Genomic DNA, 115,343 nt, shown 5'->3' on the forward strand with positions numbered 1-115,343 from the left:
CTTCCCGCATCCTGGGGCTGTTGCCGCTGGTTTTGCTGGGGCCGGCGCGCCCGGATGGTGCCGGCGCTTCGGCAGGCCGGTTGACCGGCCATGCCTGGCGCTCCGGCGCCGTCCCCGCCATGATCGCAACGGCTTTGCTGGCCTGGGCCGGAACCGGCCATTTCATGTCGGTTCTCGCACCCCTGGCGGGGCTTGCGGCGGCCTATGCTGTCATGCGGCTGGCTGAACGGCAGATTGGCGGGCAGACCGGCGATGTCTGTGGTGCTGCCGTGATGCTCGCCGAAATGGCAATCCTGGCAGGCGCTCTGGCGCCTCTGGGCTGGCATGTCTAAATTATTGATACCTCGCTTAGTCGGATTGTGAACGCCATGCAGATCACCTCCACACCTTGCGTCGCCATTTGCCGCATCGATGCGGCGAGCGGCTTCTGCATCGGTTGCGGACGCACCAGCCTGGAAATCGGTCGCTGGGTGGAGATGAGCGAGGAGGATCGCCTGGTGCTGATGGCGAGATTGCCGGATCGCTTTTCGCGAACGCCGGCCTTGCAAGCCGCCCGCGATGCTTTCGACGCCATGATGGCGGCGCGGCGGCGGACCGGGCGGCGCAATCGCGTATGAATGCCACATTTGAATGGCTGAACTCCCTGTGGGCGGTTGCACCAAATCGCCGGGTACTTTGGGGAAGCATCGAGGAGATGGCATGATTCGGATCGGCGCTCTCATCTTGGCTGCAGCTTTCGCCGCCTTCACCGGCGGTACGGCCTCGGCAAGGGAGTGGAAATCCATCCGCATCGCCACCGAGGGCGGCTATCCGCCCTTCAACCAGCTCGATGCCAAGGATGAGCCCATCGGTTTCGATGTCGATATCGCCAAGGCGCTCTGCCGGAAAATGGATGCGGCCTGCAGTTTCGAAGTCCTCGATTGGGATACCCTGATTCCGTCCTTGAACGCCGGCAAGGTCGACGCCATCGTCTCCTCCATGTCGATCACGCCGGAGCGGCGGCGCCAGGTCGCTTTCACCAATCGCTATTACGATCGACCGACGAGCTTCGTGGCACGCAAGGACAGCAAGATCGCCGCCTGGGATGCGGCGGGGCTGAAGGACAGGGTGGTCGGCGTCGTCGCCAACACGGTGCAGGCTTCCTTCCTGCAGGCGGAGATCCAGGCAGGAGGCGCCCAGATCAAGCTTTATGGCAACCAAAGCGAGGCCAATGCCGATCTTGTGACCGGGCGCCTCGATGCCGTGCTTGCCGACAAGCTGATGCTGGCCGGCTGGCTGGGCAAGCCCGAAAGCACCTGCTGTGAACTGAAGGCCGATGTCGACCTGGCGAAATATGCCAGGTTCTTCGGGGAAGGCGAGGGGATCGCCCTGCGCAAGAGCGATGTGGATCTTGCCGAAAAATTCAACAAGGCGATTGCCGATATCGTCGCCGATGGCACCTACAAGACGATCAACGACAAATATTTCCCCTTCTCGATCTATTGAGCCCGGCAGCTGCTCGAACGTTTTGCGATTTGGTGGAAACACCAAGAATCGCAGGGACGCCTTAGCCAATCCTTTGGATTGGCTTGGGAACACGGAGCCGGAGCAAATAAGCGTTCACGCTTGCACGCGCTTTGCTCTAGAAGCGCTGGGACAAAGGAGTTCTTGCGATGAAAGTGGCGTTTCTCGGTCTCGGCGTGATGGGCTTTCCGATGGCGGGCCATCTGACCGTAAAGGGTGGCCATCAGGTCACCGTCTACAATCGTACGCCCGCCAAGGCGCAGGCCTGGGTAGAGAAATACGGCAACGCCTCTGCGCCGACCCCGGCCGAGGCAGCCAAGGATGCCGACATCGTCTTTGCCTGCGTGGGCAATGACGATGATTTGCGCTCGGTGACGACTGGGCCGCAAGGCGCCTTTTCCGGCATGAAGAAGGGCGCCATCTTCGTCGACCACACCACAGCTTCCGCCGAGGTCGCGCGCGAACTCTATGAAGCTGCCGGCAAGCTTGGCCTCGGCTTCGTCGACGCTCCGGTTTCCGGTGGGCAGGCCGGCGCCGAGAACGGTGCGCTCGGGGTGATGTGCGGCGGCGATGCCGATGTCTATGCCCGGGCCGAACCGGTGATCGCCCATTATGCCAAGGCTTGCCAGCTCATGGGTCCTTCGGGCGCCGGTCAGCTGACCAAGATGGTCAATCAGATCTGCATCGCCGGGCTGGTGCAGGGCCTGTCCGAGGGCGTCCATTTCGCCAACAAGGCCGGGCTCGACCTCGAGAAGGTGATCGGCGTGATCTCGAAGGGAGCCGCGCAATCCTGGCAGATGGAAAATCGCTGGAAGCCGATGCAGGAAGGCAAGTTCGATTTCGGCTTCGCGGTCGACTGGATGCGCAAGGATCTGGGCATCTGCCTCGAAACCGCCCGGGCGAACGGTGCCCAATTGCCGGTGACGGCCCTGGTCGACCAGTTCTATGCCGAGGTCCAGGCCATGGGCGGCCGGCGCTGGGATACCTGCAGCCTCGTCGCCCGGCTCGAAAAGCCGCGCAGTTGATCGGGCGAGGATAGGAAAGCCGCACGCATGAAGACCCTCGAGGATATGGGCTCGCCGCCGGGTTTCGATGGCGAGCCGGACTACAATGCCGAGACAGACGAGGAAGAGGGCAAGCTCTATGAAAGCCTGATGCTGGCCACGGCATCCGGGCTCGACGAAGCTGTCGCCAGCCTTGTCGCCTTCCTGCAACGCCATGTCGGTGCCGAATTGGAGACGACTTCCGAGGATGTCGCCGGTGTGCGCAGCTGGGTGGGGAGAGCCCAGACGGCGGCACAGTCGGTGGATGCGCAATTGACCGACTTCGGGGACTATCGCGGCGGCTATCTGCGCCTCGTCTCCGATTTGGATGGCTCGCGATCTTGACGGGGGGAGGCGACGCCTGACAGGAGGTTTCGCCGCCGAGGATTGTTCGCCCGTCGGCATTTTGCTAGAGGCCTTGTTTCATCCGTTTCACAGGAGCCGGACATGAGAGGCCTCAAATCGTCGGACCGCTAGGCCGCAACGACATGTCGATGTTGTTGCGGCGTTCTGTCCGATCCCATCCGGTTTCGCACTAAAGAGGCAGACCGCCGCCGAATGTTTTCATTTGAGCGGATGTTTCGTCATGCCTGCCAAAAACCCCGTCTGGGGCCATGCCTTGCCGTCGGCCCTGTTGCTGATGGCCCCCTTCGATATCCTCGCCTCCCTGGCCATGGATATCTATCTGCCCATCGTGCCCATCATGCCGGCGATGCTGGAAACCAGCGTAGCGGTGATTCAACTGACCCTCAGCCTCTATATGGTGATGCTGGGGGCCGGGCAGATCGTCTTCGGGCCGCTGTCCGACCGCACCGGCCGCCGGCCGGTGCTGATCGGCGGTGCCGCCCTGTTCCTGCTTGCGTCTCTGGGACTTGCGGCGAGTTCCAACGCCGCTGTCTTCGTGGCCCTGCGCTTCCTGCAGGCGGCCGGCGCCTCCGCCTGCCTGGTGGCGACCTTCGCCACGGTCCGGGACGTCTACGCCGAACGTCCCGAAGGCGCCGTCATCTACAGCCTGTTCAGCGCCATGCTCGCTTTCGTGCCGGCCTTGGGGCCGATTGCCGGGGCACTCATCGCCGATCAGTTCGGCTGGCGGGCAATCTTCCTCACGCTGGGACTGTTGATGGCCACCGCGTTCGCCCAAGCGGCGTGGCGCTGGCCCGAGACCCGGCGAGAAGCGGTCGAGGTCGCTCGGCGTCCGGCCATTACGGTTCTCTCCAGCTATGCCTTCTGGACCTATACGGCGGGCTTCGGCACGGCGATGGGAAGCTTCTTCGTCTTCTTCTCCACCGCGCCGCGGGTGCTGATCGACAGGGCCGGCTATTCGCCTCTGGCCTTCAGCCTTGCCTTCGCCACGGCGGCCGTCGCCATGATGGTCGCAACCCGTTTCGTGCCAGGCCGTGTCGAGAGCTGGGGACGCCTGGGCTGCCTCAGGCGGGCCATGGTGACGATCCTGGCGGGCGCCGGCCTGCTTGCCTTGGGCGAGATGGCGGGAGCGGCATCCTGGTGGAGCTTTCTCGCGCCGATGTGGGTGGTCGCCGTCGGTATCGTCCTCGCCGGTGGTGTCGCTGCCAATGGTGCGCTCCAGGGCTTCGATGACATCGCCGGTGCCGCTGTTGCGCTCTATTTCTGCGTGCAGAGCCTGATGGTCAGTGTGGGCGGCACCTTGGTCGTCCTGGTTCTGCCGGGGGATACCGCCTGGCCGCTGGTAGCCTATGCCGCCGGCATGGCGAGCCTGGTTCTTCTGCTTGCCGGAGCAAGGCGGGAAGGGCTGTCGAGGATCGACGTCGAGAATTCCTCCGCGGGCTGAAGCATTTTGCTCCGGCCCGTCTTGTTCTCGTCACAAAGGCTTCCTATATAGCCTTCCAAGGGTGATCCGGCGGACGCGTCGGGTGCCTGATCGAAAGGTAGCCCTACCACGGATGTACTGGGGGGTGGGCCGATTGAAATGAAAGGGCCGGCGTTTCGCCTTTGGGTTTGATCCTGGCCTTTGTCGCAAGGCAACCCCGTCAGCAATGGCGGGGTTTCGTTTTTCTGGCGTCTTAGAGCGTTTTCCAGAAGAGTTGATAGACTTTTCGAACAAGAAAACGCGTCAAAACAAGAAGCTAGAGAAAGATGCAATTCGAGGTGACCCCGTCAAACCGCAAAACGCCATAGTCTTCGAGCGCCGAAGCGCTCACTCCTTGCGAATGAGGAAGAACCAGGCGAGATAGCCGCCGACCGCCAGGGCAATCAGCAGCATCACGGTCTGCTTGGTATCGGCGCTCAAGGCTGCGTCGCGTTGTGCCTGGGCGTAGCGGCTCGCCATTTCCGGGTTACTGCTGACATAGATGGCGGCAATGCCAAGTATGGCGACCAGTACCAGCAAGGTCCAGCGTGAACGAAACAAATCAAATCCTCAACTTCAGACTGGCTGCATTCTCGGCCGGAATGCCGGCGATTTCACGTTAAGAAAGCGCAATTCTGGAACACAGTGTGCTCATGCATGAACTTCTTTGCTCGAGTTCCTTGTTTCGACACGTCCTTGCGCTTCCGCTAAATCCCAGAAAGCTTCGTCAGCGCCCCTGGAACAGTGGCGCCCGCTTGGCCAGGAAGGCGGCGACGCCTTCGGCAAAATCGTGCGAGGCGCCCGCCTCGCGCTGCAGCGCCGCTTCCAGGGCCAATTGGGCATCGAGATCGTTGTCGGCGCTGGCCAGCACCGCTTCGCGGATCATGCGGAAAGCCAGGGCCGGGCCCAGGGCGAGCTTGGCAGCAAAGGCCGCGACGTCGTCGCGGAAGCTGGCATCCTCATAGAGCTTGTAGACGAGGCCCATGCGCAAGGCTTCCTCCGCCGGCACCGCCTCGGCGGTCAGCATGAGGGCGAGCGCGCGCTTGGGGCCGATCAGGCGCGGCAGCAGCCACGTGCCGCCGGCATCCGGGATCAGGGCGATCTTGGCGAAGGCTTCCTGCAGGGTCGCCGATCGCGACGCCAGCACGATATCGCAGGCCAGGGCGATGTTCATGGACGCACCGACGGCCGGGCCGTTGAGTGCCGCGATGGTCGGCTTTGGAGAGCTGACGATCTGCTTGATCAGGGGGTTGTAGTCCCGTTCCAGGGCGGGGCCGAGGTCGATGTCACCCCGGCTGTCGCGCGGCAGGTCCTCGGTGAGGTCCTGGCCCGAGGAGAAGGCGCGCCCCTCACCGGTGAGCACGATCACCTTGACCTCGTCATCGGCAATTGCCGCTGAAAGCGCTGTTCGGAGTTCGGCGTGGAGGCTTGCCGTAAAGGCATTGAGCTTCGTGGGGCGGTTCAGCCTCAGAGTGCGTACCGAACCCACATTCTCCACCACCAACTCGCTCATGCCGTACTCCCCGTTCAGACACCCTTTTCCAGCGCCGCCTCGATGGCCCGCCGGCGCCGCATTTCGCGTCCGGCAGCATAGAGGCCGCTGAGGATGATCAATATCATGCCGGCACCCGCCCACACATCGGGTAAATCGCCGAAGACCGCAAGCCCGGCCAGGACCGAAAGCGCGATGGCCGAATAGCGGAACGGGCTGACGACCGAGACATCGGTGCCGCGATAGGCGGCGATGACCAGGGCATGCCCGCCGACAAGACTCAGGCCGCCCAGCATCAGGAGCGAGAAGTCGGCAAGGTGGAGCGGCTGCCATTCGGATACGGCCGAGCCGGCAAAACCGGCCAGGGAGACGATGGTCGTGGTGCCGAGCGTCACCAGCAGGGTCGGCACACTGGCGCCGATGCGGTGGGTGACGAGATCGCGCAGCGCCGCCAGCACGGCGCAGGCCAGGGTGGCCAGGACATAGATATTGAGGCCTTCCGTGCTCGGGCGAGCCACCAGGATCACGCCGGCAAAACAGACGAACACGGCCACCCATCGCCTGGCGTCGACCTTCTCCTTGAGCAACAGCGCCGACAAGGCCAGCAGGAGGATCGGCGCGATCTGGCCGATGGCGGTGGCGATGCCGAGCGGCACATGGCTGAGGCCGAGAATGGAGGCGAAGGCGACCACGCTCTCCATGCCGCCGCGAGCGGCGACCCGCCATTGCCAGATCAGGCGGAAATGGCGCTGAAGGCCGCTGGCCAGGATGAGGGTGAGCACGAAGGCCGTCGCAAAGACGCCGCGAATGGCGATCACCTCGCTGACGGGCATGCGGGCGGTGGCGAGCTTGGCGACGGAATCGTTCACCACGAAGCATGCCATCGCAGCAATCATCAATATGATGCCGCGCTGATTGGCCCGTTGGCGGCCGAGATCGGCCTGGGTAAATGCAACCGTGGTCATCAGGCGATGGCTTCCTGCGTACGCCTCGATCTGACGAAGAGCAGGGCTAGCCCGCTTGCCACGATCATCACCATGCCGGTTATGGCGAGCCCGTTCGGCACCTCGCCCCAGACCAGGAAGCCGCCGATCACCGCCCAGACGGTGAAGCTGTAGTAATAGGGCGCCACGATCCCGGCCGGCGCCCTGCGGTAGCTCAGGAAGATCGCCATCTGGCCGAGCGTGACGATGAAGCCGGATGCTGCCATGGTCACCCATTGATCGAGCGAGGGCGGCATCCAGCTCTCATGGATCAGGGTGGCACAGCCGGTGGCGAGCGTCAGCACTACGGTCGTGGTGGTGAGGACGACAAAAGTAGGAATGGTGGAGGGCGTACCGCGAGTGAGCAGGTCTCGCGTCGCCACCATCATTGCGGTCACAAAGGCGTAGAGCGCCGCGGGTGACAGGCCTGCGCCGCCGGGCTGTGCCACCAGCAGGGCTCCGAGAAAGCCGGTGCAGACCAGAGCGAGGCGCACCGCCCCGATCCGCTCGCGGAAGATCACGGCCATGGCGACGATGACCAGCAGCGGTGCGGTCTGGCCGATGGCGATCGCATCGGCGATCGGCATGGCGGACAGGGCCGCCATGTAGAAGAAGGTGGCTGCCGCCTCGAGCATCGCGCGCAAGATGGCGCGCCAATGCAGGGCGCCACCGAGCTGGCGCATCTGCCCTGTCGCGACCAGCAGGAGGCTGCAGGACACCAGCCCGAAGAAACCGCGCATGAACAGGACCTGGAAGGGCTGCAAACCCTGCGCCGTGAGCTTCATCAGGCTGTCGCTGACGACAAACAACCCTGTCGCGAGAACCATCGCGACGATTCCGGACCAATGCGATTGTGCGGGCGGCATGGAGGCGCAATCAAAAGATCGCCGCCGGCAGGCAGCGGGCAATCAGGAGGTAAGAGAATAATACTTACCTATACTTTGTCTGAGGATTTGGCAAAGACAAACCGAGGGAATCTCAAGAAAAGCGCCCGAGGCTGAACATGCCGAGGTCGAGGCGGCTGCTGCCCGTGGTGGCGAGCTCGGCGAGGGCCTCGCCGACGGCGCTGGCGAATTTGTAGCCATGGCCCGAACAGGGCGATGCGACGATGACCTGCTCGTGGCCGGGCAGGGTGTCGATGATGAAATGCTCGTCGGGCGTCATCGTATACATGCAGGCCTTGAGGCCGAGCAGGTCGCCATTGGCGCCCGGAATGTGTTTGGCGAGGCAGGCTCGCAATTGCTCGCGATGCCGGGGGGAAGGCTCCCGGTTGGGCGTGTCGGGGTCGTAGGCTTCGCCGCCATAATGCGGGGAGCCGAGCTTGAATCCCGGATGCTGCCAGAGCGGGAAGCCGTAGAAATGCCCCTCGTCGGCTTCGAGCGTGAAAACCGGGAAATGGGAGAGGTCGAAGAGGGAGGGCCGGGCAGGGGCGAACCAGCCGAGTGTCTGCAGCACCACCTCGGTCGAGCGCTTGAGCGCGGGCACGAGTTCCCCGATCCAGGCACCGGGCGACAGGATGAGCCTGCCGGCTTCGTAGCTGCCCTGGTCGGTCGTCACGCGCACCCCGCCATCCGCTGTCGGCTCCCAGCCCAGCATGGCTTCGCAGCCGTGAATCTCGGCGCCGTGATGCAGGGCGAGTGCCGTATGGGCGAGGATGGCCCGCTCGGAAGCCACGAAGCCCGACTGGGGCTGATAGAGGCCGATATGATTGCGGTCGAGCGTGAAGGGATAGCGTGCCTCGATGGCGTCGCGATCGAGCAATTCGTGCTCCAGGCCATGGGCCTGGCTGGCCTCGAGTGCCTTCTCGACGATGCCGCTGCCCTCATGGGCGATGTCGAGCGCACCGACTTCGAAGAATAGCGGCTCGCCGGTGAGCTTGCCGGTCTCGATCCACAACTCCCGGGCCCGCTGCACCAGGGGCACATAGGCTTCGCCCTCGAAATAGGCGAGGCGCAGGATGCGCGTCAGGCCATGCGAGGAGCCCATCGCATGGCCGATTTCGAATTTCTCGAGGCCGAGTACACGCACGCCCCGCTTGGCGAGCTGATAGCAGGTGGCCGATCCCATGCCGCCGACACCGGCGACGATTACATCAAAGGTCTTGGACATTATGGGAGACAAGTGGAAGGCAAACCGGCCGAGTCTTCAACCCTTCCTGCCGGCCACAAGTTGTTTTCCCGGGAGCGCGGACGTCCTCGTCCGCTCTTGGAAACACCCGGCTTGAGAAGGGAAAGAACGGATGAGGACGTACGCGCTCCCAGAAAAATCGCACAACGCAGCGTGCTTGTCACCACGGGCGCTCTTTACCCGCCGGTCACGCTCATATGCCTGCTGACGGCGGGCTGCCTGGTGCGCCGGTCGATGACGAAGTCATGTCCCTTGGGCTTGCGGGTGATAGCGCGATCGATGGCGGCGTTGAGGAGATCGTTGGCCTCGGAAGCACGCAGGGGCGCGCGCAGGTCGGCGGCATCTTCCTGACCCAGGCACATATAGAGCGTGCCGGTACAGGTGACACGCACCCGGTTGCAGCTCTCGCAGAAATTATGGGTCATCGGCGTGATGAAGCCGAGGCGGCCGCCGGTCTCGCGAACGCGCACATATCGGGCCGGGCCTCCCGTATTATAGGGAATGTCATCCAGCGTGTAGGTGTCGAGCAGCTGGGCGCGCAGCACCGAAAGCGGCAGATATTGGTCAACCCGATGCCCGGTGACGTCGCCCATCGGCATCACTTCGATGAAGGTGAGATCCATGCCGCGGCCATGGGCCCATTCGATCAAGCCGACCGCTTCGTCCTCGGTCATGCCCTTGATCGCGACGGCATTGATCTTCACCGCAAGGCCCGCTGCCTGGGCCTTGTCGATGCCATCCATGACCTTGGCGAAATCGCCCCAGCGGGTGATCGCCTTGAAGGCGGCCGGATCCAGCGTATCGAGCGAGACGTTGATGCGCTTGACGCCGCAATCCTTGAGTTCGGCGGCGTAGCGGGCAAGTTGCGAGCCGTTGGTGGTCACGGTGAGCTCATCGAGCCGGCCACTGTCGAGATGGCGCGAGATCGAGCGGAACAGAGTCATGATATCGCGCCGCACCAGCGGCTCGCCGCCGGTGAAGCGCAGCTTGCGAACACCCTTGGCGATGAAGGCGCTGCACAGCCTGTCGAGCTCCTCGAGGGTGAGCAGGTCCTTCTTGGGCAAGAAGGTCATGTCCTCGGACATGCAATAGACGCAGCGAAAGTCGCAGCGGTCCGTTACGGAAACACGCAGGTAATTGATCGCGCGCCCGAAAGGGTCGATCATTGGCGGCATGTCCGCCATGGCATGATCATCCAGCACGTTCATACTCCCGGAAGCAAGGCGCTCTTGAATGAAAGCCTCCCGCTCCAACTCCCTGTTTCGATGCGTCTTGCGACGGTTGGCAAGGCACCGGATCGAAAGACGCTTTAGGGGCATGTCCCCTTTGGTATTCTTCTAAGCCGACGACGGCACAAACACCAATGATAGTCTAGGCAAACTGCCATTATGTCGCAGAGTCCGAGCCGAATGCTCAAACAGCTTCGGTTTGGGTTTGCGACTTGCGCAGCATCCGCCTTCTCCTTATGTGGCGATCAGAACAGAAAAGGGAAGATGCCGTGAGCGGAGACGTCGCGAAGGCCTGGCCGACCGAATTGCGCCTGTCCAAGGACAAGAAGACCCTGACCGTGAGTTTCGACGACGGCCAGTCCCATATGTTCAGCGCCGAGATGCTGCGCGTGATGTCGCCGAGTGCCGAGGTGCAGGGCCACAGTGCCGCCGAGCGCAAGACGGTGGGCGGCAAGATCAATGTGGCCATCCTGGCCCTCGATCCGGTCGGCAACTATGCCGTGCGCATTTCCTTCGACGACATGCACAATACCGGCCTGTTTACCTGGACCTATCTTGCGGAATTGGGCCGGGAGAAGGAGAGCCGCTGGGCCTCCTATCTCGCCGACCTCAAGGAGAAGGGCCTGTCGCGCGAAAGGCCGGGGCAGCGCTGAGGCAGCCCCTGCTACCTGCTCAGGTGGGATCTTCGCGGTGGAGGTCGTGGATCGCCATGCCGCCCTCGGCATCCACGGGAGGCAGCAGCCATTGGCGATGGCGCAGCGTGCGCTGCGTGTCCTCCAGCCCCATGTCCCAATGCTCGCGCATCGAGGTGCCGGAGAATTCATAGTCCTTGGCGTGGCCCTCGTAGTTCTTGTGCTGGTAGATCAGGTGCACGATGTTGACGAGGCCGAGCCTGGCGTGGTTGTCGATGAGGGCCTGTTCGTCCCGCGTCAGCAAATCCTTGGGCACGCGCTTCAGTGCATCGATCAGATGGGTCTTGATGCTGTGGATACGCCGGAAATTGTCGGTGTTCTGGCGCGTACGGCTCGAATACATGATGTCCTTGTGGCGCGAGAGCACGTCCGGCATGCTGCGGGGCAGGGTGCCGCGGGCGCTGAAGAGATCGACCTGGAACACCAGCGAGCTGCGCTCCTCCTCCTGGTCGAGTAGATATTGCAGCGGCGTGTTGGAGACGATGCCGCCGTCCCAGTAATATTCGCCCTCGATGCGAATGGCGGGAAAGGCTGGCGGCAGGGCGCCCGAGGCCATGATGTGCTCGGGGCCGATGCGGACCTCGTCCGTGTCGAAATAGACGAAATTGCCGGTGCGCACATTGACGGCGCCGACGCTCAGGCGCTTGCGGCCATCGTTGAGGATGTCGAAGTCGACAACCTCTTCCAGCGTCCGCTTCAGGTCCGAGGTGTCGTAGAAGCTGGTGGCCCCTTCAGCTCCCGGAAGCTCCAGCCAGGGATTGGGCAGGCGTGGCTTGAAGAAGCCGGGCTGGCCCTGTGACATGGTGATCCAGGAACTGGTGCGGTTGCGGATGTCGCGAAACAGATCGCCCTCCGGCGTATAGGCCCAGATCTTGCGGCCGGAGATCGTCTGCCAGAACTGCTCGAGCCGCTGTAGCCGGTGGCGCGGTTCGTTGCCGGCAATGATCGAGGCGTTGATGGCGCCGATGGACACACCCGAGAGCCAATTCGGTTCGCAGCCGGCATTGGCCAGCGCCTCGTAGACGCCGGCCTGGTAGGCACCAAGCGCGCCGCCGCCCTGGAACACCAGGGCGATGCGATCATATTGTGCCGAGATCTCCTCGATGGTGGCGCGCGCGGCCTTGTCTCTATTGCGTTCGAGCACGGTGGAAACTCCGGTCAGGTAGGCTGGGTCAGCGGGCGGCGAGATAGTCGTGCACCACCTCGCCGAGCCCGAGCGTGAGGTCGGCGACGAAATGCACGGCCGAGACGACCTCCAGCACCGGCAGGCGGCTGACATCGGCCATGACATGGGCGTGCAGCTCCAGCGCGGCCGGGGCCGTCCAGGCTTCCTTGAGCGTCACGTCGGTGAGGTAATAGCGCACGAGTTCGCAGATCCGCGGCGACCCGTCGACATGCGGGATGATCTTGATGAGGAAGTTGGGCGCGCCGAGCGAGTCCAGCACGGCCTGCCGGTCGGCGAGGCGGTGCTTATAGCCCATGGTCCCGGTCGCGCAGAGCACGCTGCCGTAATGAAGCGTGCCGACGATGACTTCGCCCTCATGCACGATCTTGGGTGTCGCCAGCTTTTTGGGAAAGCCCCACAATTCGCGGCCACCGGCGATGGGGGCATCGTCGTCCAGATACATCGAATGGACATAGGCGCCGTGCTGACCCTTGAACCGCACAGGAATGACCTGTCCGGTCTCGGTATAGTCGCCGAAGCCGGTCGAGTCGGGCATGCGGATGAATTCGTATTTCACCAGCGGCTCGTCGATCTCGAGCGGGGCGGGCACCACAGCTTCCAACGCCTCGCGCGTCGTGCGGTAGGTGATGATGATGTATTCGCGGTCGAAGAAACGGTAGGGGCCGGGCGGGAAGGAGGGATTGGTCAGCGGCATCGCATAGGCGCGCTTGACGACTTCGGCTTGATCCACGGGATGTCCTTCATGAAAAGCGGGGAGGATCTCGGCCTATGTTGCATGGCAGCATGACAGGTCCATGTCCGCTGGAGCAAAGCGCGTTCATGCCTGAACGCCTGTTCGCTCCCACTCATCGTCCCCCCGAGCGTCTTTGCGATTCTGGGTGATCCCGTCTCGTTGCAAGGCGCTCTGGGAGCCGAGGGCCGGTGTAATAAAGGCGACATCTGGCCATGCCAGCTTCCGGGCCGGCGGTCCTGTCCGCCGCACCTTCCCACCTCCTGCCTGACGAGATGAACATGGCCCAACTCTCCTCCCGCAATGCCCTGGTCACCGGCTCGACCAGCGGCATCGGCCTCGCCGTTGCCCGAGCCCTGGCGGCCGAAGGGGCCAACGTCACCATCAACGGTTTCGGCGACGCCGATGCCATCGAGCGCGAGCGGGTCGGAATCGAAAAGGATTTTGGCGTGAAGTGCCGCTACAGCGGCGCGAACATGATGGTTGGGGCCGAAATCACCGCCATGATCCACGAGGCCGAGGAGGCTTTCGGCAGCCTCGACATCCTGGTCAACAATGCGGGCATCCAGCATGTCGCCCCGATCGACGAGTTTCCCGACGACAAGTGGGAAGCGATCACCCGCATCAACCTGATCGCCTCCTTCTATGCCATCAAGGCAGCGATTCCGGGCATGAAGCAGCGCAAATGGGGCCGCATCATCAATACGTCATCGGCCCATGCTCTCGTGGCTTCGCCGTTCAAATCCGCCTATGTCGCCGCCAAGCATGGCGTTACCGGCCTGATCAAGACGGTGGCCCTCGAGGTCGCCGAGCACGGCATCACCGCCAATGCCATCGCCCCCGGCTACGTCTGGACGCCGCTGGTGGAAAAGCAGATTCCCGATACGATGAAGGCACGTGGGCTGACCGAGGAACAGGTCAAGCATGACGTCCTGCTCGCCGCACAGCCGACCAAGGAATTCGTCACGGTCGACGAAATCGCGGCCGTCGCGCTTTTCCTGTGCAGCGATGCCGCCAGGCAAATTACCGGCACCACCCTGCCGGTCGACGGGGGCTGGACGGCGCAGTAGCCCAGGGTCATCCCGGACGCGATGCGGCACGTAGTGACGCTTCGCAGAGCCGGGACCGCAGGAGGAGAGAGACGCTCTATTCGGAGCACGGTCCCGCGTCTGCGACGCAGCATTACATGCTACATCGCGCGCGGGATGACGACGATCGTCAGCCGCGGATGATCACCACCCTGGTGCCGACCTTCACCCGCTCGTAGAGGTCGGTGACGTCGTCATTGGTCATGCGGATGCAGCCCGACGACACGGCCTGGCCGATGGTCTGCGGCTCGTTCGAGCCGTGGATGCGGTAGAGCGAGGATCCCAGATACATCGCCCGGGCGCCCAGCGGGTTCTGGATGCCGCCGGCCATGTAGGCGGGCAGGTCCGGCCGGCGCTTGCGCATCTGCGGCGGCGGCGTCCAGCCAGGCCATTCGGCCTTGCGCGAGATGCGGTGCACGCCGCCCCATTCGAAGCCCTTGCGGCCGACGCCGACGCCGTAGCGCATGGCCGTGCCGTCTTCGAGAACAAGATAGAGCCGCCGTTCCGGCGAATTGACCACGATGGTGCCGGGCTTCTCGCGGCCGCTATAGCTCACCACCTCGCGCGGGATCGGCGAGACGGCGGCGACGGCGCCTGCATTGGCAGGTTCGCGCGGGCTGCCGAACAATTTCTCGAAGATACTGGCTGCGTTGGCCGAGCTTGAGGCGATGCTCAAGCTCGACACCAAGACCAAGCCTGTCAAAAGACGACGCATGATGAAGCCCCGAATGGTTTGATCGAAATTCTTCGATCTCACTTGAATGAACAGAGCCCCGATCTTCGGATTCTTCAACTGGTGGACGACTGTCAACCGCTAGTCTTCACGCAAAAATCAAGGCCTGTGTCCTCTCAACAACACTTGGCCGAAACATGCTGTGCGTATCGGCACAAGATCTCTCAAGCATTGGTGCCGCCATCGATGGTATAGGCGCCACCCGTGGCATATTGCGCCTCCGGACTTGCCAGCCAGGCGACCAGGCCAGCGATCTGCCCGGGCTCGCCATATCTGGGGATCGCCATCGCGGCCCGTGCCTGGTCGGCGCGTTCGGTGGTGGCGGGGTTCATGTCGGTATCTGTCGGGCCGGGATGAACGATGTTGACGGTGATGCCGCGCGGGCCGAGGTCCCGGGCCATGGCTTGGCTGAGGCCGGTCAGGGCCGCCTTGCTCATGACATAGAGACCGATGCCGGCGCGCCCGACGCGGCCGACCAGGTTGGAGCCGATGGAGATGATGCGCCCGCCTTCTGCCATATGAGTGGCGGCGGCCTGGGAGGCGACGAAGGCACCGCGCAGATTGGCGGCTATGATGTGGTCGAAATCTTCGAGGGTGACTTGTTCCACGGTGCCGCCGGTGAAAATGCCGGCATTGTTGACCAGGATGTCGAGGCGGCCGAACGCGGTGGCTGCCTGGTCAACGGCGCTACGGACGGCGCCGGCGTCGGCGCTGTCGGCCTTGATCGCCAGCGCACGCTGGCCCGTGGCCCGGATCTGCTCGGCCACGGCCTCGGCACTCTCGGCCCGGCTTGCATAGGTGATCGCGACATCGGCGCCCGCCTCCGCCAACTGCAGGGCGATGGCGGCGCCGATCCCGCGGCTTCCTCCAGTCACGATGGCTGCCTTGCCCGACAGGGTCTTGATCATGAGGATCTCCTTGGTAAGATGTTCGCCTTACCTAGCAGATCGCATAGGTACGATGCAAGGCTTACCTTGGAGGTTGCTCATGGCCGATCGCGAAGGCCATCCCGAGCCGGAAGAAATGCAGTTCGGCAAATTGCTGGCGGCGCTGGCCGATCCGCTGCGCCGCCGCGTGATCGCCGAACTGGTCCAGGCACCCGACGGCACGGCGCGGCACTGCGCCTCCTTCGGCTTCGAGGTCAGCAAGGCGACGCTGACTCATCATTTCCGCGTGCTGCGCGAGGCGGGCCTGATCTGGCATTTCGATCGCGGCAACAGCCGGGCTGCCAGCTTGCGCCGCCAGGACATCGAGACGCGCTTTCCTGGCTTGCTGGCTCTGGTTGCGGCAGAGGAAGCTTTGGCCAGATCTTGACGTAGACTGGCAGTCGCGCCAGTTCCCTGCAGCGGCAGGCATGGCCTATCAGGATCGCATCCAAGCAAGAGGAGACGATCATGAGCCTGGTCAGCGCCATCCCAGCGGCCCCATCCCACCTTGCCATCGCCCATTTTGAGCGCCGGCTGTCGGTCGAGACCGATTGTTCGGACGTGGCCCAGGCGCTTGCCTCCGGAGAGCAGGATTTCGTACTGCTGCATGTCGTCGGTTCGTCGGAGACCTTCCGCCGCCGGCATGTTCCGGGTGCCCTTCATCTGCCGCATCGCGAAATCGATGCCGGGCGCATGGCGCAGTGGCCTGACGATACCCTTTTCGTGGTCTATTGCGCCGGCCCGCACTGCAATGGGGCCGACCAGGCGGCCCTCAAGCTTGCCCGGCTCGGCCGTCCGGTGAAGGTCATGATCGGCGGCCTGACGGGCTGGGCCGACGAAGGCCTGGTTTTCGCGGACGGGGAGGGGTGAAGGCATTCCCGGGACCGCCAGCATCCTGCCGGCTCACTGTTTCGAATAAGCGCCGTGTTTCCAAGAGCCGGCAGGATGCCGGCGGTCCCAGGAAGAGGCGGTCAAATATCATGCAAGCCGGTATTACTTCGTTAGGCGTCAATCTCGGCGTTATGGCCCTGCCTTGAACAGCGCGAACTCCTCCGCCGTCACGCGGTCGAGATGCTCGCGATAGGCATTATAGTGGCGGTGCGACGGGCCGATCCGGCCGAAGGAGAGGTCCGCCTCGCGGCCGGGAGGAATCGGCACCAGGGCGATGGCCGCCGAGACCGGCGTGAGTTGCGTGCCGCGGCCGGCGCGCAGCGACGTCAGGATACCGTACATCTCGCCGGTATTCATCGGGCGACCGACCACCGCCACCCGGTATTGCCCGCTGATCGACGTCACTAGATAGACATGGCCGGACTGGTTCGGCACAGAGACCTCACCCTGCTGGTTGAATCCGGTGTCGAGGCGCTCGGCCTCGCGGAAGATCAGGCGGGAGGCGCTGTCACTCCAGGTGATCTCGGTGCGATAGGCAAACACCGCCCCGGCCTCGCCGAAGGAGGGGCGCAGCGTGAGGTAATTGCCGGTGAGCCAGGATACGGCCGCCTTGGTGTAGGAACCCAGATGTTCCGGCGCCGTGCCGCCACCCTGGAGGGCAGCCGGGGCGGAAGCTGGATCAGCATGACGCAGGTCGGCGCCGAGGGCTTCCTCCAATCGAATGACGGTGGCGAGCGTGAAGGGACGCCGCCCGGAAAGGGCCTTTTCCAAGGTCGACAGGCTGATCTTGGCCTTTTCGGCGAGGGTCTGGCGCGAAATGCGCCGACGTGCCAGGGCCTCGCGCACCGCGAGCGTGATCTGGTGGGCTTGTTCGCTGGAAAACTCGCTGTCCGACGTCAAGATACCGGTCCTGCAAAAGCATTTTCCTAATCGAAGAGTCGATCGACTTTTCGATTAGGAAAATGCGTTAAAATAAAGCTTTAGAGCATAGCGCGTTCAGACATGAGCCCGCTTTGCTCGGCGCCGCCGACATGGCTCTGCGTACAATCACGTACAAAACCGGACATTGCCGCAGGAGTCCACAGCCGGCAAGGCGATTTGTGACGGTTTATGCCTAACAAACGCAGTTAATGAAGCTCGTACGCACAGTCCTCGCGGGAGCAGAACGGAACCAGGCCACACGAGGCCGGATAGCGTTCAATGAGGACGACATGCACATGAACCAAGCGGTTGCCGGCCGCCAAACCGGCAGACGACGGCACCCTCATTCCGGCATCGGTCGCGCCGCGCTGATTGCGTTGGCCGAACGTTTCCTCATGGCGGTGCTGGTCCTTGTAACCTTCCTCATCTTCGTGGTGGGCGCCTATGCCGCTCCGCGCATCACCGTCGACGACGTCAAGGCGGGGTCCCTGCTGATGCGCACGGACGATCCCGGCTCCTATGTCGAAGCCGTGAGGACGGCCACCGACGTCCAGCTCAGCGTCAGTGGCCCTACCATTCGCGCCACGCTGACCCAGATGTTCCACAACCCGAGTAAATCCTGGGTCGAGGGCATCTATGTCTTCCCGCTGCCCGACGGCGCCGCAGTCGACACCATGAAGATGGTGATCGGCCAGCGCGTCGTCGTGGCTGATATCAAGGAAAAGCAGCAGGCCAAGCTGGTCTACGAGCGCGCCAAGGCCGAGGGCAAGAAGGCGGCATTGGTCGAGCAGCAGCGGCCGAATATGTTCATGAACTCGATTGCCAATATCGGCCCCGGCGACACGGTGGTCATCCAGATCGAATATCAGGAACCGGTGCGCCAGGCCGACAATACATTCTCTCTCCGCGTGCCTTTGGTGGTGGCACCACGCTTCTCGCCGAGCGAAATCGGCGCCGGCTCGGTCCAGACCGTGACCTTCCAGGACAAATCGGGCTGGGGCGCTGTAGCGCCGGCTCCGGGGTCAAGTCAGGTGCCGCAGGCGCCCGTCCTCGATCCGCGCGAGAATGCGCCGGTCAATCCCGTGCAGATCCGCATCGATCTCGACGCTGGCTTTGCGCTGGGCGAGGTGAAGAGCGCCTTTCATCCCGTCAAGATCATCGACAAGGGCCCCCAAGCCCGCCATATCGAGCTGGCCTCGGGGCCGGTGCCGGCTGACCGCGATTTCGAATTGACCTGGCAGGCCCAACCCAGCCAGACGCCGAGCGTCGGCCTGTTTCGTGAAAAGGTCGGCAGCGACGACTATCTGATCGCCTATGTCACGCCGCCCAGCCTCAAGAGTGCGCAGGCCGACCAGCGTCCGCGCGACGTCACCTTCGTGATCGACAATTCCGGCTCGATGGGTGGCACCTCGATCGAGCAGGCCCGGGCCAGCCTCGCCTATGCGCTGGGCCGCCTGACGCCATCGGATCGCTTCAACGTCATCCGCTTCGACGACACCTTCACCAACCTGTTCGGCGGCACGCTGGCGGCCACGCCCGAGAACATTGCGCGGGCCCAGGACTATGTCGCGCGGCTCCAGGCCAATGGCGGCACCATGATGGTCGCGCCCATGCTGGAGGCCCTCAAGGACGACCATACCGACGAAAAGGGCTTCCTGCGCCAGGTGGTGTTCATCACCGATGGCGGCATCGACAACGAGCAGGAGCTGTTCGACGCCATCGCCTCGCATCGCGGTCGCTCCCGTGTCTTCATGGTCGGCATCGGCTCGGCGCCGAATTCCTACCTGATGACCCGTGCGGCCGAGCTCGGCGGCGGCGCCTTCATGCAGATCGGCTCCGTCGACCAGGTGCAGGAGCGCATGAAGCAGCTGGTCGACAAGTTGGAGAGCCCGGCGATGACCAATGTCGACGTGGCCATCTCGTCTGGCTCCGCTGACGTGACGCCGCGCATCCTGCCCGACCTCTATCATGGCGAGACCCTGGTGCTGGCGGCCAAGGTCAAGCATCTCACCGGTGAGGTTGAGGTGCGCGGCCTCATCGACGGCAAGGGCTGGTCCGTCTCGCTGCCGGTTGCCGGCGCGGCCGAGGGAGCCGGCATCTCCAAATTGTGGGCACGCCGCAAGATCGACGATACCGAAGTGGCGCAAACGCTGCGCCAGATCAGCCGCGAGGATGCCGACAAGCGCATCCTGGGTCTCGCCCTCGACCATCACCTCGTTACCCGCCTCACCAGCCTGGTGGCCGTCGACAAGACGCCGATCCGCCCCCGCGGCGTGCGCCTGTCCCGCTCCGACGTGCCGCTGAACCTGCCGGCCGGCTGGGATTTCGACAAGGTCTTCGGCACCAAGGGCGAGACGGTCTCCGACCGCGAGCAGCGCCAGGCCTTGCTCGATCTCGATGGCAGGAAGGTGCAGACCATCGACGCCTCGCGGGCGATCAGTCTGCCGCAAACCGCCACCGACGCAGAGCTGCGCCTGATCATCGGCGGCCTGCTGCTTGCCGGCGGCCTCACCTTCGGCCTCCTGACCCGCCGGCGCAGGGCATTCGCATGATTGCGCTCAAACTCCAAAGGCTCCCGCCCGCAGCGGCGGGAGCTTCCTTGTTTGCCAGGACCCGGCTGCTGGTGATGGGTGGGCTGGTCTGCGCCGGCCTGGTCCTGGCCGGGCAGGGGCTGTGGATCCACGCCAAGGCCTTCCTCGCCCAGATCCTGCTCGACAGGGCCTTCGACCAGTCGGTGGCCAGCGGCGCCATCGTCAAGCCCTGGTCCTGGCTGGATACCTATCCGGCAGCCCGCATCGAGGTGCCCCGCCTCGGGAGGAGCGCGGTGGCGCTGGAGGGGGCGAGCGGGCAGGCCCTGGCGTTCGGGCCGGCTCACGTGGCCGGTACGCCGGCCGCCGGGGAGGCGGGGACGGCCGTCTACGCCGCCCATCGCGATACCCATTTCACCTTTCTCGGCGAGATGCGGCTCGGCGACGAGATCAAGGTCATCCGGCGCGATGGCGTCGCCGTTCGCTATCGTGTGACCGGGCAGGATATCCGCCGTTGGGACAGCTCCGGCATCGACCCCGCCGCGCCCGGGCGCCATCTCGTGCTGGCGACCTGCTGGCCATTCAATGCCGTCACCAGCGGCCCCCTGCGCTATCTCGTTCATGCCGAGATGGTGCAGGAAGGCATGAGGAAGATCGATTGAAGCGACGCTCGCCATGATCTAGTTTGCTCACAAAACGTCCGATGGGAGCGAACCTTGAGCGAACTGAACCGTCAGAACCGGATCATCGAGGTTCTGGGCAAGCGTCCCTTCCTCACGGTGCGCGACCTGCAGGGACAACTGGGCGTGTCGGCTGCCACCATTCGCCGGGATATCGACAAGCTCGACCAGTCCGGCAAAGCCCAGAAGGTCTATGGCGGCATCGCGGCGCTCGACGGGTCGGCCGCGCCCGGCCGTCATGCGGCCAAGCCCTATGACGAAAATCGTGATCTTGCCGTGGAAGCCAAGCAGGCGATCGCGGAGGAGGCGGCGACGCTGGTGCGCGATGGGGATTCCGTCATCATCCATGGCGGCTCCACCTGCTTCTATCTCGGCGCGAAGCTCGCGCATCGCAATGTGCGCCTCTATACCAATTCCATGCCCCTGATCGCCTTTCTCAGCGACCGCGGCAGCTGCAGCCTGACGGTCGCGGGCGGCGAATTGCACCGCGAGCCCGGCATTATCCACCCCACCGCTCCGGCGCCACCGTTCTATGCATCGAAGTTCTTTCTCGGTGCCCAGGGCATCGGACGGGACGGGCTATTGGAATCACATCCCCTGCTGGTGCGCACCATCATCGATCTCAGCGCCAATGCCGATCAGGTCGTCGTGCTGGCTGACAGCCGGAAATTTGCCATCCGCGCGCGTAGCGTCGCCCTGCCGCTCTCCAGGGTGGGGGTTCTGATCACCGACGACGGCTTGTCGGATCGGGATGCCAAGATGCTCGAGAATGCCGGCATCACGATCCGGATCGTCTCTCTCTCGTCCGAGACGGTTTGACGGCGTTGCGCTCCCACTCGCAATGAGCGAGTGCAATCGATGTGGCGCTCAGGCTATTGCATGCACTGGAACCAGGCCGCAAGCTGGCTGACGTGCTGTCGCCCAATTTCTTATTGAAATACATGAGTAAAAAGGAATTTTTGCCGGAATCGGAGGTCTCGTGATGATGATGATTCTAGATCATTCGTGAGTTAATTATTTCACATGATGCTTTATCCCGCTTGCTGAAAGACGATTTTTGATCTAGTTGGGCGATATGTCTTACAAAAAAGCGTGAAGAGAGGCGCGGACATGGGGGAGACGTGGGTCGGCCGGATGACGATCGTCGCCGGGCAAGCCTTTCGGTCACGCCTGGGTCGTCCCATGGCGGCAGTCACTTGGAGGGCGCCATGACGGCCGTCGTCAGCCTTCGCGACATCTCCAAATCCTTTTCCGGCGTGAAGGTGCTGCGCGACGTCAATTTTGACGTGCGCCCCGGTGAAGTCCACGCTTTGCTTGGCGAGAACGGCGCTGGCAAGTCGACGCTGATCAAGGTGATCGCCGGTGTGCATCAGCCGGATACCGGCACGCTGACGGTCGGCAGCGAGACCGTCCGCTTCACCTCGCCACGGCATGCGCGCCGCCACGGCATCGCCACCGTCTATCAGGAATTGCTGCTGTTTCCCGAACTCACGGTGGCGGAGAACATCTTCCTGGGCAATGCTCCCCGCCAGAAGTGGGGCGGGCTCGACTGGAGCGCGATGCGCCTGAGGGCACGCCAGCTCCTGGATTCCCTGGACAGCCACGACCTCGACGTCGATGCCAAGGTCGGCACGCTTTCCGTCGCCAATCGCCAACGGGTCGAGATCGCCAAGGCGCTGTCGCAAGATGCCCGCCTGTTGATCATGGACGAGCCGACGGCCGCGCTGGTCGAGGCCGATGTGCGCCGCCTGATGAGCGTGGTCAAGAAACTGCGCGAGCGCGGCGTCGCCATCATCTATGTCTCGCACCGCATGCCCGAGATCTTCGAATTGGCGGATCGGGTCACTGTGTTGCGCGACGGCAGCTATATCGGTACGCGCGATATCGGCGAGGTGACCGAGGGCTCGCTTGTCTCGATGATGGTCGGCCGTTCGATCGAGCAGCTTTTCCCCAAGGTGGAAGCGCCGCTCGGCGAGGTTGCACTCGAACTGCGCGATGTCAGCTACGGGCGCAAGGTGCAGAACGTCTCGCTGAGCCTGAGGGCGGGTGAGATCCTGGGCCTCGCCGGCCTGATCGGCTCGGGCCGCACGGAATTGGCGCTGACCGTGTTCGGCATCACCCCGGCCAGCACGGGCGAGATCCTGGTCAATGGCCGCAAGGTGACCATCGACGGTCCGCGCAAGGCGCGCGATCTCGGCATCGCCTATGTGCCGGAGGATCGCGGCTCCCAGGGGCTGGTGCGGCCGATGACCATCCGCGAGAACGTCTCGATGGCGGTGCTCGACAAGATGTCGAACGGCTTCGCCATCCGCTTCGGCGACGAGATCCGCCGTTCGGTCGAGGCGATCAAGCGCCTGGGCATCCGCACCCGCGGTCCCGAGCAGATCGTCGGTCAGCTCTCCGGCGGCAACCAGCAGAAGGTCGTGCTCGCCAAGTGGCTGGAGGCCAATCCGCGCATCCTGATCATGGACGAGCCGACCCGTGGTATCGATGTCGGCGCCAAGGCCGAGATCTACGCACTGATGGGACGGCTGGTGCAGCAGGGCGTCGCCATCCTGATGATATCGAGCGAATTGCCGGAGGTGCTTGGCATGAGCGACCGGGTCCTCGTCATCAATGGCGGGCGCATCGTCGCCGAATTCGACCGCTCCCAGGCGACGCCGGATGCCGTCGGCGCCGCCATGACCAATGCCCAACCCCTGCAGGGAGCCGCTTGATGGGCGAGACTGCATCCTCTTCCGCCCTCATGCCCTCGCGTGGCCCCCTGGCGCGCCTGTTCGGCGGGCTCGGCCAGGAGATGGTGGTGCTCGGCGCGCTCGTCGTGCTGATTGCCGCTATCGGCCTCTACAATCCGCGCTTTCTCGGCGCCAGCAACCTGAACGCCATCTTCGCCGGCAATGCCTATATCGCGGTTGCCGCCATCGGCATGGCGATGGTGATCATCTCCGGCCATATCGACGTCTCCATCGGCTCGCTGATCGGTGTTCTCGCCACGATTGCCGGCACGCTGGCGACCAAGGGCTATCCGATCTGGATCGCCTGGTTGGTGCCGGTGCTGGTGGGCATCGCCATCAATGCCTTCGTCGGTGTGCTGGTCGCCTATGCCAGCATCCCCTCCATCGTAGTCACGCTCGGCATGCTTTCCATCCTCAAGGGCGGTCTGATCCTGGCGACCAGCGGCAACTGGATCAACAACCTGCCGCCCGACTTCATGATCGCGCAGATGAACTGGTTCGGCGTGCGCTCGCCCATCGTCATCATGGTGGTGTTGACGGCGGCGGTCGCCTTCTGGATGCGCTATTCGGCCTTCGGGCGCTCGATCTATGCGGTCGGCGGCAATCCCGAAGCCGCCCGCGCCGCCGGCATTCCGGCCAAGCCCGTGACCGTTGCCGTCTTCGCCATTCACGGCTTCTTCGCGGGGCTCGCGGCGCTGCTGTTCGCCACGCAACTGCAGGTGATCCAGTCGACCGTACCCCCCGGCCTCGAACTCACCGTCATCACCGCTGCCGTGATCGGCGGCGTCTCCATCCTCGGCGGCACCGGCACGGTGATCGGCTCCACCCTGGCGGCCATGCTGTTCGCCACCATCACCTCGGCCTTGACCTTCATGCCCTATTCCAACGTGCTGGTGTTCTGGAAACAGGCGATCGTCGGCGTACTCATCCTCGTCACCGTGCTGGCGGACATGGTCCGCCGCCACCGCATGATCTGAGGGGGGCACGATGAACTGGCGCTCCCTTCTGCTTCGCCACGAGGCCATTCTGGCTCTGCTGCTGGTGGTCGTCCTCGTCTTCCTGGCGCAATCGTCCGACAGGTTCCTCACCGTCGACAACCTCCTCAACCAGGCCCGGCTGATGACGGAGATCGGCTTGATCGCCCTGGCGATGACCTTCGTCATCGTCACCGGCGGCATCGATCTCTCCGTCGGCTCGATTGTCGGCGTGGTCGCAATCGTGCTCGGCGTGCTCTGGCAGAATCTCGGCCTGCCGCTGCCGGCCGCCATCGTGCTGGCCCTGGCGCTCGGCACCCTGTGCGGCGTCGTCAACGGCCTGATCGTCACCCGCTTCAAGGTGCCGCCCCTGATCGCCACCCTGGCCACGCTCGCCCTCTATCGCGGCCTGGCGGAGGGCATCAGCCAGGCCCGGTCCGTGCGGGGCTATCCCGACTGGTTCCTGGTGCTGGGGCAGGGGCAGGTGCTCGACGTGCCGGTGCAGGTCTGGCTGCTCCTGCTGGCGGCGATCGTTGCGGCCTGCGTGCTCGGCCTGACGGTGTTCGGTCGTGCCACCTATGCCATCGGCTCCAACGAGGTCGCCGCGCGCTTCTCGGGCATCGCGGTCGACCGCACCAAGATCCTGATCTACGGCGCTTCGGGCCTGTGCGCTTCGCTGGCCGGCGTGATCTTCGTCTCCCGGGTGACGACCACGCGTTCCGACATGGGATCGGGCTGGGAACTCGATGCCATCACGGCGGTGGTCCTCGGTGGCACCAGTATCTTCGGCGGACGTGGCACCGTCATCGGCACGGTACTCGGCCTCGCCTTGATGCAGGCTCTGAAGAACGGCCTGCTGTTGCGGGGCTACAAGGGCGACAGCACCATCATCCTGATCGGCACGGCCCTGATCCTCACCGTGCTGCTCAGCAACCTGGTTCCCCTGCTGAGCCGCATCGCCGGCCGCAAGCGGCCGGCATGACGAAGATCTTCCGGGCGGGGGCTGTCCTCCCGCCTGAAAGGATATTCTGGCGTAAGGCGTTCAATATCAACGATCTGGCCCTCGTTCCGGAATCGGTTTCTCCGGCGGCGGGGACGGCAATGGCAGCCGGTGCAAGACCGGCGAACTGTGGAGGAAGACCATGATCCGTATATCCCTGGCTCTCGCCTTGAGCGTGTCTCTGGTGGGCCTGGCGCATGCCGCCTCGGCCTGGACCGGCGGCGACGACCTGCCCACCAATCCGCTTGCCTGCGATGCCACGCCGGCCAGCGCGACGAGCAAGCCCTATGACGGCGGCGCCGTCACCGGCGCGCCCGACCGCAAGGGCAAGCCGATCAAGGTGGTGGACGTGCCCAAGCTCATCGGCATCGGCTACTTCAATGCCACCTCCAAGGGCATCGCCGATGCAGCCAAGGAGCTCGGCAATGTCGATGCCAAGACCGACGGGCCGACCAAGGCCAATATCGACGAGCAGATCACCTTCATCGACAATTACATCACCTCGGGCGTCGACGGCATCCTCTACGCCGCCAACGACCCGGTCGCGATCGCGCCCGTGCTGAAGAAGGCGCTGTCCAAGGGCATCAATGTCGTCGGCTATGATGCGAATTCCACGCCGGATTCCCGCCAGTGGTTCGTCAACCAGGCCGAGTTCAACGGCATCGCCAAGGCCATGGTCGACAACATGGTCAAGGAGAGCGGCGAGGATGCGGGCGTTGCCATCGTCACCTCGACCTTCACCACGCCTAACCAGGCCCGCTGGATCGCCGAGATGGCAGCCTATGCCGCCAAGTGCCATCCCAAGCTGAAGCTCCTGGAGACGGTGGAGGCGCAGGAGGACAATGCGCTCTCCTTCTCGCAAGCGACCACGCTGATCAACAAATACGGCTCCGATCTCAAGGGCATCTTCGGCATGACCAGTGTCGCCACGCCGGCATCCGCCGAGGCGGTGACCCAGGCCGGCCAATGCGGCAAGGTAGCGGTGATCGGGCTGGCCACGCCCAACGCCATGAAGCCCTATGTCGCCAAGGATTGCGTGAAGTCCGTAGTGCTGTGGAACCCGGTCGATCTCGGCTATGCCGCCATGCAGGTCCTGCGCGCCACGGCCGATGGTTCGCTCAAGCCCGGCGACACCAAGGTCAAGGCCGGCAAGCTCGGCGAGCTCAACGTGATTAACGGCTCCGAAGTGCTCCTCGGCTCGCCCTTCGTCTTCACGAAGGAGAATATCGAGAAGTTCGATTTCTAACGAAAGATCAAGGCTGTAGGCGTCCTTCCCGAATCGGATTGTCGCCCAGTGCTCAAACCAGCAGAAGGCCGGGAGAGATCCCGGCTTTTCCTTTGACGTCGACCCGGAATCGGTGTGGAGAAACCAGTATCCCGCTACCTGAAGCAAAGCGCGTTGAGACGGAGGCGCTTGTTTGCTCTAGCTCTTTGGTCCGACGCGTCTTTGCGATTCTTGGCGTAACCGCCAAATCGCAAAACGCTCTGGTTGGATGCCCCTTGACAGGGGGCAAATTGCACGGGAGTATCGTTTGTACACAAACGAATTTTCGGCGCTTTCTCGAAAGGGCAGCCATGGCTATTTCCGCTCAAAGCCGTGCTCGGGGGGCGCTTGTCGGCCTGGCGATTGGCGATGCCCTGGGCATGCCCACGCAATATATGCCGCGGGCTCTCGTCTCGGCGCGTTACGGCATTCTCGAACGCTTCGAACCGGCGCCCGACGACAATCCGATCAGCCGCGGCATGCCGGCCGGGCGGGTGACCGATGATACCGACCAGGCCGTCATCCTCGGCGAGCTCCTGGTCGAGGGCAGGGGCTATGTCGATCCCCGGCGTTTCGCCGACGAACTCCTGGCTTGGGAAACCCGCATGATCGCAGCGGGCTCGGCCGATCTCCTCGGCCCCTCCACCCGCAAGGCGCTGACGCTGATCGCCGAGGGCATGCCGACCGACGAGACCGGGCGCACCGGCGCCACCAATGGCGCGGCCATGCGCGTTGCCCCGGTCGGCATCGTCTTCCCGGCGCGTCCCGTCGAGGCGCTGGTCGATGCCGTCTTCCAGTCCGGCCACGTCACCCACAACACCACTATCGGTCTTGCCGGCGCGTCGGCCGTCGCCGCTGCCGTGAGTGCCTCGGTCGACGGAGCCAATATCGACGAAGCGCTGCAAGCGGCCGTCGAAGGCGCAGCGCAAGGGGCGAAGCGCGGCTTCTATTTCGCCGGCGGTGATATCGCCGCGCGGATCCGCTGGGCCATCGAGTTGGTACGGGGCAAAAGCGAGGCCGAGGCCCTCGATCTCATCTACGACATCGTCGGAACCGGCGTCGCCACGCAGGAGGCCGTGCCCGCCGCGATGGCCATCATCTCGCTGGCGCCCGACGATCCCTGGCGCATCTGCCGCCTGTCGGCGAGCCTGGGGGGCGATTGTGATACCGTTGCCGCCATTGCCGGCGCGGTGGCGGGTGCCTGCCATGGCGTCGAAGCTTTTCCCGCGCCGGTGATCGCAGCCATCGAGGCCGCCAATCCAGACCTCGATCTTATCGGCCTGGCTGATCGCCTGCTGGCGCTGCGGGGCAGGGCGTCGATCCTGCCTCCCGCCGCGAAGGGAACTTCCTCGGCATGAGCAAGAGGCCGCCTCCCACTCGCCTCCTGTCCGTCGGCAGCGTCCTGGCCGATGTCCGCCTCGACGTACCCTGCCTGCCGCAGCGCGGCGGCGACGTGCTGGGGTCCGAGGCGACGATCAGTGCGGGAGGGGGCTTCAACATCCTCACGGCGGCTGCCCGCAACGGTCTCAGGGCCGCCTTTGCCGGCCAGCACGGCAAGGGGCCCTATGGCGAGCGCATCCGCGCCGAATTGGCCGCCGAAGGTATCGAGGCGCTGATGCCGGTGAGCCGGGATGGCGACAGCGGCTTTTGTATTGTGATGGTCGAGCCGGACGGCGAGCGCACCTTCGTCACCAGCCCGGGCGTCGAGGCGCGGCCGGGGCAAGAACCGCTCTCCACCCTGCAACTGGGCCCGGCCGATGCGCTGTTCGCCTCGGGCTATGACCTCTGCTACCCGCAACTCGGTCCTGCGATCGCCGATTGGATCAGCGGCCTGCCGGCGAGCGTCACCGTGATGATCGATCCCGGTCCCCTGGTCGCCGATATTCCAGCCGACATCATGGCCGCGGTGCTGGTACGGGCCGATATCTTGACCCTGAACCGGCGCGAGGCCGGTCTGCTCACCGGAAGCGACGACAGGACGGAGGCGGCGAGGCGGGTGCGCGATCGCCTGTCGCCGGGCGCGTTGGTGATCCTGAGGGATGGCCCCGCCGGGTGTTTCCTGCTCGGCGGCGACATCGGGGAGACCGGCCTGCAGGTTCCGGCGCCTCCCGTGCGCATGGTCGACGCCACCGGAGCGGGCGATGCCCATACCGGCGTGTTCCTGGCCGCGCTCGCGGCCGGCTATCCCGCGGCCGAGGCTGCGAAGCGGGCCAATGCCGCCGCCGCCCTTGCCGTCACCCGCAAGGGACCGGCGACCGCGCCCGGCACGGAGGAACTCAACGCTTTTCTCGCCAGACAGGACTACGACAAGACTACAACCAGATAGGGTGGATGCCCCCGCAGGCACGAACGCCCAGCCAATGATAAGAAAATCGAGAGCAGAATGTCGCCATCGACGAAGGGAATTGGAAAGATGACATATCGGATCACGCGCCGCCATTTCACCGCCCTGGGAGCCGCGGCCGTCGCCGGCCTGTGGGCACGCCCGGGTTCTGCCCAGGCCAAGGAAATCACCGTGCTCAACTGGAAGGGCTACGGCACCGACGAGGCCTTCGCGCTCAAGGCCTTCGCCGAGCAGACCGGCATCACGGTCAAGCATGACTATTTCAACTCCGAACCGGAAATGCTGACCAAGCTGCGCACCAATCCGGGTGCCTATGACGTGGTGCTGATCAACAGCGCCCGCACCCAGCAGGCCCAGGCCGAGGGCCTGATCGACCCGGTCGACCTCGCCACCATCGCCAATGCCAAGGATCTGGCTCCGGCCCTGAAGGACCACGCCAACCTCAAGGCCGACGGCAAGACCTATGGTCTCGCCTGGCTCTGGGGCATGAATTCCCTCGCCGTGCGCCAGGGCATCAGTGCCGACAGCTGGACGATTTTCTCCGACCCCAAATATGCGGGCAAGCTGGCCCTGTTCGACGATGCCGTGACCTCCGTCGGTATCGGCGCCCTGCTCACGGGCCAGGATGCCAACGATCCCAAGGACCTCGCCAAGATCACCGAGGTGCTGAAGGCGATGAAGCCGAACGTCAAGCTGATGTGGTCGAGCGAAGACGAATGGAACAAGGCGTTTGCCGCCAATTCCTTCGACATCTCCGTCTACTGGTCGGGCGCGGCGGTGCGCTCCATCCGCCAGCACAAGCTGCCGGTGGAGTTCATCGTGCCCAAGGAAGGTGCCATCGGCTGGCTCGACAGCCTGGCGGTGCCGACCTCCAGCACCAAGAAGGAGGATGCGCTCAAATTCCTCAACTACATGATCGATCCCACCTTCTACCTCACCTGGGCCAAGGAGGCGGGCGCCCCGGCCTCCGCCAATGAGGGAGCGATGAACAAGCTGCCGGCCGATGATCTCAACCGGCAGATCCACAAGGCGGACTACCTGCCGAAGCTGACCTTCATGGCCGCCCTGCCGGATGATCGCCGCCAGTCCTTCAACGATTTGTGGGAAGAAGTGAAGGCCTTCTACGCCAAGTAGCAAGGCTTCAAGAAAGTATAGCTGATTCAAGGGTGTAGCCAGTCCTGATGAATCGGTTCGGCAGGGCTGCGGCGGGCCTCGCTGCCACCGGCAGCCTCGCAAAAAGACTCTCGCATCAAGGGCTTGGCAGCCTGGTGTGAATCAGATCGGCAGGCCCTTGTCGCCTTGGACAAGGGCCGGTCGCTACCGCCTTGCAATCGCGGGAAGGATCCATGGCGCTTGGTGCATCGCCGCTTTCAGGCAGAGCGATGCCGGCGACAAGGGAGGGATGAGTGGAGATCGTGTCGAAAGCCGATGGCGGCAAGGCAGGCCCCCGCAGGCGCCTGGGGCAAGGCTGGACCACGGCGGCCTTGTTGACGCCGGCCTATGGCTGGCTGCTGCTGGCCGTCTTCCTGCCGCTCTGCGCCATGCTGTTCTTCAGCTTCCTGAAGAGCTCGCCGGTTCCGGGGCGGGCTCTGGTCTACACCGTCGACAACTACCTCGCCTTCATCAAACGGCCCTATCTGTTCAACGTCGCCTGGACCTCGATCCAGATCGGGCTGTGGACCACGGGCCTGTGCGCGCTGATCGGCCTTCCCGCCGCGATCGCCCTGGCGCGGGCGACGGCCGGGCGCTCCAGGCACATCCTGTTTCTCCTCGTCATCCTGCCGTTCTGGACCAACGGGCTGGTGCGCGTGTTCTCCTGGACCATGGTGCTGCGGGAAGGGGGCATTCTCGATTATGCCCTGCACTGGCTCGTGCCGGCAGCGCCCTCGGTGTCGCTGCTCTACAGTTTTCCGGCCATCATCATCGGCCTGGTCCATGCCTACCTGCCCTATATGATCCTGACCTGCTACCTCTCAGCCACGGCGATCGAGGACACGACCATCGAGGCCGCCCGCAGTCTCGGCGCCCGCACCCCGGTGGTGTTCTGGAAGATCCTGCTGCCGCTCTGCATGCCCGGCCTGATTTCCGGATCGATCCTGATCTTCGTGCCGGTGATCGGCAGCTTCATGGAGCCTCGTATCCTGGGGGGGCGCATCGGCGTCACCATGGGCACCGTGATCGAGGACCAGTTCACCGCGGCTTTCAACTGGCCGCTGGGCGCGGCCCTGTCCTTCACCATGCTGGCGGTGGTGCTCGCGATCTTCGCCGTCTCCTCGCGCGTGCTGTCCGGCCGCGCCGCGACGCCGTAGGAGGTGATCATGATCGCACTCGGACGCAACTTCCTCGCCGCCACCCTCGTCTTCCTCTATCTGCCCATCGCGGTGATGGTGGCGATGGCCTTCAACGCCTCGCCTCTCTACACCCTGCCGATCGAGCCAACCTTCCACTGGTTCGGCGTCCTCGCCGAGAACGGCCCTCTGCTCTCTGCCACCTACAACAGCCTGATGATCGCCCTGGCGACCTCGATCATCGCGACCGCTGTGGGCACGCTGGCCTCGCTCGCCCTCAACCGCCGCACCTTTCGGGGACAATCGCTGCTCAAGGTGCTGCTGCTGCCGCCGATCGCCATTCCCTGGCTGATCACCGGCACGGCCATGCTGGTGTTCTTCTTCTGGACGGGCATCGGGCGCGGCCTGCATGCCATGCTGATCGGCCATGTCGCCCTGGCCATCCCCTATGTCGTCCTGATCGTCGGCACCGGCATGCAGACATTGCGGGCCGATCTCGAGGAGGCGGCGATGAGCCTGGGATCGACGCCGGTCCACGCCTTCTTTGCCGTGACGCTGCCTTTGCTGGCGCCGAGCATCATCGCGGCGCTGCTCTTTGCCTTCGCGGTTTCGCTCGACCAGTTCGTGGTCTCCTACTTCCTGGCGACGCCGGGCGTCTCCACTCTGCCGGTCGAGATCTACACCTCGATCCGCAAGGGCTTCACGCCGGAGATCAATGCGATCTCCGCCATCTTCCTCGGCGTCTCGGCCGTTCTCGTGCTGATCTTCGCCCAATTGTCCAATCTGGGAGGCAGTCGTGATCGGCGTTGAAGTCGCTTCGATCAGCAAGGGCTACGGATCCTTGCGGGTGCTCGACAAGGTGAGCACCGCCTTCAAGGCGGGCGAGTTCACCAGCCTGCTCGGCCCTTCGGGTTCCGGCAAGACCACGCTGCTGCGCATCATCGGTGGTTTCGTCGATCCGGACGAGGGACGCATCCTGTTCGGCGGCGAGGACGTCACCGGGGTCGCGCTATGGCAGCGCAAGGTCGGCATGGTGTTCCAGTCCTATGCACTGTTTCCGCATATGAGCGTGTTCGACAACGTCATCTTCGGGCTCAACCGCCAGGGCATCCGCGGCGAGGCCGCGCGCAAGGAGGTGGCTCGCGTGCTTGAGATGGTACATCTCACCGGCTTCGAGCAGCGCAAGCCCAAGCAGCTTTCGGGCGGCCAGCAGCAGCGCGTGGCGCTCGCCCGTGCCATCGTGACCAAGCCGAGGGTTCTCCTGCTGGACGAACCCCTGTCCGCGCTCGACCGGCGCCTGCGCCAGGACATGCAGATCGAACTGCGCCGCATCCAGCGCGAGAGCGGGCTCACCACCATCTTCGTCACCCATGACCAGGAGGAAGCGCTGACCCTCTCCGATACCGTCGCCATCCTCGATGGCGGGCGCATCGTGCAGGAGGGCGCGCCGCTCGACATCTATGAACGCCCGCGCACCCGTTTTGCCGCGTCCTTCCTGGGAGACGCCAATTTCTTCGAGGGCAAAGCGACCGACGCGGGGCTCGAGATCGGAGGTGGCGTCATTCGCACCGCCGATGGGCTTCCCAACTCCGGCAGCAAGGTCACGGCGGCGGTACGGCCCGAGAAGATGCGGCTTCTGGCGCCGGGAGAAAATCCCGGCAGCGATAATGTCTTTGCCACGAGGATACGCGAGATCATCTATGCCGGCGCGGTCTCGACCTTCATTGCCGAAGGACTCGGGGGCGAAGAGATCAAGGTGCTGTCGCAGAACCGGGAGGTCTCGGCGGTCTCGCCCGGGCAGGCCGTCACGCTGGCCTGGTCGCCCGCCAACACCGTCCTGTTGCAGGCCTGACGATGCCGGTCAGCGTCAATATTCCGCTCGATCGCGCCTGGAACAGCTGGTCGTCGCGGCCGGCGGAAATGGTGTTCCTGCCGCTCGGCCTCAGGCTTACCCCGCTTGCCTTCGCGGCGAGCACCGGCAAGGCCTGCCTGTTCGAACCCGGTGATGCCGTCACGCTGGGACGGCACGCGCTCGATGGCTCGCTGGTGGAGCTTCAGCTCTCCCATGCCGGCACCACCCTCGACTGGCGTTATACCAAGCCCGGTCCCTTCAGCCTCACCGGCAGCTGGCAGATGGCCAAGGCCGGCGAATGGGGGTTGCGTTTCTGGGTCAATCTCTGCCTTTCCGCGGACGGTGGCGAGGAGGTTCGTTTCGAGGCGGCCGACGGAGCTCTGATCATCCGTGTCGGGCATCGCTTCGCGGCGCTCGTCAGCGAAGAGCCTCCCGTGCAGGTGACCGGACATGCCTCGCTCGCCGAAGCGGTGCGGGACTACGAAACCCACGGTTATTTCCATACAGGGTCCCGGGCCGAGGCGGCGTCCGTCCTCATGCTGCGCTTCAACCTGGAAATGATGCGGGACAATCGCTTTGCGCTCGCCATTGCCGACCGGCAGGACCTCGCGATCGCCGAGGCGCGAGCTCTGTTGGCGCGGCCCGAGACGGCGCCGCCCCAACCGGATGGCGAGCCCGCCATTGCCCTGGCGGCGCTGCGCGACGTCGTCGCCTGGAATACGGTATGGGACGGCATCAACCAGCGCCCCTATACCGCCATCAGCCGCAACTGGGACCTGGGAAAATTCGGCGGCTTCGGCGTCTGGCTGAACGACCAGTTCTATGCCGCCCTGATGGCCGGCGAGCTCGACGCGGGCCTCGCCCGCGACAATCTTTCCGCCGTGTTTTCGGGGGCGACGCCGCAGGGCAATCTGCCCTGCCTGCTCACCGCCAGCGATGCCTGGGTCGACCGCAGCCAGAGCCCCATCGGCGGTTTCGTGGTCTGGCAGCTTTATCTGCGCCATCGCGCCCGCGACCTGATCGAAAATGCCTATGCCGCACTGGCGCGCAACCATGCCTGGTGGTGGCGGGAGCGCGATCCGGGCGGGACGGGGCTTGCCTCTTTCGGCACCTCGGATGTGGGCGACGGGCTCTACAAGGGCACCCATTTCGGAGCACGCAATGAATCGGCGATGGACAATTCGCCGGTCCACGACGAGGCCAGCTACGACAAGGCCACGCGCACGCTCGATCTCTGGGATGTCGGCCTCAACAGCCTGCTGGCGCTCGATGCCGAGATGCTCGCCCTGATGGCGGCGGAGTTGGGGCGCGAGGAGGAGGCAGCCGCCCATGCCACCCGCGCCGAAGCCACGAAAGCCCTTATTCGCGAGACTTTATGGGACGGCGAGCGCGGCATCTTCGCCAATCGCCGGCGCGGCGGCGGCTTCGTGAAGAGCCTCGCACCGACCAGTTTCTATCCGCTGCTGGCTGGTGCCGCGGCGCCCGGGCAGGCCGACCGGCTCTGCGAGCATCTCGACGATCCCTCGACCTTCGGCGGCGATCCGGTCATTCCCGGTGTCAGCCGTGCGGATCCCGCCTTCGGCGACAATTCCTATTGGCGCGGCCGGATCTGGCCGCCCTTCAACTATCTCGTCTATCACGGCCTGCGCCGCTACGGACTGGACGAGAGGGCTTCGGTCTTGGCCCAGCGCAGCTTTGCGCTGTTTCGTTCCGCCTGGGAGAGCCGGCGTATCTGCCCGGAAAACTACAATGCCGAGACGGGCGAACCGCTCGACCAGCCCGACACCGAGCGCTTCTATAGCTGGGGCGCGCTGATGGCGAAGCTCGGCATCGCCGCCGCGACCGATGTTACGCCCTGGCATGGCTGGGAAATTGCCAATCCAAGTGGGGAAGGCGAGCTGGGACCCTTCGCTAGCCCGCTGGGGCAGGTTCGCCTCCGCGTCTCAAAGGGGGTGCTGAGCCTTGTCCGAGGCGAGCGCACTTTGCTGGACACCGATGTCGCTGGCCGGATCTCCCAGCTTTCGATGGCGGACGGCATGCTGTCATTGCGGCTGCCTCCGATCGAGCGAGCATGCTTCTTGCGCTTCCCGCATCTCCATGCCGGTATGAAGCCCCAGGCGAGCCTCGATGGCGAGGTGGTCGCAACCACGGAGGAGGGCGGTATCCTGGTTCGCCTTCCCATCAGCGCCAAGGCGGCCGATTTTGAGCTGCGGTGGCGTGCGGGCATTAAAGTTGCTCGGGCGCCATGATGGCGCCTCATGCTGCCGAGCTATCCTCCAAAGCCAGGAAGCCGCCGGACTGGCGGCGCCACAGCCTGGCATAGAGGCCGTCGCGTGCGATCAGATCCTCGTGCCGTCCCTGCTCGACGATGCGGCCGCCGTCGAGCACGATGAGGCGATCGAGTTCCGCGATCGTCGAGAGGCGATGGGCAATGGCCAGCACCGTCTTGTCGTGCATCAGGCGGCGGAGCTGGCCCTGGATCGTCGCCTCCACTTCTGAATCGAGGGCGGAGGTCGCTTCGTCGAGCACCAGGACCGGGGCGTTCTTGAGCAGCACCCGGGCAATGGTGATGCGCTGGCGCTGGCCGCCGGAGAGTTTCACGCCGCGTTCGCCCACACGCGATTCGTAGCCGGCGCGGCCATCCTGATCGCCCAGCGTGACGATGAAGTCGTGCGCGGCGGCCTGCCTCGCCGCATCCTCGACGGCATCCTTGTCCGCTTCCGTACGGCCATAGGCGATGTTGTCCTGGATGGAGCGGTGCAGCAGGGAATTGTCCTGCGTCACCACGCCGATCTGCCGGCGCAGGCTGTCCTGGGTGACGCCGGCAATGTCCTGCCCATCGATCAGGATCCGGCCCGACTGGATAGCGTAGAGGCGCAGCAGCAGATTGACCAGCGTCGACTTGCCGGCGCCGGACGGGCCGACGATGCCGACCTTCTCGCCGGGGCGGATGGTGAGCGAGAGATCCGAAAACACCGGATGCGTTCCGCCATAGCCGAAACGGACATGCTCGAAGACGATTTCTCCACGCGGCGCCGAGAGCGTGGCGGCATCGGGAGCGTCGACGAGGTCATGCGGCTTGGCGATGGTCAGCATGCTCTCCTGCACCGCGCCGATATTCTCGAAGACGTCGCGGATCAGATACATCAGCCAGCCGGAGAGCTGGATCAGCCGCAGCACCAGGGTGAGGGCGGCCGCGCCGGCGCCGGCCGTCATGTTGCCCTGGCTCCACAGCACCAGGATCATGCCGGCGATCACCACCAGCAGCAGGCTGTTGAGCACCTGCAGGGCGAAGCTGGCGCCGAGAATCAGGCGCATCAGGTCGAGGAAGCTCTCGTTCCAGCGCTTGAGCGCGTCCCTGACCGCCGAACGTTCGAGATCGGAGCGCGCGAACAGCTTCACGGTGAGGATGTTGGTGTAGGAATCGACGATGCGCCCTGTCGTGGTGGAACGGCCGAGGGAATTGGCTTCCGAGCGCTTCAGGGCCCGCGGCACGAAAAAGGAGAGCAGCGCGGCATAGGCCGCCAGCCAGAGGATGACGGGCAGCACCAGCCAGGCATCGACCGAACCGAAGAAGCCGATGGTCACACCGGCGAAGACCAGCGCATACCAGAGGTCGCCGATGACAGCGATGATGGCCGAGCGGATCGACTGCCCGGCCTGGATCACGCGCGCCGACAGGCGCCCGGCAAAGTCGTTCTGGAAATAGGTGAGCGAATGGCCGAGCGTGTAGATGTGGTTGCGCCAGCGGATCTGGTTGGTGAGCGGCGGCACCACGATCAGATTGGTGACGGCCTGGGTCACGAAGAACAGGACCGGCCGCAGGAACAGCACCACGAACAGGGCGCCGGCGAGAAGCAGGCCGTGGTCGCGCAAGAGGGTCTGCGGCGAGCCCTTGTTGAGCAGGTCCACGAACCAGCCGACCATCAGATAGATGCCGGCCTCCACGCCGCTGAAGGCCAGCTCGATCGCCATGATGGCGGCGAGCCAGCCCTTCACGGGCTTGAGGTGGTGCCACATGAAACGCCATACCCCGGTGGGCGGCGTGTCGTGCTCGTCGAAAGCGGCGAATATATCTATGCGGCTTTCGAGAAATCGGAATAAGCGCGCAAACATCGAAAATATGACCTTGAAACAATGCTGGAATCGCTTGTGGCGACACCAAAGCAGGAGTTTCGGGTCAAATTACGAGTCGCGCCAGCCTTCTTGCCGGAAGAGAGATTGGTGTGCCGACCTTCAGATCGGCATCTTCCTTGCCGATGACCGCGCTGTTTGCAGCTTTCGCTGACGATCGGAAGTGCCGATCTGAAGGTCGGCACACCATATTTCGCGCGTCGGCTTCCCGCGGTGGCTGGGCTCAGTCCACCAGGATGACCCGGAGGTCGTTGACATTGGTGAAGGTCGGGCCGGGCGCGACGAGATCGCCGATGGCCTCGAAGAAGCCGGTCGAGTCGTTGTCGGCGAGATAGGCGGCCGGATCGATCCCTGCCGCACGAGCCCTTGCAAGCGTGGTCTCGTCGACGATGGCGCCGGCCGGATCGGTGGCGAGGCCGCCGCCGCCATCGGTGCCATCCGTATCGGCGGCAAGCGCGCTGATGCCCGTCTCGCCATCGAGGGCGAGGGCCAAGGCAAGGCTGAATTCCTGGTTGGGACCGCCGCGTCCCTTGCCGGTGATGGTCACCGTCAATTCTCCACCGGAGATCAGGGCGGCGCGGCGGCCGGCGGCCTTCAGCGCGCGGGCCTGCCTGGCCTGGTCGGCGGCGACCTGGCGTGCCTCGCCCTCGACATTGGCGCCGAGCACGACCGGTTCATAACCATGTTGCTCGGCGAGGCGGGTGGCTGCGGCAATCATGTCGGAGGGGGTGACGACGATGCGGAACTCGCTCTTGGCAAAGACCGCATCGCCCGGCTTGGGCGTCTCGTTGCCGGCATCCTCGAAGAGGGCCTTGGCTGCACCGAGAGGCGTGTTGAAGCGTTCGGCAATGGCAAGAGCCTGGGCATTGCCGACGGGGTCGGGCACGGTTGGGCCGGAACCGATCACGGCGGGATCATCGCCCGGCACGTCCGAAACGGCGAGAGTGAGCAGGCGCGCGGGATAGGCGGCCTGGGCGAGGCGCCCGCCCTTGATGCGCGACAGGCGTTTGCGCAGGACATTGATCTCGCCGATGGCAGCACCCGAGCGCAGCAAATGACGGGTGATGGCGCGCTTGTCGTCCAGCGTCAGCGCGCCGGCCGGCGCCACCCAATTGGCGGAAGCGCCACCGGAGAGCAGGACCAGGACAAGGTCGTCCTCGCCGGCCGCGGCCGCAAGCGCGAGCGCACGCTCGGCGCCATCGATGCTGCCCTGGTCCGGCACCGGGTGTCCGGCCTCGATCATCGGCAGGGTCTTGAGCGGGCGGCCATAGCCGTGGCGGGCCACGGCGACGCCGTCGATGCGGTCGGCCGGGATACCGAGGGCGGTGTAGTGGGCTTCGGCGATCTCGGCCATGCTACCGGCCGCCTTGCCGGCGGCAAGCAGGATCAGCCGTCCCGAGGCAGGGGGAGGCGGCAGATGCTGCGGCAGGAAGGTTGCCGGATGGGACGCGGCGACCGCCCCCGTGAAAATGGCGTCGAGAGTCTGGCGGCGGGCATCGGCACGGTCAGGCATTGCGTCTTCGGGCTCCCTCGCGGCAGGACGCGGATGAGAAAAACGCGTCGTGCTCCATGCGTGTTCTTTGCACCGGCCCCTGCGGTGCCTGGCGGTAAGGCCAGACGGCAGGCAGCGATGGCTTGCCATGTCCCTTAACCCATGGAGGCGCAGTGAGGCCAGCCCATTGGCGGTAATTTTGGAAAGCGCCGGCGGTCAGGCGGCCGGGCTACCTTTCTCGCGGAAGCGGCGCACACGCATATGGGTGCCGCAGGCCTCTTCCGAGCACCATTGCCGGCGTCCCCCGCGCGAGGTGTCGAGGAACAGCCAGCCGCAATTGATGCCATGGCATTCCCGTACATCCCGGCGATCGTTGCGGCTGGTGAGCAGCTCGGCCGCGGCGAAGGCAATGCGATGAAGGACGGTGTCGAGATCGTTGTCGTCGCGCCAGCCCCATTCGAAAGTGCCGGTGATGAGGCGCAGTTCGCGCTGGCGGTTGGCGTCCTGCAATACGGCATCGAGGCGAGCGGCATCTTCTTCGCTACCCGTTTCGCCCAAGGCTTCTGCCAGGAAGAGATTTCTCAGCGTTACGCGCAGGGTTCGGGCTCGCAACAGGGCCGCTTCCGCTACGGCCGGTTCGGTGTCGGCCCGGTGCAGCAGGCGGACCGAAAGGGCCGAATCGACCAGATCCACGCGCAGGGCCCAGGTGACGAGATCGCCATAGGAGACGAGCAGGTCCGGCCCCCAACGATCGCGCCAGGCATCGACCGTGTTGACGAAGTCCAAGGCCGGATGTCCGCCGACGAGGCGGGCGGCAGCAATGGTCTTGACCTGGCTCATCCCGGCACTTTCCAGCGCTGGCCTTCGAAACTCAAGCGTGCAATGTAACGACTATAATGATATTTAACCGTTACACAAGATTTGCCGAGGTCCCGATATGCCCAGCCGCACCACTTTGCTGTTCCTGGCTCTTTGCGTGATCTGGGGAACCACCTGGATCGGCATCAAGGCCGGCGTGGAGGCGGTGCCGCCCCTGCTGTTCGCCGGCACGCGCTTTACCGCGGCCGGCCTGTTGCTGCTCGGATTCACGGCTTGGCGCGAGGGGCTGCCGCGGCTGGCATGGCGGGACCTGCCGCGTCTCGCTGCCACCAGCCTGCTGATGATCACACTGTGCTACGCGGCGCTGTTCTGGGGTGTGGCGCATGTCGATTCGGGCACGGCGGCCGTGCTCGAAATGTCACTGACGCCTATAGCTTTGATGGCTTTTGCGCTCTGGCTGCGGGAAGAGAGTTTCGACCGGCGGCGTTTCGGTGCCCTGCTTCTCGGCATGGCAGGGCTAGCCATCCTGTTCGGGCCGGCTGCGGTTCGAAACTGGTCTGCAGCGGCGGGCGAGGGCGCGGCATTGCGCCTGGCGGGAGCGGCTGCCGTGTCCTGGGCGGCCGTGGCCTATGGCTGGGGCTCCGTGGTCGCCCGTCCCTTGCTGCGGCTCTACTCCTCGACCGTCGTGGCCGGCACGACCACTCTCTTGGGTGGCGTGCTGCTGCTGGCCCTGTCGCTTGCCGGTGAGCCCGGGGCAATACCCGCCTTGGCAGGCCAATGGGGTTCGGCAGCCTGGGCGGGATGGCTGTTCCTCGTGCTGTTCGGCTCGCTGATCGGCTACACCATCTATATGACGCTTCTCCGGGAGATCGGCGCCACCCGTGCCGGGACCTATGCTTTCGTGTCTCCCATCATCGCCGTGCTGCTCGGCATGATCTGCTTTGGCGAACAGGTCCACCTGCTCGACCTGCTCGGCATGGCGGTGATGCTGGCCGGAGCCGGCCTGGCGATGGCGGAGCCCAAGCCGCGGTTGAAGCCCGCCACCAATTGAGGGCGGAGCCGTTGGTCCCAAGGAAAGAAACGCCTCAAAAATAAAACGTCGGGGCAAGGTGCGATTCGGACCAATCGCACCTTGCCCCGATCAAAAGCCTCGCGGGCATTCTCAGGAAAAATCAGGTGCGCCGATGGTGGCGATAGTGCCGGCGGTGATGATGGCGATGCCGGTAGCCTTCACCACCGTGTTGACGCAGCCAGCGCGGCCCGCGGTGGACGCCGGGCATGCCATACCATTTGCAGCGGGCGGTGCGGGACGGTGCGTTGCAGGTCCGGTCCCTCACGGTCTGTACGAGCGAGGGATTGTCCGGCTGAGACACCGGCATGGCCGATGAGGGAGCGGCGAGGGCGAAGGTGGCGCCCAAGGCGATAGCGGCGGCAATAAGAAATCTCATGGGCCTCTCCTGTCGAAATGAAACGAAAACACGCATTTGATCGAAAACGCTCGATCAAACGCATGGGCAGGGAGAAAGTTCCGTATGGGATGACGATGTATATCGCGGCGGGCGCGCAAATTGATCCATCCGCGCCGCGCCTCAACACTGAGCGACGAATACGGGTCATCAGGAGATGAATGTACGGAGTAGGAATGGTGGGCGCGACAGGGATTGAACCTGTGACCCCTCCCGTGTGAAGGGAGTGCTCTCCCGCTGAGCTACGCGCCCCCGAAGGGAAGCGCCTATTTGGATAAAGCCGGCTGCGCTGTCAAGCCGGTAATCGCATCGATCGCAGAAATCAGTTGATCGAAATGCGAAATGACGCGCGTCGCTCCCAACTGGGTGGCGGGAATGTCGGTGTAGCCGAAATCCACGCAGACCGACGGCAGCCTGGCGCGCAGGGCCGTATCGATATCGGTCTTGCTGTCACCCACCATGATGGCGTGGGCGGGATCGCCGCCGGCGGCCTCGATGGAAAGGGTGAGGTGACGGGGGTCCGGCTTGAACCAGGCGAAGGCGTCGCGCCCGCAGATCGCGCTGAAATAGGGGGTTAGTTTCAGGGCTTCGATCAGGCGTACCGAATGTTCGGTCACCTTGTTGGTGCACACGCCGAGTACCCAGCCCCGCGCCTTCAGCGTCTTCAAGGCCTCTTCGACACCGTCGAAGGCGACCGTCTCATCGGCCAGATGCTCGCCGTAATAATCGAGGAAATCGCGATAGAGCACGTCCATGCGGGCCGGTTCCACCGTCTGGCCGCATTCGGCAAAACCGCGCTCCAGCAGTGCGCGGGCACCGGCGCCCAGCAGGCTCTGCGCTCTCTCGACAGGCAGGGCGGGCAGCCCTTCGCGAGCCAGGATGAAGTTCAGCGTCCCCATCAGGTCGCGGGCACTGTCCACCAGCGTTCCGTCAAGGTCGAAGATCGCTGTCCGCGGCTGCATCATGCTGTTGTTTCCGGCTTGGTCTGGAAAATGCCATGTCTGGGTGGCAAGCGGAGATTCGAAAATTCACGATTCGAGCTAGGATCGTATCGTCTGCGCGAATGTAACCGGGTTCGATCACGCCAGGGCGTGTGACACGACGCCCCAGGCATTCGGGACAATGCGCTCCGCCGAGGAAACGACGAGCCAGTCATCATGAAGCGTTCGCTAGGCCTTGCAGCCCTCCTTCTTGTCGCCGGTCCGGCGCTTGCCGCCGACTATGTCTTCGTGGCGGCCCCGCAAAAGGACCTCAACCGGATCTATCGGGTCGACCGGCTGACCGGCGAGGTGGGGGCCTGCCAATATGGCGTCAAGGAGGACAATACCGGTGTCACCCTTTGTTTTCCGGCCGGTGAAGGGGCTGGGAAGCAGGAGCCCGGAGACTACACGCTGATCGCCTCCAGCCACGAGCGCGAGAGTTCGGTGTTCCGGGTGGAACAGCGTACCGGTACGATGAGCGTGTGCTATGTCTGGAAGGATCAGGTCATCTGCACGCCGCCGGGGAAATAAGCAGAATTCGCAATGGGCCGACGGGAGGGCTCGCCGGGCGAAAGGGGGAGGCCGATTTTCCTTGTGTCTAGCCCCTTGCTTCTCAAACTTAACTGATGCAATCGGCAGCAAAGCCGTTATAACCGCCGCCTGATCCTAGGCAGATTCCTCCTGATCGCGCCCATGACGCGATCAGGAGGAATCTGTAAAAGACCGAACTCCGCTTGGGACGTATCGTCCGATAACCCGAACAGCATAAGGTTGCCATGACCCCTGACGACATGAAGCGCGAAGCAGCCCGAGCCGCGCTCGCCCATGTCGAAAGCGGCATGAGGCTGGGCCTGGGCCATGGCTCGACGGCCAAGCACTTCGTTGACCTGTTGGGCGAGAAGGTGCGTAGCGGCCTCGATGTCATTTGCGTGCCAGCCTCCGAATTCACCCACGACCAGGCCAAGGGCCTGGGCATTCCCCTGACCACGCTCGACGAAACGCCCGAACTCGATCTGGCCGTTGACGGCGCCGACGAGATCGGTCCGGCTCTCGGGTTGATCAAGGGTGGCGGCGGTGCGTTGCTGCGCGAGAAGATCGTCGCAGCGGCGGCGGCTTCGATGCTGGTGATCGCCGATGAATCCAAGGTCGTGCCGATGCTCGGTCGCTTCCCGTTGCCGGTGGAAGTCATTCCCTTCGGCTTCGGTGCGACCCGGGCCGCGGTGGAACGTATTGCCGCGAAACTCGGGCTTTCCGGTGAATTACGCCTGCGTCATCAGCCTGACGGCCTTGTTTTCGTCACGGATGGCGGGCACCACATCCTTGATTGCCACTTTCAACAGATCCCCGATCCCGCTGCCTTGGCGGCGGGCCTATCCACCATTCCCGGTGTCGTCGAACACGGACTGTTTCTCGGATATGCCAAGGGCGCTTACGTCGCCGGCTCTTCGGGAGTCCGCTTCATCGGGCCAGCCTGATTTGTGATGGGAGTTCCATGATGCTTCGTCAACGCCATGTTTGTGGGCAGGTTCGCGTCTTGGCCGCCGCCATGGTCGCCGGACTGCTCGCAAGCGCCGCAGCGCTGCCGGCTTCGGCGCAGAATGCCACGCCGGCGCCAACGGCCGAGGTGCCGACGGGCAACGCCGCCCAGCCCACGCCCGAGCAGCTGGCGACGGCCGTGCAGTTCCTCAAGGCTTCCGGCCTCACCGTCGGTTTCGACGACATCATTCCGCAATATCTGCAGCAGGCCACCACCATCTATACGGGCCAGCGTCCTGAGCTCAGCCAGTTGATCAACGAGGCCGCGATCTCGCTGGTACCCGAATTCATGAAAAAGCGGGTCGAGCTCGATAACAGCCTCGCCAAGTTCTACACCACGCGTTTCAGCGAGGATGAACTCAAGCAGCTGATCACCTTCTACGAGAGCCCGGTCGGCAAGAAGCTGGCCACCCAGCAGCAGATCATCCTGCGCGATTCGATGCCGGTGGTGCAGGGCTGGACGAGGGACCTTCAGGACGGCGTGATGAAGCGGGTACGTGAAGAGGTGGAGAAGAAGGGCGGCAAGCTCGGTCCCTCGCCGACCGACGCCCCCGGGGATGCACCGGCCGCAGCAGACAAGCCCGCTGCACCGGCCCAATAAAATCGAATATCAGCCTTGTTCGGAAGCGGGATTGATCACATCAGTCCCGCTTCTTACGTTTAGACGGGCCGAAGCAAGGCGCATTCGAGCATGAACGCTTCTTTGCTTCGGCTCTTCATTTCGACATATCTTTGCGATTCCAGATGTGTCCGTCTCGTCGCAAGATGCTTTCGCAATCCTCTCCCGGGTGAACGCTTCCGCAGGCCGGGCAATGGCAGTCAGGCTGTACCATGTCGCAATTCGACTATGATCTGTTCGTGATCGGCGCGGGATCCGGCGGGGTGCGCGCCGCCCGTATCGCGGCGTCCCATGGCGCGCGGGTGGCCATCGCCGAGGAGTTCCGGGTCGGTGGCACCTGCGTCATTCGTGGCTGCGTGCCCAAGAAGCTCTATGTGCTGGCCAGCCGTTTCGCCGATGAGTTCCGTGAGGCGGCCGGCTTCGGTTGGACGGTACCCGAGGCCGAATTTTCCTGGCCCAAGCTCGTGGCCGCGAAAGAGGCAGAGATTAGCCGGCTGGAACGGGCTTATTCCGCCAATCTGGAAAAATCATCGGTAGCGACTTTTCCGAGCCGGGCTGTGATCACCGCTCCGCACACCGTGCAACTCGATGGCGGTCGCAGCTTCACCGCCGGCCGGATCCTGATCGCGACCGGGGGAGCGCCGGTCAAGCCGAACGTGCCGGGCGCCGAGCATGCCATCACCTCCAACGAGGTCTTCGACCTGCCGGCCCTGCCGGAGACGATGATCATCGTCGGCGGGGGCTACATTGCAGTCGAGTTCGCCTGCCTCCTGCAACGGCTGGGCGTGAAGGTGACCCTGGTCTATCGCGGCGAGGCGATCCTGCGCGGTTTCGACGACGACGTCCGCCGGGTGTTGACGGAGGCGATGGGCGCGGCTGGCATCGAGATCCTGATCCGCACGGATCTCAAGCGCATCGAGGCGGACAAGGCCGGCGGGCGGCAAGTGACCCTCACCAACGGCCAGACGCGCCATGTCGGCGAGATCATGGTGGCGACCGGGCGCAAGCCCAATACGGCGGGTCTCGGTCTGGAAACGGTCGGGGTGGAGATCAACACTGCCGGTGCTATCGCGGTCGACGACCAGTCGCGCACCACGGCGCCCGGGATCTGGGCGGTGGGCGATGTCACCAATCGCATCAATCTTACTCCCGTCGCCATTCGCGAAGGCCATGCCTTTGCCGATACCGTCTTCGGCAACAAGCCTTGGCTCGCCGATCATCGCCTCGTGCCGACGGCCGTGTTCTCGACCCCGGAGATCGGCACCGTCGGATTGAGCGAGGAAGAAGCGCGCGCCGAATGCGGCGGCGGCGTCAACATCTTCCAGACCTCGTTCCGCGCCATGAAGGCCACTCTGTCGGGCAGCGGCGATCGCGTGTTTATGAAACTCGTGGTCGACAAGGTGAGCGACAAGGTCCTCGGTGTGCATATTATCGGCGAAGGGGCGGCCGAAATGGCGCAATTGCTGGCGATCAGCGTCAAGATGGGCGCGACAAAGGCCGATTTCGATGCCACCATGCCGTTGCATCCAAGCGCGGCCGAGGAATTGGTGACGATGCGCACCCCCGTCCGCTAAGCCGGCCTTTACCAACCCGGTTGCAGAGTGCGCGCCGTTCGATAGCGGCGATTCCCCCGCTTGGATTTTCAGCCGCTACGCATCAGAGGGCGGCAGGGCAGGGGGTTCGGGGAGGGCATGATGCGGGCTCCTGTGGTGATTTTCGGCGCGATGGCCGCCGGCATGATCGTGCTGGCGAACGCGGCTTGGGCGCTCAATCTCACCCCGCCTCATGGGCGGCATGTTCCCCCCTTGCGCGCCGCGCCGGCCCAGCCGCAGACGGAAGAAGCCGTCACCGATTGCGATCGCCTGGCGGCCAGTCCTGAGGACAGTCAGAAAGTCGTGGATGGCGTCGCCATGGAGGCGCTTGACGGCACGCTGGCTCTGGCACGCTGCCAGGAAGCCGCCGGCCGCTATCCTGCCGTTGCTCGCTTTCAGTTCCAGCTCGGGCGGGCCGAGGAAAAGCTCGGCAATGACGTGGCTGCGCTCGATGCCTATCGCAAGGCAGCCGATCTCGGCAGCCTGATCGCGGCCTTCTCGGCCGGGGTGCGGGAACGCGACGGTGTCGGCATTCCGAGCAATGACGCTGAGGCGAACCGCCTGTTCAAGCTATGCGCGGACAAGGGCGACGCCGATTGCCTCAACTCCCTGGCCTATCAATATCAGGTCGGGCGCGGCGTAAAGGTCGATCCGGCCGAGGCGCTGGCGCTCTACAAGAAGGCGGCGGAGGCGGGGCTGGCCGCCGCCAATGTCAATCTCGGCTTTCTCTATCGGGATGGCGAGGGTGTTACCCAGGATTTCGCGGAAGCAGCCCGGCAGTTCCAGGAGGCGGCCGACAAGGGCGATCCGGCGGGAGCCCGCAACCTTGCTCTGGCCTATCAGAGCGGGCAGGGTGTGCCGAAAGATGGCGCCAAGGCGGTCGCCCTGTTCCAGGCTGCCGCCGATCAGGGCGACGACGATGCGCTGGTGAAGATCGCCTATGCCTATCTCAGCGGCGACGGCGTGCCAAAGGATGAGGCCAAGTCGGTCACCTATTATCGCCTCGCTGCCGATCGCGGCAACACCGACGGCATGGCGGGGCTCGCCTTTGCCTATGCCAATGGCACCGGCATTCCGGCCGACGGCAAGGCGGCGGCCCTGTGGCTGATGCGGGCGCTCGCGGCCGGCAACGAATACAGCTTCAACCAGCTCACCGACCATTGGGGAGCCTGGAGCCTGGATACCCGCATGGAGGTACAGTCGATCCTGGTCGACCGTGGCCTCTACAGCGGCAAGACCAAGGGTACGCTCAATCGGGAGACCCTGAAGGCGCTCAAGATCCTCGCCGGACGGGAGAATTGAAGATCCGGCATTCAGCCGTCTCTCCATTCGACAACACGTTTCCAGGCGGCGGCCGAAAGCCTGCGATCCCGCCAAAACGGTCCCAACCTGCCCGAGGATTTCGTAAACGAGACTGAAAACCACGGCTTTACGCTGGTTTTCTATTTGCCGGACGCGTATAGAACCGGCCTTCGCCGGAAAACGCCGGCCTCGTGAAAGTATCATAGTCGTGCAGGGCGGCTATAGCCGGTTCGCCCTGAGAACAGGAAGTATACTCATGTCCGAGCGTTGGACACCGCAGAGCTGGCGTTCCAGGCCGATCCAGCAGTCGCCCGTCTATCCCGACGAAAAGGCTCTCAACGACGTCGAGGCGACGCTCGCGACCTTCCCGCCGCTCGTTTTTGCCGGTGAAGCGCGCAAGCTCAAGCGCCAGCTCGCCAAGGTCGCAGCCGGAGAGGCTTTCCTTCTGCAAGGGGGCGATTGCGCCGAGAGCTTTGCCGAGCATGGCGCCGACAATATCCGCGACTTCTTCCGCGTCTTCCTGCAGATGGCCGTGGTGCTCACCTTCGCCGGCTCATCGCCGGTGGTGAAGGTCGGCCGCATCGCCGGCCAGTTCGCCAAGCCGCGTTCGGCGCCCACCGAGAAGGTCGGCGAGATCGAGCTGCCGGTCTATCGCGGCGACATCGTCAACGGCACTGAGTTCACGGCAGATGCCCGCATTCCCGATCCGCGCCGCCAGCTCGAAGCCTATCGCCAGTCGGCGGCGACGCTGAACCTGCTGCGCGCCTTCGCCACCGGCGGCTATGCCAATCTCGCCCATGTGCACCAGTGGATGCTCGGCTTCGTCAAGGACTCGCCGCAGAGCTCGAAGTACCAGGCGCTGGCCGAGCGTATTACCGAGACGCTCGACTTCATGCGGGCCTGCGGCATCGATCCGGAGCTGCATCCGGAGATGCGCATCACCGATTTCTACACCAGCCACGAAGCCCTGCTGCTCGGCTATGAGCAGGCGATGACCCGCATCGACTCCACCTCGGGCGATCCCTATGCCACCTCGGGCCACTTCGTCTGGATCGGTGACCGCACGCGCCAGCTCGACCATGCCCATGTCGAGTTCTTCCGCGGCGTCAAGAACCCGATCGGCCTGAAATGCGGCCCCTCGCTCAAGTCCGACGAACTGATCAGGCTGATCGACATCCTCAACCCCGAGAACGAGCCGGGCCGCCTCACCCTGATCGCACGCTTCGGCCATGACAAGGTCGAGCAGCATCTGCCTGAACTCATCCGCGCCGTGAAGCGCGAGGGTCGTTCGGTGGTGTGGTCGTGCGATCCCATGCACGGCAACACCGTGAAGGCGACGAACGGCTACAAGACCCGGCCGTTCGACCAGATCACCGGCGAGATCAAGAGCTTCTTCGCCGTGCACCAGGCCGAGGGCACCTATGCCGGCGGCCTGCATCTGGAGATGACCGGCAAGAACGTCACCGAATGCACGGGTGGCGCCCGCGCGGTGAGCGAGGCCGACCTCGCCGACCGCTACCACACCCATTGCGATCCGCGCCTCAATGCCGAGCAGGCCATCGAGGTCGCCTTCATGGTGGCGGATCTGGTCAAGAAGGAACGTTCCGGCCAGGTCAAGCCGAGCATCATCGCGGCGGAGTGACGGCGCACGTCGTTATTCCCTCTCGACCGGACGATCAATATGTGAAGAGGCGGGTCCATTGGCCCGCCTCTTGGCTTTTCTGCCCTTCGTCGACGGGATTGCGCTGACTTTCCTCCGATCCTGCATCTTTCGACGATTTGCGCATCACATCCACGCGGCAAGGTTGCCCGAGCAACCAACGCAGTCCGTGGATCCCAATGCTTTCCCGACGCCATTTTCTGCTCAAGGCCGGTCTCGCCACGCCGCTCATCTCCGGCGGTTATGCCTTCGGCGTCGAGCCGCAGCGTCTCGTGGTGACACATTACCGAATTTCCCCGGACAATTGGTCCGCGGGGCCGACGCTGCGCATCGCCGTGCTCGCCGACATCCACGCCATCAATCCCTGGATGAGCCCCGCCCATATCGAGCGGATCGCGCACGGCACCAACGCCCTCGAGCCCGACGTCGTGCTGCTGGCCGGCGACTACGAGGCCAGCATGCCGCTCTATGGTGTCGGCTCCTATGTCTCGATGGAGGATTGCGCCAGAGCGCTCTCGCTGCTTCGCGCTCCCCTGGGCGTGCATGCCGTGCTCGGCAATCACGATCTGGGACGGCGTGGCAAGGGTGGCGACAATGTCCGGCGCGCCTTCGCCGCGCATGGCATTCCCGTCATGGAAAACCAGGCCCTGCGGTTGTCCTGGGGCGGCAGGCCCTTCTGGTTGCTCGGCCTCGGTGATCAATGGGGCGGACGGGGCGGGGCCGGCCTCGATGATCTGCCGGGCACGCTTGCTAGAGTGAGCGACGAGGCGCCCGCAATCCTGCTGGCCCATGAACCCGACATCTTCGCCGCCCTGCCGAAACATGATCGCCAGCGTCGCATCGCCCTTACCATCAGTGGCCACACCCATGGCGGGCAAGTCCGCATCCCCTTCTACGGCCCCAGGGGCATCCCGTCTCGCTATGGCCGGCGTTTCGCCTATGGCCATATCGTCGAGGACGATCGCCATCTCGTCGTCTCGGGCGGCCTCGGCATGACCGGCGTGCCGGTGCGTTTCGGCGTGCCGCCGGAGATCGTGATGATCACGCTGGGCAGTGCCGACCGAGCCATGAGCTAGGGGCGACGGGGTCACGAACGATGACGACAAGGCGAAAGACGCGAGCCGAAACCCGATTGTCCCTGAAAGCGAGGGCGATCATCGTGGTGATATTATGCTGTGCCGGCGTCTATATGTGCCGCAATCCGACGCCCGCCGATGTACGCGCCCTGGTCCCGGCCATGTTCAAGCTGGGCCCGCCGGTGGCCTTCATCGCCGGTGTCGACTGCTTCTTCGCCGAATTCGAGGTCCTAGAGGAGCCTTCCGTTGATCCCGACGACAGACGGAAAGCCGGCGACAGGCTCAGCAAGCTCCTGCCCTTCGAGCGAAGACCGCCAGACTATCAAGGACTGCATCTGCAAAGGGGAGACTACCTGATTTTCACCGGTGCATCTTTGGTCGGTGTGGTGAATAGGCTGAACAATCTCGACATAATGTCGGATGCCATCGCCGAGATGTTCTGGAGCGTAAAGGGCTGTCTATCACGGTACGACGATCAGCATGGAACGAATAAAACCAGTGAATTCAGAGATTTGTTTCTGGATGATGGTGTTATGCTTTTGCTTCTCCGACCCCGCGGTTGGCGCGGTTGGCATGTCGCGCCCGCCATCTACAAGGATCGTAGGCTGAGGGTTTTCGGGTTCGGAGTTTAGCAAATCGCGCCTGACACACGCACGGCGATTGCGCTTTCTTTCCATCGCTCCTGCATATCGTTGCTGCCGCAGCGCCACAAAGATGCGCGAAGATCCTTTCGTTCGTTGAAATACCTCACGGTTCCGCATGCTCTCCAGACGCAATTTCCTTCTCAAGGCCGGCCTTGCCACGCCCCTCCTGTTCGGCGGCTACGCCTTCGGGGTCGAGCCAAGACGGTTGCTGGCGACGCAGTACCAAGTCGCACCGCCCCAATGGAGAAGCGGCCCGACGCTGCGCATTGCCGTGCTTGCCGACATCCATGCCATCAATCCCTGGATGACGCCTGCCCATATCGAGCGGATCGCCCACACCACTAATGCCCTCAAACCCGACATCGTGTTGCTGGCGGGCGACTACGAGGCCGGCATGGGCCGCTTCGGCGTCGGTTCCTTCGTGCCGATGTCGGAATGCGGCAGGGCACTTTCCATCCTGCGCGCGCCGCTCGGCGTGCATGCCGTGCTCGGCAATCACGATATCGGTTGGCATGACGGCGACAATGTCCGCCGTGCCTTCAAGGCCCATGGCATCCATGTGATGGAGAATGCGGCGCTGCGGCTCGTCAAGGACGGCCAGCCTTTCTGGCTGCTCGGCCTCGGCGACGGCAATTACGGCCTCGACGATCTGCCGGGCACGCTCGCCAAGGTGGGCGACACCGCTCCGGCGATCCTGCTGGCGCATGAGCCGGACATCTTCGTCGACGTGCCCGATCGGATCGCCCTGACGGTCTGTGGCCATACGCATGGCGGGCAGGTGGTGCTGCCCGGCATCGGGGTGATTCATGTGCCCTCGCGTTACGGCAGCCGCTTTGCCTATGGCCATATCGTCGAGGGGGATCGCCACCTCGTCGTCTCGGGCGGCCTTGGCATGACGGGGCTGCCGGTGCGCTTCGGCGTGCCGCCCGAGATCGTGCTGATCACCCTGGGGGCAGGGGCGCCGCCGACGGTCTAATCCGTTTGCACTTCGGTGAAAGTTGTGAAACACAACGAACTCGTCAGACAAATGGGGCGGGTTCGAATGGCCATGACTTACGACACCATCATCGTTGGCGGCGGCTCGTCGGGCTGTGTCACCGCCATGCGGCTCGTGCGCGACCTCGGCCAGCGCGTATTGATGCTGGAAGCCGGCCCGGCGCGCATGAATCCGATCATGCATATGCCGGCCGGCTACATGAAATATCTGGCTAAGGACACCTATCTCACCATGCACAGGATGGAGCGCCAGCCCCAGCTCGACGGGCGCGCCACCATCGTGCCGCAGGGACGGGTGCTGGGCGGTGGCTCCTCGGTCAATGCCATGGTCTATATGCGCGGCCAACCGGCCGACTACGACAATTGGGCCGAGAACTACGGGGCGGAGGGCTGGCGCTATGCCGATATCCTCCCCCATTTCATTGCAATGGAAGGCAATGCCGACCTCGACACGCCCGTGCATGGTACCACCGGCCCGCTCAAGGTCACGAGGCCGCTCCATACCTGCGAGATGACGAGGGCCTTCCTTCAGGCGCTGCCGTCCCTGGGTGAGCCGCTCAATCCCGACTTCAATTCCGGACGCCAACGCGGCGTCGGCCTGATGCAGGGCACCATGGATCCGGTGACGAAGCGCCGCTGCTCGGCCGTGGATGCCTTTCTGCCGCTGGTGCGCGACGACGAACGCTTGACCATCACCACCGAAGCGATCGTGACGCGCCTCATCATCGAAGGTATCAGCTGCACGGGTGTCGAGTATGTGGAAGGCGGCCGGACCCACAGGGCATCCGCCGCAACGGTGATCCTAGCCGCCGGGACCTACGTCACGCCCAAGCTCCTGATGCTGTCGGGCATCGGCCCGGCCGACCATCTCCTGCGCCATGGCATCAAGCCCCGGGTGGATCTGCCGGGTGTGGGAGAGAACCTGCAGGATCATTGCGAGGTGCCCGTGATTGCCGCCTCCAACGGCCGCTATGGCTATTTCGGCCAGGACAAGGGCTGGAACATGATCCGCAATGGGCTCGATTATCTCCTGCGCAAGCAGGGCCCGGTAACCACCACGGGTGTGGAAGCCTGCGTCTTCACCAATCCCGACGACCGCGAGGCCGACGCTTCGCTGAAGATCTATTGTGTACCGACCGTCTATCTCGACCGCGACATCACAGACGTCACCGCCTGTGACGGCGTCACCTTCACCACCTGCCTGCTCCGGCCGAAATCGCGGGGAACGGTGAGGCTGCGCTCGGCCGATCCGCTCGAGCCGCCGGTTGTCGATGGCGGCTTCCTCAAGCATTCCGAGGATATCAGGCTGATGATTGCGGGCCTGCGTTTTGCCCGTTCCTTCCTTGACGCCTCGCCGATCAGGGAGAAGATCTCCCACGAGATGCTGCCGGGTGCCGACAAAGTTTCCGATGCCGATCTGCACGCCCATTGCAAGCGCATGGTCAAGACCAACTATCACCCGGTCGGTACGGCGCGCATGGGACGGGACGATGATCCGATGGCGGTGCTCGATTCCCAGCTGCGCGTTCGCGGCATCGAGGGCCTGCGCGTGTTCGACTGTTCGGTGATGCCCGAGATCGTCAGCGCCAACACCAATGCCCCGGTGATGGCCATCGCCCATCGCGCCGTGGAGTGGCTGAAGATGGGCTGAGCAACTCGGCAAGGGGTGCTTGCCGGGGCTGTCACATAACTGAAATATTCCTGCACTACGGGCTTCATCAAAGCATGGGCCTATGGCGCCCGAAACGGGTTCGGTTGATCGAGCCACCCTTCGCGCAAGGAGTATTCGCATGACCACGCCAGCCGATAGCAGGCCCAATCTCGACCGCATCCGGCAGGAGATCGCCGATGGCTATGACGAGGAACTGGAACTGGAGCTGGAGGAGGCGCGCCTCGACCGCATCCTCGGGGACACGCCCGAACTGGAGGAGCGCGACACGCTCGATCGCAAGATCTATTTCCGCGAGCTCTTCCGCCTGCAGCACGAACTGGTCGAGCTGCAGGACTGGATCCAGCATCACAAGTTGCGGGTCGTCGTGCTGTTCGAGGGGCGTGATTCCGCCGGCAAGGGCGGCGTGATCAAGCGCATCACCCAGCGCCTCAACCCGCGCATCTGCCGTGTCGCCGCCTTGCCGGCGCCCAATGAGCGCGAGCGCACGCAATGGTATTTCCAGCGCTATGTCGCCCATCTGCCGGCCGGCGGCGAAATGGTGCTGTTCGACCGCAGCTGGTACAACCGGGCAGGCGTCGAGCATGTCATGGGCTTCTGCAACGATGCCGAATATGAGGAGTTCTTCCGCTCCGCGCCCGAATTCGAGCGCATGCTGGTGCGTTCGGGCATCATCCTGTTGAAATACTGGTTCTCGATCACCGATGAGGAGCAGGAATTCCGCTTCAACATGCGCATCCAGGATCCGCTCAAGCAGTGGAAGCTGAGCCCGATGGACGTCGAATCCCGGCGGCGCTGGGAAGACTATACAAGGGCCAAGGAAGTGATGCTTGAGCGCACCCACATTCCCGAAGCGCCCTGGTGGGTGGTCGAGGCGGTGGACAAGAAGCGCGCGCGCCTCAACTGCATCAGCCATCTGCTCGGCCAGATCCCCTATGGCCAGGTCGAGCATCCGTCGGTGATCCTGCCCGATCGCGAGCGCCACGAGGACTATGTGCGCCATCCCGTGCCGTCGGAAATGTATGTGCCGAAAACGTACTGAGAAGTCGGGAGGCGGGTCTTCGAACCCGCCTTTTCCCTGCCGGAGGGCGCATCGCTGCTAGGCCGGTTTGAAGACCAGTCCCTGAATGCCCCCATCTACTTTCGGCATGATCTCATCATTTGAAGCGCGGCTGGTTTTGGCTTAGGCCTGTGAACCCAAACAGGTGCAAGGGAGCCGCCCGATGTCGCTCGTCGATCATGTCAAATCCACCCTGACGGAAATCGCCAAGGACGGTTTGTGGAAGAGCGAACGCGAGATCGCCGGCCCGCAACGTGCCCGCATCGAAGTCGCTGATAAGGCCGGACGGCGGCCGATGCTCAATCTGTGTGCCAACAATTATCTGGGCCTGGCCGATAACCCCGAGATCATCGCTACCGCCAAGCAGGCCATGGACGGCCATGGCTTCGGCATGGCTTCGGTACGTTTCATCTGCGGCACGCAGACCCTGCATCGCGAACTCGAGCGCACCATCGCCCGCTATCTCAACAAGGACGACGCGATTCTCTTCGCCGCCTGCTTCGACGCCAATGGCGGGGTGTTCGAGCCCTTGCTCGGTGCCGAGGATGCCATCGTTTCCGACAGCCTGAACCATGCCTCGATCATCGACGGCGTGCGCCTGTGCAAGGCCAAGCGCTATCGCTTCGCCAATGGCGACATGAACGATCTCGAAGTGCAGTTGCAGGCGGCCAAGGCCGACAATGCCCGCCACATCGTCATCGCCACCGATGGCGTGTTTTCCATGGACGGCTATCTCGCCGACCTGAAGACGCTCACGGACCTTGCCGGGCGCTACGGCGCCAATGTGATGGTGGATGATTGCCACGCCACCGGCTTCATCGGGCCGGAGGGGCGTGGCACGCCCGCTCGCGCCGGGGTGGAGGACAAGGTCGATCTCCTCACCGGCACGCTGGGCAAGGCCTTGGGTGGCGCCATGGGTGGCTATGTCGCCGCCAGCCAGCCGATCATCGATCTCCTGCGTCAGCGTGCACGTCCCTATCTTTTCTCCAATTCTTTGGCCCCGCCGGTCGCGGCCGGCTCGATGAAGGCGATCGAGTTGGCTCAGGCGGGCGATGACCTGCGCGAAAAACTGTTCGCCAACACCAGGCGTTTCCGCGCCGGGCTGGAGAAGGCCGGCTTCGAGCTCCTGCAGGGCGAGACGCCGATCATCCCGGTGATGCTGCATGATGCCCGCCGCGCGCAGGACATGGCTCGTGCCCTCGACGAACGCGGCGTCTATGTCGCCGGCTTCTTCTTCCCGGTGGTGCCGAAGGGCAGGGCGCGCATCCGCACCCAGATGTCGGCCGGTCTGACGGAGGCCGATATCGATTTTGCCATCGACGCCTTCACCGATGCCGGCAAGGTTCTGGGCGTGATCTGATCTTTTTGCGTGATTGGCTTTGCAGGGTGTAGTATTGTAACTACATATCCTGCGGAGGTCTCCGATGAAGCACATGAGCAGCCGGGAGTTCAATCACGATATCGGCAAAGCCAAGCGCGCCGCGGAGGAAGGCCCGCTCGTGATCACCGATCGCGGCAAGCCGGCCTTCGTGTTGCTGAAGCATGAGGAATATCAGCGCCTTGTCGGGGAAGAGCCAAGCATCGTGGATTTGCTCCGCCAGGACGAACCGGAAGCGGATTTCGATTTCGAGCCGCCGCGCTTGCGTGAGATCGTGCGCAGGGAGACGGTATTCGACTGATGTTCCTGCTGGATACCAATGTCCTCTCCGAGTTGCGTCGTCCTCGTCTTGCCGCGCCAAAGCTTCTCGAATGGGCTTACGCCACCGCCAGATCGAGACAATTCATCTCTGCAGTCACCTTGATGGAACTCGAAATTGGCGTGTTGTCGATCGAGCGGCGTGATCCCGCGCAAGGCGGAATTCTTCGTAACTGGTTGGTTGGCAAAGTTGAGCCCAGTTATGATGGCCGGATTTTACAGTTTGGATCTCGGACCGCGCAGATATGTGCGCGCCTGCATGTCCCGGACCGGCGTCCCGAACGGGATGCGATGATTGCGGCTACGGCCTTGGAGCATGGCCTGACCATGGTCACCCGAAATGTCGCCGATTTTAGCCCCCTCGGCGTTCCTGTCTTCAACCCCTGGCAAGCCTGAAGGCCTCCCAAGAAAGCCCTGACAGATGAAAGCCCTCGTCAAATCCAAGCCCGAACCCGGCCTTTGGTTTTCGGACAATGAGCCGATGCCTGAACTCGGGCCCAACGATGTCCTGGTCAAGGTGCGGAAAACCGGCATCTGCGGCACCGACATCCACATCTACAAATGGGACGCCTGGGCCCAGAAGACGGTGCCGGTGCCGATGATCGTCGGCCATGAATATGCCGGTGAGATCGTCGAGATCGGCTCGGCCGTGCACAGCCTCAAGATCGGCGAGCGCGTGTCGGGCGAGGGGCACGTCATCGGCATGAAGAGCCGGGCCACAAGGGCAGGGCGCTTCCATCTCGATCCCGACACGCGCGGCATTGGCGTCAATATGCCCGGCGCCTTCGCCGAATATGTGAAGGTGCCGGCCTTCAACATCGTTCCGCTGCCCGAGGAGGTCGACGACGAGCTCGGCGCCATCCTCGATCCGCTCGGCAATGCGGTGCACACGGCGCTGTCCTTCGATCTCGTCGGCGAGGACGTGCTGATCACCGGCGCCGGCCCGATCGGCATCATGGCCGGGGCCGTGGCCCGCCATGCCGGTGCCCGCCATGTGGTGATCACCGACATCAATCCGGTCCGCCTCGATCTCGCCGCCAAGGTGGCTGATATCGTGCCGGTCAATGTCGCCAAGGAAGATCTGCGCGACGTGATGGCCCGCCTGAAGATGAAGGAAGGATTCGATGTCGGCCTGGAGATGAGCGGCGCGCCGGCGGCCTTCCAGCAGATGCTCGACGTCATGCTGATGGGCTCCAAGATCGCCATGCTGGGCATTCCTGCCACGCCCTTCGCTGTCGACTGGAACAAGATCGTCTTCAAGATGCTGACCATCAAGGGCATCTATGGCCGCGAAATGTTCGAGACCTGGCACAAGATGCTGGCCATGTTGCAGAGCGGGCTCAACATCCGTCCTGTGATCACCCATCGGCTGGCCGTCGCTGACTATCTCGAGGGCTTCGAGACGATGGCGCGCGGCGAATGCGGGAAGATCGTGCTCGACTGGAATGCCTGAAGGGCAGGGGTGGCCGATTGCGTCTCGGCGAGGACGATCCATGAGGTCCGTGCATCATGGGTCGTTGACAGGTTGAGGCACTAATCTATCATTCGTCGTACCATTGCAGCGAAAGATCGGCGGCTGCAGTGACGAGAATTGAGGTACGTAACTCATGAAATCGGGAGGCACTATGGGATTGTTTCAAAAGCTATGTCTGGCGAGCGCTTTGGTCGCCGGTGTTCTGGTGACGCCGGCCTTGGCGCAGGACAAGGGGACCGTCGGCATCGCCATGCCGGACAAGACGGTCGAGCGCTGGATCGACGACGGCAAGAATGTCGTCAAGCAGCTGGAAGCCAAGGGGTATGGCGCCGACCTGCAATATGCCAATGGCGATATTCCCGGCCAGCTCGCGCAGATCGAGAACATGCTCACCAAGGGCGACAAGGTGCTGGTGATCGCGGCTATCGACGGCACCACGCTGGCCGATGCTCTCAAGGCCGCCGCCGCCAAGGGCGTGAAGGTCATCGCCTATGACCGCCTGATCCGCAATTCGGAGAATGTCGACTACTACGCCACCTTCGACAATTTCCAAGTCGGCGTGCTGCAGGCCCAGTCGCTGGAGACCGCTCTCGGCCTGAAGGACGGCAAGGGCCCCTTCAACATCGAGCTGTTCGGCGGCTCGCCCGACGACAACAACGCCTTCTTCTTCTACAACGGCGCGCTGTCGGTGCTGCAGCCTTATCTCGACAGCGGCAAGCTGGTGGTGCAGTCCAAGCAGGCAGGCATGGACAAGGTCGGTACGCTGAACTGGGACGGCTCGCTCGCCCAGTCGCGCATGGACAACCTTCTCTCCGCCTTCTACACCGACAAGAAGGTCGACGCGGTGCTGTCGCCGAACGACACCCTCGCCCACGGCATCGTCGCCTCTCTGAAGGCGGCCGGCTATGGCTCGGGTGACAAGCCGATCCCCTTCATCTCCGGCCAGGACGCCGAAGTCGCGTCCGTCAAGGCGATCATCGCCGGTGACCAATATTCCACCGTCTTCAAGGATACCCGCGAACTGGCCAAGGTGTCGGTCGGTATGGTCGATGCCGTGCTCTCCGGCGGCAAGCCCGAGATCAACGACACCAAGAGCTACGACAACGGCAAGAAGGTGGTGCCGACCTATCTGCTCAAGCCGGTCCTGGTCACCAAGGACAACTGGAAGCAGGTGCTGGTCGACAGCGGCTACTATAAGGAAGATCAGTTGAAATAGGGGCTCGGGACATCGAACGGTAACCCGCGACCGCAACGCCGGTCGTTCCCCCTGACCGATTGACATGCGATGACGAGAAGCGCCACCGTCGCTCTTGGGGGACGGTGGCGCATCATCTGTTTGCTAATTGTAATACCAATTGACAAGCATCGGAAAGCTCTTATGAATTCTGAGCCTCGCTGGAAGAAACACCCCTTGGCGGCACGGTTCTGGACGCATTCGGCTGTGCTCCGGGGGTGAGAAGAGGCTCCATTGGAGCCGCTTCGATTCCCGATGTCGGCTGAGGGGCTATTTTCTAGACCCGGTTCGTCCCGGACCGGGAAAACGTCAACTTGGGAGAGAGACGTGAAACTATTCAAATCCTTGCTTTTGGCTGCTGCCTTCGGCGCGATCACGCTCGCATCGCCGGCCCTTGCCCAGGATAAGGGGCCTGTCGGCATCGCCATGCCGACCAAGACTTCCGAGCGCTGGATCGACGACGGCAACAATGTCGTCAAGCAGCTTCAGGCCAAGGGCTATGCCACCGATCTGCAATATGCCGACGACGACATCCCCAACCAGCTCGCGCAGATCGAGAACATGCTGACCAAGGGCGACAAGGTGCTGGTGATCGCCTCGATCGACGGCACCACGCTCGCCGACGTGCTCAAGGAGGCTGCGGCCAAGGGCGTGAAGGTCATCGCCTATGACCGCCTGATCCGCAATTCGGAGAATGTCGACTATTACGCGACCTTCGACAATTTCCAGGTCGGCGTGCTGCAGGCCCAGTCGCTGGAAGCCGGCCTCGGCCTCAAGGACGGCAAGGGACCCTTCAACATCGAGCTGTTCGGCGGCTCGCCCGACGACAACAACGCCTTCTTCTTCTACAACGGCGCCATGTCGGTGCTGCAGCCCTATATCGACAGCGGCAAGCTGGTCGTGCAGTCCAAGCAGGCAGGCATGGACAAGGTCGGTACGCTGCGTTGGGACGGTTCGCTCGCCCAGTCGCGCATGGACAACCTTCTCTCAGCTTTCTACACCGACAAGAAGGTCGACGCGGTACTGTCGCCCTATGACGGCCTGTCGCGTGGTATCATCGCTTCGCTGAAGGCCGCCGGTTACGGCTCGGGCGACAAGCCCATGCCCTTCATCTCCGGCCAGGACGCCGAAGTCGCGTCCGTCAAGGCGATCATCGCCGGCGACCAGTATTCGACGATCTACAAGGATACGCGCCAGCTCGCCAAGGTCTCGGTCGACATGGTCGATGCCGTGCTCTCCGGCGGCAAGCCCGAGATCAACGACACCAAGAGCTACGACAACGGCAAGAAGGTGGTGCCGACCTATCTGCTCAAGCCCGTCCTGGTCACCAAGGATAATTGGAAGCAGGTGCTGGTCGATGGTGGTTACTACAAGGAAGACCAGCTGAAATAAGTGGTCGTCCTCAAACCATGTTAGGGTATCGGGCGGCTGGCACCACGGTGCCGGCCGCCCTTTTCACAGGTCATCCACTATGACAGCCATCCTGGAAATGCGGGGCATCACCAAGACCTTTCCGGGGGTCAAGGCGCTCAGCAACGTCAACCTCACGGTCAACGAGGGCGAAATTCACGGCGTGGTCGGCGAGAATGGCGCCGGCAAATCAACCTTGATGAAGGTGCTGAGCGGGGTCTATCCCCACGGCTCCTATGAAGGAGAGATTCGCTTCCGCGGCAAGGAATGCCACTTCAAGGATATCCGACAGTCTGAAGAGCTCGGCATCATTATCATCCATCAGGAACTTGCCCTGGTGCCACTGCTCTCCATCGCCGAGAACATCTTCCTCGGCAACGAGCAGGCAACGGGTGGCCTCATCGATTGGCCCCTGACCTATGGCAAGACCCGCAAGGTGCTGGACAAGGTCGGGCTGAGGGAATCGCCGGACACGCTCATCACCAATATCGGCGTCGGCAAGCAGCAGCTCGTCGAGATCGCCAAGGCCTTGTCGAAGGACGTGAAGCTTCTGATCCTCGACGAGCCGACTGCCAGTCTTAACGAAAGCGACAGCGATGCCCTGCTCGACCTCCTGCTGGAGTTCAAGCGTCAGGGCATTTCCTCGATCTTGATCTCGCACAAGCTCAACGAGATTTCCAAGGTCTGCGACGAGATCACCATCATTCGCGATGGGGCTTCGATCGAAACCCTGGACTGCCGTGGCGAGGCAATCAGCGAGGATCGCATCATCAAGGGTATGGTCGGGCGCGAAATGGCGGACCGCTATCCCAGCCGGCAGCCCAAGATCGGCGAACCGGTCCTCGAGATCAAGGATTGGGTGGTGCACCACCACGAGCATTCCGATCGGCAGGTGGTAAAGGGCGTGAATCTCACGGTCCGCAAGGGTGAGGTCGTCGGCATATCAGGCCTGATGGGTGCGGGGCGGACAGAGCTCGCCATGAGCATCTTCGGCCATTCCTACGGCCAGCGCATCAGCGGCCAGGCCTTGATGCACGGCAAGCCGGTCGATCTTTCGAGCATCCAGAAAGCGCTGGCCAATGGCCTGGCTTACGTTACCGAGGATCGCAAACAGCTCGGCCTCGTCCTCGAAGAGGACATCATGAAGAACATCACGCTCAGCAACCTGGAAGGTGTGTCGAAGAATTCCATCATCGACGACATCAAGGAATTGCGGGTGGCCAACGACTACAGGCGCAAGCTGAACATCCGCTCTCCCAACGTCTTCCAGAAGACGGTGAATCTGTCGGGTGGCAATCAGCAGAAGGTGGTGCTCTCCAAATGGCTGTTCTCCAATCCTGAACTGCTGATGCTCGACGAGCCGACGCGCGGTATCGACGTCGGTGCGAAATACGAAATCTACAGCATCATCAACGAGATGGTGAATGAAGGCAAAGCCGTGCTGATGATTTCCTCCGAGATGCCGGAACTGCTGGGCATGTGCGATCGCATCTATGTGATGAATGCGGGCCGCTTCGTAGGCGAATTCCCCGGGGCCGAGGCCACCCAAGAAAAGATCATGCGCGCCATCATGCGTGCGGAAGGACATTGACGATGACGACAAACACCGTGGAAGCTCAAGGCTCTTCGCCCAAGAAATCGATCCTTGAATATATCAGCGGCAACATCCGCGACTATGGCCTGCTGATCTCGCTCGTCGTCATCGTCGGATTCTTCCAATACATGACGGAAGGGCGGATGCTGGCGCCGTCCAACATCAACAACATCCCCAACCAGAACGGCTACGTCATCGTCATGGCGCTCGGCATGCTGCTGGTGATCGTGTCGGGCCATATCGACCTGTCGGTCGGCTCCGTCTGCGCCTTCACCGGCGCCGTCGCCGCGACCCTGATGGTGAAGCTCGGCTGGCATTGGGCACCGGCGGCAGTCGCTACCCTGGTGGTCGGGGCGCTGATCGGCGGCGTTCAGGGCTATTTCATCGCCTATCTGCGCATTCCCTCCTTCATCGTCACTCTGGCGGGCATGCTGGTGTTTCGCGGGCTGACCTATCGTCTGCTCGGCAATACCAATGTCGGCCCGCTGCCGGCCGAGTTCAACCAGCTCAGTGCCGGCTGGATTCCCGATCCCTTCGCATCCCCGGGCTTCTTCACCACAACCTTCGCCCTTGGCCTGATCGCCGCGGCTCTGTTCATCTTGGTGAACATCAAGGGCCGGATGACGCGGCTCAAGCACGGCGTGGAGGAAGAGCCGATGGCGATCTTCCTCGGCCGCAACGCATTGATGGCGGTTGCCGCCATCTATGTCGGCTATCTCCTGGCAATGTATCGCGGCTTGCCGATGGTGCTGATCATCCTGCTGGCGCTGACGCTGCTCTATGTCTTCGTCACCACCCGCACCGTGATCGGCCGCCGCATCTATGCCCTCGGTGGCAACGAGAAGGCGGCCAAGCTCTCGGGCATCAACACCGACCGGCTCATCCTCCTGACCTTCGTCAATATGGGCGCTCTGGCGGCCCTGGCCGGGCTGATCGTCACCTCGCGCTTCGGCGGCATGGCGACCCCGAAAGCGGGCGACGGCTATGAACTCGACGTCATCGCGGCTTGCTTCATCGGCGGCGCTTCGGCCTCGGGCGGCGTCGGCAAGATCACCGGCGCGGTGATCGGTGCCCTGCTGATGGGCGTGATGAATGTCGGCATGTCGATCCTCGGCCTCGGCATCGACGACCAGAAATGGATCAAGGGCCTGGTGCTGCTCTTCGCCGTCTGTCTCGACGTCTACTACAAGAAGAAGCGCTGAGAGAGACCATAACGATGGCAGTATGCCGGCCTTCGGGCCGGCATTTGCTTGATACCGTCTCGATCTCGATTGCAATGCCCCGATTCTACTTGGCGATTGCCGCGGCGTGGCCTTAAAACGCCTGCCGTTCTCGGGAGTGGTCATGGAGCGAATCGTCAAGGCATTCTTCAACTCGGCAGCGGGCCTTGCCCATGCCGTCCGCTACGAACTGGCGGTACGCCAGGAGGTCGTCGTGTTGCTCGTCGCGGTGCCGGCGAGCTTCTTCGTGACCGAAAGCTGGTGGAAGCGCCTTGCCCTGATCGGCGTCATCCTGCTGGTGCTGATGGTGGAGTTGCTCAACACCGCCATCGAGGCGCTGTCGGACCATGTCACGCCCGACCGCCACCCCCATATCCGCATCGTCAAGGATCTCGGGTCGGCAGCGGTGTTCACCGCGCTTACCTTGGCGGGCCTGACCTGGATTCTCGCGCTGGCCGAAAGGCTGGTGTAAGGATGGCGGATCCTTATCCGCCTTTGAAGAGACCATGAGCACCGATATTCTGCGCATTGCCATCGCCCAGCTCAAGCCGACGCTCGGCGATATCGTCGGCAACCTCGCCAAGGCGCGCACTGCCAGGGCGAGTGCGCGCGAGCAGGGCGCCGATCTCGTGCTGTTCACCGAACTCTTCCTCTGCGGCTACCTGCCCGAGGATCTGGTGCTCAAGCCCGCTTTTCAGGACGCCTGCCGTGCCGCGCTGGAGGATTTCGCCCGCGACACGGCCGATGGCGGGCCGGCTGCCCTGGTGGGTTTGCCCTGGCGCGAGAAAGACAAGCTGCACAATGCGGTGGCGCTGGTGGATAAGGGGATCGTCGCCGCCGTCCGCTTCAAGAACGATCTGCCCAATTACGGCGTGTTCGACGAGAAGCGCGTGTTCCAGCCGGGGCCCCTGCCGGGTCCAATCGCCTTTCGCGGCGTGCGTCTGGGCGTGCCGATCTGCGAGGACATCTGGGGCCATGACGTAGTCGAGTGCCTCGCCGAGACGGGCGCCGAAATCCTGCTGGTGCCCAATGGTTCACCCTATCATCGCGAGAAGTCCGACATCCGGCTCAACGTGGCGGTGGCGCGCGTCACCGAATCCGGTCTTCCGCTGCTCTATGCCAATGAGGTTGGCGGCCAGGACGAGGTGATCTTCGACGGCGCCTCCTTCGCCCTCAATGCCGATCATCGCCTGGCGGTGCAATTGCCGGCCTTCCGGGAAGCCGTCGTCACCACCATTTGGCGGCGCGGGGCACAAGGCTGGGCGTGCGAGCCAGGCATGGTCGAACCGGTGGAGGAGGGCGAGGAAGCCGATTACCAGGCCTGCGTCCTGGGTCTGCGCGACTATGTCGACAAGAACGGTTTTCCCGGTGTGGTGCTTGGCCTGTCCGGTGGTGTCGATTCCGCCCTGGTGGCGGCCATGGCGGTGGACGCGCTCGGGCCGGAGCGGGTGCATTGCGTGATGCTGCCCTATCGTTACACCTCGCCCGAATCCCTGAAGGATGCCTTCGAATGCGCCGCGGCGCTGGGCGTGCGCTATGACGTCGTGCCGATCGAAGCGCCGGTGAGCGGGCTGGAGAGCGTGCTCGAACCGTTGTTCAAGGGCCAGCCACGTGGCATTGCCGAGGAGAACATGCAGAGCCGCGCCCGTGGCACCATCCTGATGTCGATCTCCAACAAGTTCGGCGCCATGGTGGTGACCACCGGCAACAAGTCGGAGATGTCGGTCGGCTATTGCACGCTCTATGGCGACATGAATGGCGGCTTCAACCCGATCAAGGACCTCTACAAGACCGAGGTCTATCGCTTGTGCGAGCTGCGCAATCGCTGGAAACCGATGGATGCCAAGGGGCCGGTGGGCGTGGTGATTCCGCGAAACATCCTGACCAAGGCGCCATCCGCCGAATTGCGTGAGAACCAGAAGGACCAGGATTCGCTGCCGCCCTACGACGTGCTCGACGACATCCTGCGCTGCCTGGTCGAAAGCGAGATGCGGGTCAGCGAGATCGTGGCGCGCGGTCACGACGAGGAGACCGTGCGCAAGGTCGAGCGCCTGCTCTATCTGGCCGAATACAAGCGCCGCCAGGCCGCGCCCGGCGTGAAGGTGACGGAGAAGAATTTCGGCCGTGACCGCCGTTATCCGATCACCAACCGGTTCCGGGACAGCGCCAAGCCCGCCTTCGTGCCGGATGCCGCACTCTATCGGGTCTCCACCACCGCGAGCGCGGATGCGGTGGATTTCTGAGCTTCGGGGTCGTCTGCTCGCGCTTCCGCCTGGGCCGTCGCGATGAGCCAGCGCCGGACCGCGTCCGTCGGTTCGGGATGACGCTGCCGGCGTGGCAGCACGACGTAAAAATCATGGCTGCCGGACAGTTCGGCAGCCACCGGCTGGACCAGCCGGCCGCCGGCGAGGTCGCCGGCGACGAGAAAGCGGCTGGCGAGCGCGATGCCCTGGCCGGCGGCGGCCGCCTCGATCGCCAGTCCCGTCTGGTTGAAGCGCATCCGCCGCGGCTCGACAAGCGGCTTCAGCCCCAGCGCCTGTTCGAGAAACTCGGGCCACAGATTATGGGTATCGTGCAGGAGGGTATGGCTCGGGATCTCGGCCGGTTCGAGGCCGTTCGTGCCGGCCGGCAGCAGGCCGGGCGCGCAGACGGCGATCACCTGCTGCGCAAACAGGCGCTCGACCACCAGTCCCGGCCCGAAGGGCAACCGCCCTTGCCGCACCGCGATGTCGACGCCGTCGCTCTGGAAATTCGACAGGCTCTCATTGGCCAGAATGCGCAACTCGACGAGCGGATGCTCGGCCACGAACTGAGGCAGCCTGGGGATCAGCCATTTGGTTGCGAAGCTCGGCGTGACGCTGATCGTCAGCCTGGCAGGCTCGGGGCGCAGTCCCTGCGTCGCATCGGCGATGAGTTCGAAAGCCCGGCGGATATTGGGCAGATAGCCCTGCCCGGCATGGGTAAGGGCAAGCCCACGAGGCAGCCGTTCGAACAGTTTCACGCCGAGATCGGCCTCCAGCCCTCGAATATGCTGGGCGACGGCGCCCTGGGTTACGTTCAGCTCCTCGGCGGCAAGGCGGAAGTTCAGATGGCGTGCGGCAGCCTCGAAGGCGCGCAGGGCCTTGAGCGGAGGAAGGTGAGGCAGGACATTCGGCATGCAGTAGTTTTTCTATAGGATCGGAATAGCTATTCTGGCTCGAATGAAGCCTGATTTGGCAGTATATCAGGAAGATAGTCGCTTTGTCGCGGCCTTGCGCCGCTCCGGAATATGGAAGGATGACTTCAATGGCAGCAGAAAAAGTAGCGATCGTCACGGCCGGCGGCAGTGGCATGGGAGCAGCTGCCGCAAGGCGCCTAGCCAAGGATGGCTACAAGGTTGCCATTCTCTCCTCCTCCGGCAAGGGGGAAGCCATCGCGCAGGAATTGGGCGGTCTCGGTGTCACCGGATCCAACCAGTCCAACGAGGATTTGCAGCGCCTCACCGATCGCACGCTCGAGCGTTGGGGGCGTGTCGACGTGCTGGTCAACAGCGCTGGCCATGGTCCGCGCGCGCCGCTTCTGGAGATCACCGATGAGCAATGGCACACGGGGCTCGACGTCTATCTGATGAACGTTGCCAGGGCGACCCGCCTGGTGGCCCCCACGATGATTCGCCAAAAGAGCGGCGCCATCATCAACATCTCGACGGCCTGGGCCTTCGAGCCGACGGCGATGTTCCCGACCTCGGCCGTGTTCCGCGCCGGGCTTGCCGCCTACACCAAGCTCTTCGCCGATCAGCATGCCGCCGACAATGTGCGCATGAACAATGTGCTGCCGGGCTGGATCGACAGCCTGCCGGCCACCGAGGAACGCCGCGACAGCGTGCCGATGGGCCGCTACGGCACCAGCGAGGAGATCGCGGCCACGATTGCCTTTCTCGCGTCGGAGGGCGCCGGCTACATCACCGGCCAGAATATCCGGGTCGATGGCGGGCTGATGCGCTCGCTCTGAAGGAACGCATTCGGGGCGCCATTTCCCGGATGCGCGGGTGTCTCGTCCGCGCACCCGGAAAGATGCCGCGTTCTCAGATGGCCCAGCCCGCCTTCAGGCCTTCCAGCACCGCTTCTTCGGCCGTGCGAGGCGTCAGGCAGTCACCGATGAGATGGATCTCGGTGGGAAGGCCCTCCAGCTCGGTTTCCAGGGCATTGGCGGCCTCATGGCCGAGCGACGTCACCAGCGTGTCGATGCCGTCGACGATGATCGGCTCGCGCCCGGTGACATGGGCGAGATAGACGGTCTGGCCGTCGACGCCGTAGAGATCGGCATAGGGGATGACTTCGATGCCGAGATCGTGCAGTACGCCGGCCCAATGGTCGCGGACATAGGCCTGGATGCGCTGGCCCGGCATATAGCCGTTGACGGCGAGGCGCACCTTGCAGCCGGCCCGCGCCAGCTTCTCGGCGACGCCCATGCCGATCCAGTCGCAGCGCCAGTCCGCCACCAGCACGGAACTGCCGACATTGGCCTCGTCGCGCAGCACCTGCCAGGCGTCGACGACATGGGCGGTCTCGGAGCCGGGCAGTTCTGGATGGCGCGGTGTGGCACCGGTGGCGATGATGACCACGTCGGGACGCTCGCGCTCGACCAGGGCGCGGTCGACTTTGGTGTTCTTCACCACGGTGACGCCGGCAAGCTCGGCCTCGCGGGTGAGATTGGTGACGATGCCGCCGAATTCCATGCGTCGCGGCAGCAATTGCGCCAGCAGGGCCTGTCCGCCGAGCCGGCCCGAGGCTTCGTAGAGCGTGACGTCATGGCCGCGCGAAGCGGCGATGCTGGCGGCTTTCATGCCGGCCGGACCACCGCCCGCCACTAACACTTTCTTCGCAGCGCCGGCGGGCAGCACCTTGCCGTAGCGCAGCTCGCGCCCGGTCTCGGGGTGCTGGATGCAGGAGATGGGCACGCCGAGCTGGAAATGGCCGATGCAGGCTTGGTTGCAGGCGATGCAGGCGCGGATGTCGTCGAAGCGGCCCTGCTCGGCCTTGGCGGGCATATCGGGGTCGCAGATCAGCGCACGCGTCATGCCGACCATGTCGGCCGAGCCATTGGCGATCAGTTGCTCGGCATCCTGGGGCTGGTTGACGCGCCCGGCATAGAAGACCGGGGTCTTCACCTTGCGTTTCACGGCTGCCGCCGATGGCGCGCCATAGGCGCTGGAAAAGGCCATGGCGGGGGCAATGTGCACAGCGCCGCCGAAGCTGGCGGAGGAGCCGACCGTGAGGTTGAAATAGTCGAAGCTGCCGTCGAGGGCGGTGAGCACCTCAGCCACTTCCTCGGCGGTGAGGCCGTTGAGATCGCTGTCCTCGGAGGAAAAGCGCAGGCCGACCACGAAGTCCGGCCCCGTCTTGGTACGAATGGCGGCCAGGCTCTCGCGGATGAAGCGCAGGCGGTTGTCGAACGAGCCGCCATAGGCATCCTCCCGCACATTGACGCGCGGATTGACGAATTGCGAGGGCAGGTAGCCGTGGCTGCCGACGATCTCCACGCCGTCGATCCCGGCCTGTTCGAGCCGGCGTGCAGCCTCGCCATAGCCCTCGACGATCTCGCCGATCATTGCGGTGCTCATGGCCCGCGGCATGACATGGAAGCGCTGGTTGGGCACGGCGGAGGGCGCGTAGGCGACGGGGGCGGTGCCCTCGGCCGTCTCCATGATCTCGCGCCCGGGATGGAAGAGCTGGCCGAACACCGCGGCTCCCTCTGCGTGGCAGACTTCCGCGAGGCGCCGATAGCCGGGAATGCAGTCGTCGCTGGTCGCCATCAGGAGATGGGAGGTATAGCGCGCCGTCTCATGCACGCCGGCGACCTGCAGCACGATCAGCCCCACGCCACCCTGGGCGCGTGCCTGCTGATAAGCGATCAGCGCCTCATTGGGCACGAAGGCCGTGGGCAGGGTGGTGTCATGCCCGGTGGACATGATGCGGTTCTTGATGCGCAGGTTGCGGATCGTGAATGGCGAATAGAGGTGGGGAAGGGGGGCGGACTGGCTCACGGGGCCTCGCAGAAACTGGACCCGTACTGGGTGCACGGGAGCGATCGTGCAATCAACATGGCCGATTGTCGCGACAGGCGAGCAAGTATTCGGCTCGTGCCTCGTGTTCCGCAAGTCAGGCGTTCGCAGGCGCGAGCGGGTGCCCGCGCCTGTGAGAAGGGGCTTCGAACGTCTCAGAGATTGAAGTCGAAGCGATAGCTTGCCGAAACGCCGATCAGGAACTGGTTGGGGGAGCCGCGCTCCTTGACCAGGCTCGATTTGGAGGCGGGGCCGGTGAGGCGGCTATATTCGGCAAATGCGCTGGTGGTGATCTTGTCCGTGGTCTTCCAGGTGAGCGCGCCGCCGACACCGACCGACTTCAGGCCACCGCCGGGCGAATAGGGGCTGAGGCCCGAAGCGAGCGATTCCTGCAGGTTCACACCGTAATAGGCATCGAAATAGCTGCGCGTGGCCAAGGAGAGGCGGGGGCCGCCGGAAATCCGCCAATCCGGCGCGATGTCATAGAAGGCATCAGCGGCGAGATCGGCGACGAGGCCGTGATGCGAACGGATGCCATGCCGCAATTCGGCGCGCAAACGCAGCCATTCGGTCGGATAGATATCGGCGAAGATACCGAGTTCACCGCCCCAGCGTACCGGCTTGAGGCCCTTGAGATCATCGTCGGTGGAGCCGTCGCGCTCGAACAGGATCTTGCCGACCGGGCCGATGCGCAGGAAGCCGTTGTCGAGGAGGCCCAGACCCGGATTGTCGTTGCGCGAGGTGAAGGCCGGGCCCTTGCCCTGGCGGGACAGCGAGACGATCGGCGAGGGCAGGAAGCTGAAATCCTTGGCGCCTTCATATTTGGGGCCCATGGCGGCGGTGGCGCCGAGCTCCAGCGACCAGCCACCGGCGATGTAGTTGTCCCAAAATCCCGTCGGCGTGTAGGAAGAGGACTGGGCCAGCGCCGGCGTTGCCAGAACGGCAAGAACTCCTGCCGCGGCGGCAGTCTTCAGGGAGGTACGCAACATCACTCTATTCCCATTTCCGGTCGCGGCAGGAACGGCCACCAACCTGGCCGCACAATGCCTTCGAGGTGACAACAAACAATGAAGGATGCCATGAATAATCAACGAATTCCCTAACGTCATGTTTTGGATGCCGAGGGCATCGTCAGTTTCGTGATGCCTATTTTGGCGGCATTCACTGAGTGGCGATGATCAGCCGGGAAAGGAGTCTATGAGCCGGCTGCAATTGATTATCTTGTCCCTTATAAACACGATGGCGATTTTGTGGCCAGCAAAAATGGCAGGAGCCTGTTCATAATCTCTCCTTCAAAAGGGAGGGTTCGCGGTATAGGACAGGCCATATTTCTAATTTTGAAAGCCCATCATGCCGCCCGTCGTCCGTTTTGCGCCATCTCCCACCGGCTATATCCATATCGGCAATATCCGCACCGCTTTGCTGAACTGGTGTGTGGCCAAGCGCGATGGTGGGCGCTTCATCCTGCGCTATGACGATACCGACACCGCCCGTTCGCGCCAGGAATATGCCGACGCCATCGCGGTGGACCTCGCCTGGCTTGGCATGGTGCCGGACGTGCAGGCCCGCCAGTCGGAACGCATGGCCCTCTATGATGCCGCGGCCGCCAGCCTGCGCGAGGCCGGCCGGCTCTATCCCTGCTACGAGACCGAGGAGGAGTTGGAGCGCCGGCGCACCTTGCAGAAGGCTCGCGGCCTGCCGCCGGTCTATGACCGGGCGGCCCTGCGCCTGACGGCCGAGCAGAGGGCGGCAATGGAGGCCGAGGGGCGCCGGCCGCATTGGCGCTTCCTGCTCAACCACCGCATCGTCGAATGGCAGGATGGCGTGCGTGGCCACGCCCATGTCGATACCGCCTCGCTCTCCGATCCGGTGCTGATCCGCGCCGATGGCGGCTATCTCTACACGCTGCCCTCGGTGGTCGACGATATCGATCTCGGCGTCACCCATATCATCCGCGGCGAGGACCATGTCACCAACACCGCCGTGCAGATCGAGATCTTCGAGGCGCTGGGCGGCACCGTGCCGGCTTTTGCGCACCACAACCTGCTCACCACGGTGAGCGGCGAGGGGCTGTCCAAGCGCAGCGGCGCGCTGTCGATCGGTTCGCTGCGCGAGGACGGCTTGGAGCCGATGGCGGTGGCGAGCCTGGCCGTGCTGACCGGCACGGCCGAGGCTGTCAGGCCGATCGCAACTTTGCCGGAACTGGCGGCGCTGGTCGACCTCTCGCGCATCTCGCGGGCGCCGGCACGGTTCGATCCGGCCGAGATCGAGACTCTCAACGCCAAGCTGCTGCACGAGACGGATTATGCGGATGTCTCGCAGCGGCTCGCGGCTCTCGGCATCGAAGGGGGCGAGGCATTCTGGCTTGCCGTGCGCAGCAATCTCGTCAGGCTGGCGGATGCGAAGACTTGGTGGGATGTGGTGACAGGACCGGTTGTCAAGGCAGAACGGGATCTGGAGTTCCTCGGCCGCGCCGCCGCACTGCTGCCGAGCGAACCCTGGGACGAGAACACCTGGGGCGCCTGGACACAGGCCGTGAAAGACGCCACCGGTGCCAAGGGCAAGGCCCTGTTCATGCCGCTGCGCCAGGCGCTGACCGGGCTCGACCATGGTCCCGAACTCAAGGCGCTGCTGCCCTTGATCGGCCGCGAACAGGCGTTGGCACGGCTGGCAGGCTGAGGCTGGAGTGCCGACCTCCCGGTCGATATTGGATTTGGGATTTATGAGGAGCGTCGACCGGGAGGTCGACACTCCACTCTAGCGCCCGGCCAGGGGCCTTCCCATATGGGGCCCGATGAGGAGACCCCGCATGCTGCGTAGAATATGCTTCGGCCTTGCCGTGATCGGACTTGCCCTGTTGGCTCCCGCCGCTGCCCAGGCGCAGGAGCCGGACCTGATCTTCCGCAAGTCGACGGTATGGAAATTCCTGACCCCCGATGACAAGCTTGCGGTCTACGGCATCGACGATCCCGATGTCGAAGGGGTTGCCTGCCACTTCACCGTGCCGGAGAAGGGCGGTCTCAAGGGCATGTTCGGGGTGGCCGAGGAGGTGTCGGACGTCTCCCTGGCTTGCCGCCAGATCGGGCCGATCAAGTTCAAGGAAAAATTCGAGCAGGGCGCCCTGGTCTACCGCCAATCCCGCTCGCTGTTCTTCAAGAAGATGCAGGTCGTGCGCGGCTGCGACGCCAAGCGCAATGTGCTGGTCTATCTGGTCTACACCGACAAGCTGATCGAGGGATCTCCGAAGAACTCGACCTCGTCGGTACCGGTGATGCCCTGGGCTGGCGAGCCGCCGCAGAAATGCGGCGATTTCGTCACCGACTGAGGGCGGAGCCCGGCAAGAGCTACCGCCCGCATTCCCACTTCCCGTGAAGTTTTTATTTCTCGCAGGTGATCACGACGGCGTGCGGCTGCGCGGCAGCGGCCACCTGCGTGGGCGCGTTGATGGCGCCGGTGATGTCGGTTTCAGTCTGGCGGCGGAAGGCGACGGCCTTGGCATAACCATTGGCGACGCACCATTCGCTGGCAATCGGCTGGCCGCAAGGCGAGCCGCTTTCCAGGCAGGTGTCGACGCCGTAGCCGTCATCGCTGCTGACGACGAAGGAAGCCACGTTCTGGGCGGAGGCGGGGCTGGCGAAGGCCAGGCAAGCCGCGATGAAGGAGAGGGTACGCAGGTTCATCGAAATCACACATGTGAACGGGGTCTGCCCCGTTCGGATAGCGGAGCCTGCCTATCATCGCTGTGCGTTTTTAAACATACGTAAATCTGCGTGTTTAATTTTTGGCGAAACTCTGTTGCCTGGGTGCATCACTCTGGCACTGGAGAAAGCGGATGCCGTCCTTGTCTCGTGTGGCTTGACAACGTCGCCCGCATGGCACATTGCTCCCGGCCATGACAAAGACGGCCATCCTTTCGCGGATTATTTGCAGCTAGCAGCAACGCTGGCTGGCGCCGTCATTCGCCCAAAATCTTGAGCGCAGGACGCCCCCGGCCAGCCGAGGTGGGGAACTCATGGTTTTACGGCTCTACGATACCCGTACGCGCGCCAAGGTCGATTTCACGCCGATCGATCCCGATCGGGTGCGTATGTATGTCTGCGGCCCGACCGTCTACGACTTTGCCCATATCGGCAATGCTCGGCCGATCATCGTCTTCGACCTGCTGTTCCGCCTGCTGCGCCATGTCTACGGCGCCGCGCATGTCTCTTACGCGCGCAACATCACCGACGTCGACGACAAGATCAACGAGCGCGCGGCCGAGCGCGGCATCACCATCCGCGAACTGACCAATGGTACCCTGGCCCAGTTCCACCAGGACATAAGGGAACTCGGCGTGCTGATGCCCGATCAGGTTAATCAGCCCGGCCAGCCGCCGCAGATGGTCGAGCCGCGCGCGACCGATCATATCGAGGAGATGAAGGCCATCATCGAGCGCCTGGTGGCGCGCGGTGTCGCCTATGTCGCCGAGGAGCATGTGCTGTTCTCCGTCCATGCCATGGAGAAGCTCGCCAAGGTGCCGCGCTATGGCGCGCTCGCCCGCCGCTCGCTCGACGAGATGCTGGCCGGCGCCCGTGTCGATGTTGCGCCCTATAAACGCGACGCCATGGATTTCGTGCTGTGGAAGCCCTCGCATGGCAATCAGCCCGGCTGGCCAAGCCCCTTGGGCATCGCCACGCCCGGCCGTCCGGGCTGGCATATCGAGTGCTCGGCCATGTCGATGGCGACGCTGCTCACTCCTTATGGCGGTGGCATCGCCTGCGACGATCCGGCCCGCAACGTCTTCGATATCCATGGCGGCGGCATCGATCTCGTCTTCCCGCACCACGAGAACGAGATCGCCCAGAGCTGCTGCGCCTTCGATACGCCGGTGATGGCCAATGTCTGGATGCATAATGGCTTCCTGCAGGTCGAGAGCGAGAAGATGTCGAAGAGCCTCGGCAACTTCATCACCATTCGCGAGCTGCTCGGCAGCGACAGGTTCGGCGGGCGCGCCTGGCATGGCGACGTGCTGAGGCTCGCCATGTTGCGCACCCATTATCGCCAGCCGATCGACTGGACCTTGCAGGCCTTGAACGAGGCCCAGCAGACCCTGCTGCGCTGGTATGAGGAGTTGCCTGCGGGCGGAAGTGTCGACGCCGGCGTGATCGAGGCCCTGTCGGACGATCTCAACACACCGGCCATGCTGGCGCGCCTGCACCAGATCACCGATCCGGCCGACCGGGCGGCGACGCTCGCCTTTCTGGGCTTCAGCAACGATGCGGCAGCCCTGAAGGGGGACACGCATGTCAGCGATGGCCTGAGGCAGGAGGTCGAGGCGCTTCTGGCGGCCCGCAAGGTGGCACGTACCGAGAAGAACTGGCCGGAGTCCGATCGCATCCGCGACGAGCTCGCCCGGTTGAACATCGCCGTCAAGGACAATAAGGACGGCACTACCAGCTGGGAGGTCAAGCTCTGATGGCCAAGTCGACGTCGAATCCCGCGATGCCCAAGCCGGGGCTACGCCCCTTCCTGCCCGCCGATGCGCCGATCCTGGCTGAGATCTTCAGGGCCAGCATCCACGAATTGACGGGCGAGGACTATTCCGAAACCCAGCAGGAAGCCTGGGCCGAGGCCGCCGAGGACGAGGAAGCCTGGGGCAAGCGCCTTGCCGGCTGTCTCACCTTGGTTGCGACGGTCGGTGGCTCGCCGGTCGGCTTCATCGCCTTGAAGGGCAAGGAACTGGTCGATCTGCTCTACGTCCATCCCGCGGTTGCCGGGCAGGGCGTGGCCTCGACGCTCTATGGCGCCATCGAGCAACTCGCCAAGGCGCGCGGCGCCACCCAGCTCACCGTCGATGCCAGCGACACTGCCCGTGACTTTTTCCAAAGGCAGGGTTTCGTGCCCCAGCAGCGCAACACCGTGTCGCGCGGCGACGAATGGCTCGGTAACACCACCATGAAGAAGGCGCTCGTGGCCCCGCCCGATGCGAGCCGGCAATGACGCGCGATCGTCTCTATCTGTTCGACACCACCCTGCGCGACGGCGCCCAGACCACAGGCGTCGACTTCTCGCTCGCCGACAAGCAGGCGATCGCGCGCCTGCTCGACGATCTCGGCGTCGACTATGTCGAGGGTGGCTATCCCGGTGCCAATCCGCTCGACACGCAGTTCTTCAGCCAGCGGAGTGGTCTCAAGGCGAAGTTCACCGCCTTCGGCATGACCAAGCGGGCCGGGCGCTCGGCCGCCAACGACCCTGGCGTCGCCGGCCTCCTGGATGCGCAAGCCGACGCGATCTGCTTCGTGGCCAAGAGCTGGGACCACCAGGTGCGCATGGCCCTCGGCATCAGCCTGGAAGAGAATCTCGATTCGATCCGCGACAGCGTCGCCACCGCCAAGGTGCGCGGTCGCGAGGTGCTGCTCGACTGCGAGCATTTCTTCGACGGCTACAAGGCCAATCCCGATTATGCGCTCGCCTGCGCCCGCACGGCTTATGAGGCCGGCGCGCGCTGGGTGGTGCTGTGCGACACCAATGGCGGCACACTGCCGCATGAGATCGAGCGCATCGTCGGCGAGGTGACCAGGACGATCCCTGGCGGCCATCTCGGCATCCATGCCCACAACGATACCGAGCAGGCCGTCGCCAATTCGCTGGCGGCTGTCAGGGCGGGAGTGCGCCAGATCCAGGGTACGCTGAACGGGCTTGGCGAGCGCTGCGGCAACGCCAATCTCACTTCGCTGATCCCGACGCTCCTGCTCAAGCCTGCCTATGCCGAGCGTTTCGAGATCGGCGTGGATGCGGCCAGGCTCGAAAGCCTCACGCGCATCTCGCGCAAGCTCGACGAACTGCTCAACCGCATGCCCGACCATCATGCGCCCTATGTCGGTTCCTCGGCCTTCGCCACCAAGGCCGGCATCCATGCCTCGGCCGTGATGAAGGATCCTTCGACCTATGAGCACGTGCCGCCCGAGAGCGTCGGAAACCGGCGTAAATTGCTGGTCTCGGACCAGGCCGGCAAGTCGAACATCCTGGCCGAACTGGAGCGCCTGGGCCTCGCGATCGACAAGGACGATCCGCGCCTCTCGCGCCTGCTCGGCGCGCTGAAGGACAAGGAAGCGCAGGGCTATGCCTATGAGGGCGCCGACGCTTCCTTCTTCCTCCTGGCCAAGCGCATTCTCGGCAGCGTGCCGGAGTTCTTTTTCGTCGAGCGTTTCAGCGTCAATGTCGAGCGGCGCTGGAACGAGCGCGGGGAACTCGGCGTGTTCTCCGAGGCCATCGTCAAGGTCAAGGTCGGGACCGAGGAACTGATCTCCGCGGCCGAGGGACATGGCCCGGTGAACGCCCTCGACACGGCGCTCCGCAAGGATTTGGGCAAATACCAGTCGGTCATCGAGGACCTGAAGCTGATCGACTACAAGGTCCGCGTCTTCCAGGGCGGTACCGATGCCGTGACGCGGGTGCTGATCGAATTCCAGGACGCCGCCGGTGACCGCTGGGCCACGGTGGGTGTCTCCGACAACATCATCGATGCTTCCTTCCAGGCCCTGGTGGATTCGATGACCTACAAGCTGCTCAAGGCCGGCGCGGAGGTCTGAACTCCCCTGCGGGCCTTTCTCAGCGCCGGATCGCTTCGGCGTTGATATCTACGCGCACGACGTCGCCAATCAGGGGGATGAAGGCCTTCATGCCGAAATCCGAACGCCGGATCGTCGTGGTGGCCGTGAAGCCGGCGACCATGCGGTTGCCGCGCAACGGATCCGGTGCGACGCGGTTGAAGGTGGTTCGCAGCGTCACGGGCCTGGAGATCCCCAGCAGTGTCAGGTCACCGCCGAGATCGGCACTGCGCGGGCCACGGCGCTTCACCTTCGTGGTTCGGAAGGTGATCGTCTGATGGTGGGCGATGTCGAAGAACTCGCTCGACCTTAGATCTCCGTCGCGCGCAGCTACTCCCGTATCGACGCTGGACGCCTCGATCGCCACCTCGACCAGGCTTTGCTCGGGATGTGCCTCGTCGAGCGTCAGCACGCCCTTCAACTGGTGGAAACTACCGGAGACGGTGGAATAGCCGAGATGGTCGATGTGGAAGATCGTCTGGGTATGGTCGGGATCGAGATCGTAGAGATCGCCTGCCAGGACAGGGGACGAAAGGCAGCTACTGAAAAACAGCGCCGCCGCGCTCGCCTGGAAAAACTGCCTCATCGCATTGTCCATGCCCCCCGATCGCAAAACACCGTGGCATGAACACCCGAGGCCGCGATCCTATTCGATCGCAGCTCCTATTCGACCGCAACCCCTGGAGGCGGCTTCAGAGCGTCTCGGGTGCGACGCTCATTGCCATTTCGGTGCGCGAGATCTTTTCGATCGCTGCCGTGACCATCGGCACGACCTCTTCGGGTGTGTTGGCCACCAGCACGTCCACGGCGGTTTCGGGCCGAATGAAGCCCTCCTCGCGCATATGGTCGAGAATGTCGAGGAACCGTGTCCAGAAGCCGTCGATATTGACCAGCACGATTGGCTTCTTGTGCTGGCCGAGCTGGGCCCAGGTGAGCTGCTCGACCAGTTCCTCCAGGGTGCCGACGCCACCGGGAAGGGCGACAAAGGCATCGGCCCGCTCGAACATCAGGCGCTTGCGCTCATGCATGTCCTTGGTGACGATGAGTTCCTCGACCTCGGTGAGCATGCGCTCGCGCCGCTGCAGGAAGGTCGGGATGATGCCGGTGACCTGGCCGCCATTCTCGATGACGGCGCGGGCGACCGTGCCCATCAGGCCGACATTGCCGCCGCCATAGACGAGGCGGATGCCACCTTCGGCCATGTCCCGGCCGAGGCGCTCGGCGCCGGCGACATAGTCGGGTCGGGTGCCATTGCTGGAGCCGCAATAGACGCAAATCGAACGAAGCTTTGTCATGCCCCCGGTTTCGCATCGCAGCAGGGGCGGGGTCAAGTTGCTTTGCCGGAAGCATGTGCCGTGGGTGGCGCGCTATTTGCGGCAGACCCTGTCGAGAAGGGCATCCAGATCGCGGAAGCGGCCTGTCGAGACCATGACGGTTTCAGGCGTGGCGGAACTGCCTGCTTTCGGGCCGATGGTAAAGCGCAGGGAACGACTCGAGCCGAGCACGCAGAAGGTGGCGGGGGCAAGGATGATTGTCAGGGCCGGGGCAGGTGGCAGGATATTCCCGGGCGTATCCGAGAGAGCAAGCGTATCGTCGATCTGGAAGATTGCGACGAGGTCGGCGACGGGCAAGGCGACGTCGCCGATCGACGGCGTTATGCTGGCCTGTACGCTGTTGCCCTCTGCGGCCTGCCGCAGCTCGATATGCGAGATCATGGCCTTGCCCTCGAACAGTCCCGCCGGCACATCGGCGGTAGATGTGGCAGAGGCGGTGACGGGAGGGGGTGTCTTCGGAACCTCCAGCGCCGCCTGGAGCTTGAGAATCTGCCCTCTCGCATCCTGGCCGTCCGTGATGATTTTCGTCGCCAGGAGTTCACTGCGGTCCATGACGTGGATGTCGTTGTTGCCCGCAAGCTGAACCAGCTCGTTGATACCGGGATCGATGCCCATTTCGTCGAAAAATCGGGCAGCCTGGTCATATTGCGCCTGTGTCGTCTTTACCTTGATCCGACTGACCGACAGAATGTCCCGCCGGATGACGCGCCCGTTGAGCGTGGTCTGGCGCCAGCGTGTCAGAGTCCGGGAAGTGGCGAATTGATGCACACCGACCGGGCTGACCCAAAAGACGTGACGTGCTACGCCGCCGGCCAGCACGAACACACAGGCCGAATTGCAAAAAGCTCCCACATTGTTGGCGAAGCCGCGACGGCCCTTCATCAGGGTGTCGGTGCATTTCGTCTCCTCTGGCGCGCAGGGAGCCAACACTGTCCGACCGACAGTGACCTCCAGGCCCGCCCGGCGAATCAGGCGTCCCATGGCGTAGCCTGCGGCGACGTCTCCGCCGGGTGAGGTGAGGATGAACGGCAGCTTCCTGCCCCCGGTGGCTTTGAGGACCTTGCGCAGCAGCGCCGGCGTCGCGGCGGTGATGTCACCCTCCGCGGAAATCCATTCGGCGCAGCTGGGTTCGCAATCCGCTGCTGCACTGCGCACGATGAGAATGCGCATCGCCGCGCTTTTCGAACGTGTTCCAGCCGCTGTTTGGCCAGCTTGCGATGATAGGATTCCAAAAAGAATTGTCAGGCAAAGAGCAGATACAAACAGCGCCGTTCGTTTCATGGAACCTTCCGATCAAGCCCATGCGATGAAGAATATCGTGCGTTCCTCGAATTTCATCACAATTCTGCGGCAATGGCGCTGCAGTCGGTCGATACCGGCACGCGCCGGATATGATACGGTTGCAGGTGAAGTAAACCGGCGCGATACTTTGTTTGCCCGACATCTCGGCGGCGTGGCCTTTCGTCTTGCAGGCGGAGCGGGTAAGTAGAATTCGATGAAACGATGCGCGTTCTTGCATCGGGAGTAGATGATGGCAGTGGGCTGGAAGAGTCTGGCTGGAATAGTGGGAGCAGCGAGCGTTGTCAGCGTCGGTACGCTTTATAGCGTGCTGGTGCGCGAGCCTGCGCGGTCGCCGTCGTCGCTTGGCGGCGATACCAAGCCGGCGGTCACCGCCAATCCTCCTGCCGGCACGGCACAAAAGCCGGTGCCGACCGGCGGCCAGGTAGCCGGCAAGCCGGGATCGAGCGCTTCGGAGGCGGCCAAGACTGCCAATATCGAGGCGGCCAAGACCGACGCCGCGAAAGCTCCGACGGCCGCTGCCGAAGCTCCCAAGCCCGATTCCGGAAAGCCCGACACTGGAAAGACAAAGGCGGCTCCGTCGGACATTGCCAAAACTGAAGCAGCCCAACCCCAGCCTCCCAAGCCCGAGACGCCGAAGCCAGATGCTGCCAAGGGGCAGATTGCCCCGACCTTCGACATTGCCCGCATCGAGCCGGCCGGCAGCGCGGTGATCGCCGGGCGGGCCGCTTCCGGCGCCACGGTGGAATTGCTGCGCAACGGCAATCCCTATGCCCGCGTGGTCGCCGACATCAATGGAACCTGGGCGATCACGCCGCCGGCCTTGCCGAAAGGCCCCTGCGAGCTGACCCTGCGCACCACCTCGCCGGACGGCAAGGTGACCTTGTCCGAACAGACCCTCTCCGTGCGCGTTCCCGAAAAGCCGGGTGAAGAGGTGGTGGTCGTCCTCAACACGCCCGACCAGCCCTCCAAGGTCCTGACCGATGCGGCGCAGCCGGCAGGCAAGGCACCCGAGGCGCCGGCAACGCCGGCTCCGGCAAGCGCATCTGCCGATGCGGACAAGGCATCTTCGCGGGCCAATGTCTCGATCCGGACCGTCGAAGCGGACGAGATGGGCCGCTTCTTCGTGACGGGCCGGGCCGAACCGGGGGCCGCCCTGCGCATCTATCTCAACGATACGCTGGTGACGGGCGTGACCGCGGCTAAGGACGGGACCTTCGGCATGACCATCGAGAAGGGCATGCAACCGGGTAATTATCGGGTGCGTGTCGACGATGTCGCCGCTGCCAACGGGCAGGTGATGACACGGGCCGAGGTACCCTTCACCATGGTCGACAAGGCACCTACGGCCTCGGCTCCGGCCGTGGTGGCGGCGATCGCCACACCGTCGCGTTCGGGGGCGAGCCACAGCGGAGAGCCGGCTGCAACACCGTCCCAGCCGGCGACCAGGCCGTCGACCGCCGTGCCCGGCGCTGCCACCCCGATACCAGGTAAACCGCTTCCTGGCGAAACGGCTCCTGGCAGCAAGACGCAGCCGGCCGCGGCTTCCGTACCGGCCCAGGGGGCCTCTCCCGCAACCGAGTCCGGCAGCCCGGGAGCAGGCGCTACGGGAGCTGCCTCGTCTCCGACTCAGGCGGAAGCCGCACCGCCGGCCTCCGGCAATGCCGTGGTGCCGAAGTCTGCTGCGACGCCATCCGCCTCCAACCCTGCGACGCCCGCCACGGAGCCGGTGCAGACGAGCGAAGCCAAGCCGGCCCAGCCTTCGCCGCCGCCCTCGGTGGCGGTCATCCCGGAGATCCGCACCACGACGATCGTGCAGGGCGACAATCTTTGGCGGATTTCACGCAAGGTCTATGGCCAGGGCATCCGCTATACCTGGATTTACGACGCCAATACCGATCAGATCCGCAATCCCAACCTGATCTATCCAGGGCAGATCTTCGTCATGCCGGATAAGAAAGCCCCCTGAGTCGAGCGGGCACGGGCCTGGCCCAAGGCCCGGCATAACGAGATTTCGTCGCAAGACGCTTGCGGTCACGGCGTTCCAGACCTAACTACGCAGCGTCATCGAGAGCAAAGCGCATTCATGCCTGAACGCTTTTTGCTCCGATTCTTTGTTTCGACGCGTCGTTGCGATTCGAGGCGATTCAGTCAAATCGCAAAACGCTTTGGAAAACTCCTGATGCCGGCGCTCTCCGCTCTCCGGCCGAAAGATCGTTGATGCCGTCCGCCGACCCTTCCGCCGCTCCCAAGCGCGTCAGCGCAGACCAGGGTGCCTTTCTCCAGACCATGAAGCATTTGTGGCCCTATATGTGGCCACAGGACCGTGCGGACCTGCGCATGCGGGTGGTATGGGCCTTCGTGCTCCTGCTGCTGACCAAGCTCATCACCCTGGTCGTGCCCTACACGCTCAAATGGGCGACTGACGGCCTGGCGGCCGTCGGCGGCGGGCGCGAGCTCACGGGCCATACGCTCGCGGTGATGCTGGCCGGTGTGCCCCTCACCATGCTGGTGGCCTATGGCGCAGCACGCATCCTGATGACGGCAATCTCGCAATGGAAGGACGGGCTGTTCGCCGCCGTGTTCATGTATGCCGTGCGGCGGCTGGCGATCGAGACCTTCGAGCATATCCATAATCTCAGCCTGCGCTATCATCTCGAGCGCAAGACCGGTGGCCTGTCGCGGGTGATCGATCGCGGGCGCACCGGCATCGAGAACATCGTCCGCTTCGCCACCATCAACATCCTGCCGACCATCGTGGAGCTGGCGCTCTATCTGGTCATGCTGGTGCTGCAGTTCGACTGGCGCTATGCGCTGATCGTGCTCGTCACCACGGCGGTCTATGTCTGGTTCACCGTCAAGGCGACCGAATGGCGGATCAGCATCCGCCGCGAGATGAACGATTCCGACACCGATGCCAACCAGAAGGCGATCGACAGCCTGCTCAACTACGAGACGGTCAAGTATTTCTCCAACGAAGACCGCGAACTTGCCCGCTACGACCGCGCCATGGCGTCCTACGAGAAGTCGGCGATCCGGACCTACATCACCCTGACCTGGCTCAATATCGGCCAGGGCATCATATTCATGGCGGGCATGCTGGCTTCGCTGCTGCTGGCCGGCTACGGCGTCTATCACGGCGTCAACACCGTCGGCGATATCGCCCTTCTGAACGTAATGTGGCTGCAACTCGCCACGCCGCTGAACTTCCTCGGCTTTGCCTATCGCGAGATAAAGCAGGGCATCACCGATATCGAGACCATGTTCGAGCTGCTCGACAAGGATGCCGAGGTGAAGGACCGTCCCGGCGCGCAGCCGCTCGAGGTGCGCGAGGGGCGGGTGACCTTCGAGAACGTGGTGTTCAATTACGACCCCGACCGGCCGATCCTGCAGGGGCTTTCCTTCGACGTGCCGGCGGGCCGCACGGTGGCGATCGTCGGCCCCTCGGGCGCCGGCAAATCGACCATCTCGCGCCTGCTCTTCCGCTTCTACGACGTCAATGGCGGGCGCGTCATGATCGATGGGCAGGATGTGCGCGAGGTCACCCAGAAATCACTGCGCGCCGCCATCGGCATGGTGCCGCAGGATACCGTGCTGTTCAACGACACCATCCGCTACAACATCCGCTATGGCCGCTGGGATGCGACCGACGCGGAAGTGGAGGAGGCGGCCCGTCTCGCCCAGATCGACACCTTCATCCGCCGCATGCCCAAGGGCTATGAAACGGAAGTCGGCGAGCGTGGCCTTAAATTGTCGGGCGGCGAGAAGCAGCGTGTCGCCATCGCACGCACCATCCTCAAGGGGCCTCCGGTGCTGGTGCTGGACGAGGCGACCTCCGCGCTCGACAGCTACACCGAGATGGAGATCCAGGCGGCGCTCGAGCGCATTTCGGAAAACCGCACCACGCTGGTGATTGCCCACCGACTCTCGACGGTGGTGAATGCCGACGAGATCATCGTGCTCGACAAGGGGGTGATCGTCGAGCGGGGCAATCATGAGGAATTGCTGGCTTACGGCGGCGTCTATGCCGGCATGTGGAACCGCCAGCGCGAGGCCGACGAGGCTCGCGAGAAGCTCCAGCGCACCCAGGACGATGCCTCGCCGGCGGCCGATTATCGCGACGCACTGACCGGATAAGCGGTACGGAAGTCGTGTTTTCCTGACGCCCGCAGCCACGGCGCCGGCCCCGACTGCGGCTTTTGGTCAGCGTGGTGATGCCGGTCCACGACCGGGTGCGGTACCGCGCCGAGGCGATCGACAGCATATTGAGCCAGACGCTGGCCGATTTCGAGCTCGTCATCGTCGATGACTGCTCCACGGACAAGACCTCCGCTTTCCTCGAATGGTATCGCGGCCTGGAATGGCTGGGGTGATCCCGTCGATGCCGAAACCCGCTATGAGGAGGCCGAATTGGCAGAACTTCTGGGTTGGAGCGAGAAGGCGCGACAGGCCTTCCTTCGCCGCATGGAGGCGTAGGGGAGGGCGATCCCGGCCTCAGTTCAGCCCCGGTTCATCTTGTAGGCTGCTTATTCACCCGGCTGGGTGCATAGTCTTGCGTTACAGGATCCCTCTTCATGTCGACCCGACGTCGTTTTCTCGCTGGAGCTGCCGCCGCCGGCGCCACCATGCTTGCCGCTCCTGCACTGGCGCAGAACCTGATCGAATGGCGGATGGCAACGGCCTGGCCGAAAGGCCTGCCGGGAGCGGGCACCGGCGCTCAGCGCCTGGCCGATCGGATCGGCGTGCTCACCCAGGGCCAACTCACCGTCAAGCTCTATGCGGCCGGCGAACTGGTGCCGGGAGACCAGAACATGGCCGCCGTGATGTCGGGCGAAGTGGAGATGTCGCATGACATGTCGGCCTATTATCTCGCCAAATCGCCGGCCTTCGCCTTCTTTTCGGCCATTCCCTTCGGTCTGATCGCCCAGGAGTTCGATGCCTGGCTCTATGCCGGCGGGGGCAGGGCGCTATGGGACGAACTGGGCGGACAATTCGGCATCAAGGCCTTTGCGGCCGGCAATACCGGGGCGCGCCTAGGCGGCTGGTTCCGCCGGGAAATCAACAGTGTCGCTGATCTCAAAGGCCTGCGTTTTCGCATCGGTGGCCTGGCCGGCCAGGCTCTCGCCAAGCTCGGCGTTCAGCAGATGCTGATGCCCGGGTCCCAGATCCTGCCGAAACTCCAGGCCGAGGAATTGGATGCGGCCGAGTTCATGGGACCGGTCAACGATCTCAGCTTCGGTTTCCAGAATGCCGCCAAGTTCTGCTATTGGCCCGGCTTCCAGGAACCTTGCGCGGCGCTGCAGCTCCAGGTCAACCGTGCCAAGTTCGACGACTTGCCGGCCACCCACAAAGTGGCGATCGAGGTCGCCTGCGCCGAGGAAAATGCCCGCTCCCTGGCCGAATACGGCGCCCGGGCGCCCGGGGCGATCGCCCAGGCGGTGACTCAGCAGGGCGTCGTTCTCAAGCAGTTCCCGGACGAGGTGTTTCAGGCCTTCGGTACGGCCAGCGGGCAGGTTCTGAGCGAAATCATCGAAAATGGCGACGAGTTCATGCGCCGCCTCGCTGCCTCTTATTTCGGCTTCCGCCAGCAGACCCTGCTGTGGACCCGTATTGGTGACCAGGGTTACGCCAATATGCGCCTGCTCTCCTATGACTATCCCAAAGGCAGCTGATTGCTTCCTTGGCCTGCCGGTGGGTGCCGATCCTGCCAATTCTTGTCTGTGTTTTGGGACCGAGCTTGGCGCTGGAGAGGCGGGGTTACCGTGTAGCGTTGTTTTTTACCATTTGTATACGATTGGTATGACGTAAAGTTATTTTCTTATCTCTTGGCAAGACGGCTTCGAAGTTTTCGATCGTTTGCCTGTAGAAAACCATCTATCGATTACCTTTGAATGCAAATATGCGTCGCTTCATGGGAATTCCCTATCTAAGCATACGAGGAATGTTCAAACTTTATCGAATGTTTCGGTGGATCAGTTTATTGAGATGGTAGAATTGATTACGTGGTTAACCGTTTATTCATGATGATATACGGTGATGGGTTGATTGGCGGAGGTTGTTTGGCGTAAGGTTCGGCTCCGGGGCGGCGCCCTCGTATAGGGGTTCAGTGGGGGCGCTGGTCTATGGCGTGGGGCGATCGACAAGCGATGAGGGGGCTCAGCAGGCTGGAACGCCTGATGCCGGCGCGGCAGCGCCTGGCCAAGGGGCTCGCCCTGTCGGTGGCTGTCGCGGCGCTCATTGCCGGAGCCAAGCCTCAGCCTGCCGCAGCCTTCAAGCTCTTCGGCTATAATTTCTTCGGATCGGACGAGAAGCCGGTCTCACCCGACGCCCAGACCTACAAGATCGAAGTGGTGATCGCGGGCGGGGACAAGACGATCAAGTCGGCAGTCGAGGGTGCATCCTCCCTCTATAGCGGCAAGGACGAGACGCCGCCGCCGAGCACGCCCGCCTTCCTCTCCAAGGCGCGAACCGAATATGATCGCATTCTCGGCACGCTCTATGCCAATGCGCGCTATGGCGCCTCCATCTCGATCATGGTCAATGGGCGCAAGCTCGAGGATATTCCTATCGACGCCACCTTGCCGCATCCGGTTCCGGTGGTGATCAACGTCAATCCCGGTCCCGTCTTCACCTTCGGCCGGATCAGGATGGAGAACCGGGCGCCGCATAGCCCGATCGACGACATTCCCAAGACCAAGACGCCCGAGCGTCTCGGCCTGGAACCGGGGCATCAGGCCAATTCGGACATCGTCCTGTCGGCGGAACAGGCCATGATCGATGCCTGGCGGCGCCAGGGCTATCCCAAGGCCAAGGCCCTGCCGCGCGTCATCACAGCCGACCACGTCAACAACAGGCTCGATGTCTCACTGGCGGTCGAGCCGGGGCGCCTGGCCCATTATGGGCGCATGACCGTCGACGGCACCAAGGACATGAATCCGGCCTTCGTGGCGCGCCAGACCGGGCTCCGGCCCGGCGATCAGTACGATCCGGCCGAGATCGAACTCGCCAAGCGGCGCCTGCAGCGCCTGCAGGTGTTCTCGACCACCAGCATCGTGGAGGGCGATGCGATTGCGGCTGACAGCACCATGCCGCTGATGGTCACCGTGTCTGAACGCCCACTGCATGTTTTCGGTGCGGGCGCCGAATATTCCACCACCGACGGCATCGGCCTCAATGGGTATTGGGAGCACCGCAACCTGTTCGGCGAGGCCGAGCGCCTGCGTTTCGATGCAACGGTCGCGGGGGTCGATTCGGCCGATCCGACCAAGTTCACCTATTCCGGCGGCGTTACCTTCGTGAAGCCGGGGATCTTCGACCCCTTCACCGACCTCACCGCGCAGTTGCTGGCCAAGCGCGAGGTCTATGATCCCTATTCCCAGAATACGTTCCGCGCCCGCGTCGGGCTTGCCCACGAGTTCTCCGAACGGTTGACCGGCAAGATTGCCATCAATGGCGAATACGACCAGGTCGAGGATTTCTACGGCAAGCGCAATCTCGTACTGTTCAGCCTGCCCGGCGAGCTCGCCTATGACACCACCGACGACAAGCTGGAGCCGACGCGCGGCTATCGCCTGAAGGGAACGCTCGAGCCATTCTACGAGGCCAAGTTCGGCAATTTCGGCGCGATGACGCGTATCGACGGTTCGGCCTATTTCTCCTTCGATGCGATGGGGCGCTACGTTCTGGCCGGCCGGGTTGCGGTCGGCTCCATCGTCGGTGCGCCGGCCAGCGAATTGCCCGGTGATCGCATGTTCTATGCGGGCGGCGGCGGCTCGGTGCGGGGCTATGATTTCCGCAGCCTCGGTCCCAAGCTCGACAATGGCTTCGTCGTGGGTGGCCGCTCCTTGCTGGAGGGCTCGCTCGAAATGCGCATCAAGGTCACCGACAGCATCGGCGTCGTGCCCTTCGTCGATGCGGGCAGCGCCTTCTCCAGCGCCTATCCCTCCTTCGACGAGGACATGAAGATCGGTGCTGGCATCGGTTTGCGCTATTATACCAGCCTCGGGGCGATCCGCGTGGACGTCGCCAGGGGCCTCACGCCCGTCAAGGGCTTCGTCATCGAGGATGGCAAGGTCAAGAAGAAGAATACACCGCCTTTCGCCCTTTATATCGGATTGGGAGAAAGCTTCTGATGCGGCGCCGGATCGTTCTCTTCACTGCCGTCGCGGTGGTGGCTGTTCCCCTCGGTCTCAAGGCGCTCGCGCCGGCGCGCGCCGATGACGCCAGCGAGAAGTCCTGGTTCATCACTTATGTCGAGGACACCATCTCGACACCGGACCAGAAGATTTCGCTCGGCCAGATCGATGGCGCCCTTTCGTCTGATGTGAAGATTTCTTCCATCACCATCGCCGACCGGCAAGGCGTGTGGCTGACCATCAAGGACGCCCATCTGGTCTGGAGCCGGCTTGCCCTGATGAGCAAGAAGCTCGATGTCGACCTCCTGGAAGCCGGTTCGATCGAAATCACGCGCAAGCCCAATCCGCCCCAGGGCGTGCAGCCGGCCGCCAGCGAGGGCGGCTTCTCCCTGCCCGAACTGCCGGTTTCGGTGAAACTCGGCAAGCTTGCCGTGCCTGTGGTCAAGCTCTCTGCGGCACTGGCCGGAGAGGATACGGTGTTCGACGTCGGCGGCAATGCCCTGCTGGCGGACGGCAAGCTGCATTCGGAATTGCTGATCAAGCGTACGCAACCGGCCGGCGGCGATCTCACCTTCACCGCTGATTTCGACAATGCCACCAAGCAATTGGGCCTCAATCTTTCGCTGCAGGAACCGCATGGCGGCTTCCTGAGCAGCATGCTGAAGGTGCCCGGCTCGCCGCCGCTCGGCTTCACCATCGTCGGTTCCGGGCCCCTCGACAATTTCGCCGCCGATATCGCCCTTTCGGCCGATGGCAACAAGCTGTTCGGCGGCAAGACGACGCTTGCCCAGGGCGCCAATGGCGTCACCTTCAAGGCCGATCTCGGGGGCAATCTGGAACGGCTGGTCGATCCTGCCTATGCCGATTTCGTTCGGGGCCAGTCGGCCCTCTCCATCGAGGGCGGCCAGGTTGCGGGCGGTGGCTATGAACTCAAGCATGCGACCGTTAAATCCGGCGTGCTGGACCTGGCCCTCGCGGGTACGCTATCGCCCGATGCCTTTCCGACCAAGCTCAAGCTGGACGGCAAGTTCGGCGCCGAGGATGGCCACGACATCCTGTTGCCGGGAGGCAATGCCCGCATCAGGGGAATGACCCTGGCCGCCCAGTTCGGCGATGGTGGCTGGACCGCGAATTTCGATCTGCAGAAGCTGGTTGCCGGGACTGTCGCCGCCGAGAGCGCCACCATCAAGGCCGGCGGCGATGCCCAGAACCTCGCCGATCCGCAAAAACGCAGTCTCACCTTCAAGGTGGACGGGCGGGGCGACAAGCTCAGTTCGTCCGATGCCGGGCTTGCCAAGGCTCTCGGCAGCAGCCTCGGCCTCACCGCAGCCGGCAAGTGGCAGGCGGGGCAGCCTGTGGTCGTCGACGGCGTGCGTCTCGCGGCAAACGCCTTCCAGGCCGGCTTCACCGGTATCGTTGGTACCAAGATGAGCGGCATCTACTCGCTGGCCACGCCCGATATCTCGGTATTCTCCGGCCTTGCGGGACGCGAATTGCGCGGCAAGGCCGATCTGACCGCCAAGGGCGACGTCGCCCTGGCCGGCGGCGGTCTCGCTTTGACCTTCGAAGGCAAGGCCAGCGACATCGTGCTCGGCGATCCGCGCCTCGATGCCGTCCTCAAGGGAGCGACCGATCTCAAGGGCGGTGTCCGGCGTGATGCCGAGGGCCTGCATTTCGACAAGATCACCCTGGGCAACCAGCAGTTCAATGCCTCGGCCGATGGCCTCTATGGCGCCAAGGCGATGGATTTCAAGGCGACTGCCAGCCTCGCCGACATCAAGCTGGTGACGGGTAACGCTTCCGGCGCCGTCGAGGTCAATGCCAGCCTGAAGGGCAGTGCCGAAAAGCCCGACGTCGTCGCCGATCTCGTGGCGCCCAAGCTGATGCTGCAGGGCAAGCCCTTCACCGACGGCAAGGCCAATTTTACCGGCAGTGTCGCCGGCCCCGCCGTCAACGGCGTATTTTCGCTGTCCGGCCAGCTCGACCGCATGCCGGTGAAAGCGGGCGCGACCATCGCCACGCTGGCGGATGGTACCCATCAGATCAACGGCCTCAATGCCAGCGCGGGACCCGCCCAGCTTGCCGGCGACCTTGCCGTCAACCCGAACGGGCGTGCCAGTGGCCAGCTCAATGCGGCGATCCCGGACATGGCCGCGATTGCGCCGTTGCTACTGATGAAGGCTTCCGGTTCGCTGACCGCCAATATCGGCCTGTCCGTCGAGGGTAACAAGCAGAACGCCGCGATCAAGGCGCAGGCCAAGGCGCTCAAGATCGAGGCCAACAGCATCGGATCCGCCACCATCGATCTGACCGGGCGGGATCTCACGGGTGTTCCGGCACTCGCCGGCACAGCCAACGCCGCCAATGTCCAGGCCGGCTCCTTCATCCTCAGCCAACTGCAGGCCAGCGCCAAGCCGGAGGGCGAGAACGCCACCGCCTTCCAGCTTCAGGGCACCATGCCGAAGGGCAGGCTTGCGCTCGCAGGCGCGGTGAAACCGGCCGGCGATGGGCTCGACGCCCGGCTCGACAAGCTCGACGTTTCGCAGCAGGGCATCTCCGCCTCCCTTCAGTCACCCGTCACCATCGCCAGCCGCAAGAGCGGGGTCACCATCCCCAAGGCCGTGCTCAGGATCGGGCAGGGTGGCGTCGTGTCCGTCGACGGTAAGGTCGGCGAGACGCTGGCGATGAATATCGTCGTCGGCCAGCTGCCACTGTCGCTGGCCAATATCGCTTCGCCCGGTCTCGGCGCCACGGGCACGCTGTCGGCCAATGTGAAGCTTTCCGGCAAGCCCGCCGATCCGGTGGCGGAGTTCGACGTGAAGGGCAGCGGCCTCGGTGTCGCCGCCGCGAAGGGCTTCGGCATTCCGGCCCTGCAGCTCGCCGCCAATGGCCGCTATGCGGGCAAGGCCGTCACCATTGGCAGCGCCAGCCTGACGGGAGCGGGGGGGCTGTCGGTCACCGCGCGCGGTCACGTGCCCTTGCAGGGGGCCGGCCTTTCCGTCGACGTGCAGGCTTCGGCGCCGCTCGCCCTGGCCAATGGCGCCCTGCGTGATCGCGGCGGCCGCGCCACCGGCACGGTCACTCTCAATGCCAAGGCCGGCGGCTCGATAGCCGCGCCGGCCGTATCCGGCCAGGCCGTGATATCAGGCGGCACGGTGACCGATCCCGAAACGGGCATGAAGCTGACGGGGATCGGCAGCACCATCCGCTTCGATCGCGACCGGGCAACCATTACCCAGTTCAGCGCGACCACCCAGGGCGGCGGTTCGATCGGCGTCAGCGGTTCGGTCGGCTTGAAGCCCGATTTCGCTGCCGACCTGAAGATCACCACGCGCAACGCCAAGCTCACCGACGGCAATCTGGCGACGGCGATCGTCTCCAGCGACATCACGATACGCGGCCCGCTGATGGTCAAGCCAGTCATCGGTGGTCGTATCGAGATCCAGCGTGCCGAGATCACCATTCCCGAGCGCTTTGCCGCCAATGCCGCCATGCTTGGCGTCAAGCACCTCAAGCCGCCGCGTGAAGTAACCCGGACCCTGGCAAAGGCGAAGGATACCGCCGCGGCCGGCAAGCCCAAGAAGGGCAAGGCCAGTTCCGGCCCCAATGTGGTGCTCGACCTGACCATCGATGCGCCCGCCCGCATCTTCGTGCGTGGCCGTGGCATCGATGCCGAACTCGGCGGCCAGATGGCCCTGAAGGGGTCGGTCGCCAACATATCCCCGGTGGGCTTCCTGGAGATGCGGCGCGGCTCGCTCGACGTCATCGGCCAACACATCGTGTTCGACTCGGGCAAGGTGACCCTGGTCGGCGATCTCGATCCCAATATCGATTTCGTCGCCTCTACCCGCAACAGCTCGATCACGGTGACGGTGCGCGTGACGGGGCGGGCCTCCGATCCGCAGATCGTGCTCTCCTCGGTGCCCCAGCTGCCGCAGGACGAGGTGATGGCGCGCTTCCTGTTCGGTCGCAGCATCCAGGACCTGTCGCCGCTGCAGCTCGCCCAGCTTGCCACGGCCGTGGCCCAGCTCGCCGGTGGTCCCTCCGGTCCCGGCCTGCTCGACAGTATCCGCAAGTCGACAGGCCTCGACAATCTCGGCGTGGTCACCGATTCCAGCGGCAATGCCGCCGTGCAGGCCGGCACCTATATCGGCGACAAGATCTATCTGGGCGTGACCTCCGGCGTCGGCGGCCAGACCGACGCCACCATCAATCTCGACGTCACCAGGAACCTCAAGCTGCGCGGCCAGGCCGGCACCGACGGCTCGAAGGGCGGCATCTACTACGAACGCGAATATTGAGGAGCGGCGTTCGCGTCAGGATTCGTCAGTAAACGAATCGAACTGGCTCGACCTTTGTCGTTGCCGGGCTTGACCCGGCAATCCAGTTCCCCTTCGCAGACGTTCAAAAACAGGAACGCTGGGTGCCCGGATCAAGCCCGGGCAATGGCAAAGGCAGCGTTCCAGTTGTTGCCAGCCCATGCCTTAGCGGCCGCCTGCAACGCGCAGGATCGAGCCGGTGACGTAGCTCGCAGCCTCCGACAACAGATAGAGCGTTGCATCGGCAATTTCCTCGGCGGCGCCGATACGCTGCATCGGAATGCTCGGCCTGATGCGTTCCACGCGTCCGGCGTCGCCCGTGCTGCGGGCATGGATCTCGGTGTCGACCATGCCGGGCTGGATGGCATTGACACGCACGCCCTCGGTGGCGAGCTCGCGGGCGAGGCCGTAGGTCAATCCGTCGATTGCAGCCTTGGATGCGGCATACCAGACATATTCGCCCGGCGAGCCCAAGGTCGCCGCGGCGGACGACATGTTGACGATCGCCCCGCCCAGGCCGCCCAGCCGGGTCGAAAGCCGTTTGACCGCCTCGCGAGCCACCAGGATGGCGCCGGTGACGTTGACGTCGATCGTCTCGCGTATGACGGCGGGGTCGGTGTCGGCGAGCCGTCCGGACTTGCCGGTGATGCCGGCATTGTTGACCAGATGCGTCAGCCTGCCGAAATCGTCGACGGCCGCGAACAGGGCCGCGATGTCGTCTTCCTTGGCCATGTCGCCGGCAAGGAGCAATACCCGCGCACCCGCATGCCGGGCAGCTTCCGCCACGGCCTCGGCCGCGGCATGGTCGCTGCGGTAGTTGATGACGAGGTCGTAGCCGGCTTGGGCAGCCTTGAGCGAGACGGCGGCTCCGATGCCGCGGCTTCCGCCGGTGACGAGAAGGAGAGGGCGCTGCGACATGGAAAACTCCCGGCTTGTGATCGGCCTTGGCTGGCTCAAGGGGATGGACGTGATCTGATCGTTCAGAGAGGGGAGACATCTCCCGGTTCGATGGGAACTGCCTCGCGGATCACCCATTCGGCAATCCCGTCGATGTCGTCGAGCTCGAAGCGCGGCATCGGGAAGGGGCCGGGTGCGTCCGTGGCGATGGCGCGAATATAGGGATCGCCGGGATAGATGTAATCCTTGTCGGTCGCCGTGCGATGCACCTCGATCTTGGGATGCGGATCGCTCTTGAACCCTTCGACGATGACGAGGTCGACCGGCGACAATCGCCGGAGGAGTTCGGTAAGAGGCGGCTCGGGAGCGCCGCGCAGCTCATGCATCAGCGCGAAACGATGGGCCGAGGCGACCAGCACTTCCCGGGCGCCCGATTCACGGTGGATGTAGGAGTCCTTGCCCGGCTTGTCGACATCGAAGGCGTGGTGGGCGTGCTTGATGGTCGATACCGTCAGGCCGCGCTGGAGCAGGGCGGGAATCAGCGCTGCGATCAGGGTCGTCTTGCCGGCGCCGCTCCAGCCCGACAGGCCCATAAGCCGCATCATGACCTCGGTCCCTTGCGGATGTGGTGCGCAGTAAAGCCCTGCTCATCGCTGCGCCCTTCGTAGATGTCTCCGGTTTCGCGCGCCAGGTTGGGCAGGTCGATCGCGGCCATCGGATCGGTGCATTCGAGGATGAGGCGGTCGCCGGGCGCCAGGCGCGCCAGCTCCTTCTGTGCGCGCAGCACGGGCAGCGGGCATTTGAGGCCGCGCAGATCGATGCGCAGGGCCGGGGCGGTCGCCGACGGGGAGGAGGAATGAGCGGACATATCACCGCTCTAGCGAGCCGGAGCCTGCCATTCAACCATTGTGCGTCGTCGCGACGCATCTCCGCCCTGTCGGGGTTGAAGAAATCCCGGAAAAGTCCCTCTGGGCTTGCTCGACATGCCGTTGGCATGGAACATCTCGAGCGGCGGCACGGCGACCTTCAGCCGCCATCGATCTCGGAAAGGCGAGGCAGTGTCGTTGAACCAGGACGAGCAGAAGACAGGCAGCGCCATCATGGGCGTGATCCTCGCGGGCGGCTTGTCGCGCCGCATGGGGGGCGGCGATAAGGGACTGTCCCTGCTGGGCGGGCGGACGATTCTCGAACGCATCGCCGCGCGCCTGCGTCCGCAGGTCCGCGCACTCTTTCTCAACGCCAATGGGGATGCCGCGCGCTTCGAGACACTGTCTCTTCCGATCCTGCCGGATGGCGTGCCGGATTTTCCGGGACCGCTGGCCGGTGTGCTCGCCGGTCTCGATCATGCGGCGCAGGCCGGTTTTGACGAGGTCGCCGTGGTGCCTTGTGACGCTCCCTTCCTGCCGGCGGATCTGGTGGCAAGGTTGCGGGCGGGGACACAGGCGGGAAGGGGTGCCGTCGCAGTCTCGGCCGGCCGGCGCCATCCGACGGCGTCGCTCTGGCCCGTCGATCTGCGCACCACTCTGCGCAAGGCCTTGGTCGAGGAGGATCAGCGCCGGGTCGAGACCATCCTGCGGCAGCACGATTTCGCGGAAGTGGCGTGGGTGGCCGAGCCCTTCGATCCCTTTGTCAACGTCAACGATCCCGACGGCATGGCGGAGGCGGAGGCGCTTCTCGCCCGTTTCCCCGCTGCCTGACCGCGGAAGCTGTCTCATCGCGCAGCAGTGCGGCCATCTGGCCTTAATTCCGCGCCGGTGATAGAAGCGCGGCGATTGCTAGAGCTTTTTGCGATCTACGGGGCTTCCCGGTAAACGCAGAGGCGCGTTGAAACCAAAGTCGGAGTGCAGCGGGATTTGGCAAAAACCTGCGCTGCTCCAGGAGTTGCCACCATTTCCACAGAGGCTCAGAACACAGTCCGCGCCATGCCATTGCTGCGGCGCCTGTTCTCCGACGAAGGAAGCAAGCACACCCGCTCCTATGGCGTGGCGATTGCTGCCGGCGCAATCGAAGCATCCATGGGTGGTCTGGTGGCCTGGCTGATAGGTCCCGTCATCCGCGCCATGTGGGACAAGCAGAGCATGGGGCAGATCGCAGGCTTCGCCATGCTGGTCGTCGTGGTCTTCCTGGTCCGTGGCGCGGCTGCCTACACCAAGGACACGGTGCTGGCGCGTATCGGCAATTCCATCATCGCCAGCGTGCAGCAGCGATTGTTCGACCATGTCGTGAAGCAGGACATGGCTTACTTCACCGCACGCCATTCCACCGAAATGGTGGCCTCGAATACTTTCGTGGCCAATTCCTCGCGCATCGCTTCCAATCTGCTGGTGACTTCGGTCTCCAACGTCTTGCAGGTCGGAGCACTGATCGCGGTGATGATCATGCGCGATCCTCTGCTGGCCCTCTCCGCCCTCGTGGTGATGCCGCCTGCCGTGCTCGGTATCCGCTACATCACCAAGCGGATCCGGCGCGTGGTGAAGCGGCAATATCAGAGCACCGCGCAGATTACTGGAATAATTCAGGAAACTTCGCAGGGGATCCGGGTCGTCAAGTCCTTCGGCATGGAGCAGGCCATGCGCGCCCGCATGGCAGCCGGCGTGGCCGAGGCCCAGTCAGCCGCCAACAAGATGGCGGGGCTCGGCAATCGCTCGGGCCCGATCATGGAGACCATGGCCGGTTTTGCCGTTGCGGCAGTGATCGTCTATGGCGGCTGGCGTATCACCGCCGGGCAGCTCACCGTTGACGAGCTGATCTCTTTCCTGTTCGCCTTCCTCACCGCCTACGCGCCGTCAAAGGCGCTCGCCCGCGTCAATGTCGACCTGAATGCCGCCGTCACCGGCGTAAGCATGTTTTACGACATCATTGACCAGCCGGCGCGTGAAGGAGCGGGTGAAAGCAAGAAGCCCTCTTTCGTCAACGAGGGCGGCCATATTGTCTTCGATCGGGTGAGCTTCGGCTACAAGCCCGATGAGCCGGTGCTCAACGATCTCTCCCTGGTCGCCGAAGCCGGCAAGACCACCGCTCTGGTCGGTCCGTCCGGCAGCGGCAAGTCGACCGTGCTCAACCTGATACTGCGCTTTTATGAGCCGGGCTCCGGCGCAATCCGCATCGACGGGCAGGACATCGCGTCGGTTTCCGTCGCCAGCCTGCGCAGTGCCATGGCCTATGTCGGCCAGGACGTCTTCCTGTTCGCCGGCACCATCCGGGAGAATATCGCCTTCGGCCGGCCGGGTGCCTCGCAGGAGGCGATCGAGGCGGCGGCCAAGGCCGCCTATGCCCATGATTTCATCGTGGATTTCGACCGGGAATACGACACCGAGGTCGGAGAGCGCGGCCTGCAGCTTTCCGGCGGGCAGCGTGCCCGCATCGCGATCGCGCGTGCCATCCTGCGCGATGCCGCAATCATCCTCCTCGACGAGGCTACGGCCGCTCTCGACTCGCAATCCGAACAGGCCGTCCAGAATGCCCTCGATGATCTCTGTGCGGGCCGCACCGTCGTGGTGATCGCCCACCGGCTGCAGACCATCCAGGAAGCCGACAAGATCTGCGTGATCGACGGCGGCCGGCTGGTCGAGGAGGGTAGCCATGAGGAACTGCTCGCGAGGGCAGGGCGCTATGCCGCCCTCCACGCGGTGCAGTTCCGCGACGAGCCCCAACCCCTGACTCTCTGAAAAGGTTTTGTTTCGTGAAATCCGTTGCTCTCTTCGATCTCGATGGCACTTTGGTCGATGCCGATCACCTGCACTACGAGGCCTGGCGCGAGATGGTGGCGCCGCACGGGATCGAGCTCTCCCTCGACACCTATGTCTCCGAGATCATGGGCCAGCCCAACAGCCTGCTCGCCAGGAACTTTCTGAAGGATCTCGACGAGGACGTCGCCCTCAAGCTCGTCGACGACAAGGAGGCGATGTTCCGCAGCCTCTTTGTCGGGCTGAAGCCGGCGAAGGGGCTGACGGATTTTCTCGACTGGCTGGAACGGAACAGCGTGCCGATCGGCGTGGTCACCAACGCGCCCCGGGACAATGCGGAGCATCAGCTGGTCAATCTGGGCCTGGTGGAACGCTTTCCGACCGTGGTGATCGGCGCCGAGGTTGCCCATCCCAAGCCCCATCCCGATCCCTACCTCGTCGGCCTGGAGCGCCTGCAGGGGCGCGCCGCTTCCAGCCTGGCTTTCGAGGATTCGCGCTCCGGCATCACGGCCGGCAAGGCGGCGGGCCTTGCCGTGATCGGTCTTGCCACCAGCATGACTGAGGAAGCGCTGCTGGCGGTAGGCGTGGAACTGGCAATCCCCGACTACACCGACCCACGGCTCAGGCCCTTCGCGGCGGCACGGCTCGGCATCGCCTGATGGCACCGGTGACCTGGATTCCACTTGCCTGCCCGATTCCTCTGCGTAAGCTTTTCTCGATTCGAGAGCGTTGATCGCGGTGCTGAAGCGGAAGCTGCATGACTCTGACACTGGCAAAAGTTGAGGAGCTTGCACCGGACCAGGGCTCGATCGACGCCGCCCGAAAATTGCTGAAACCCTCGCTCTGGCCGACCATCGCCCAGGATGAGCAGGGTTTGATCTGGGGGGAGTGCCAGGGGTCGGGCTCGCTACCCTATCGCGTCGTCGTCGCGGAAGCCGACCTCGGCTACAAATGCAGCTGCCCCAGCCGCAAATTTCCCTGCAAGCATACGCTTGCCTTGATGTGGATGCGTGCCGACGGCAAGCCCTTCGGTATGGCCGAGCGGCCTGACTGGGTAGCGGAATGGCTGTCCCGCCGTCGCCCGTTGAGTGGCGCCCGACCGGCAACAGCACTGGGGGAGGACAAGCCAAAAGCCTCGCTCGATGCCGTCCCGATCGAAGAGGAAGCGGCGCCCGATCCCAAGGCGCTGGTTCGCGCTGCGGCCCAGCGCGAGCGCTTGCGCCAGGAGCGCGAGGCCTCGGTCCTCGCCGGGCTCGACGACCTCGATCGCTGGCTGCAGGACCAGGTGGAGCGGGGCCTTGCCGGCTTCCAGGGCATGGCCGTTGATCAATGCCGCATGCTGGCGCGCCGTCTCGTCGACGCCAAGGCCCATGGCCTTGCCACTCGTGTCGAGCAGTTGCCGGCCGCTCTTTTCGCCGTGCCGGAGGAGGAGCGCGGCGATTTCCTGGTGCAGCGGCTTGGAGAACTCTTCCTCATCGCCGAGGCCTATCGCCGCCAGGCCAGCCTGTCGCCGGGGCTTGCCGCCGATGTTCGCCTCACGGTGGGCTGGACAATGACCAAGGAGGCCTTGTTTGCCGATCCCGGCGCACTTCGGCAACGTGGTCGCTGGATGGTGCTGGCGACCGTCAATGAAGTGCAGCCCGACAAACTCAGGCGGCTGGAAACCTGGTTGGGCCGCATCGATGGCGGGGAGGGGCCGCGCTTTGCCCTGATGATCGATTTCATCCCCGTCTCAGTCGGCAATACTGGCACGCTCTACGCGCCCGGGGAATGCCTTGAGGCGGAAATGCTGTTCTATCCCTCCTCCGTGCCCCTGCGGGCCATCATCGCCGAGCAGGTGGGCGGCATGGAGAGGATCGAGACCTGGCAACCGCCGGCCGAGGATCTGCTGGCTGCGATCGAGGATTACGAGACGCATTTGGCCGGCAAGCCCTGGCTTGGCGATTGGCCGATCGCGGCGCGCGATGCAGTCGTCGTGTGGACGCCGGACGGCGCGGTGCTTGCTGCCCAGCACGACGACATGGCCCTACCGCTTCGGGCCAGGCCCGGTGACGACGGTCTCGAGGCCCTGGCTGGTATCGCCTGCAGCGCAGTCTTCGGCATCTGGGACGGGCATCGCCTCGAATTGAAGTTCGCCGAGACGTCGCTCGGACGCTGGATCTCGGGATAGGACGATGCTCGAAGCCACCTCGGTCGAAGCTCTGATGCGCTATTTCCTGCTTGGCACAGGGCGGCAGGCCGCGCCGATTGCCAAGGCGCTCGGCGGCATCCTTGACGCCAAGGCCGAGAAGGCCGAGCTGCAGGCGCTTGCTTTGCTGGGGCAGCACCAGCGCTTCCTCCGACGCTGGTCGCAGCGCGTGAAAGTCAAGAAACCTGCCATCGAGGATAGCCGAACCCTGCCGCCGCCGGCTGCCCGGACGCTCATGGTTTCACTCCTGGCTGGCAAGAATGGCAGCATAGACGACGGCCTTGCTTATGCCATCGCCGATGCGCTCGATCGTCGCGAGATGAAAATTCATCCCTTCGATCTGCCGCGCCTCGAAGCTTTTGCTCGCCTTCATGCGGACAGCCTCGGCACCAGTGCCCTAGCCTGGGTCAACCGAAATGCGGCTTCGGAGGAGGGGGACGGGGACAGCCCCTATTCTTTCGTCGAAAAGATCGATGCCTCGAATTGGCAGCAGGGCTGGCCGAGCCAGAAGGCAGGTTTCATTCGCGAGCAGCGGCGCATCGATGCCGGGAAGGCCCGGGATCTGGTCGCTGCGGCCTTTGCCTCCGAACGTGCCCCTGTGCGCGCCAGCCTGGTCAAGGCCCTGGCGGTCGGCCTGTCGGCTGCGGATGTGCCATTCCTGGAATCGCTCGGCACCGACAGGGCGCCCAGCGTGCGGGAGGCGGCGGAAGTTCTGCGCGGCCGACTGCCGGGGTCGGCCGCTTCCGCCAAGAAATTGCAGGACTGTATCGGCCGTATCAAGATCCAGAAGACGGGCCTTCTGCGCCGAGGCCGCGCTTTGTCACTCGACTATCCCGCCACGATCCGACCTCATCAGCAACCGCAATGGGCGTTTCAAACCTTCGCCGGTATCGGCCTCGATCAATTGGCTGAAGAGCTCGACATGTCCGTCGAGGAGATCGCCAAGGGTGCGAACGATGCCGTCCTCGGTCTCGTCCTCGCCGCGCTGGCGGTGCGGGAGGGCCGCTGGCCCCTGCTCGCCGGCCTGAGCGAAGGGCGCAGCGATCTTTGGCCCATCCTCGACCAGGTCGAGGATGCCGATCTCGACGAGATGGCGGTGTCGGCCTTGCAGGCGGCCCTGGTCCGGCCGGCCCTGTGGAGCGAATTGCCAGCGGCCGAGCCGTGGGCGAAACTCTATACAGTGCTGCGCGCCCCGCTCAGCCCCGCCATGTTCAAGTCTGTCATGACCTCGAAGGCTTGGCGCGCTCTTCCTGCTGGGACGGATGACAATCCCGCCGCCTCAACCGCTGCGATCCTTTCGGCCCTCGCTGCCCTTGCTCCCGCCTCGGAGCGAGGCGGTCTACGGGCCGAACTGCGCTCGTTCAACCCGGCACTGACCAGCCGCGCCAACCAAGGCTTGAACCTTCTCGATTTAATCGATTTCGCTTGATTGCAGGGAGAATTCGCCGATGTCCGATATGCTGCGCCGCTCGGCCGAGGAGATCTTCGCTGAGGAACTTGCGGCTCTCGCCAAGGGTGACGAGCGCGCCAGGCCGGCCAATTGGAAGATGTCCCCGCAGGCCGTCGTGACTTATCTGCTCGGCGGCGCCGCCGCCGACGGCACGCCGATCCAACCCAAATATGTCGGCAATCGCCGGCTGATCGAAACGGCCGTTGCCACGCTGGCTACCGACCGGGCCTTGCTGCTGCTCGGCGTGCCCGGTACGGCTAAATCCTGGGTGTCCGAACACCTTGCCGCGGCGATCTCGGGCTCGTCGAAACGCCTGATCCAGTGCACGGCCGGCACGGACGAGAACCAGGTCCGCTATGGCTGGAACTACGCCCAACTCCTGGCCAAGGGACCGTCCCGGGATGCATTGGTGCCGACTCCTCTGATGCGCGCCATGGAGGAGGGTACCATCGTGCGGCTGGAGGAGCTCACCCGCATGGGTTCCGACGTCCAGGACACGCTGATCACCGTGCTGTCGGAAAAGACCCTGCCGATTCCCGAACTCGACACGGCTGTCGACGCGCAGCGCGGCTTCAACGTCATCGCGACCGCCAATAATCGCGACAAGGGTGTCAACGAATTGTCCTCGGCGCTCAAGCGGCGCTTCAACGTGGTGGTGCTACCGCTGCCGACCTCGCTCGACGAGGAGGCGGGGATCGTGGTCAAGCGCGTGCGCGACATCGGAACCAGCCTGGCCTTGCCGCCGATCGAGCCGGCCGACAAGGAAATCGCCCGCATCGTCACCCTCTTCCGCGAATTGCGTGATGGCCAGACCCTGAACGGCAAGATGAAGCTCAAGACGGTGACCGGTTCGCTGTCGACGGCGGAAGCGATCTCGGTGGGCGTCAGCGCCTGGGCCGAAGCCGGCCATTTCGGCAATGGCATCATCGACGCCAACGCCATGGCGGCCAATATCGTGGGGGCGGTGGTGAAGGACCCGGTGCAGGATACCGTTGCGCTGCAGGAATATCTCGAAAACGTCGTGCGCACGCGGGAAGGCTGGTCGGATCTCTACGTCGCCATCCGCGACGTGCTGTAGGTGTCGGCCATGGACGAGCGCGTCCATCTCTTCGGTATTCGCCATCACGGCCCGGGCTCGACCGCCAGCCTGCTGGTAGCACTCGAGGCTCTGCAGCCCGCCGTCGTGCTGATCGAGGGGCCGCCGGAGGCGGACGGTCTCATCACCTATGCCAGCCTTCCCGGCATGAAACCGCCCGTGGCGCTGCTCGCCTATGCGGCCGAGGATCCGGCACAGTCGAGTTTCTTTCCCTTCGCATCCTTCTCGCCGGAATGGCAGGCCATGCGCTGGGCTGGACGCCACGACCGGCCTGTGCGCTTCATCGATCTGCCGATCGGCGCCTCCCTTGCCGCGCGCATGCAGCCGGAGCCACCGGAAACGGCTGGCGATGGCGAGGCGGAGGCAACCGAGGACGGCTTGCTCCAGGAAGGCCTGTTTCAGGGTGATCCGCTCGACCGTCTCGCCGAGATTTCAGGCCATGCCGATGGCGAGGCCTTCTGGAATGCGCTGGTCGAAAGCCGCGGAGCGGCCAGGGAGGTCTTCGCCGTCATCGCGGAGGCCATGACGGCGCTGCGTGCCGGCTTTCCCGAGGATCCCGCCCGCTCGCCAGCGACCCTGCGCGAGGCCCGACGCGAAGCCCATATGCGCCTTCGCATCCGTGATGCTCTCAAGGAGACCGAAGGACCCGTCGCGGTGGTCTGCGGCGCCTGGCATGTGCCGGCTTTGACCCGCAAGGTCGCGATCGCCGACGACAAGGCGCTGCTGAAGGACCTGCCGAAAACAAAGGTCGAGGTGACCTGGGTTCCCTGGACGGAGACCCGCCTGGCTGCCGCCTCGGGTTATGGCGCCGGCGTCTCCTCGCCGGGCTGGTATGGGCATTTGTGGAGCCTCTACGAGGACCAGCCAGCCGCCATGGAGCCGGATGTGTTCGCCTCGACCTGGCAGACCCGCGTCGCCACTTTGCTGCGCGAGGAGGGCCTCGGCGCCTCCACTGCTTCGGTGATCGAGGCTTCGCGCCTGGCCACCGGGCTTGCGGCCTTGCGCGATCTTGCCGTGCCGGGCCTTGCGGAAATGCGAGACGCTACGCTGGCCGCGCTTTGCCACGGCGACGAGGTGCCGTTCCGCGTGGTGGAAAGGCGCCTGATCATTGGCGAAGCTGTCGGCGAGCTCGACGAGAACGTGCCGCAAATGCCGCTCGCCGCCGATCTCGCCCTCTGGCAGAAACGCCTTCGCCTGAAGCCCGAAGCCGTGGCGCAGGAGGTTTCGCTTGATCTGCGCAGCGAGGCCGGCCTTGCCAAGTCGACCCTGCTGCATCGTCTCGATCTCCTTGGCGTCACCTGGGGGCGGCTCAGTGGCAGCGGCAGCGGGCGCGGTACCTTCCGGGAAATCTGGGTGCTGGCCTGGACCCCGGAGCTGTCGGTGAAGCTTGCCGAGGCGCTGATCCACGGCGTGACCGTCGAGCAGGCTGCCGGCGGGGCGGCCGTGGCGCGTGCCTCCATGACAAGGGATGTTCGGCTGCTTGCCGATCTGGTGCGATTGTGCCTGATGTCCGATCTGCCCCAGGCAGCCGAGCGTTGCATCGGCTTGCTGCAGGCGGCGGCGGTGGATGCGGCCGATGTGGTCAGCCTGATGCAGGCCGTGCCGCCTCTGGTCTCCGTTCTGCGTTATGGCACGGCCCGCAAGATGCCGACCGAGGCGCTCGCTTCGCTCGCCAAGGCGATGGCCGTCGAGGTCAATGCCGGCCTGGGACTGGCGGCGGCCAACCTCGATGACGATGCCGCGGCGGCTATGCGCAAGGCGATGGTGGAGTTCGACGACGCCCTCAATCTGCTGGATGACTCCCATCTCAGCCATGAATGGCTGCAGCGCCTGCGCCATCTCAGCGGTGACGCATCCGTTACACCCCTTATCGCAGGCCTTGGCCTGAGGCGGCTTTACGATCGATCCGCGCTGGGAGAGGGCGAGGCTGCGGTTGCTTTCTCGTGGGCGTTGTCGCCGGGCAATGCGCCCAAGGCGGCCGGGCAATGGCTGGAAGGCTTTCTCGGCAACAGCGCGGAGGTCATCCTGCAGGATCCGGCCTTGTTCGCACTCGTCGACGGCTGGCTCAACGAGCAGGAGCCCACCGACTTCACCGAAGTGCTGCCGATGCTGCGCCGGGCCTTTTCCGGATTCGGCATTAGCGAGCGCCGGCGCCTGATGGCGGAGGTGGCGAAAGCGACTTCCGGACGGCAGGCACTGCCGAAACACTCCGGCGACGATCTCGCCGCTCCGGGTTTTGCCGCCGCCTTGCCGCTGCTCACCACGATTCTGGGGCTCGACGCGTATGATCGATGAGACAAACGACGACATCGGCATGGAAGCGGCGGGGACTGCAGGCTCCCCGGGCGAACGGCGCCGGCGTTGGCGCCTGGCTCTGGGCGGGGACGACGATACCGATCTCTCGCCGGACGATGTCCGCATGGATCGCGCGCTTTCGGCGCTTTATGGCGATGGCGAGGGCGGCAAGGGAACTCCAGGCCGGCGCGGCGGCCTGGGCGGCTCGGCGCCGCGCGTGGCGCGCTGGCTCGGCGATATCCGGGAGTTCTTTCCCACGCCCGTGGTGCAGGTGATCCAGCGCGACGCCTTCGAGCGCCTCAACCTCAAGGCGATGATGCTGGAACCGGAGTTTCTCGCCACGCTCGAGGCGGACGTTCATCTGATCGCAGATCTCATCAGCCTGCGCTCGGCCATGCCGGACAAAACCAAGGACACCGCCCGCATGGTGGTGAAGAAGGTGGTCGACGAATTGATGAAGCGTCTTGCCCAGGCCACGGCCGAAACCATCCGAGGCGCGGTGTTGCGCGGCAGGCGCACCAGCCGGCCGCGTTACAACGACATCGACTGGCCGCGCACCATCACGGCCAATCTGCGCCATTGGCAGGAGCAGTACCGGACCGTGGTGCCCGAAAGGCTGGTCGGCCATGCCCGGCAGACGCGGACGAAGGCCGAGCTCGATCAGGTCATCCTCTGCGTGGACCAGTCGGGCTCGATGGCGACGTCCGTGGTCTACTCCTCGATCTTTGCGGCGGTGATGGCCTCGCTGCCGGTGATCGAGACCAAGCTCGTCTGTTTCGATACCCAGATCATCGATCTGTCAGAGGAACTCGCCGACCCTGTCGAGGTGCTGTTCGGCGTGCAACTCGGCGGCGGTACGGACATCAATGCGGCGCTGGCCTATTGCCAGGGCCTGGTCTCCCAACCGGCCAAGACTCATCTCGTGCTGATCACCGATCTCTACGAAGGCGGCAATGCCGCGGAGATGCTCGGGCGGGCCGCGGCACTGGTGGCCAGTGGCGTCAATCTCATTGTGCTGCTTGCCTTGTCCGATGATGGACGGCCGGGCTTCGATGCCAATCATGCCCAGAAATTCGCGGCGCTGGGCTGCCCGGTCTTCGCCTGCACGCCCGACCAGTTCCCGGACATGATGGCGCATGCGCTCAAGCGCTCCGACCTGCAGGAATGGGCAGCCGGGCAGGACATCGCGACGGTCCGGGCCTGAGGGAACCACCGGTCGGATCGGCACATCTTTAGCGTGCGCTCTTTGGGAGCAGCCGGCTCCCGCAAAACAGGCTTTCCCTCGTCCCGGGAAAACGCTAACACGGGAATCGTCTCATGGGGTGCCCGCAAGGGCTGAGAAGACGACGGCCGCAAGCGACGTCTAACCCATCGAACCTGATCCGGGTTGTGCCGGCGGAGGGATGAGCTTCGAAGCTTTCAGCTTCACCTCGATTTTCTTCACCGCCGTCATCCGTATCGAACCGTTTTCGACATGGAGGACGCTATGCTGAGGAAATTGCTCGCCGCTCTTGCACTGGCCACCGTCGCCACGACGGCCTCGGCGCAGGACAAGCCGGTGCTTACCGTCTACACCTATGAGAGCTTCTCCGGCGAATATGGACCCGGCAAGCCGCTGCAGACCGCCTTCGAGGCCAAGTGCAACTGCAAGCTGACCTATGTCACTGCGGATGATGGTGGCGCCCTCTTTGCCAAGCTCAAGCTCGAAGGGGCCTCGACCAAGGCCGACGTCGTCGTCGGGCTCGACGACAATCTGATGGGAGAGGCGGAAAAGTCCGGCCTGTTCGCGCCGCATGGCGTGGCAGCCGAGAAGCTCTCTCTGCCCGAGCCTTGGACCAACAAGACTTTCATTCCCTATGACTGGGGCTATTTCGCCTTCGTCTATGACAGCGACAAGCTCAAGAACCCGCCGGCCAGCCTGAAGGATCTGGTCGACGACAAGAACGGCCCCAAGCTGGTGATCGAGGATCCGCGCACCTCGACGCCGGGCCTCGGCCTGCTCGCCTGGATGAAGGCCGTCTATGGCGACAAGGCTTCCGATGCCTGGAAATCGCTGAAGCCTCGCATCGTCACGGTCACCTCGGGCTGGTCGGAAGCCTATGGCCTCTTCCTGAAGGGCGAGGCCGACATGGTGCTCTCCTATTCGACCTCGCCCGCCTATCACATCGGTGCCGAGAAGAAGACCAACTACAAGGCCGCGATGTTTCCTGAGGGGCACCAGACCCAGGTCGAGGTCGCCGGATTGATCCAGACCTCCAAGCAGCAGGATCTCGGGCGGCAATTCCTCACCTTCCTCATATCCGATGAGGCCCAGGCCGTCCTGCCCGAGACCAACTGGATGTATCCGGCGAGGACGCCGGCTGCCGGCCTGCCGGAGAGCTTCAAGGCCGTTGCCGTTCCGGCCAAGGCCCTGATGGCGGATCCGGCCAAGCTCGCCGAGAACCGCAAGGCCTGGATCGACGAATGGCTGGCCGCCATGGCGAAGTGAGCAGGGATGTGAGAAGGCGCTTGCTGCCTCATCCTCGATGCCCGGCCTGATTCTCCTCGGCGGCCTCGCCGCACTCGTGCTCACCGCGCTCGCCAGCCTGTTTCTCGCGGCCGGCGGCGACGCCTGGCAGGGCAATGTCGGCTATCTCGTCTCGATTGCCGGGTTCACCGTCTATCAGGCGCTGCTGTCCACCTTGCTGTCGCTCTCGTTCGGGGCGTGCGTCGCCCTGGCGCTGGCGCGGCGGCAATTTCCGGGACGCCGGCTGCTGCTGGCCCTGTTCGGGGTCGCGGCGGCGCTGCCCTCGATCGTGGCCGTGTTCGCCTTTGCCGGCATCTATGGCCGGGCGGGCATTGCCAACACCGTGCTGGGCGCCATCGGCCTGCCGGCCATCTCGCTCTATGGGCTGACCGGCATCCTGCTGGTACATGTCTTCTTCAACGGCGCCTTTGCCAGCCGAGTGTTCCTCGCGGCGCTGGAGACCGTGCCGGGAGAGCATTGGCGGCTGGCAACCTCATTCGGCATGCCCCCTACCACGATCTTTCGCCGCATCGATTGGCCGGTGCTGAAGCGAGATCTGCCGGCGCTGGGGCTCCTGATCTTCATCGCCTGTGCGACGTCCTTCGCCATCCCCCTTACGCTCGGAGGCGGGCCGGGCAGCGCCACATTCGAGGTCGCGATCTACCAGGCCATCCATTCCGATGCCGACTTCGCCAGGGCCGCAGTGCTGGCCCTGTTGCAGATCGCCGCCATGGCGTTGCTGGTGACGCTCGCCGCGCCCTTGCTGGTGCGCCCACCGGAGGCAGCGAGCGTGGGACGCAGGCTGGAGAGGCCCGATCGGGAAACTGGCTGGTTGCGCCTGGTGGACGCGCTGGTCATCGGCCTTGCCCTGCTTCTCCTGCTGCCACCCTTGCTCGCGGTCATTCATGCCGGCCGCACACTGGCGGCTGGCGTCGATCCACAGGTGCCCCGGGCGCTCGCGACCAGTCTGGTGGTTGCATTGGCGGCCGCCTTGCTGGCGCTGGCCGCCGCCCTCCTGCTGTCGCGTTCGCGCTTGTCGCTGGCAGGGCAGGGCTGGCCGCGCCTTGCCCGGCTGATGGCTGCAGCCCCTTTGCTCACCCTGGCCGCTCCGCCATTGGCCTTCGCCGCGGGCCTCTACGTGATCGCCCGGGCGCTGGGCGTGACCGATTTCGTGGCGATGCCGGCTCTCATCCTGGTCAACGCCATGATGGCACTGCCTTTCGTGCACCGGCTCGTCGATCCGCCCATGGCTCTGGCTGAGGAGCGGTATGGCCGACTGGCCGACAATCTCGGCCTGACCGGCTGGGCGCGGTTGCGTCTGGTCGAGTGGCCCTTGCTGGCTCCTTCGGCCACGGCGGGTTTCGCCCTCGCCATGGCGCTTTCGCTCGGCGATCTCGGAGTGGTGGCCCTGTTCGGCTCGCAGAGCCTGGTGACACTGCCGGCCTTGCTCTATGCCAAGCTCGGCTCCTATCGTGTCGCCGAGGCGGATGGTATCGCTGCGCTGCTTGCCGGTCTGGTGCTCGTGCTGTTCCTGGTGGCTGGGCGGTTTGGAGGCCGGCATGCTCGTCGTGGATAATCTCACCATCACCATAGACGACTGGACCGGACGCTACGGCCTCGCCGTTCCGCGCGGTGCGCTGGCGGCCATGGTCGGCCCCTCCGGCGGCGGTAAATCTACTTTGCTGCATGCCATTGCCGGTTTCGAAAAGCCGGAGAGCGGCAGGCTCAGCTTCGACGGGATCGATCTCCTGCCGCTGAAACCGGCCGACAGGCCGGTGGCCATCGTCTTCCAGGACCATAATCTCCTGCCCAACCTCACCGCCTTGCAGAACGCCGGTCTTGCCCTGTCGCCATCCCTTCGGCTCTCGGCGGCAGATCGCCAGGCCATCTCGGCGATGCTCGACCATGTCGATCTGGCCGGCATGGAAATGCGCCTGCCTTCAGAGCTCTCCGGTGGTCAACGCCAGCGTGTCGCGCTCGCGCGCGCCATGCTGACCACGCGCCCGCTGCTGCTGCTCGACGAACCGCTGACGGGGCTCGACCCCACCATGCGTGCCGACATGATCGACCTCATCGATACGCTGCGTCGTGAGAAAAACCTGACCGTGCTGATGACCACGCATACGCCCGAGGATGTCGAGGGCAGGGCCGATCAGGTCATCACGGTTGCAGATGGGCGGGTGGTCGCCTGACAAGGCTTCGAACTCGGGGTAAAAGCTATTGAGTCGCTCGCTGTGGCGTCTTTTACCTGGGAGCGCGGACGTCCTCGTCCGCTCTTGGAAACACTCCGCTTGCGGATAGGAAGAGCGGACGAGGACGTCCGCGCTCCCAGGACATTGGAAGGAATCGCCCGGATGGACGCCCGTGAACTCGCCCGATTGATCGCCCAGGGGCGGGGCACCGAGCCGGCGGATCTGGTGATCAAGAATGTGCGCCTGCTCGACCTCGTCAGCGGCGATCTCACCGAGACCGATATTGCCATCGGCGGGGACCGTATCGTGGGGACCTATGCCAGCTATCGCGGCCGGCGCGAGATCGACGGGCGCGGGCTCGTGGCGGTGCCCGGTTTCATCGACACGCATCTTCACGTCGAATCCTCGTTGGTCACCCCTTCCGAATTCGACCGCTGCGTCCTCCGGCATGGCGTGACCACGGCCATCTGTGATCCACACGAGATTTCCAACGTGGTGGGCGCCGATGGCATCCGCTATTTTCTGGAAGCGGCCGGTGAGACGGCGTTGGACCTGCGCGTCCAGCTCTCGAGCTGCGTGCCCTCGACCCATCTGGAGACCGCCGGCGCAAGGCTCGAGGCTGCGGATCTCGCACCCTTCAAGAACCATCCCCGCGTGATCGGCCTTGCGGAGTTCATGAATTTTCCGGGCGTGATCAATGCCGATCCTGCCTGCCTCGCCAAGCTATTGCCGTTCCAGGACGGCCATATCGACGGCCATGCCCCGCTTCTCATCGGCACGGATCTGAATGCCTATCTCACCGCCCGCATCCGTACCGACCATGAGACGACGACGGCCAGGGAAGGTCGGGAAAAGCTTGCCAAGGGCATGACGCTGCTGATCCGGGAAGGCTCCGTTTCCAAGGACCTGCACGCCCTTGCCGAACTGATCACGGTGAGGAACTCGCCCTATCTCGCCTTCTGCACCGACGACCGCAATCCCCTCGACATTGCCGAGGAGGGGCATCTCGATTTCATGATCCGCACCGCCATCGCCCTCGGCGCCGAGCCGCTGGCGGCCTATCGCACCGCGACCCTGTCGGCGGCCATGGCTTTCGGCCTCAAGGATCGCGGCGTGATCGCGCCCGGCAAGCGGGCCGACATCGTGCTCATCGAGGATCTGGAGCATTGCGCCGTGCGCCAGGTGATCAGCGCCGGCCGGCTGGTGGAGGACGGCTTGTTCGAGGGGCGGACCCGCATTGCGCCGGTGGGGCTCGGCTCGATGAGGGCCCCTCGCGTTTCGGCGATCGATTTCCGCGTGCCGGCAAGCGGGCCGACCGGGCCGGTGATGGGCGTGGTGCCTGGCAAGATCATCACCGAGCATCTGAGATTGAGCCTGCCCTATGAGAACGGCCAGCGTAATATCGACCTCGACCAGGACGTGGTGAAGGTGGCCGTGGTCGAACGGCACGGTGTCAACGGCAATATCGGGCGGGGCTTCGTCAAGGGCTTCGGGTTGAAGCGGGGGGCGATCGCCTCCTCGGTAGGGCATGATTCGCACAATATCTGCGTGGTCGGCGCCGATGACGCCGACATGGCGCTGGCGGTCAACCGCCTCGGCGAGATCGGCGGTGGCTTCGTGGTGGCCCGAGATGGCGTCATCCTGGCCGAATTGGCACTGCCGGTGGCGGGCCTGATGAGCCTGCTGACTTTCGAGGAAGTGCGAGACCGCCTGATTCCGCTGCGCGCGGCAGCCAAATCCCTTGGTGTCACCCTGGCCGAACCCTTCCTGCAGGTCGCATTCCTACCCTTGCCGGTCATCCCCCATCTCAAGATCACCGACAGGGGCATGGTCGACGTCGATCGCTTCGAATTGATAACCGCTTGAGTCATGGTCTCGACGGTGCTGCATCTGCGTTCTACACCTGCCGCTCATGCAGTATTTCGGAATCAGTTTCCGGCTAAAAACTTTTGTGATTTGAATAGAAGAATTCAACGCACAACGGTGCACCAAGCCAATTTTAGAATAAAAGTGCTTTTCTAATCGAAACGCACTTCGATTTAGAGTACCCGCGATGAAAATCCTCGTCGTTTATTGCCATCCTTGTTCGGAGAGCTTTGGCGCCTCGATCCGGGATACCGCCCTGCGCGCTCTCGGCAAGGCGGGGCATGAGGTCCGCCTGATCGACCTCTATGCGCAAGGTTTCAATCCGGTGATGAGCGCAGAGGAAAGGCGCGGCTATCATGAGCCGGGCAGCAATGAGGCGCCCGTGGCCGAGCATCTGGCGCAGCTGCGCTGGTGCGAGGGGCTCATCTTCATTCATCCCACCTGGTGGTATGGACCGCCGGCAATGCTCAAGGGCTGGCTCGAACGGGTCTGGGTGCCGCACGCCACCTTCACCATGCCTGAAAACGGCAAGGCGATCGGCCCGGTGCTGACACAGATCCGCCTGCTGGGCGTCATCTCCACATTGGGATCGCCCTGGTGGTGGTGGACCTTGTTCATGAAGGCGCCTGGACGCAATATTCTTCTGCGTGGCCTGAAAAGCCTTTGCGCTCCGCGTTGCCGCACGATGTGGCTGGCACTGCACCGTCTCGACGAAACCACCGAAAAGCAGCGCCGCTACTTTCTTTCGAAGGTCGAGAAGAGGCTGGCATCTCTCAAGAATTGAGAAGGGCCGGAAGGTGGTTTCGCAGAATGTTGGGAGGATATTTGAGCAATTCTAAACACGGGGTCGGTTGACGCAGATGCGACCCGGGCGGTGGAATTGCCCACGAGCTCTGCTGAAAGATCCGCAAAGACCGAGTTTTGCCAAGTTTGTGTAAGAAGAACGGATATTCTCACCCTTCGGACTTGACTCAGGCAGCAGCCTATTGTCTCAACGCGCCGTCTCAAACGGGGTTCTTGCATGAGTATCGCCTTCACGTTTCCCGGCCAGGGAAGCCAAAGCGTGGGTATGGGCAAGGCGCTTGCCGATGCCTTTCCCGTGGCCCGCGCCGTCTTCGACGAGATCGATGCTGCGCTTGGCCAGAAGCTGACGGCCGTGATCTGGGATGGCCCGGAGAACGACCTCACGCTTACGGAGAACGCCCAGCCGGCGCTGATGGCCGTCTCCCTGGCAGCCTTCCGCGTGCTGCAGGACGAGGCCGGCCTCGATCTCAAGAAACATGCCAGCTTCGTCGCCGGCCATTCGCTCGGCGAATATTCGGCCCTGGCCGCTTCCGGCGCGTTGACGATTGCGGACACGGCTCGCCTGCTGCGCATCCGCGGCCGGGCCATGCAGGCGGCGACGCCGGTGGGCACCGGCGCCATGGCGGCGCTTCTTGGCCTCGATTACGAGCAGGCGGTGGCCGTGGCCGCCGAGGCTGCGCAGGGCGAGGTTTGCCAGGCCGCCAACGACAATGCTCCGGGCCAGGTCGTCATTTCTGGCACCAAGGCGGCTGTCGAGCGGGCGGTGGAGATTGCCAAGGGCAAGGGAGTCAAGCGCGCCATCCTCCTGCCGGTTTCCGCTCCCTTCCATTGCGCCTTGATGCAACCGGCTGCCGAGGCCATGGCCGAGGCGCTCGAGAAAGTCGCCATCGCGGCGCCGGTCGTGCCTCTGGTTGCCAATGTCCTTGCCCAGCCGATCTCGGATCCTTCCGAGATCCGCCGCCGCCTCGTCGAGCAGGTGACGGGAACCGTTCGCTGGCGTGAAAGCGTCGAATATCTTGCCGGGGCCGGTGTCACCAAGCTGGTGGAAGTCGGCTCCGGAAAGGTTCTGAGCGGGCTGGTCAGGCGCATAGCCTCCGGCGTAGAAGCGGTAAGCATTGGCACACCGGACGACGTAGCGGCATTCGCGCCAACCCTGCGATGAAAGGACCCACGGCCACCCGCCCGACAGCGGGTGGTCATTTCGGGTGAGGATAAACAATAAAGGGTGCGCCCGCAGCGGCCGGCAGCACTCGATTGGGGATGACGATGTTCGACCTTACTGGCAAGATAGCCCTGGTGACCGGAGCCACGGGTGGAATTGGAGCGGCCATCGCCGCATCGCTGCATCGCCAGGGTGCCACGGTGGCGCTCTCCGGTACCCGCAAGGCGGTGTTGAAGGAACTGGCGGCCAAGCTCGGTGACCGTGCCCATGTCTTTGCCTGCGACCTGACCGACAAGGAGCAGCTCGGCGCACTGGTCCCGAGTGTCGAGGCGGCTCTCGGCCAACTGGACATCCTGGTCAACAATGCCGGCTTCACCCGCGACAATCTGATGCTGCGCATGAAGGACGAGGATTGGGACAGCGTCATCGCCGTCAATCTCTCGGCTGCCTTCCATTTGTCGCGGGCCGCGGTGAAGGGAATGCTGAAGCGCCGCACCGGCCGCATCATCAATATCGCCTCGCTTTCCGGCGTCATCGGCAATCCCGGCCAGACCAACTATGCCGCCTCAAAGGCCGGCCTGGTCGGCATGTCCAAGTCGCTGGCGCACGAGGTCGCGAGCCGCGGAATCACCGTCAATTGCATCGCGCCGGGCTTCATTGAAACGGCGATGACGGATGCCCTCAACGAAAAGCAAATGGAACCGATCCTTGCCGCGATCCCCGTGCATCGGCTCGGTCATGTCGACGAGATTGCGGCGGCAGCCGTTTACCTTGCCTCTTCGGAGGCTGCCTATACCACCGGGCAAACTTTGAATATTAACGGCGGAATGGCAATGATTTGAACGAGTTAAGCGTCAATTCCACAGTGATTTCCACTGACGGGATGCCCGCTGGCAATGGCATTTGAAGTGTGTTAATCACCGCCGAGGGACATTCCGGTGGCCCCTACGAATGTGATTGTCCGGGATAACTGGAGGTCAATCGAAGGATTGGCCCCGGCTCAAGGAACTATCCAAACACCGACCGCCCCACCGGCGGCGGAATAAAGTGCCGGCAGGCAGTCTTGGTTTATCAAAGGAACGAAAAATGAGCGATATCGCAGACCGCGTGAAGAAGATCGTGGTTGAACACCTCGGCGTCGATCCGGACAAGGTCACCGAGAATGCGAGCTTCATCGACGATCTGGGCGCTGACTCGCTCGACACGGTTGAGCTGGTCATGGCTTTCGAGGAAGAGTTCAACTGTGAAATCCCCGACGATGCCGCAGAGACGATTCTGACTGTCGGCGATGCCGTCAAGTTCCTGACCAAGGCTACGGCCTGAGACGATCGGGGAGCGAAAGCTCCCCGATATCCATCCATCGACCGGCCGGGGGACGAGATTGCATCATTGCCGGCAACCCTGGAGTGACAGCGGGCATAGCGGCTGCCAGTTCAGCGTAACGGCAATGCGTTCGAGGCATTGGATGGGCAGCTCTCAGGGCGCCTGCATTTCAATGCCCGCCTTGCGCCAGGCAATTTTGCGATCAAACGGGTTTGAGTAGCCGGGGAGGGCGATTCCCCGGCCTTTGGAGGTTCTATGAGGCGCGTTGTCGTAACTGGTCTCGGCATGGTCAACCCGATGGGTGGCGATGTCGAAACATCGTGGTCCAATCTCCTTGCGAGCAAAAGCGGCATCGTCAAGATCGACCGTTTCGAGACGGAGGATCTCAAGGCGCGCATTGCCGGCCTCATTCCGCAGGGCGATGGCAGCAACGGCACCTATAATCCCGATCAGTGGATGGAGCCCAAGGAGCAGCGCAAGGTCGACGACTTCATCGTCTTCGCCATGGCCGCGGCTACCCAGGCTCTCGACGACGCCGGCTGGCATCCCGCCTCGCAGAAGGACCAGGAAGAAACCGGCGTCCTGATCGGTTCGGGCATCGGCGGCCTGCAGGGCATCGAGGATGCCGCGATCACGCTTCGCGATCGCGGTCCCGGCCGCATCTCTCCCTTCTTCATTCCCGGTCGCCTGATCAACCTAGCCGGCGGCCAGGTCTCGATCCGCCACGGCCTGAAAGGGCCGAACCACGCAGTGGTCACGGCCTGCTCGACCGGTGCGCATGCCATTGGCGATGCCGCCCGCCTGATTGCGCTTGGCGATGCCGAGGTGATGGTGGCCGGCGGCACCGAATCCCCGGTCTGCCGTCTCGCCCTTGCGGGCTTTGCCGCGTGTCGCGCGTTGTCGACCGGCTTCAACGACGAGCCGACCCGCGCCTCGCGCCCCTATGACCGCGATCGCGACGGTTTCGTCATGGGCGAGGGCGCCGGCTGCGTGGTGCTCGAAGAGTATGGTCACGCCAAGGCGCGTGGCGCCAAGATCTATGCCGAAGTCATCGGCTATGGCCTTTCGGGCGATGCCTATCACATCACAGCGCCGTCCGAGGACGGCGACGGCGCCTTCCGCAGCATGCAGATGGCAGTGAAGCGGGCAGGCATCTCCGTCGGCGAGATCGACTACATCAACGCCCACGGCACCTCGACCATGGCGGACACGATCGAGCTCGGCGCCGTCCAGCGCCTGCTCGGCAATGCGTCCGCGACGGCCTCGATGTCGTCGACCAAATCGGCGACCGGCCATCTGCTCGGCGCTGCCGGTGCGATCGAAGCGATCTTCTCGATCCTGGCCCTTCGCGACCAGATCGTGCCGCCCACCATCAATCTGGAGAATCCCGAAGTGGAGACACCGATCGATCTGGTGCCGTTGCAGGCGCGCAAGCGCGAGGTGAATGTAGTGCTCTCCAATTCCTTTGGCTTCGGCGGCACCAACGCGTCCTTGATCCTGCGCAAGGCCGACTGATCCGCCGCCCGAGCAAGGTGCGTTCAGGCATGAACGCGCTTTGCTCGGGTTCCTTGTTTCCGAGCCCATCCAACCGGATTGGCTCGAGCGTCCTTGCGGTTCCTGGTACTTCCAAGAAATCGCAAGACGCCTGGCCCATGGCAGGCATGGGGAACCGGCCGGCATTTCTGCCATATTCGCAGGGCATGTCCGCTGGGATAGGGGTGTACGGCCTCCGGTTTCGGCAATCGGAGGTCGCCTTATTGTTCGTATTTTGATGCATTTTCGCCGAAACACATTGGTATTTGTGTGGCAAAGCGCGTTTTGGCAAAGGCAGTCTTTTGCTCTAACTCTCTGTTTCGACGCGTTTTTGTGATTCTTGGCGATTCTGTGGGAACACAGGGCGCCTCAGGCATGGCACAATAGATCCGCCAGTTGCCAGGTTCTGCGGCCAGTGGCCGAGGCGGGCAAATATGTAGGCGTACGAGGTTTCTATGGTCGATGATCGGGATGATTCGGGACTAGCGAACGAACGCTCGCGCTCCTTCGGGAAAGGTGCTGCCGGCTCGCGCGGATCCCGCAACATGATCCAGCCCGATGCCGTCGCCAAGCCGCCGACACGTTCGAGCACGGTGCGAAATCCCTTCGTGGTTGCAGGCAATGCCGTCTTCGTCTTGTTGATGCTGATCGCCATCGGTGGCTATTTCGGTCTGCGCCAGTTCACCTCGCCCGGGCCGCTCTCGGAAGCCAAGACGGTCTATGTGCCCAAGGGCAGTGGCCGCGACGAGATTGCCGACTCCCTCGAGCGCCAGGGCGTCATCGACAGTGCCACCATCTTCACCACCGGTGCATTGATACTTGGACATAGCAATCTCAAGGCCGGCGAATACGCCTTCAAGCCCGGCGCCTCGATGTATGACGTCATGAACATCCTGGTGGACGGCAAGGTGATCCAGCA

The 115,343-nt window shown here is 64.0% G+C and carries 102 protein-coding genes, 1 tRNA gene and 1 riboswitch (2 of these 104 running past the window's edge); of the genes, 76 read left to right on the forward strand and 27 right to left on the reverse strand.

Annotated features, from left to right (window positions below):
* The 6 genes from cobS to cml all read left to right on the forward strand — a co-directional run.
* Positions 1–332, forward strand: the final stretch of a protein-coding gene (cobS, locus tag U1R88_RS10595; protein ID WP_322431191.1) for an adenosylcobinamide-GDP ribazoletransferase. Its footprint begins 475 nt before the window's first position; 332 of the gene's 807 nt are visible here — the last part of the coding sequence; its start codon lies off the left edge, out of view; its stop codon occupies positions 330–332.
* A 36-nt stretch (positions 333–368) separates the two neighbouring features.
* A complete protein-coding gene (locus U1R88_RS10600; RefSeq protein ID WP_322431192.1) occupies positions 369–617 on the forward strand; it encodes a DUF1289 domain-containing protein in 249 nt (82 codons plus the stop codon).
* Positions 618–699: 82 nt separating this feature from the next.
* Complete coding sequence (locus tag U1R88_RS10605; RefSeq protein ID WP_322431193.1) at positions 700–1,485, forward strand: transporter substrate-binding domain-containing protein; 786 nt, start codon at positions 700–702, stop codon at positions 1,483–1,485.
* Between the two features lie 167 nt (positions 1,486–1,652).
* Positions 1,653–2,528, forward strand: coding sequence for an NAD(P)-dependent oxidoreductase (locus U1R88_RS10610; RefSeq protein ID WP_068286957.1), 876 nt, complete (start codon positions 1,653–1,655; stop codon positions 2,526–2,528).
* A gap of 27 nt (positions 2,529–2,555) precedes the next feature.
* Complete coding sequence (locus U1R88_RS10615) at positions 2,556–2,891, forward strand: hypothetical protein (RefSeq protein WP_068286959.1); 336 nt, start codon at positions 2,556–2,558, stop codon at positions 2,889–2,891.
* 241 nt (positions 2,892–3,132) lie between these two features.
* Positions 3,133–4,353 (forward strand): CmlA/FloR family chloramphenicol efflux MFS transporter, encoded by a 1,221-nt coding sequence (cml, locus tag U1R88_RS10620; RefSeq protein ID WP_322431194.1) that lies wholly within the window; start codon positions 3,133–3,135, stop codon positions 4,351–4,353.
* A 366-nt stretch (positions 4,354–4,719) separates the two neighbouring features.
* Here the strand turns inward: cml and U1R88_RS10625 are convergent, their stop codons facing one another.
* The 6 genes from U1R88_RS10625 to moaA all read right to left on the reverse strand — a co-directional run bounded on the left by U1R88_RS10625 (position 4,720) and on the right by moaA (position 10,157).
* Entirely contained in the window at positions 4,720–4,932 is a 213-nt protein-coding gene (locus U1R88_RS10625; protein WP_068286964.1) for a hypothetical protein, read from the reverse strand.
* 166 nt (positions 4,933–5,098) lie between these two features.
* The gene (locus tag U1R88_RS10630) at positions 5,099–5,884 is read right to left on the reverse strand and encodes an enoyl-CoA hydratase-related protein (protein ID WP_322431195.1); all 786 of its coding nucleotides are present in this window, start codon (positions 5,882–5,884) and stop codon (positions 5,099–5,101) included.
* 14 nt (positions 5,885–5,898) lie between these two features.
* On the reverse strand, positions 5,899–6,828 hold the full coding sequence (locus U1R88_RS10635; RefSeq protein WP_322431196.1) for a DMT family transporter: 930 nt from the start codon (positions 6,826–6,828) through the stop codon (positions 5,899–5,901).
* The gene (locus tag U1R88_RS10640; protein ID WP_322431197.1) at positions 6,828–7,712 is read right to left on the reverse strand and encodes a DMT family transporter; all 885 of its coding nucleotides are present in this window, start codon (positions 7,710–7,712) and stop codon (positions 6,828–6,830) included. The genes U1R88_RS10635 and U1R88_RS10640 overlap by 1 nt, the downstream gene beginning before the upstream one ends.
* 112 nt (positions 7,713–7,824) lie before the next feature.
* Complete coding sequence (gene solA, locus U1R88_RS10645) at positions 7,825–8,955, reverse strand: N-methyl-L-tryptophan oxidase (RefSeq protein WP_322431198.1); 1,131 nt, start codon at positions 8,953–8,955, stop codon at positions 7,825–7,827.
* A gap of 194 nt (positions 8,956–9,149) precedes the next feature.
* Positions 9,150–10,157, reverse strand: a complete 1,008-nt coding sequence (gene moaA / locus U1R88_RS10650; RefSeq protein WP_322431373.1) for a GTP 3',8-cyclase MoaA — start codon at positions 10,155–10,157, stop codon at positions 9,150–9,152.
* Between the two features lie 314 nt (positions 10,158–10,471).
* Here moaA and U1R88_RS10655 point away from each other — a divergent pair, with 314 nt between their 5' ends.
* The gene (locus U1R88_RS10655; protein WP_322431199.1) at positions 10,472–10,855 is read left to right on the forward strand and encodes a gamma-butyrobetaine hydroxylase family protein; all 384 of its coding nucleotides are present in this window, start codon (positions 10,472–10,474) and stop codon (positions 10,853–10,855) included.
* Between the two features lie 19 nt (positions 10,856–10,874).
* Here the strand turns inward: U1R88_RS10655 and U1R88_RS10660 are convergent, their stop codons facing one another.
* Together U1R88_RS10660 and U1R88_RS10665 are read right to left on the reverse strand one after the other, a co-directional pair.
* Entirely contained in the window at positions 10,875–12,038 is a 1,164-nt protein-coding gene (locus U1R88_RS10660; RefSeq protein WP_322431200.1) for a patatin-like phospholipase family protein, read from the reverse strand.
* 28 nt (positions 12,039–12,066) lie between these two features.
* Positions 12,067–12,810: an acetoacetate decarboxylase gene (locus U1R88_RS10665; protein WP_322431201.1), complete on the reverse strand. Its 744-nt coding sequence runs from the start codon at positions 12,808–12,810 to the stop codon at positions 12,067–12,069.
* Between the two features lie 281 nt (positions 12,811–13,091).
* Here U1R88_RS10665 and U1R88_RS10670 point away from each other — a divergent pair, with 281 nt between their 5' ends.
* Positions 13,092–13,880 (forward strand): 3-hydroxybutyrate dehydrogenase, encoded by a 789-nt coding sequence (locus tag U1R88_RS10670; protein WP_322431202.1) that lies wholly within the window; start codon positions 13,092–13,094, stop codon positions 13,878–13,880.
* 148 nt (positions 13,881–14,028) lie between these two features.
* Here U1R88_RS10670 and U1R88_RS10675 read toward each other — a convergent pair whose 3' ends face one another.
* Both U1R88_RS10675 and U1R88_RS10680 read right to left on the reverse strand, forming a co-directional pair.
* Positions 14,029–14,613 carry a L,D-transpeptidase gene (locus tag U1R88_RS10675; protein WP_068287677.1) on the reverse strand — a complete coding sequence of 195 codons (585 nt, stop codon included), beginning with the start codon at positions 14,611–14,613 and terminating at the stop codon, positions 14,029–14,031.
* 182 nt (positions 14,614–14,795) lie between these two features.
* Entirely contained in the window at positions 14,796–15,539 is a 744-nt protein-coding gene (locus U1R88_RS10680; protein ID WP_322431203.1) for a 3-oxoacyl-ACP reductase family protein, read from the reverse strand.
* 79 nt (positions 15,540–15,618) lie between these two features.
* Here U1R88_RS10680 and U1R88_RS10685 point away from each other — a divergent pair, with 79 nt between their 5' ends.
* Together U1R88_RS10685 and U1R88_RS10690 are read left to right on the forward strand one after the other, a co-directional pair.
* Positions 15,619–15,945: an ArsR/SmtB family transcription factor gene (locus U1R88_RS10685; RefSeq protein ID WP_068286992.1), complete on the forward strand. Its 327-nt coding sequence runs from the start codon at positions 15,619–15,621 to the stop codon at positions 15,943–15,945.
* Between the two features lie 80 nt (positions 15,946–16,025).
* Positions 16,026–16,427: a rhodanese-like domain-containing protein gene (locus U1R88_RS10690; protein ID WP_322431204.1), complete on the forward strand. Its 402-nt coding sequence runs from the start codon at positions 16,026–16,028 to the stop codon at positions 16,425–16,427.
* Between the two features lie 150 nt (positions 16,428–16,577).
* Here the strand turns inward: U1R88_RS10690 and U1R88_RS10695 are convergent, their stop codons facing one another.
* Positions 16,578–17,351: a helix-turn-helix domain-containing protein gene (locus U1R88_RS10695; protein WP_322431374.1), complete on the reverse strand. Its 774-nt coding sequence runs from the start codon at positions 17,349–17,351 to the stop codon at positions 16,578–16,580.
* A 314-nt stretch (positions 17,352–17,665) separates the two neighbouring features.
* On the opposite strand from U1R88_RS10695, the gene U1R88_RS10700 reads away from it, so the two are divergent.
* From U1R88_RS10700 to U1R88_RS10765, 14 genes are all read left to right on the forward strand, one after another.
* Positions 17,666–19,921, forward strand: coding sequence for a marine proteobacterial sortase target protein (locus U1R88_RS10700; RefSeq protein ID WP_425545411.1), 2,256 nt, complete (start codon positions 17,666–17,668; stop codon positions 19,919–19,921).
* Between the two features lie 74 nt (positions 19,922–19,995).
* The gene (locus tag U1R88_RS10705; protein ID WP_322431375.1) at positions 19,996–20,559 is read left to right on the forward strand and encodes a class GN sortase; all 564 of its coding nucleotides are present in this window, start codon (positions 19,996–19,998) and stop codon (positions 20,557–20,559) included.
* Between the two features lie 54 nt (positions 20,560–20,613).
* Positions 20,614–21,396 (forward strand): DeoR/GlpR family DNA-binding transcription regulator, encoded by a 783-nt coding sequence (locus U1R88_RS10710; protein WP_322431206.1) that lies wholly within the window; start codon positions 20,614–20,616, stop codon positions 21,394–21,396.
* Positions 21,397–21,785: 389 nt separating this feature from the next.
* Positions 21,786–23,294, forward strand: coding sequence for a sugar ABC transporter ATP-binding protein (locus tag U1R88_RS10715; RefSeq protein ID WP_322431207.1), 1,509 nt, complete (start codon positions 21,786–21,788; stop codon positions 23,292–23,294).
* Positions 23,294–24,289, forward strand: coding sequence for an ABC transporter permease (locus U1R88_RS10720; RefSeq protein ID WP_322431208.1), 996 nt, complete (start codon positions 23,294–23,296; stop codon positions 24,287–24,289). Before U1R88_RS10715 ends, U1R88_RS10720 begins: the two co-directional genes overlap by 1 nt.
* A 10-nt stretch (positions 24,290–24,299) precedes the next feature.
* Positions 24,300–25,268, forward strand: a complete 969-nt coding sequence (locus tag U1R88_RS10725) for an ABC transporter permease (RefSeq protein WP_322431209.1) — start codon at positions 24,300–24,302, stop codon at positions 25,266–25,268.
* A gap of 160 nt (positions 25,269–25,428) precedes the next feature.
* On the forward strand, positions 25,429–26,532 hold the full coding sequence (locus tag U1R88_RS10730) for an autoinducer 2 ABC transporter substrate-binding protein (protein WP_068287014.1): 1,104 nt from the start codon (positions 25,429–25,431) through the stop codon (positions 26,530–26,532).
* Positions 26,533–26,861: 329 nt separating this feature from the next.
* Positions 26,862–27,908 (forward strand): ADP-ribosylglycohydrolase family protein, encoded by a 1,047-nt coding sequence (locus U1R88_RS10735; RefSeq protein ID WP_322431210.1) that lies wholly within the window; start codon positions 26,862–26,864, stop codon positions 27,906–27,908.
* Entirely contained in the window at positions 27,905–28,876 is a 972-nt protein-coding gene (locus tag U1R88_RS10740) for a PfkB family carbohydrate kinase (RefSeq protein ID WP_322431211.1), read from the forward strand. The genes U1R88_RS10735 and U1R88_RS10740 overlap by 4 nt, the downstream gene beginning before the upstream one ends.
* 87 nt (positions 28,877–28,963) lie before the next feature.
* On the forward strand, positions 28,964–30,028 hold the full coding sequence (locus U1R88_RS10745) for an ABC transporter substrate-binding protein (RefSeq protein ID WP_068287025.1): 1,065 nt from the start codon (positions 28,964–28,966) through the stop codon (positions 30,026–30,028).
* 407 nt (positions 30,029–30,435) lie between these two features.
* Positions 30,436–31,203 (forward strand): ABC transporter permease, encoded by a 768-nt coding sequence (locus U1R88_RS10750; protein WP_322431376.1) that lies wholly within the window; start codon positions 30,436–30,438, stop codon positions 31,201–31,203.
* Between the two features lie 9 nt (positions 31,204–31,212).
* The gene (locus U1R88_RS10755; protein ID WP_322431212.1) at positions 31,213–31,992 is read left to right on the forward strand and encodes an ABC transporter permease; all 780 of its coding nucleotides are present in this window, start codon (positions 31,213–31,215) and stop codon (positions 31,990–31,992) included.
* On the forward strand, positions 31,979–33,034 hold the full coding sequence (locus tag U1R88_RS10760; protein ID WP_322431213.1) for an ABC transporter ATP-binding protein: 1,056 nt from the start codon (positions 31,979–31,981) through the stop codon (positions 33,032–33,034). Before U1R88_RS10755 ends, U1R88_RS10760 begins: the two co-directional genes overlap by 14 nt.
* A gap of 2 nt (positions 33,035–33,036) precedes the next feature.
* A complete protein-coding gene (locus U1R88_RS10765; protein WP_322431214.1) occupies positions 33,037–35,283 on the forward strand; it encodes an MGH1-like glycoside hydrolase domain-containing protein in 2,247 nt (748 codons plus the stop codon).
* 7 nt (positions 35,284–35,290) lie between these two features.
* Here the strand turns inward: U1R88_RS10765 and U1R88_RS10770 are convergent, their stop codons facing one another.
* The 3 genes from U1R88_RS10770 to U1R88_RS10780 all read right to left on the reverse strand — a co-directional run bounded on the left by U1R88_RS10770 (position 35,291) and on the right by U1R88_RS10780 (position 39,500).
* Positions 35,291–37,150 carry an ABC transporter ATP-binding protein gene (locus U1R88_RS10770; RefSeq protein WP_322431215.1) on the reverse strand — a complete coding sequence of 620 codons (1,860 nt, stop codon included), beginning with the start codon at positions 37,148–37,150 and terminating at the stop codon, positions 35,291–35,293.
* A 241-nt stretch (positions 37,151–37,391) separates the two neighbouring features.
* The gene (locus U1R88_RS10775; RefSeq protein WP_322431216.1) at positions 37,392–38,681 is read right to left on the reverse strand and encodes a glycerate kinase type-2 family protein; all 1,290 of its coding nucleotides are present in this window, start codon (positions 38,679–38,681) and stop codon (positions 37,392–37,394) included.
* Positions 38,682–38,876: 195 nt separating this feature from the next.
* Complete coding sequence (locus U1R88_RS10780) at positions 38,877–39,500, reverse strand: CGNR zinc finger domain-containing protein (protein ID WP_322431217.1); 624 nt, start codon at positions 39,498–39,500, stop codon at positions 38,877–38,879.
* Positions 39,501–39,597: 97 nt separating this feature from the next.
* Between U1R88_RS10780 and U1R88_RS10785 the strand changes: the two genes are divergently transcribed.
* The gene (locus U1R88_RS10785) at positions 39,598–40,530 is read left to right on the forward strand and encodes a DMT family transporter (protein ID WP_322431218.1); all 933 of its coding nucleotides are present in this window, start codon (positions 39,598–39,600) and stop codon (positions 40,528–40,530) included.
* A gap of 121 nt (positions 40,531–40,651) precedes the next feature.
* Here the strand turns inward: U1R88_RS10785 and U1R88_RS10790 are convergent, their stop codons facing one another.
* The 3 genes from U1R88_RS10790 to U1R88_RS10800 form a co-directional block, all read right to left on the reverse strand.
* Positions 40,652–40,927, reverse strand: a complete 276-nt coding sequence (locus U1R88_RS10790; protein ID WP_156771493.1) for a hypothetical protein — start codon at positions 40,925–40,927, stop codon at positions 40,652–40,654.
* Between the two features lie 195 nt (positions 40,928–41,122).
* Positions 41,123–41,197, reverse strand: a tRNA-Val gene (locus U1R88_RS10795).
* 14 nt (positions 41,198–41,211) lie between these two features.
* Positions 41,212–41,910 (reverse strand): HAD family hydrolase, encoded by a 699-nt coding sequence (locus U1R88_RS10800; RefSeq protein WP_322431219.1) that lies wholly within the window; start codon positions 41,908–41,910, stop codon positions 41,212–41,214.
* 192 nt (positions 41,911–42,102) lie between these two features.
* Here U1R88_RS10800 and U1R88_RS10805 point away from each other — a divergent pair, with 192 nt between their 5' ends.
* The 21 genes from U1R88_RS10805 (at position 42,103) to U1R88_RS10905 (ending at position 64,950) form a co-directional block, all read left to right on the forward strand.
* Positions 42,103–42,456, forward strand: a complete 354-nt coding sequence (locus U1R88_RS10805) for a hypothetical protein (protein ID WP_322431220.1) — start codon at positions 42,103–42,105, stop codon at positions 42,454–42,456.
* A 245-nt stretch (positions 42,457–42,701) separates the two neighbouring features.
* Entirely contained in the window at positions 42,702–43,400 is a 699-nt protein-coding gene (gene rpiA, locus U1R88_RS10810; protein ID WP_322431221.1) for a ribose-5-phosphate isomerase RpiA, read from the forward strand.
* A gap of 17 nt (positions 43,401–43,417) precedes the next feature.
* The gene (locus U1R88_RS10815; protein WP_322431222.1) at positions 43,418–44,062 is read left to right on the forward strand and encodes a DUF2059 domain-containing protein; all 645 of its coding nucleotides are present in this window, start codon (positions 43,418–43,420) and stop codon (positions 44,060–44,062) included.
* A 230-nt stretch (positions 44,063–44,292) separates the two neighbouring features.
* Complete coding sequence (gene gor, locus U1R88_RS10820; protein ID WP_322431223.1) at positions 44,293–45,654, forward strand: glutathione-disulfide reductase; 1,362 nt, start codon at positions 44,293–44,295, stop codon at positions 45,652–45,654.
* A 117-nt stretch (positions 45,655–45,771) separates the two neighbouring features.
* The gene (locus tag U1R88_RS10825) at positions 45,772–46,974 is read left to right on the forward strand and encodes a tetratricopeptide repeat protein (RefSeq protein ID WP_322431224.1); all 1,203 of its coding nucleotides are present in this window, start codon (positions 45,772–45,774) and stop codon (positions 46,972–46,974) included.
* A 256-nt stretch (positions 46,975–47,230) separates the two neighbouring features.
* On the forward strand, positions 47,231–48,616 hold the full coding sequence (locus U1R88_RS10830; RefSeq protein ID WP_322431225.1) for a class II 3-deoxy-7-phosphoheptulonate synthase: 1,386 nt from the start codon (positions 47,231–47,233) through the stop codon (positions 48,614–48,616).
* Positions 48,617–48,813: 197 nt separating this feature from the next.
* Positions 48,814–49,710 (forward strand): metallophosphoesterase, encoded by an 897-nt coding sequence (locus tag U1R88_RS10835; protein WP_322431226.1) that lies wholly within the window; start codon positions 48,814–48,816, stop codon positions 49,708–49,710.
* Positions 49,711–49,766: 56 nt separating this feature from the next.
* Complete coding sequence (locus U1R88_RS10840; RefSeq protein WP_322431227.1) at positions 49,767–50,342, forward strand: hypothetical protein; 576 nt, start codon at positions 49,767–49,769, stop codon at positions 50,340–50,342.
* Between the two features lie 127 nt (positions 50,343–50,469).
* The gene (locus U1R88_RS10845; RefSeq protein ID WP_322431228.1) at positions 50,470–51,330 is read left to right on the forward strand and encodes a metallophosphoesterase; all 861 of its coding nucleotides are present in this window, start codon (positions 50,470–50,472) and stop codon (positions 51,328–51,330) included.
* Between the two features lie 66 nt (positions 51,331–51,396).
* Positions 51,397–53,001, forward strand: a complete 1,605-nt coding sequence (locus U1R88_RS10850; protein WP_322431229.1) for a GMC family oxidoreductase — start codon at positions 51,397–51,399, stop codon at positions 52,999–53,001.
* A 139-nt stretch (positions 53,002–53,140) separates the two neighbouring features.
* The gene (ppk2, locus tag U1R88_RS10855; RefSeq protein WP_322431230.1) at positions 53,141–54,061 is read left to right on the forward strand and encodes a polyphosphate kinase 2; all 921 of its coding nucleotides are present in this window, start codon (positions 53,141–53,143) and stop codon (positions 54,059–54,061) included.
* A 181-nt stretch (positions 54,062–54,242) separates the two neighbouring features.
* A complete protein-coding gene (locus tag U1R88_RS10860) occupies positions 54,243–55,439 on the forward strand; it encodes a glycine C-acetyltransferase (RefSeq protein WP_322431231.1) in 1,197 nt (398 codons plus the stop codon).
* A gap of 64 nt (positions 55,440–55,503) precedes the next feature.
* Complete coding sequence (locus tag U1R88_RS10865; RefSeq protein ID WP_068287089.1) at positions 55,504–55,758, forward strand: type II toxin-antitoxin system Phd/YefM family antitoxin; 255 nt, start codon at positions 55,504–55,506, stop codon at positions 55,756–55,758.
* Complete coding sequence (locus tag U1R88_RS10870; protein ID WP_311933211.1) at positions 55,758–56,171, forward strand: type II toxin-antitoxin system VapC family toxin; 414 nt, start codon at positions 55,758–55,760, stop codon at positions 56,169–56,171. The genes U1R88_RS10865 and U1R88_RS10870 overlap by 1 nt, the downstream gene beginning before the upstream one ends.
* A 25-nt stretch (positions 56,172–56,196) precedes the next feature.
* Positions 56,197–57,228 carry an L-threonine 3-dehydrogenase gene (tdh, locus tag U1R88_RS10875; RefSeq protein WP_322431232.1) on the forward strand — a complete coding sequence of 344 codons (1,032 nt, stop codon included), beginning with the start codon at positions 56,197–56,199 and terminating at the stop codon, positions 57,226–57,228.
* Between the two features lie 172 nt (positions 57,229–57,400).
* Positions 57,401–58,465: a multiple monosaccharide ABC transporter substrate-binding protein gene (gene chvE / locus U1R88_RS10880; protein WP_322431233.1), complete on the forward strand. Its 1,065-nt coding sequence runs from the start codon at positions 57,401–57,403 to the stop codon at positions 58,463–58,465.
* A 345-nt stretch (positions 58,466–58,810) separates the two neighbouring features.
* Positions 58,811–59,875, forward strand: a complete 1,065-nt coding sequence (chvE, locus tag U1R88_RS10885) for a multiple monosaccharide ABC transporter substrate-binding protein (RefSeq protein ID WP_068287101.1) — start codon at positions 58,811–58,813, stop codon at positions 59,873–59,875.
* A 79-nt stretch (positions 59,876–59,954) separates the two neighbouring features.
* The gene (gene mmsA / locus U1R88_RS10890) at positions 59,955–61,484 is read left to right on the forward strand and encodes a multiple monosaccharide ABC transporter ATP-binding protein (protein WP_322431234.1); all 1,530 of its coding nucleotides are present in this window, start codon (positions 59,955–59,957) and stop codon (positions 61,482–61,484) included.
* A 2-nt stretch (positions 61,485–61,486) separates the two neighbouring features.
* Positions 61,487–62,689 (forward strand): multiple monosaccharide ABC transporter permease, encoded by a 1,203-nt coding sequence (mmsB, locus tag U1R88_RS10895; protein ID WP_322431235.1) that lies wholly within the window; start codon positions 61,487–61,489, stop codon positions 62,687–62,689.
* 142 nt (positions 62,690–62,831) lie between these two features.
* Positions 62,832–63,179: a diacylglycerol kinase gene (locus U1R88_RS10900; RefSeq protein ID WP_068287111.1), complete on the forward strand. Its 348-nt coding sequence runs from the start codon at positions 62,832–62,834 to the stop codon at positions 63,177–63,179.
* Positions 63,180–63,213: 34 nt separating this feature from the next.
* Positions 63,214–64,950, forward strand: a complete 1,737-nt coding sequence (locus U1R88_RS10905; RefSeq protein WP_322431236.1) for an NAD+ synthase — start codon at positions 63,214–63,216, stop codon at positions 64,948–64,950.
* On the opposite strand, the gene gcvA is transcribed toward U1R88_RS10905, so the two are convergent.
* Positions 64,905–65,864, reverse strand: coding sequence for a transcriptional regulator GcvA (gene gcvA / locus U1R88_RS10910; RefSeq protein WP_322431237.1), 960 nt, complete (start codon positions 65,862–65,864; stop codon positions 64,905–64,907). The two genes, U1R88_RS10905 and gcvA, sit on opposite strands and share 46 nt — an antisense overlap.
* Before the next feature lie 128 nt (positions 65,865–65,992).
* Here gcvA and U1R88_RS10915 point away from each other — a divergent pair, with 128 nt between their 5' ends.
* Positions 65,993–66,697, forward strand: a complete 705-nt coding sequence (locus tag U1R88_RS10915) for an SDR family oxidoreductase (RefSeq protein ID WP_322431238.1) — start codon at positions 65,993–65,995, stop codon at positions 66,695–66,697.
* 73 nt (positions 66,698–66,770) lie between these two features.
* On the opposite strand, the gene U1R88_RS10920 is transcribed toward U1R88_RS10915, so the two are convergent.
* Together U1R88_RS10920 and U1R88_RS10925 are read right to left on the reverse strand one after the other, a co-directional pair.
* Positions 66,771–68,732, reverse strand: a complete 1,962-nt coding sequence (locus tag U1R88_RS10920) for an oxidoreductase (protein ID WP_322431239.1) — start codon at positions 68,730–68,732, stop codon at positions 66,771–66,773.
* A 173-nt stretch (positions 68,733–68,905) separates the two neighbouring features.
* Positions 68,906–69,739 carry a MipA/OmpV family protein gene (locus U1R88_RS10925; protein WP_068287126.1) on the reverse strand — a complete coding sequence of 278 codons (834 nt, stop codon included), beginning with the start codon at positions 69,737–69,739 and terminating at the stop codon, positions 68,906–68,908.
* A gap of 361 nt (positions 69,740–70,100) precedes the next feature.
* Between U1R88_RS10925 and gltX the strand changes: the two genes are divergently transcribed.
* Positions 70,101–71,429: a glutamate--tRNA ligase gene (gltX, locus tag U1R88_RS10930; RefSeq protein WP_322431240.1), complete on the forward strand. Its 1,329-nt coding sequence runs from the start codon at positions 70,101–70,103 to the stop codon at positions 71,427–71,429.
* 130 nt (positions 71,430–71,559) lie between these two features.
* On the forward strand, positions 71,560–72,075 hold the full coding sequence (locus U1R88_RS10935) for a CreA family protein (RefSeq protein WP_322431241.1): 516 nt from the start codon (positions 71,560–71,562) through the stop codon (positions 72,073–72,075).
* Positions 72,076–72,127: 52 nt separating this feature from the next.
* On the opposite strand, the gene U1R88_RS10940 is transcribed toward U1R88_RS10935, so the two are convergent.
* Positions 72,128–72,430: a hypothetical protein gene (locus U1R88_RS10940; RefSeq protein ID WP_068287134.1), complete on the reverse strand. Its 303-nt coding sequence runs from the start codon at positions 72,428–72,430 to the stop codon at positions 72,128–72,130.
* Positions 72,431–72,762: 332 nt separating this feature from the next.
* On the opposite strand from U1R88_RS10940, the gene cysS reads away from it, so the two are divergent.
* The 3 genes from cysS to cimA are packed head-to-tail and all read left to right on the forward strand — an operon-like array spanning position 72,763 to position 76,321.
* A complete protein-coding gene (gene cysS, locus U1R88_RS10945) occupies positions 72,763–74,205 on the forward strand; it encodes a cysteine--tRNA ligase (protein WP_322431243.1) in 1,443 nt (480 codons plus the stop codon).
* On the forward strand, positions 74,205–74,729 hold the full coding sequence (locus U1R88_RS10950) for a GNAT family N-acetyltransferase (protein ID WP_322431244.1): 525 nt from the start codon (positions 74,205–74,207) through the stop codon (positions 74,727–74,729). Before cysS ends, U1R88_RS10950 begins: the two co-directional genes overlap by 1 nt.
* Positions 74,726–76,321 carry a citramalate synthase gene (cimA, locus tag U1R88_RS10955; protein WP_322431245.1) on the forward strand — a complete coding sequence of 532 codons (1,596 nt, stop codon included), beginning with the start codon at positions 74,726–74,728 and terminating at the stop codon, positions 76,319–76,321. The genes U1R88_RS10950 and cimA overlap by 4 nt, the downstream gene beginning before the upstream one ends.
* 19 nt (positions 76,322–76,340) lie before the next feature.
* Here the strand turns inward: cimA and U1R88_RS10960 are convergent, their stop codons facing one another.
* From U1R88_RS10960 to U1R88_RS10970, 3 genes are all read right to left on the reverse strand, one after another.
* On the reverse strand, positions 76,341–76,925 hold the full coding sequence (locus tag U1R88_RS10960) for a YceI family protein (RefSeq protein WP_322431246.1): 585 nt from the start codon (positions 76,923–76,925) through the stop codon (positions 76,341–76,343).
* A gap of 106 nt (positions 76,926–77,031) precedes the next feature.
* A complete protein-coding gene (locus tag U1R88_RS10965) occupies positions 77,032–77,634 on the reverse strand; it encodes an LOG family protein (protein ID WP_322431247.1) in 603 nt (200 codons plus the stop codon).
* Positions 77,635–77,706: 72 nt separating this feature from the next.
* Positions 77,707–78,954, reverse strand: a complete 1,248-nt coding sequence (locus U1R88_RS10970; protein WP_322431248.1) for a COG3904 family protein — start codon at positions 78,952–78,954, stop codon at positions 77,707–77,709.
* Positions 78,955–79,201: 247 nt separating this feature from the next.
* Between U1R88_RS10970 and U1R88_RS10975 the strand changes: the two genes are divergently transcribed.
* The 6 genes from U1R88_RS10975 (at position 79,202) to U1R88_RS11000 (ending at position 91,408) form a co-directional block, all read left to right on the forward strand.
* Positions 79,202–80,941 (forward strand): LysM peptidoglycan-binding domain-containing protein, encoded by a 1,740-nt coding sequence (locus U1R88_RS10975; protein ID WP_322431249.1) that lies wholly within the window; start codon positions 79,202–79,204, stop codon positions 80,939–80,941.
* 251 nt (positions 80,942–81,192) lie between these two features.
* Positions 81,193–83,109, forward strand: a complete 1,917-nt coding sequence (locus tag U1R88_RS10980) for an ABCB family ABC transporter ATP-binding protein/permease (protein WP_322431250.1) — start codon at positions 81,193–81,195, stop codon at positions 83,107–83,109.
* 77 nt (positions 83,110–83,186) lie between these two features.
* The gene (locus U1R88_RS10985) at positions 83,187–83,345 is read left to right on the forward strand and encodes a glycosyltransferase (protein WP_322431251.1); all 159 of its coding nucleotides are present in this window, start codon (positions 83,187–83,189) and stop codon (positions 83,343–83,345) included.
* 201 nt (positions 83,346–83,546) lie between these two features.
* On the forward strand, positions 83,547–84,644 hold the full coding sequence (locus U1R88_RS10990; protein WP_322431252.1) for a TRAP transporter substrate-binding protein: 1,098 nt from the start codon (positions 83,547–83,549) through the stop codon (positions 84,642–84,644).
* A gap of 474 nt (positions 84,645–85,118) precedes the next feature.
* Positions 85,119–87,104, forward strand: coding sequence for an autotransporter assembly complex protein TamA (locus U1R88_RS10995; RefSeq protein WP_322431253.1), 1,986 nt, complete (start codon positions 85,119–85,121; stop codon positions 87,102–87,104).
* On the forward strand, positions 87,104–91,408 hold the full coding sequence (locus U1R88_RS11000) for a translocation/assembly module TamB domain-containing protein (protein WP_322431254.1): 4,305 nt from the start codon (positions 87,104–87,106) through the stop codon (positions 91,406–91,408). The genes U1R88_RS10995 and U1R88_RS11000 overlap by 1 nt, the downstream gene beginning before the upstream one ends.
* 183 nt (positions 91,409–91,591) lie before the next feature.
* Here U1R88_RS11000 and U1R88_RS11005 read toward each other — a convergent pair whose 3' ends face one another.
* The 3 genes from U1R88_RS11005 to U1R88_RS11015 all read right to left on the reverse strand — a co-directional run bounded on the left by U1R88_RS11005 (position 91,592) and on the right by U1R88_RS11015 (position 93,191).
* On the reverse strand, positions 91,592–92,344 hold the full coding sequence (locus tag U1R88_RS11005; protein ID WP_322431255.1) for an SDR family oxidoreductase: 753 nt from the start codon (positions 92,342–92,344) through the stop codon (positions 91,592–91,594).
* A 62-nt stretch (positions 92,345–92,406) separates the two neighbouring features.
* The gene (mobB, locus tag U1R88_RS11010) at positions 92,407–92,925 is read right to left on the reverse strand and encodes a molybdopterin-guanine dinucleotide biosynthesis protein B (RefSeq protein WP_068287692.1); all 519 of its coding nucleotides are present in this window, start codon (positions 92,923–92,925) and stop codon (positions 92,407–92,409) included.
* Positions 92,925–93,191, reverse strand: coding sequence for a sulfurtransferase TusA family protein (locus U1R88_RS11015; RefSeq protein WP_322431256.1), 267 nt, complete (start codon positions 93,189–93,191; stop codon positions 92,925–92,927). The genes mobB and U1R88_RS11015 overlap by 1 nt, the downstream gene beginning before the upstream one ends.
* 232 nt (positions 93,192–93,423) lie before the next feature.
* Between U1R88_RS11015 and mobA the strand changes: the two genes are divergently transcribed.
* The 18 genes from mobA to mltG all read left to right on the forward strand — a co-directional run.
* Positions 93,424–94,020 (forward strand): molybdenum cofactor guanylyltransferase MobA, encoded by a 597-nt coding sequence (gene mobA / locus U1R88_RS11020; protein WP_322431377.1) that lies wholly within the window; start codon positions 93,424–93,426, stop codon positions 94,018–94,020.
* Between the two features lie 225 nt (positions 94,021–94,245).
* On the forward strand, positions 94,246–95,991 hold the full coding sequence (locus U1R88_RS11025) for an ABC transporter ATP-binding protein (RefSeq protein WP_322431257.1): 1,746 nt from the start codon (positions 94,246–94,248) through the stop codon (positions 95,989–95,991).
* Positions 95,992–96,005: 14 nt separating this feature from the next.
* Positions 96,006–96,668 (forward strand): HAD family hydrolase, encoded by a 663-nt coding sequence (locus U1R88_RS11030; RefSeq protein WP_322431258.1) that lies wholly within the window; start codon positions 96,006–96,008, stop codon positions 96,666–96,668.
* Positions 96,669–96,766: 98 nt separating this feature from the next.
* Positions 96,767–98,179, forward strand: coding sequence for an SWIM zinc finger family protein (locus U1R88_RS11035; protein ID WP_322431259.1), 1,413 nt, complete (start codon positions 96,767–96,769; stop codon positions 98,177–98,179).
* 4 nt (positions 98,180–98,183) lie between these two features.
* Positions 98,184–99,626, forward strand: a complete 1,443-nt coding sequence (locus U1R88_RS11040) for a DUF5691 domain-containing protein (protein ID WP_322431260.1) — start codon at positions 98,184–98,186, stop codon at positions 99,624–99,626.
* Positions 99,627–99,645: 19 nt separating this feature from the next.
* A complete protein-coding gene (locus tag U1R88_RS11045; RefSeq protein WP_322431261.1) occupies positions 99,646–100,725 on the forward strand; it encodes an ATP-binding protein in 1,080 nt (359 codons plus the stop codon).
* Between the two features lie 9 nt (positions 100,726–100,734).
* A complete protein-coding gene (locus U1R88_RS11050; protein WP_322431262.1) occupies positions 100,735–103,038 on the forward strand; it encodes a DUF5682 family protein in 2,304 nt (767 codons plus the stop codon).
* Between the two features lie 19 nt (positions 103,039–103,057).
* Complete coding sequence (locus U1R88_RS11055; protein ID WP_322431378.1) at positions 103,058–104,242, forward strand: VWA domain-containing protein; 1,185 nt, start codon at positions 103,058–103,060, stop codon at positions 104,240–104,242.
* Positions 104,243–104,346: 104 nt separating this feature from the next.
* A riboswitch (TPP riboswitch) is annotated at positions 104,347–104,459 on the forward strand.
* Between the two features lie 53 nt (positions 104,460–104,512).
* Positions 104,513–105,526, forward strand: coding sequence for a thiamine ABC transporter substrate binding subunit (thiB, locus tag U1R88_RS11060; protein WP_156771496.1), 1,014 nt, complete (start codon positions 104,513–104,515; stop codon positions 105,524–105,526).
* A gap of 37 nt (positions 105,527–105,563) precedes the next feature.
* Complete coding sequence (locus U1R88_RS11065) at positions 105,564–107,120, forward strand: ABC transporter permease subunit (protein WP_322431263.1); 1,557 nt, start codon at positions 105,564–105,566, stop codon at positions 107,118–107,120.
* Complete coding sequence (locus U1R88_RS11070; RefSeq protein ID WP_322431264.1) at positions 107,104–107,736, forward strand: thiamine ABC transporter ATP-binding protein; 633 nt, start codon at positions 107,104–107,106, stop codon at positions 107,734–107,736. The genes U1R88_RS11065 and U1R88_RS11070 overlap by 17 nt, the downstream gene beginning before the upstream one ends.
* Before the next feature lie 162 nt (positions 107,737–107,898).
* Complete coding sequence (gene ade / locus U1R88_RS11075; protein ID WP_322431265.1) at positions 107,899–109,602, forward strand: adenine deaminase; 1,704 nt, start codon at positions 107,899–107,901, stop codon at positions 109,600–109,602.
* A 187-nt stretch (positions 109,603–109,789) separates the two neighbouring features.
* A complete protein-coding gene (locus U1R88_RS11080) occupies positions 109,790–110,386 on the forward strand; it encodes an NAD(P)H-dependent oxidoreductase (RefSeq protein ID WP_068287205.1) in 597 nt (198 codons plus the stop codon).
* 237 nt (positions 110,387–110,623) lie between these two features.
* On the forward strand, positions 110,624–111,568 hold the full coding sequence (fabD, locus tag U1R88_RS11085) for an ACP S-malonyltransferase (protein WP_322431266.1): 945 nt from the start codon (positions 110,624–110,626) through the stop codon (positions 111,566–111,568).
* Between the two features lie 104 nt (positions 111,569–111,672).
* Positions 111,673–112,410: a 3-oxoacyl-[acyl-carrier-protein] reductase gene (gene fabG, locus U1R88_RS11090; protein WP_322431267.1), complete on the forward strand. Its 738-nt coding sequence runs from the start codon at positions 111,673–111,675 to the stop codon at positions 112,408–112,410.
* A gap of 244 nt (positions 112,411–112,654) precedes the next feature.
* Positions 112,655–112,891 carry an acyl carrier protein gene (locus tag U1R88_RS11095; protein WP_068287214.1) on the forward strand — a complete coding sequence of 79 codons (237 nt, stop codon included), beginning with the start codon at positions 112,655–112,657 and terminating at the stop codon, positions 112,889–112,891.
* Between the two features lie 255 nt (positions 112,892–113,146).
* Positions 113,147–114,406: a beta-ketoacyl-ACP synthase II gene (gene fabF, locus U1R88_RS11100; protein WP_322431268.1), complete on the forward strand. Its 1,260-nt coding sequence runs from the start codon at positions 113,147–113,149 to the stop codon at positions 114,404–114,406.
* Positions 114,407–114,969: 563 nt separating this feature from the next.
* A protein-coding gene (gene mltG / locus U1R88_RS11105) for an endolytic transglycosylase MltG (RefSeq protein ID WP_322431269.1) crosses the window boundary here: on the forward strand, positions 114,970–115,343 show its start. 1,072 nt of this gene lie beyond the right edge of the window; the window shows 374 of its 1,446 coding nt (coding positions 1–374); its start codon is at positions 114,970–114,972; its stop codon lies beyond the right edge, outside the window.

The organism is Labrys sedimenti, assembly GCF_034424805.1.
GTDB classification, from domain to species: domain Bacteria; phylum Pseudomonadota; class Alphaproteobacteria; order Rhizobiales; family Labraceae; genus Labrys; species Labrys sedimenti.

Bases quoted from the DNA above. Each gene is read 5' to 3' on its own strand.
- U1R88_RS10685 (WP_068286992.1), top strand. From the start codon at position 15,619: ATGGCCGATCGCGAAGGCCATCCCGAGCCGGAAGAAATGCAGTTCGGC.
- mmsA (WP_322431234.1), top strand. From the start codon at position 59,955: ATGACAGCCATCCTGGAAATGCGGGGCATCACCAAGACCTTTCCGGGG.
- U1R88_RS10800 (WP_322431219.1), bottom strand. From the start codon at position 41,910: ATGATGCAGCCGCGGACAGCGATCTTCGACCTTGACGGAACGCTGGTG.
- U1R88_RS11040 (WP_322431260.1), top strand. From the start codon at position 98,184: ATGCTCGAAGCCACCTCGGTCGAAGCTCTGATGCGCTATTTCCTGCTT.
- U1R88_RS10845 (WP_322431228.1), top strand. From the start codon at position 50,470: ATGCTCTCCAGACGCAATTTCCTTCTCAAGGCCGGCCTTGCCACGCCC.
- U1R88_RS11000 (WP_322431254.1), top strand. From the start codon at position 87,104: ATGCGGCGCCGGATCGTTCTCTTCACTGCCGTCGCGGTGGTGGCTGTT.
- mobB (WP_068287692.1), bottom strand. From the start codon at position 92,925: ATGCGGCTTATGGGCCTGTCGGGCTGGAGCGGCGCCGGCAAGACGACC.
- U1R88_RS10770 (WP_322431215.1), bottom strand. From the start codon at position 37,150: ATGTTTGCGCGCTTATTCCGATTTCTCGAAAGCCGCATAGATATATTC.
- fabD (WP_322431266.1), top strand. From the start codon at position 110,624: ATGAGTATCGCCTTCACGTTTCCCGGCCAGGGAAGCCAAAGCGTGGGT.
- gor (WP_322431223.1), top strand. From the start codon at position 44,293: ATGTCGCAATTCGACTATGATCTGTTCGTGATCGGCGCGGGATCCGGC.
- fabF (WP_322431268.1), top strand. From the start codon at position 113,147: ATGAGGCGCGTTGTCGTAACTGGTCTCGGCATGGTCAACCCGATGGGT.
- U1R88_RS10925 (WP_068287126.1), bottom strand. From the start codon at position 69,739: ATGTTGCGTACCTCCCTGAAGACTGCCGCCGCGGCAGGAGTTCTTGCC.
- U1R88_RS11070 (WP_322431264.1), top strand. From the start codon at position 107,104: ATGCTCGTCGTGGATAATCTCACCATCACCATAGACGACTGGACCGGA.
- U1R88_RS11035 (WP_322431259.1), top strand. From the start codon at position 96,767: ATGACTCTGACACTGGCAAAAGTTGAGGAGCTTGCACCGGACCAGGGC.
- gltX (WP_322431240.1), top strand. From the start codon at position 70,101: ATGCCGCCCGTCGTCCGTTTTGCGCCATCTCCCACCGGCTATATCCAT.
- U1R88_RS10870 (WP_311933211.1), top strand. From the start codon at position 55,758: ATGTTCCTGCTGGATACCAATGTCCTCTCCGAGTTGCGTCGTCCTCGT.
- ade (WP_322431265.1), top strand. From the start codon at position 107,899: ATGGACGCCCGTGAACTCGCCCGATTGATCGCCCAGGGGCGGGGCACC.
- U1R88_RS10750 (WP_322431376.1), top strand. From the start codon at position 30,436: ATGCTGTTCTTCAGCTTCCTGAAGAGCTCGCCGGTTCCGGGGCGGGCT.
- fabG (WP_322431267.1), top strand. From the start codon at position 111,673: ATGTTCGACCTTACTGGCAAGATAGCCCTGGTGACCGGAGCCACGGGT.
- U1R88_RS10905 (WP_322431236.1), top strand. From the start codon at position 63,214: ATGAGCACCGATATTCTGCGCATTGCCATCGCCCAGCTCAAGCCGACG.
- U1R88_RS10705 (WP_322431375.1), top strand. From the start codon at position 19,996: ATGGGTGGGCTGGTCTGCGCCGGCCTGGTCCTGGCCGGGCAGGGGCTG.
- cysS (WP_322431243.1), top strand. From the start codon at position 72,763: ATGGTTTTACGGCTCTACGATACCCGTACGCGCGCCAAGGTCGATTTC.
- U1R88_RS10805 (WP_322431220.1), top strand. From the start codon at position 42,103: ATGAAGCGTTCGCTAGGCCTTGCAGCCCTCCTTCTTGTCGCCGGTCCG.
- U1R88_RS10830 (WP_322431225.1), top strand. From the start codon at position 47,231: ATGTCCGAGCGTTGGACACCGCAGAGCTGGCGTTCCAGGCCGATCCAG.
- U1R88_RS10900 (WP_068287111.1), top strand. From the start codon at position 62,832: ATGGAGCGAATCGTCAAGGCATTCTTCAACTCGGCAGCGGGCCTTGCC.
- U1R88_RS11065 (WP_322431263.1), top strand. From the start codon at position 105,564: ATGCCCGGCCTGATTCTCCTCGGCGGCCTCGCCGCACTCGTGCTCACC.
- U1R88_RS11025 (WP_322431257.1), top strand. From the start codon at position 94,246: ATGCCATTGCTGCGGCGCCTGTTCTCCGACGAAGGAAGCAAGCACACC.
- tdh (WP_322431232.1), top strand. From the start codon at position 56,197: ATGAAAGCCCTCGTCAAATCCAAGCCCGAACCCGGCCTTTGGTTTTCG.
- U1R88_RS10915 (WP_322431238.1), top strand. From the start codon at position 65,993: ATGGCAGCAGAAAAAGTAGCGATCGTCACGGCCGGCGGCAGTGGCATG.
- cml (WP_322431194.1), top strand. From the start codon at position 3,133: ATGCCTGCCAAAAACCCCGTCTGGGGCCATGCCTTGCCGTCGGCCCTG.
- U1R88_RS10975 (WP_322431249.1), top strand. From the start codon at position 79,202: ATGATGGCAGTGGGCTGGAAGAGTCTGGCTGGAATAGTGGGAGCAGCG.
- U1R88_RS10640 (WP_322431197.1), bottom strand. From the start codon at position 7,712: ATGCCGCCCGCACAATCGCATTGGTCCGGAATCGTCGCGATGGTTCTC.
- U1R88_RS10735 (WP_322431210.1), top strand. From the start codon at position 26,862: ATGGCTATTTCCGCTCAAAGCCGTGCTCGGGGGGCGCTTGTCGGCCTG.
- cimA (WP_322431245.1), top strand. From the start codon at position 74,726: ATGACGCGCGATCGTCTCTATCTGTTCGACACCACCCTGCGCGACGGC.
- U1R88_RS10715 (WP_322431207.1), top strand. From the start codon at position 21,786: ATGACGGCCGTCGTCAGCCTTCGCGACATCTCCAAATCCTTTTCCGGC.
- U1R88_RS10780 (WP_322431217.1), bottom strand. From the start codon at position 39,500: ATGAGCCAGGTCAAGACCATTGCTGCCGCCCGCCTCGTCGGCGGACAT.
- U1R88_RS10850 (WP_322431229.1), top strand. From the start codon at position 51,397: ATGGCCATGACTTACGACACCATCATCGTTGGCGGCGGCTCGTCGGGC.
- U1R88_RS10725 (WP_322431209.1), top strand. From the start codon at position 24,300: ATGAACTGGCGCTCCCTTCTGCTTCGCCACGAGGCCATTCTGGCTCTG.
- U1R88_RS11080 (WP_068287205.1), top strand. From the start codon at position 109,790: ATGAAAATCCTCGTCGTTTATTGCCATCCTTGTTCGGAGAGCTTTGGC.
- U1R88_RS11005 (WP_322431255.1), bottom strand. From the start codon at position 92,344: ATGTCGCAGCGCCCTCTCCTTCTCGTCACCGGCGGAAGCCGCGGCATC.
- U1R88_RS10615 (WP_068286959.1), top strand. From the start codon at position 2,556: ATGAAGACCCTCGAGGATATGGGCTCGCCGCCGGGTTTCGATGGCGAG.
- gcvA (WP_322431237.1), bottom strand. From the start codon at position 65,864: ATGCCGAATGTCCTGCCTCACCTTCCTCCGCTCAAGGCCCTGCGCGCC.
- U1R88_RS11015 (WP_322431256.1), bottom strand. From the start codon at position 93,191: ATGTCCGCTCATTCCTCCTCCCCGTCGGCGACCGCCCCGGCCCTGCGC.
- U1R88_RS10980 (WP_322431250.1), top strand. From the start codon at position 81,193: ATGCCGTCCGCCGACCCTTCCGCCGCTCCCAAGCGCGTCAGCGCAGAC.
- U1R88_RS10600 (WP_322431192.1), top strand. From the start codon at position 369: ATGCAGATCACCTCCACACCTTGCGTCGCCATTTGCCGCATCGATGCG.
- U1R88_RS10720 (WP_322431208.1), top strand. From the start codon at position 23,294: ATGGGCGAGACTGCATCCTCTTCCGCCCTCATGCCCTCGCGTGGCCCC.
- U1R88_RS10610 (WP_068286957.1), top strand. From the start codon at position 1,653: ATGAAAGTGGCGTTTCTCGGTCTCGGCGTGATGGGCTTTCCGATGGCG.
- U1R88_RS10690 (WP_322431204.1), top strand. From the start codon at position 16,026: ATGAGCCTGGTCAGCGCCATCCCAGCGGCCCCATCCCACCTTGCCATC.
- rpiA (WP_322431221.1), top strand. From the start codon at position 42,702: ATGACCCCTGACGACATGAAGCGCGAAGCAGCCCGAGCCGCGCTCGCC.
- U1R88_RS10960 (WP_322431246.1), bottom strand. From the start codon at position 76,925: ATGAGGCAGTTTTTCCAGGCGAGCGCGGCGGCGCTGTTTTTCAGTAGC.
- U1R88_RS11055 (WP_322431378.1), top strand. From the start codon at position 103,058: ATGGAAGCGGCGGGGACTGCAGGCTCCCCGGGCGAACGGCGCCGGCGT.
- solA (WP_322431198.1), bottom strand. From the start codon at position 8,955: ATGTCCAAGACCTTTGATGTAATCGTCGCCGGTGTCGGCGGCATGGGA.
- U1R88_RS10965 (WP_322431247.1), bottom strand. From the start codon at position 77,634: ATGACAAAGCTTCGTTCGATTTGCGTCTATTGCGGCTCCAGCAATGGC.
- U1R88_RS10865 (WP_068287089.1), top strand. From the start codon at position 55,504: ATGAAGCACATGAGCAGCCGGGAGTTCAATCACGATATCGGCAAAGCC.
- U1R88_RS10630 (WP_322431195.1), bottom strand. From the start codon at position 5,884: ATGAGCGAGTTGGTGGTGGAGAATGTGGGTTCGGTACGCACTCTGAGG.
- U1R88_RS10995 (WP_322431253.1), top strand. From the start codon at position 85,119: ATGAGGGGGCTCAGCAGGCTGGAACGCCTGATGCCGGCGCGGCAGCGC.
- U1R88_RS10670 (WP_322431202.1), top strand. From the start codon at position 13,092: ATGGCCCAACTCTCCTCCCGCAATGCCCTGGTCACCGGCTCGACCAGC.
- U1R88_RS10940 (WP_068287134.1), bottom strand. From the start codon at position 72,430: ATGAACCTGCGTACCCTCTCCTTCATCGCGGCTTGCCTGGCCTTCGCC.
- U1R88_RS10790 (WP_156771493.1), bottom strand. From the start codon at position 40,927: ATGAGATTTCTTATTGCCGCCGCTATCGCCTTGGGCGCCACCTTCGCC.
- thiB (WP_156771496.1), top strand. From the start codon at position 104,513: ATGGAGGACGCTATGCTGAGGAAATTGCTCGCCGCTCTTGCACTGGCC.
- U1R88_RS10815 (WP_322431222.1), top strand. From the start codon at position 43,418: ATGATGCTTCGTCAACGCCATGTTTGTGGGCAGGTTCGCGTCTTGGCC.
- U1R88_RS10785 (WP_322431218.1), top strand. From the start codon at position 39,598: ATGCCCAGCCGCACCACTTTGCTGTTCCTGGCTCTTTGCGTGATCTGG.
- moaA (WP_322431373.1), bottom strand. From the start codon at position 10,157: ATGGCGGACATGCCGCCAATGATCGACCCTTTCGGGCGCGCGATCAAT.
- U1R88_RS10730 (WP_068287014.1), top strand. From the start codon at position 25,429: ATGATCCGTATATCCCTGGCTCTCGCCTTGAGCGTGTCTCTGGTGGGC.
- U1R88_RS10950 (WP_322431244.1), top strand. From the start codon at position 74,205: ATGGCCAAGTCGACGTCGAATCCCGCGATGCCCAAGCCGGGGCTACGC.
- U1R88_RS10835 (WP_322431226.1), top strand. From the start codon at position 48,814: ATGCTTTCCCGACGCCATTTTCTGCTCAAGGCCGGTCTCGCCACGCCG.
- U1R88_RS10825 (WP_322431224.1), top strand. From the start codon at position 45,772: ATGATGCGGGCTCCTGTGGTGATTTTCGGCGCGATGGCCGCCGGCATG.
- mobA (WP_322431377.1), top strand. From the start codon at position 93,424: ATGGGCGTGATCCTCGCGGGCGGCTTGTCGCGCCGCATGGGGGGCGGC.
- U1R88_RS10860 (WP_322431231.1), top strand. From the start codon at position 54,243: ATGTCGCTCGTCGATCATGTCAAATCCACCCTGACGGAAATCGCCAAG.
- U1R88_RS10700 (WP_425545411.1), top strand. From the start codon at position 17,666: ATGAACCAAGCGGTTGCCGGCCGCCAAACCGGCAGACGACGGCACCCT.
- U1R88_RS10985 (WP_322431251.1), top strand. From the start codon at position 83,187: ATGCCGGTCCACGACCGGGTGCGGTACCGCGCCGAGGCGATCGACAGC.
- U1R88_RS10740 (WP_322431211.1), top strand. From the start codon at position 27,905: ATGAGCAAGAGGCCGCCTCCCACTCGCCTCCTGTCCGTCGGCAGCGTC.
- U1R88_RS10775 (WP_322431216.1), bottom strand. From the start codon at position 38,681: ATGCCTGACCGTGCCGATGCCCGCCGCCAGACTCTCGACGCCATTTTC.
- ppk2 (WP_322431230.1), top strand. From the start codon at position 53,141: ATGACCACGCCAGCCGATAGCAGGCCCAATCTCGACCGCATCCGGCAG.
- U1R88_RS10765 (WP_322431214.1), top strand. From the start codon at position 33,037: ATGCCGGTCAGCGTCAATATTCCGCTCGATCGCGCCTGGAACAGCTGG.
- chvE (WP_322431233.1), top strand. From the start codon at position 57,401: ATGGGATTGTTTCAAAAGCTATGTCTGGCGAGCGCTTTGGTCGCCGGT.
- U1R88_RS10745 (WP_068287025.1), top strand. From the start codon at position 28,964: ATGACATATCGGATCACGCGCCGCCATTTCACCGCCCTGGGAGCCGCG.
- U1R88_RS11095 (WP_068287214.1), top strand. From the start codon at position 112,655: ATGAGCGATATCGCAGACCGCGTGAAGAAGATCGTGGTTGAACACCTC.
- U1R88_RS10605 (WP_322431193.1), top strand. From the start codon at position 700: ATGATTCGGATCGGCGCTCTCATCTTGGCTGCAGCTTTCGCCGCCTTC.
- U1R88_RS10935 (WP_322431241.1), top strand. From the start codon at position 71,560: ATGCTGCGTAGAATATGCTTCGGCCTTGCCGTGATCGGACTTGCCCTG.
- U1R88_RS10675 (WP_068287677.1), bottom strand. From the start codon at position 14,613: ATGCGTCGTCTTTTGACAGGCTTGGTCTTGGTGTCGAGCTTGAGCATC.
- U1R88_RS10680 (WP_322431203.1), bottom strand. From the start codon at position 15,539: ATGATCAAGACCCTGTCGGGCAAGGCAGCCATCGTGACTGGAGGAAGC.
- mmsB (WP_322431235.1), top strand. From the start codon at position 61,487: ATGACGACAAACACCGTGGAAGCTCAAGGCTCTTCGCCCAAGAAATCG.
- U1R88_RS10990 (WP_322431252.1), top strand. From the start codon at position 83,547: ATGTCGACCCGACGTCGTTTTCTCGCTGGAGCTGCCGCCGCCGGCGCC.
- U1R88_RS10635 (WP_322431196.1), bottom strand. From the start codon at position 6,828: ATGACCACGGTTGCATTTACCCAGGCCGATCTCGGCCGCCAACGGGCC.
- U1R88_RS11045 (WP_322431261.1), top strand. From the start codon at position 99,646: ATGTCCGATATGCTGCGCCGCTCGGCCGAGGAGATCTTCGCTGAGGAA.
- U1R88_RS11050 (WP_322431262.1), top strand. From the start codon at position 100,735: ATGGACGAGCGCGTCCATCTCTTCGGTATTCGCCATCACGGCCCGGGC.
- U1R88_RS10755 (WP_322431212.1), top strand. From the start codon at position 31,213: ATGATCGCACTCGGACGCAACTTCCTCGCCGCCACCCTCGTCTTCCTC.
- U1R88_RS10970 (WP_322431248.1), bottom strand. From the start codon at position 78,954: ATGAAACGAACGGCGCTGTTTGTATCTGCTCTTTGCCTGACAATTCTT.